The organism is Kitasatospora atroaurantiaca (assembly GCF_007828955.1).
Classification (GTDB): domain Bacteria; phylum Actinomycetota; class Actinomycetes; order Streptomycetales; family Streptomycetaceae; genus Kitasatospora; species Kitasatospora atroaurantiaca.
Genome location: NZ_VIVR01000001.1, coordinates 3756407 through 3871259, shown reverse-complemented (window position 1 = coordinate 3871259; position 114853 = coordinate 3756407). Strand labels below are relative to the sequence as shown.

At 71.6% G+C, this 114853-nt stretch carries 93 protein-coding genes, 3 tRNA genes and 4 pseudogenes (2 of these 100 cut by a window edge); 53 read left to right on the top strand and 47 right to left on the bottom strand.

What is annotated here, in order from left to right; all coding sequences use genetic code 11:
- From FB465_RS17820 to FB465_RS17810, 3 genes are all read left to right on the top strand, one after another.
- Positions 1-379 carry the 3' portion of a bacterial proteasome activator family protein gene (locus tag FB465_RS17820; RefSeq protein ID WP_145791883.1) on the top strand. It extends 239 nt beyond the left edge of the window, so the window shows 379 of its 618 coding nt (coding positions 240-618); its start codon lies off the left edge, out of view; its stop codon occupies positions 377-379.
- 248 nt (positions 380-627) lie between these two features.
- The gene (locus tag FB465_RS17815) at positions 628-2070 is read left to right on the top strand and encodes a protein kinase domain-containing protein (RefSeq protein WP_145791881.1); all 1443 of its coding nucleotides are present in this window, start codon (positions 628-630) and stop codon (positions 2068-2070) included.
- Positions 2071-2181: 111 nt separating this feature from the next.
- The gene (locus FB465_RS17810) at positions 2182-3894 is read left to right on the top strand and encodes a protein kinase domain-containing protein (RefSeq protein WP_145791879.1); all 1713 of its coding nucleotides are present in this window, start codon (positions 2182-2184) and stop codon (positions 3892-3894) included.
- A gap of 7 nt (positions 3895-3901) precedes the next feature.
- On the opposite strand, the gene FB465_RS17805 is transcribed toward FB465_RS17810, so the two are convergent.
- Together FB465_RS17805 and FB465_RS17800 are read right to left on the bottom strand one after the other, a co-directional pair.
- A complete protein-coding gene (locus FB465_RS17805; protein ID WP_246192707.1) occupies positions 3902-4990 on the bottom strand; it encodes a phosphotransferase enzyme family protein in 1089 nt (362 codons plus the stop codon).
- Positions 4991-5198: 208 nt separating this feature from the next.
- Positions 5199-5858 carry a response regulator gene (locus FB465_RS17800; protein ID WP_145791877.1) on the bottom strand — a complete coding sequence of 220 codons (660 nt, stop codon included), beginning with the start codon at positions 5856-5858 and terminating at the stop codon, positions 5199-5201.
- A gap of 358 nt (positions 5859-6216) precedes the next feature.
- On the opposite strand from FB465_RS17800, the gene pdhA reads away from it, so the two are divergent.
- Genes pdhA through FB465_RS17785 form a run of 3 tightly spaced genes read left to right on the top strand, consistent with a single transcriptional unit; the run spans position 6217 to position 9753 of the window.
- A complete protein-coding gene (gene pdhA, locus FB465_RS17795) occupies positions 6217-7368 on the top strand; it encodes a pyruvate dehydrogenase (acetyl-transferring) E1 component subunit alpha (RefSeq protein WP_170290623.1) in 1152 nt (383 codons plus the stop codon).
- On the top strand, positions 7368-8342 hold the full coding sequence (locus FB465_RS17790; protein ID WP_425461185.1) for an alpha-ketoacid dehydrogenase subunit beta: 975 nt from the start codon (positions 7368-7370) through the stop codon (positions 8340-8342). The genes pdhA and FB465_RS17790 overlap by 1 nt, the downstream gene beginning before the upstream one ends.
- Before the next feature lie 13 nt (positions 8343-8355).
- Positions 8356-9753, top strand: coding sequence for a dihydrolipoamide acetyltransferase family protein (locus tag FB465_RS17785; RefSeq protein ID WP_145791872.1), 1398 nt, complete (start codon positions 8356-8358; stop codon positions 9751-9753).
- A gap of 53 nt (positions 9754-9806) precedes the next feature.
- Here the strand turns inward: FB465_RS17785 and FB465_RS17780 are convergent, their stop codons facing one another.
- Positions 9807-10646: a hypothetical protein gene (locus FB465_RS17780; protein ID WP_145791870.1), complete on the bottom strand. Its 840-nt coding sequence runs from the start codon at positions 10644-10646 to the stop codon at positions 9807-9809.
- Positions 10647-10836: 190 nt separating this feature from the next.
- Between FB465_RS17780 and FB465_RS17775 the strand changes: the two genes are divergently transcribed.
- From FB465_RS17775 to FB465_RS17750, 6 genes are all read left to right on the top strand, one after another.
- The gene (locus FB465_RS17775; RefSeq protein ID WP_145791868.1) at positions 10837-12075 is read left to right on the top strand and encodes a benzoate/H(+) symporter BenE family transporter; all 1239 of its coding nucleotides are present in this window, start codon (positions 10837-10839) and stop codon (positions 12073-12075) included.
- 67 nt (positions 12076-12142) lie between these two features.
- On the top strand, positions 12143-13600 hold the full coding sequence (locus FB465_RS17770) for a peptidoglycan-binding domain-containing protein (RefSeq protein WP_145791866.1): 1458 nt from the start codon (positions 12143-12145) through the stop codon (positions 13598-13600).
- Positions 13597-14307, top strand: a complete 711-nt coding sequence (locus FB465_RS17765; protein WP_145791865.1) for an ABC transporter ATP-binding protein — start codon at positions 13597-13599, stop codon at positions 14305-14307. Before FB465_RS17770 ends, FB465_RS17765 begins: the two co-directional genes overlap by 4 nt.
- Positions 14308-14310: 3 nt before the next feature.
- Positions 14311-15579, top strand: coding sequence for an ABC transporter permease (locus tag FB465_RS17760; RefSeq protein ID WP_246192706.1), 1269 nt, complete (start codon positions 14311-14313; stop codon positions 15577-15579).
- A gap of 286 nt (positions 15580-15865) precedes the next feature.
- The gene (locus FB465_RS17755; protein ID WP_145791863.1) at positions 15866-17101 is read left to right on the top strand and encodes a M64 family metallopeptidase; all 1236 of its coding nucleotides are present in this window, start codon (positions 15866-15868) and stop codon (positions 17099-17101) included.
- A gap of 88 nt (positions 17102-17189) precedes the next feature.
- A complete protein-coding gene (locus FB465_RS17750; RefSeq protein ID WP_246192705.1) occupies positions 17190-18521 on the top strand; it encodes an MFS transporter in 1332 nt (443 codons plus the stop codon).
- A gap of 83 nt (positions 18522-18604) precedes the next feature.
- Here FB465_RS17750 and FB465_RS17745 read toward each other — a convergent pair whose 3' ends face one another.
- On the bottom strand, positions 18605-19426 hold the full coding sequence (locus FB465_RS17745) for a maleylpyruvate isomerase family mycothiol-dependent enzyme (protein ID WP_145791859.1): 822 nt from the start codon (positions 19424-19426) through the stop codon (positions 18605-18607).
- A gap of 169 nt (positions 19427-19595) precedes the next feature.
- Between FB465_RS17745 and FB465_RS17740 the strand changes: the two genes are divergently transcribed.
- From FB465_RS17740 to FB465_RS17730, 3 genes are all read left to right on the top strand, one after another.
- Positions 19596-20393 carry a carbon-nitrogen family hydrolase gene (locus FB465_RS17740; RefSeq protein WP_145791857.1) on the top strand — a complete coding sequence of 266 codons (798 nt, stop codon included), beginning with the start codon at positions 19596-19598 and terminating at the stop codon, positions 20391-20393.
- Between the two features lie 140 nt (positions 20394-20533).
- Complete coding sequence (locus FB465_RS17735; RefSeq protein ID WP_342791813.1) at positions 20534-21472, top strand: GntR family transcriptional regulator; 939 nt, start codon at positions 20534-20536, stop codon at positions 21470-21472.
- A 44-nt stretch (positions 21473-21516) separates the two neighbouring features.
- Positions 21517-22164, top strand: coding sequence for a hypothetical protein (locus tag FB465_RS17730; RefSeq protein ID WP_145791856.1), 648 nt, complete (start codon positions 21517-21519; stop codon positions 22162-22164).
- Positions 22165-22219: 55 nt separating this feature from the next.
- Here the strand turns inward: FB465_RS17730 and FB465_RS17725 are convergent, their stop codons facing one another.
- Entirely contained in the window at positions 22220-23005 is a 786-nt protein-coding gene (locus FB465_RS17725; protein WP_425461184.1) for an SLATT domain-containing protein, read from the bottom strand.
- A 383-nt stretch (positions 23006-23388) separates the two neighbouring features.
- Here FB465_RS17725 and purD point away from each other — a divergent pair, with 383 nt between their 5' ends.
- The 4 genes from purD (at position 23389) to FB465_RS17705 (ending at position 29414) form a co-directional block, all read left to right on the top strand.
- A complete protein-coding gene (gene purD, locus FB465_RS17720) occupies positions 23389-24636 on the top strand; it encodes a phosphoribosylamine--glycine ligase (protein ID WP_145791854.1) in 1248 nt (415 codons plus the stop codon).
- A gap of 514 nt (positions 24637-25150) precedes the next feature.
- Positions 25151-26680 carry a hypothetical protein gene (locus tag FB465_RS17715; RefSeq protein WP_145791852.1) on the top strand — a complete coding sequence of 510 codons (1530 nt, stop codon included), beginning with the start codon at positions 25151-25153 and terminating at the stop codon, positions 26678-26680.
- A gap of 185 nt (positions 26681-26865) precedes the next feature.
- Complete coding sequence (locus tag FB465_RS17710) at positions 26866-28404, top strand: N,N-dimethylformamidase beta subunit family domain-containing protein (protein ID WP_145791850.1); 1539 nt, start codon at positions 26866-26868, stop codon at positions 28402-28404.
- Positions 28405-28514: 110 nt separating this feature from the next.
- Positions 28515-29414 (top strand): phosphoribosylaminoimidazolesuccinocarboxamide synthase, encoded by a 900-nt coding sequence (locus FB465_RS17705; RefSeq protein ID WP_145791848.1) that lies wholly within the window; start codon positions 28515-28517, stop codon positions 29412-29414.
- Between the two features lie 115 nt (positions 29415-29529).
- On the opposite strand, the gene FB465_RS17700 is transcribed toward FB465_RS17705, so the two are convergent.
- From FB465_RS17700 to FB465_RS17670, 7 genes are all read right to left on the bottom strand, one after another.
- Entirely contained in the window at positions 29530-30144 is a 615-nt protein-coding gene (locus FB465_RS17700) for a response regulator transcription factor (protein ID WP_145791846.1), read from the bottom strand.
- On the bottom strand, positions 30141-31385 hold the full coding sequence (locus FB465_RS17695; protein ID WP_145791844.1) for a sensor histidine kinase: 1245 nt from the start codon (positions 31383-31385) through the stop codon (positions 30141-30143). The genes FB465_RS17700 and FB465_RS17695 overlap by 4 nt, the downstream gene beginning before the upstream one ends.
- 91 nt (positions 31386-31476) lie before the next feature.
- Positions 31477-32307 (bottom strand): ABC transporter permease, encoded by an 831-nt coding sequence (locus tag FB465_RS17690; RefSeq protein ID WP_145791842.1) that lies wholly within the window; start codon positions 32305-32307, stop codon positions 31477-31479.
- Positions 32304-33296, bottom strand: a complete 993-nt coding sequence (locus tag FB465_RS17685; protein WP_145791840.1) for an ABC transporter ATP-binding protein — start codon at positions 33294-33296, stop codon at positions 32304-32306. Before FB465_RS17685 ends, FB465_RS17690 begins: the two co-directional genes overlap by 4 nt.
- 153 nt (positions 33297-33449) lie before the next feature.
- Positions 33450-33525: transfer RNA gene (locus FB465_RS17680), tRNA-Gly, on the bottom strand.
- A 25-nt stretch (positions 33526-33550) separates the two neighbouring features.
- A tRNA-Gly gene (locus FB465_RS17675) sits at positions 33551-33623 on the bottom strand.
- A 142-nt stretch (positions 33624-33765) separates the two neighbouring features.
- A complete protein-coding gene (locus tag FB465_RS17670; protein WP_145791838.1) occupies positions 33766-34083 on the bottom strand; it encodes a histone-like nucleoid-structuring protein Lsr2 in 318 nt (105 codons plus the stop codon).
- A gap of 451 nt (positions 34084-34534) precedes the next feature.
- Here FB465_RS17670 and purS point away from each other — a divergent pair, with 451 nt between their 5' ends.
- From purS to FB465_RS17645, 5 genes are all read left to right on the top strand, one after another.
- Entirely contained in the window at positions 34535-34792 is a 258-nt protein-coding gene (gene purS / locus FB465_RS17665) for a phosphoribosylformylglycinamidine synthase subunit PurS (RefSeq protein ID WP_083974979.1), read from the top strand.
- Complete coding sequence (gene purQ, locus FB465_RS17660) at positions 34789-35466, top strand: phosphoribosylformylglycinamidine synthase subunit PurQ (RefSeq protein ID WP_145791837.1); 678 nt, start codon at positions 34789-34791, stop codon at positions 35464-35466. The genes purS and purQ overlap by 4 nt, the downstream gene beginning before the upstream one ends.
- On the top strand, positions 35466-37721 hold the full coding sequence (gene purL, locus FB465_RS17655; RefSeq protein WP_145791835.1) for a phosphoribosylformylglycinamidine synthase subunit PurL: 2256 nt from the start codon (positions 35466-35468) through the stop codon (positions 37719-37721). The genes purQ and purL overlap by 1 nt, the downstream gene beginning before the upstream one ends.
- 89 nt (positions 37722-37810) lie before the next feature.
- Positions 37811-38638 carry a maleylpyruvate isomerase family mycothiol-dependent enzyme gene (locus FB465_RS17650; RefSeq protein ID WP_145791833.1) on the top strand — a complete coding sequence of 276 codons (828 nt, stop codon included), beginning with the start codon at positions 37811-37813 and terminating at the stop codon, positions 38636-38638.
- A 109-nt stretch (positions 38639-38747) separates the two neighbouring features.
- Positions 38748-40559: a WD40 repeat domain-containing protein gene (locus FB465_RS17645; RefSeq protein ID WP_145791831.1), complete on the top strand. Its 1812-nt coding sequence runs from the start codon at positions 38748-38750 to the stop codon at positions 40557-40559.
- A gap of 31 nt (positions 40560-40590) precedes the next feature.
- On the opposite strand, the gene FB465_RS17640 is transcribed toward FB465_RS17645, so the two are convergent.
- Entirely contained in the window at positions 40591-41463 is an 873-nt protein-coding gene (locus FB465_RS17640) for a DUF3152 domain-containing protein (protein WP_246192704.1), read from the bottom strand.
- Between the two features lie 351 nt (positions 41464-41814).
- Here FB465_RS17640 and FB465_RS17635 point away from each other — a divergent pair, with 351 nt between their 5' ends.
- Positions 41815-43611, top strand: a complete 1797-nt coding sequence (locus FB465_RS17635; protein ID WP_145791828.1) for a WD40 repeat domain-containing protein — start codon at positions 41815-41817, stop codon at positions 43609-43611.
- Positions 43612-43676: 65 nt separating this feature from the next.
- On the opposite strand, the gene FB465_RS17630 is transcribed toward FB465_RS17635, so the two are convergent.
- On the bottom strand, positions 43677-44090 hold the full coding sequence (locus FB465_RS17630) for a DUF3151 domain-containing protein (RefSeq protein WP_145791826.1): 414 nt from the start codon (positions 44088-44090) through the stop codon (positions 43677-43679).
- 77 nt (positions 44091-44167) lie between these two features.
- Entirely contained in the window at positions 44168-45196 is a 1029-nt protein-coding gene (fbaA, locus tag FB465_RS17625; RefSeq protein WP_281292387.1) for a class II fructose-bisphosphate aldolase, read from the bottom strand.
- 337 nt (positions 45197-45533) lie between these two features.
- On the opposite strand from fbaA, the gene FB465_RS17620 reads away from it, so the two are divergent.
- Entirely contained in the window at positions 45534-46241 is a 708-nt protein-coding gene (locus FB465_RS17620; protein ID WP_145797409.1) for a DedA family protein, read from the top strand.
- A 111-nt stretch (positions 46242-46352) separates the two neighbouring features.
- Here the strand turns inward: FB465_RS17620 and pyrE are convergent, their stop codons facing one another.
- From pyrE to FB465_RS17580, 8 genes are all read right to left on the bottom strand, one after another.
- Positions 46353-46892 (bottom strand): orotate phosphoribosyltransferase, encoded by a 540-nt coding sequence (pyrE, locus tag FB465_RS17615; protein WP_145791822.1) that lies wholly within the window; start codon positions 46890-46892, stop codon positions 46353-46355.
- A gap of 46 nt (positions 46893-46938) precedes the next feature.
- Entirely contained in the window at positions 46939-47883 is a 945-nt protein-coding gene (locus FB465_RS17610) for an SRPBCC family protein (protein ID WP_145791820.1), read from the bottom strand.
- Between the two features lie 122 nt (positions 47884-48005).
- Positions 48006-49706: a spermine/spermidine synthase domain-containing protein gene (locus tag FB465_RS17605; protein ID WP_145791818.1), complete on the bottom strand. Its 1701-nt coding sequence runs from the start codon at positions 49704-49706 to the stop codon at positions 48006-48008.
- Positions 49707-49795: 89 nt separating this feature from the next.
- Entirely contained in the window at positions 49796-50395 is a 600-nt protein-coding gene (locus FB465_RS17600) for a DUF2617 family protein (RefSeq protein WP_145791817.1), read from the bottom strand.
- 397 nt (positions 50396-50792) lie between these two features.
- A complete protein-coding gene (locus FB465_RS17595; protein WP_145791816.1) occupies positions 50793-51953 on the bottom strand; it encodes a pyridoxal phosphate-dependent aminotransferase in 1161 nt (386 codons plus the stop codon).
- 171 nt (positions 51954-52124) lie between these two features.
- Entirely contained in the window at positions 52125-52691 is a 567-nt protein-coding gene (locus FB465_RS17590; protein WP_145791815.1) for a type III secretion system chaperone family protein, read from the bottom strand.
- Positions 52692-52882: 191 nt separating this feature from the next.
- The gene (clpB, locus tag FB465_RS17585; RefSeq protein WP_145791814.1) at positions 52883-55498 is read right to left on the bottom strand and encodes an ATP-dependent chaperone ClpB; all 2616 of its coding nucleotides are present in this window, start codon (positions 55496-55498) and stop codon (positions 52883-52885) included.
- Positions 55499-55585: 87 nt separating this feature from the next.
- Complete coding sequence (locus FB465_RS17580; RefSeq protein ID WP_145791813.1) at positions 55586-56503, bottom strand: LysR family transcriptional regulator; 918 nt, start codon at positions 56501-56503, stop codon at positions 55586-55588.
- A 71-nt stretch (positions 56504-56574) separates the two neighbouring features.
- Between FB465_RS17580 and FB465_RS17575 the strand changes: the two genes are divergently transcribed.
- The 3 genes from FB465_RS17575 to FB465_RS17565 all read left to right on the top strand — a co-directional run bounded on the left by FB465_RS17575 (position 56575) and on the right by FB465_RS17565 (position 60428).
- Positions 56575-57669: an SLAC1 family transporter gene (locus tag FB465_RS17575; protein WP_145791812.1), complete on the top strand. Its 1095-nt coding sequence runs from the start codon at positions 56575-56577 to the stop codon at positions 57667-57669.
- An 829-nt stretch (positions 57670-58498) separates the two neighbouring features.
- Positions 58499-59470, top strand: a complete 972-nt coding sequence (locus FB465_RS17570; RefSeq protein WP_145791811.1) for a LuxR C-terminal-related transcriptional regulator — start codon at positions 58499-58501, stop codon at positions 59468-59470.
- A complete protein-coding gene (locus tag FB465_RS17565; RefSeq protein WP_246192703.1) occupies positions 59460-60428 on the top strand; it encodes a LuxR C-terminal-related transcriptional regulator in 969 nt (322 codons plus the stop codon). The genes FB465_RS17570 and FB465_RS17565 overlap by 11 nt, the downstream gene beginning before the upstream one ends.
- Positions 60429-60441: 13 nt before the next feature.
- Here the strand turns inward: FB465_RS17565 and FB465_RS17560 are convergent, their stop codons facing one another.
- Positions 60442-61068, bottom strand: coding sequence for a TIR domain-containing protein (locus tag FB465_RS17560; protein ID WP_145791810.1), 627 nt, complete (start codon positions 61066-61068; stop codon positions 60442-60444).
- A 355-nt stretch (positions 61069-61423) separates the two neighbouring features.
- Between FB465_RS17560 and FB465_RS17555 the strand changes: the two genes are divergently transcribed.
- Positions 61424-61618, top strand: a complete 195-nt coding sequence (locus FB465_RS17555; RefSeq protein ID WP_145791809.1) for a hypothetical protein — start codon at positions 61424-61426, stop codon at positions 61616-61618.
- A gap of 53 nt (positions 61619-61671) precedes the next feature.
- On the opposite strand, the gene FB465_RS17550 is transcribed toward FB465_RS17555, so the two are convergent.
- The 5 genes from FB465_RS17550 to dnaK all read right to left on the bottom strand — a co-directional run bounded on the left by FB465_RS17550 (position 61672) and on the right by dnaK (position 67068).
- Positions 61672-62685 (bottom strand): LuxR family transcriptional regulator, encoded by a 1014-nt coding sequence (locus FB465_RS17550; protein ID WP_145791808.1) that lies wholly within the window; start codon positions 62683-62685, stop codon positions 61672-61674.
- A 198-nt stretch (positions 62686-62883) separates the two neighbouring features.
- The gene (locus tag FB465_RS17545) at positions 62884-63390 is read right to left on the bottom strand and encodes a heat shock protein transcriptional repressor HspR (RefSeq protein WP_246192702.1); all 507 of its coding nucleotides are present in this window, start codon (positions 63388-63390) and stop codon (positions 62884-62886) included.
- A 4-nt stretch (positions 63391-63394) separates the two neighbouring features.
- The gene (dnaJ, locus tag FB465_RS17540) at positions 63395-64543 is read right to left on the bottom strand and encodes a molecular chaperone DnaJ (protein WP_145791806.1); all 1149 of its coding nucleotides are present in this window, start codon (positions 64541-64543) and stop codon (positions 63395-63397) included.
- Between the two features lie 90 nt (positions 64544-64633).
- Positions 64634-65236, bottom strand: coding sequence for a nucleotide exchange factor GrpE (gene grpE / locus FB465_RS17535; protein WP_145791804.1), 603 nt, complete (start codon positions 65234-65236; stop codon positions 64634-64636).
- Complete coding sequence (gene dnaK, locus FB465_RS17530) at positions 65233-67068, bottom strand: molecular chaperone DnaK (RefSeq protein WP_145797406.1); 1836 nt, start codon at positions 67066-67068, stop codon at positions 65233-65235. The genes grpE and dnaK overlap by 4 nt, the downstream gene beginning before the upstream one ends.
- Before the next feature lie 321 nt (positions 67069-67389).
- Here dnaK and FB465_RS17525 point away from each other — a divergent pair, with 321 nt between their 5' ends.
- The 6 genes and pseudogenes from FB465_RS17525 (at position 67390) to FB465_RS17500 (ending at position 75156) form a co-directional block, all read left to right on the top strand.
- Complete coding sequence (locus FB465_RS17525; RefSeq protein WP_145791803.1) at positions 67390-69600, top strand: (Fe-S)-binding protein; 2211 nt, start codon at positions 67390-67392, stop codon at positions 69598-69600.
- A 92-nt stretch (positions 69601-69692) separates the two neighbouring features.
- Positions 69693-70796, top strand: a complete 1104-nt coding sequence (locus FB465_RS17520) for a LamG domain-containing protein (protein WP_145791801.1) — start codon at positions 69693-69695, stop codon at positions 70794-70796.
- Positions 70797-71122: 326 nt separating this feature from the next.
- Positions 71123-72187, top strand: a pseudogene (manB, locus tag FB465_RS17515) (mannose-1-phosphate guanylyltransferase); the annotation flags it as partial.
- A gap of 232 nt (positions 72188-72419) precedes the next feature.
- Positions 72420-73343: a Yip1 family protein gene (locus tag FB465_RS17510; RefSeq protein WP_145791797.1), complete on the top strand. Its 924-nt coding sequence runs from the start codon at positions 72420-72422 to the stop codon at positions 73341-73343.
- 148 nt (positions 73344-73491) lie between these two features.
- Positions 73492-74385, top strand: a complete 894-nt coding sequence (locus tag FB465_RS17505) for an alanyl-tRNA editing protein (protein WP_145791795.1) — start codon at positions 73492-73494, stop codon at positions 74383-74385.
- Positions 74386-74556: 171 nt separating this feature from the next.
- Complete coding sequence (locus FB465_RS17500; RefSeq protein ID WP_246192701.1) at positions 74557-75156, top strand: LppU/SCO3897 family protein; 600 nt, start codon at positions 74557-74559, stop codon at positions 75154-75156.
- A gap of 103 nt (positions 75157-75259) precedes the next feature.
- Here the strand turns inward: FB465_RS17500 and dcd are convergent, their stop codons facing one another.
- Both dcd and FB465_RS17490 read right to left on the bottom strand, forming a co-directional pair.
- On the bottom strand, positions 75260-75835 hold the full coding sequence (gene dcd / locus FB465_RS17495) for a dCTP deaminase (RefSeq protein WP_145791793.1): 576 nt from the start codon (positions 75833-75835) through the stop codon (positions 75260-75262).
- 72 nt (positions 75836-75907) lie between these two features.
- Entirely contained in the window at positions 75908-76144 is a 237-nt protein-coding gene (locus FB465_RS17490; protein WP_145791792.1) for a hypothetical protein, read from the bottom strand.
- A gap of 242 nt (positions 76145-76386) precedes the next feature.
- Between FB465_RS17490 and FB465_RS17485 the strand changes: the two genes are divergently transcribed.
- A tRNA-Gly gene (locus FB465_RS17485) sits at positions 76387-76460 on the top strand.
- Between the two features lie 295 nt (positions 76461-76755).
- A complete protein-coding gene (locus FB465_RS17480) occupies positions 76756-77904 on the top strand; it encodes a hypothetical protein (RefSeq protein WP_211785808.1) in 1149 nt (382 codons plus the stop codon).
- A gap of 10 nt (positions 77905-77914) precedes the next feature.
- On the opposite strand, the gene FB465_RS17475 is transcribed toward FB465_RS17480, so the two are convergent.
- Complete coding sequence (locus FB465_RS17475) at positions 77915-80770, bottom strand: right-handed parallel beta-helix repeat-containing protein (RefSeq protein WP_145791790.1); 2856 nt, start codon at positions 80768-80770, stop codon at positions 77915-77917.
- Positions 80771-81165: 395 nt separating this feature from the next.
- Between FB465_RS17475 and FB465_RS17470 the strand changes: the two are divergent.
- A pseudogene (locus FB465_RS17470) lies at positions 81166-81549 on the top strand (aminotransferase class I/II-fold pyridoxal phosphate-dependent enzyme); the annotation flags it as partial.
- Positions 81550-81602: 53 nt separating this feature from the next.
- Here FB465_RS17470 and FB465_RS17465 read toward each other — a convergent pair.
- The 3 genes from FB465_RS17465 to FB465_RS17455 form a co-directional block, all read right to left on the bottom strand.
- A complete protein-coding gene (locus tag FB465_RS17465) occupies positions 81603-82109 on the bottom strand; it encodes a hypothetical protein (RefSeq protein WP_145791788.1) in 507 nt (168 codons plus the stop codon).
- Between the two features lie 94 nt (positions 82110-82203).
- Positions 82204-82704: a hypothetical protein gene (locus FB465_RS17460; protein ID WP_145791786.1), complete on the bottom strand. Its 501-nt coding sequence runs from the start codon at positions 82702-82704 to the stop codon at positions 82204-82206.
- Between the two features lie 333 nt (positions 82705-83037).
- Complete coding sequence (locus tag FB465_RS17455) at positions 83038-85650, bottom strand: right-handed parallel beta-helix repeat-containing protein (protein ID WP_145791784.1); 2613 nt, start codon at positions 85648-85650, stop codon at positions 83038-83040.
- A 790-nt stretch (positions 85651-86440) separates the two neighbouring features.
- On the opposite strand from FB465_RS17455, the gene FB465_RS17450 reads away from it, so the two are divergent.
- Positions 86441-87076 carry a hypothetical protein gene (locus FB465_RS17450; protein WP_145791782.1) on the top strand — a complete coding sequence of 212 codons (636 nt, stop codon included), beginning with the start codon at positions 86441-86443 and terminating at the stop codon, positions 87074-87076.
- A 571-nt stretch (positions 87077-87647) separates the two neighbouring features.
- Positions 87648-89276, top strand: coding sequence for an alpha/beta hydrolase (locus tag FB465_RS17445; RefSeq protein WP_246192700.1), 1629 nt, complete (start codon positions 87648-87650; stop codon positions 89274-89276).
- A gap of 63 nt (positions 89277-89339) precedes the next feature.
- On the opposite strand, the gene FB465_RS17440 is transcribed toward FB465_RS17445, so the two are convergent.
- Positions 89340-92159: a PKD domain-containing protein gene (locus FB465_RS17440; protein ID WP_145791781.1), complete on the bottom strand. Its 2820-nt coding sequence runs from the start codon at positions 92157-92159 to the stop codon at positions 89340-89342.
- An 89-nt stretch (positions 92160-92248) separates the two neighbouring features.
- A complete protein-coding gene (locus FB465_RS17435) occupies positions 92249-93505 on the bottom strand; it encodes a damage-control phosphatase ARMT1 family protein (protein WP_145791779.1) in 1257 nt (418 codons plus the stop codon).
- A gap of 145 nt (positions 93506-93650) precedes the next feature.
- Here FB465_RS17435 and FB465_RS37005 point away from each other — a divergent pair, with 145 nt between their 5' ends.
- Positions 93651-94655: an LppU/SCO3897 family protein gene (locus FB465_RS37005; RefSeq protein ID WP_246192699.1), complete on the top strand. Its 1005-nt coding sequence runs from the start codon at positions 93651-93653 to the stop codon at positions 94653-94655.
- A gap of 67 nt (positions 94656-94722) precedes the next feature.
- On the opposite strand, the gene FB465_RS17425 is transcribed toward FB465_RS37005, so the two are convergent.
- Positions 94723-95448, bottom strand: coding sequence for an NADPH-dependent F420 reductase (locus FB465_RS17425; RefSeq protein ID WP_342791812.1), 726 nt, complete (start codon positions 95446-95448; stop codon positions 94723-94725).
- A 67-nt stretch (positions 95449-95515) separates the two neighbouring features.
- On the opposite strand from FB465_RS17425, the gene FB465_RS17420 reads away from it, so the two are divergent.
- From FB465_RS17420 to FB465_RS17410, 3 genes are all read left to right on the top strand, one after another.
- Positions 95516-95911: a winged helix-turn-helix transcriptional regulator gene (locus FB465_RS17420; RefSeq protein WP_145791778.1), complete on the top strand. Its 396-nt coding sequence runs from the start codon at positions 95516-95518 to the stop codon at positions 95909-95911.
- Positions 95912-96210: 299 nt separating this feature from the next.
- Positions 96211-96963, top strand: a complete 753-nt coding sequence (locus FB465_RS17415; protein ID WP_211785807.1) for a 4'-phosphopantetheinyl transferase family protein — start codon at positions 96211-96213, stop codon at positions 96961-96963.
- Between the two features lie 249 nt (positions 96964-97212).
- On the top strand, positions 97213-98103 hold the full coding sequence (locus FB465_RS17410; protein ID WP_425461183.1) for an ATP-grasp domain-containing protein: 891 nt from the start codon (positions 97213-97215) through the stop codon (positions 98101-98103).
- On the opposite strand, the gene FB465_RS17405 is transcribed toward FB465_RS17410, so the two are convergent.
- From FB465_RS17405 to FB465_RS17395, 3 genes are all read right to left on the bottom strand, one after another.
- Positions 98100-99110 (bottom strand): MASE1 domain-containing protein, encoded by a 1011-nt coding sequence (locus tag FB465_RS17405; protein WP_145791776.1) that lies wholly within the window; start codon positions 99108-99110, stop codon positions 98100-98102. The two genes, FB465_RS17410 and FB465_RS17405, sit on opposite strands and share 4 nt — an antisense overlap.
- Before the next feature lie 56 nt (positions 99111-99166).
- Complete coding sequence (locus FB465_RS17400) at positions 99167-100000, bottom strand: PP2C family protein-serine/threonine phosphatase (protein WP_145791774.1); 834 nt, start codon at positions 99998-100000, stop codon at positions 99167-99169.
- Between the two features lie 246 nt (positions 100001-100246).
- The gene (locus tag FB465_RS17395; protein WP_145791773.1) at positions 100247-100900 is read right to left on the bottom strand and encodes a class F sortase; all 654 of its coding nucleotides are present in this window, start codon (positions 100898-100900) and stop codon (positions 100247-100249) included.
- A 318-nt stretch (positions 100901-101218) separates the two neighbouring features.
- On the opposite strand from FB465_RS17395, the gene FB465_RS17390 reads away from it, so the two are divergent.
- The 6 genes from FB465_RS17390 (at position 101219) to FB465_RS17365 (ending at position 104924) form a co-directional block, all read left to right on the top strand.
- A complete protein-coding gene (locus FB465_RS17390; RefSeq protein WP_145791771.1) occupies positions 101219-101695 on the top strand; it encodes a hypothetical protein in 477 nt (158 codons plus the stop codon).
- A gap of 227 nt (positions 101696-101922) precedes the next feature.
- Entirely contained in the window at positions 101923-102354 is a 432-nt protein-coding gene (locus tag FB465_RS17385) for a YciI family protein (protein WP_145791769.1), read from the top strand.
- Positions 102355-102417: 63 nt separating this feature from the next.
- Positions 102418-103701, top strand: coding sequence for an RNA polymerase sigma factor (locus FB465_RS17380; protein WP_145791767.1), 1284 nt, complete (start codon positions 102418-102420; stop codon positions 103699-103701).
- A gap of 60 nt (positions 103702-103761) precedes the next feature.
- The gene (locus FB465_RS17375) at positions 103762-104175 is read left to right on the top strand and encodes a MerR family transcriptional regulator (protein WP_145791765.1); all 414 of its coding nucleotides are present in this window, start codon (positions 103762-103764) and stop codon (positions 104173-104175) included.
- Positions 104176-104188: 13 nt separating this feature from the next.
- Entirely contained in the window at positions 104189-104521 is a 333-nt protein-coding gene (gene trxA / locus FB465_RS17370) for a thioredoxin (protein WP_145791763.1), read from the top strand.
- A 100-nt stretch (positions 104522-104621) separates the two neighbouring features.
- Positions 104622-104924, top strand: coding sequence for a hypothetical protein (locus tag FB465_RS17365; protein ID WP_145791761.1), 303 nt, complete (start codon positions 104622-104624; stop codon positions 104922-104924).
- Positions 104925-105011: 87 nt separating this feature from the next.
- Here the strand turns inward: FB465_RS17365 and FB465_RS37950 are convergent.
- Positions 105012-105083: pseudogene (locus FB465_RS37950) on the bottom strand (DNA-binding response regulator); the annotation flags it as partial.
- Positions 105080-105211, bottom strand: a pseudogene (locus FB465_RS17360) (ATP-binding protein); the annotation flags it as partial. The pseudogenes FB465_RS17360 and FB465_RS37950, both read right to left, overlap by 4 nt.
- Before the next feature lie 272 nt (positions 105212-105483).
- Between FB465_RS17360 and FB465_RS17355 the strand changes: the two are divergent.
- The gene (locus FB465_RS17355) at positions 105484-106035 is read left to right on the top strand and encodes a flavodoxin family protein (protein WP_145791760.1); all 552 of its coding nucleotides are present in this window, start codon (positions 105484-105486) and stop codon (positions 106033-106035) included.
- A gap of 56 nt (positions 106036-106091) precedes the next feature.
- Here the strand turns inward: FB465_RS17355 and FB465_RS17350 are convergent, their stop codons facing one another.
- Both FB465_RS17350 and FB465_RS17345 read right to left on the bottom strand, forming a co-directional pair.
- Positions 106092-108638, bottom strand: coding sequence for a right-handed parallel beta-helix repeat-containing protein (locus FB465_RS17350; protein WP_145791758.1), 2547 nt, complete (start codon positions 108636-108638; stop codon positions 106092-106094).
- Positions 108639-108750: 112 nt separating this feature from the next.
- Complete coding sequence (locus FB465_RS17345) at positions 108751-109473, bottom strand: aquaporin (protein ID WP_145791756.1); 723 nt, start codon at positions 109471-109473, stop codon at positions 108751-108753.
- A gap of 131 nt (positions 109474-109604) precedes the next feature.
- Here FB465_RS17345 and FB465_RS17340 point away from each other — a divergent pair, with 131 nt between their 5' ends.
- Positions 109605-110408 (top strand): MerR family transcriptional regulator, encoded by an 804-nt coding sequence (locus tag FB465_RS17340; RefSeq protein WP_246192698.1) that lies wholly within the window; start codon positions 109605-109607, stop codon positions 110406-110408.
- Between the two features lie 54 nt (positions 110409-110462).
- Here FB465_RS17340 and FB465_RS17335 read toward each other — a convergent pair whose 3' ends face one another.
- Together FB465_RS17335 and FB465_RS17330 are read right to left on the bottom strand one after the other, a co-directional pair.
- Entirely contained in the window at positions 110463-113321 is a 2859-nt protein-coding gene (locus FB465_RS17335; RefSeq protein ID WP_170290621.1) for a PKD domain-containing protein, read from the bottom strand.
- A gap of 148 nt (positions 113322-113469) precedes the next feature.
- Positions 113470-114853 carry the end of a PKD domain-containing protein gene (locus tag FB465_RS17330; RefSeq protein WP_145791752.1) on the bottom strand. Its footprint extends 1433 nt past the window's final position, so only the last 1384 of its 2817 coding nucleotides appear in the window; its start codon lies off the right edge, out of view — the gene reads right to left on this strand; its stop codon occupies positions 113470-113472.

Here is a 114853-nt window from a genome sequence, read left to right as displayed (position 1 = left end):
GCTGCTGGAGGAGGTCCGGGCGGCGCCTCTCGACGAGGCCAGCCGGGTGCGGCTGAAGGAGATCCACAAGAGCTCGATCAAGGAGCTGGAGCTGGGCCTCGCGCCGGAACTGGTCGAGGAGTTGGAGCGGCTGTCGCTCCCGTTCACCGACGACACCATCCCCACCGAGGCCGAGCTGCGGATCGCCCAGGCCCAGCTGGTCGGCTGGCTGGAGGGGCTCTTCCACGGCATCCAGACCGCGCTCTTCGCCCAGCAGATGGCCGCACGGGCGCAGCTGGAGCAGATGCGCCGCGCCCTGCCGCCGGGCATGCACGGCGGCGAGCCGGAGGACGAGGAGCCCGGCGAGGGGCGGGGCATCCGCTCGGGCCCGTACCTCTGAGACCGACAGCTCCCAAGTGCCGGCCGGTCCAAGTGTCCGTGTCCGGAGTGTCCGTGCTTGGTCGCGGCTCGGACACAGTGCCGCCCCTGCACCCGGTTGTGTGGGTCTGAGCCGATACCCTGACCCCTGTGTCGGCCCCGGCTGCCGACCGGGGTCGGGCGGGCCGAGGGCGCCGTACGCGAGCCGACCGGACGAGACCACACGTCGCGGCAGCGGTGGCAGACCGCGCCGAGGGGGAGCAGAGGACCATGAGCGACGACGGCACCACGGTCGAGGGTCACTCCCTGGGCAACGGCCGGTATGTGCTGCAGCACCTGCTCGGTCAGGGCGGCATGGCGTCCGTCCACCTGGCGTACGACACGGTGCTGGACCGCCAGGTCGCGGTGAAGACGCTGCACACCGAACTCGGCCGTGAGGCCTCGTTCAAGGAGCGGTTCCGCCGGGAGGCGCAGGCCGTCGCGCGGCTGCAGCACACCAACATCGTCTCGGTCTTCGACAGCGGCGAGGACGTCGCCGCGGACGGCGCGACCACGCCCTACATCGTGATGGAGTACGTCGAGGGCAAGGCCCTGCGCGACGTGCTGAACGAGGCGATCGCGCAGCACGGCGCGATGCCCACCGACCAGGCGCTGAAGATCACCGCCTCGGTGCTCTCGGCGCTGGAGGCCTCGCACGACCAGGGCCTGGTGCACCGTGACATCAAGCCGGGCAACGTCATGGTCAGCACCAAGGGCATCGTCAAGGTGATGGACTTCGGCATCGCCCGTGCGCTGCAGTCCGGTGTCACCTCGATGACGCAGACCGGCATGGTGGTCGGTACGCCGCAGTACCTCTCGCCCGAGCAGGCGCTGGGCAAGAGCGTGGACGCGCGATCCGACCTCTACTCGGTCGGCTGCATGCTCTTCGAACTGCTCACCGGCCAGCTGCCGTTCGACGGCGACTCGGCGTTCTCGATCGCGTACAAGCACGTCCAGGAGGAGCCGCCGGCGCCGTCCGGGCTGAACCGCGCGGTGCAGCCGGGCGTGGACGCGCTGGTGGCCCGCTCGCTGCGCAAGGACCCGGCGCACCGGTTCCCGACCGCCGAGGCGATGCGCGAGGAGGTCGAGCGGATCGCGGCGGGCGCGAAGGCCGGTGGCGGTGGCGGTGGCAACACCCTGCAGGCCAGCACCCCGCTGGTGATCGGCGAGGGCCCGCGCTCGGTGCACGCCGCACCGTCGCTGACCAACTTCCCGCAGGTCACGGGGGACATCCGGACCCCGGCGCCGCAGGTGCAGCAGCCGTACCGGGCGCCGACCCCGCCGCCGTACGGGCCGCAGACGCCGCCGCCCTACGCGCAGGCCCCGCAGACCCCGCAGCCCTTCCCGCAGGTGCAGCCGCAGTACCAGGCTCCGCAGACGCCGCAGCCGTTCCCGCAGCAGTACCAGACGCCGCAGCCCTTCCCGCAGCAGGCGCAGACCCCGCCGCCGTTCGCCCGGGCGCCGCAGCCCACCTTCGTGCCGACGCCGGCCACCAGCAACAACAACGGCTGCTCCACCGCGCTGATCGTGGTCGGTGTGATCATCGGCCTGATCGTGCTCGCGGTGATCATCGTCGGGATCGTGGCCACGAAGAGCGAGAAGGACAAGTCCTCCACCTACGGATCGCAGCGCCCCGCAGCCGTCCTGGACCTGGGCCAGGAAGGCCTGATCTGAACCCCCGCCCGCGGCTCTGCCGTTCCCCGGCGGGCTCGCCGAAGCGGTAGCGTCTGAGGGACGGAACCACAGGGCGACCGCGCACCGAGCGACGGCCCGGGGCGAGGAGTGATGGCACAGACACAGCAGCCGGGTGACGGCGAGACGGAGCGCACTGCCGGTGCGGACGTCCCCGAGCCCGAGCAGCCGGAGGCCGCCGCCGAGACCGCCGCGCTGCCCGCCACTGCGGCGCAGACGCCCGTGCGCGGCACGACGGCCCCGCTGGGCACCGTCGGCGAGGGCCGCTATCGCCTCACCCACCGGCTCGGCCGGGGCGGCATGGCCGAGGTCTACGCCGCGCAGGACGTCCGGCTCGGCCGTACCGTCGCCGTCAAGCTGCTCCGCTCCGAGCTGGCCCAGGACGACGTGGCCCGGCTCCGCTTCACCCGCGAGGCACACTCGGTGGCCTCGCTCAACCACCACTCGATCGTCGCGGTGTACGACACCGGCGAGGAGCACGTCGGCGGCGAGTCCACGCCGTACATCGTGATGGAGCTGGTCGAGGGGCGTACCGTCCGCGAGCTGCTGGTGGACGAGGAGGCGCCGCCGGTCGACCAGGCGCTGATCATCATCGCCGGGGTCCTGGAGGCGCTGGCGTACAGCCACAGGCACGGCATCGTGCACCGGGACATCAAACCGGCCAATGTCATCATCACCACCGGCGGCGCGGTCAAGGTGATGGACTTCGGCATCGCCCGCGCGCTGACCGGCGCCGCCAGCACCATGACCCAGACCGGCATGGTGATGGGCACCCCGCAGTACCTCTCGCCCGAGCAGGCCCTGGGCAAGGCCGTCGACCACCGCTCCGACCTGTACGCGGCCGGGTGCATGCTCTACGAGCTGCTGACGCTGCGCCCGCCGTTCACCGGCGAGACCCCGCTCGCGGTGGTCTACCAGCACGTCCAGGACGCGCCCGTACCGCCCTCGCGGGCCAACGACCGGGTGCCGCCGGTGCTGGACGATCTTGTGCTGCGCTCGCTGGCCAAGAACCCGGACGACCGCTTCCAGAGCGCCGACGAGTTCCGCGCGCACCTGCAGCACGCGCTGCGCGAGATGCACGGCGCGGCCGGGGCCGGCTACGCGGCGGGCGCCGCAGCCGCCGCGGCGGCCGCCGCCGGTCTGGCGGCGGCCGGATCGGGGAACACGGGCGGCTACCCGGGGTACGAGGGTTCACCGAGCGGCGGCACGGCCATCACCGAGCCGCTGGGCGCGGTCGGCGGTGCAGGCGCAGGTACGGGTGCGGGTGCGGGTCCCGGCACCGGTTCCGAGCCGACCTCGGTGCTGCCCTACCCGGTCGGCTCGCCCTACAACACCCCGGCGGCGCCCTACCCGGCAGCCGGGGGCGGCGGTCCGCACGACGAGGAGCCGGAGGTCAGGCGCCGCAGCCCCTGGCCCTGGGTGCTCGGCGCGGTGGTGCTGCTGCTCGCGGCGGGCCTCGGGGTGGCGCTGGGGCTGAGGTCCGGCGGCAACCCCGGCCCCTCCGTGCCGTCGCCGGCCCAGAGCAGCGTCTCCACGCCCAGCGAGACGCCCTCCACCACGCCTTCGCCGACGCAGAGCCACAGCCGCAGCGCCTCGCCGAGCGAGTCGCCGAGCAGCTCGCCGTCCGCGAGCGCCTCGCACTCGACCTCGCCGTCGCCCTCCGCCTCGGCCTCCCCGTCGGAGTCCGCATCGACCTCGCCGTCGGGATCCCCCTCGGCCCCGAGCAGCCCGACCGCGACGAGCGTCACCTCCAACCCCGTGCCGCCGACGCCGTCGTCGAAGGTCAGCCCGCTCCAGACGCCCTGACGGAGCGTCAGTTGGTGAAGGCGTCCAGGACCTGCTCGTACTCCTGGCACCACCAGGCGAGCTGCCCGGCGGCGGCCGGGAAGAGCGGGTCGGCGCGGTGGTCGCGGCGCTGGTAGCGCCACTGGAGCATCCAGAGGTCGTTGAGGCGCTCCCACCAGACCCGGTGCACCGCCGCGGCCATCTCGGCCACGGTGGCCGCCCCGGAGGCCCGGTACGCCTGGGAGTAGCGGCGGACCCGGACCAGGTCGAGCACGCCGCTCTCCCGGTCGTTGAAGACCAGCGTGGCGCCCCGGACGGCCTCCTCGGCACGCGGCTGCAGCCCGAGCTTGTCCCAGTCGAGCACCGCGGTCACCCGGCCGCCCCGGTGCAGCAGGTTGAGGCCGTGGAAGTCGCCGTGCGTCCAGCCGGTCGGCGGGGCGTCCTCGGGGGCGGGGCGCCGGTGCCGGTGGGCGGCGAGCAGGTCGAGCCGCTCGGCCAGCCGCTGCTCGGCGAGGGCGTCGAACGGCCCGTACGGCTCCTGCAGGCGGGCCCGCCCCCGCAGCTCGGTGATCAGCTGCTCGGTGTCGTCGGGGTCGGCGGAGTGGTGTCCGGCGGGCTGGCGTACGGGGGCGCAGACCTGGTCGAGTGCGCCGTGCAGCCGGCCGAGCAACGCCCCGAGCTCGCCGCACTGCTGCTGGTCGAGCTCGGTCCCGTGCGGGTGGCCGCCCTCGATCCAGGGGAAGAGGGCGAACAGCCGCCCGCCGTACGCCGTCACGGTCCGCCCGTCCCGGGCGCGCAGCGGTGGCGCCGTGGGCAGGCCGAGGGCGTGCAGGGCGGCGGTGGCCCGGTGCTGGGCGGTGATCGCGGACCGGGTGGCGGTGGCCTGGTCGACGTAGCACTTGAGGAAGTACGTCCCCGCCTCGGTGGCCACCCGGTAGCCCCGGTTGAGCAGCCCCTCGGCCACCGGGACGGCGCCGCCGGCCCGCCCGACCTCGTAGGCGCGCAACACGCCGTTGACGGTGGAATGCGGGACCGGCGGGCTGAGGGTCCCGATCGGGGGTGCGGTGCTGTCCGGGCGGCCCGGTGGGCACACGATGAGCTGGGCGTACGTCGTCACTCTCCCTCGCCTCCGGGCGCGCCGGTGTCGAAAGGGACGACCGACAAGCGACGAAGGAGCGCCGGAGGGTGGGCCCCTCCTGCCCGATGGCGGGCAAGGAGGGCGAGTGTCGACACCGGGCCAGGAGCGCCCGGAGGCGAGGAAGGAATCACGGAGCAGAGCGTAGTGATGCGCTGCAGGGGTACTTGACAGAGCGTCAGAGATGTGCTCAGTGGGGGTGGTCGGCCTGGTGGCGGGCGACGTACGCGGCGGCCTGGGTCCGGCGCTCCATGCCCATCTTGGCGAGCAGGCTGGAGACGTAGTTCTTGACGGTCTTCTCGGCCAGGTGCAGCTCGTTGCCGATCTGGCGGTTGGTCATCCCCTCGCCGATCAGATCGAGGATGCGGCGCTCCTGTTTCGTCAACCTGGCGAGTCGTTCGTCCTCCTTCTCGCCGCCGTCGCGCAGCCGCTCCAGCACCCGGCTGGTCGCGACCGGATCGAGCAGCGACCTGCCGGCCGCGACGTCCCGGACGGCGGAGAGCAGGTCGGTGCCGCGGATCGCCTTCAGGACGTACCCGGAGGCCCCGGCCATGATGGCGTCGAAGAGTGCCTCGTCGTCGGAGAACGAGGTGAGCATCAGGCACTTGATCTCCGGCCGCAGGGAGCGGACCTCGCGGCAGACCTCGACGCCGTTGCCGTCCGGCAGCCGGACGTCGAGGACGGCCACGTCCGGGTTCACGGCCGGGATCCGGGCCAGCGCCTCGGCGGCGGTGCCGGCCTCGCCGACCACCTCGATATCGCCGTCCATGGAGAGAAGATCGTGGACGCCCCGTCGGACGACCTCATGATCATCCAGTAGAAAAACCCTGATTTGTCCCTTTTCGGCCACGGACAAATACTCCCATGCACCCTTATAAAGGGTCTATCGCCCATGCCGTCGCGAAGACAGAATCGATGCCGATTACCCCCTTACGCGGAGAGCTCTGCCCGGATAGCGTGCGCAGGTGTCCTGACGGCCACCGTTGTGAGAGCTGCACCACACCAGCAGCTCTCGAGCGCGAACAAGTAGGACGTCCTAGCGCAAGCGCGCCAAGGGGCGCCGCTGGGTAACGTTCTCGTGAGGGACGCCGTCGGAAAGGGAACACCACCTGCCCCGCAGTCGGCGCGCACACCCACGCGCGCTTGCGAGGAGGTGACCGGACCGGTCACCGGCGACCCCGGGCGGCCGGACAGACCGAGGAGTGAACGTGACCGTCAAAAGCACGGCGAGGACGCGCAAGAAGGCCGCCCCCGTCGTACCTGACAACCTCCGCGCGGGTACGGATGCGCAGCCGGAACTCGTACAGCTACTGACGCCGGAAGGCGACCGGGTCGAGCACCCTGACTACCAGCTGGCGATCACGCCGGAGGAGCTGCGCTCGCTCTACCGCGACCTGATCCTGGTCCGGCGTTTCGACGCGGAGGCCACCTCCCTTCAGCGCCAGGGCGAGCTGGGCCTGTGGGCCTCGCTGCTCGGCCAGGAGGCCGCCCAGGTCGGCTCGGGCCGTGCGATGCGCCCCGGCGACTACGCCTTCCCGACCTACCGCGAGCACGGCGTCGCCTGGTGCCGCGACGTGGACCCGCTGAACCTGCTCGGCATGTTCCGCGGCGTGAACCACGGCGGCTGGGACCCGAACGAGAAGAACTTCCACCTCTACACCATCGTGATCGGCGCGCAGACCCTGCACGCCACCGGTTACGCGATGGGCATCACCAAGGACGGCGCGGACGACGCGGTGATCGCGTACTTCGGCGACGGCGCCTCCAGCCAGGGCGACGTCAACGAGGCCTTCACCTTCGCCTCGGTCTACAACGCCCCGGTGGTGTTCTTCTGCCAGAACAACCAGTGGGCGATCTCCGAGCCCACCACCACCCAGACCAAGATCCCGCTCTACCGCCGCGCCTCCGGCTTCGGCTTCCCGGGCGTGCGGGTCGACGGCAACGACGTGCTGGCCTGCCTGGCGGTGACCCGCTGGGCGCTGGACCACGCCCGTACCGGCCAGGGCCCGGTGCTGATCGAGGCCTTCACCTACCGGATGGGTGCCCACACCACCTCCGACGACCCCACCCGCTACCGGCCCACCGAGGAGACCGAGGCCTGGAAGGCCAAGGACCCGATCTCCCGCCTCAAGGCCCACCTGGAGAAGGAGGGCCTCGCCGACGAGGCCTTCTTCGCCGGCGTCGAGGCCGCGAGCGAGGAGCTGGGGCTGCGGGTGCGCGAGGGCGTGCGGAGCATGCCGGACCCGGACCCGACGCTGATCTTCGACCACGTGTACGCGGAGCCGCACACGCTGGTGGACGAGGAGCGAGCTGAGTACGAGGCGTACGCGGCGTCCTTCGAGGGCGGGGAGAACCTCTGATGGCCGGTCAGCTGAGCATTGCGAAGGCGCTCAACGACGCACTTCGCAAGTCGCTGGAGAACGACCCCAAGACCCTCCTCATGGGCGAGGACATCGGAAAGCTCGGCGGTGTCTTCCGGATCACCGACGGCCTCCAGAAGGACTTCGGCGAGGACCGGGTGATCGACACCCCGCTCGCCGAGTCCGGCATCATGGGCACCGCGATCGGCCTGGCGCTGCGCGGCTACCGCCCGGTGGTGGAGATCCAGTTCGACGGGTTCGTCTACCCGGCGTTCGACCAGATCGTCTCGCAGCTGGCGAAGATGCACGCCCGCGCGCTCGGTCACGTGAAGATGCCGGTCACCGTGCGCATCCCGTACGCGGGCGGCATCGGCGCGGTCGAGCACCACAGCGAGTCCCACGAGGCCTACTTCGCCCACACCGCGGGCCTGCGGGTGGTCACGCCGTCCAACGCGCACGACGCGCACTGGATGCTGCGCCAGGCGATCGCCTCGGACGACCCGGTGATCTTCCTGGAGCCCAAGCGGCGCTACTGGGACAAGGGCGAGGTCGGCGACGCCGCCGACCTGTCGATGCACGCGGCGCGGATCGTGCGCCCCGGCACGGACGCCACGCTGATCGCGTACGGGCCGATGGTCAAGGTCTGCCATGAGGCCGCCGCGGCCGCCGCGGAGGACGGCCGCAGCCTGGAGGTCGTGGACCTGCGCTCGCTCTCCCCGGTGGACTTCGCCACCCTGGAGGACTCCGTCAAGCGCACCGGGCGTGGCATCGTGGTGCACGAGGCCCCGGTCTTCCTGGGCATGGGCTCCGAGCTGGCCGCCCGGCTCACCGAGAAGTGCTTCTACCACCTGGAGGCACCGATCCTGCGGGTCGGCGGCTACCACGCGCCGTACCCGCCGTCGCGGGTCGAAGAGGCCTTCCTGCCCGACCTGGACCGTGTGCTCGACGCCGTCGACCGCGCGCTGGCGTTCTGAGAGAGGAGCGACCATGACCACTGAAGTGCGCTCGCTCCGCGAGTTCAAGATGCCGGACGTCGGCGAGGGGCTGACCGAGGCCGAGATCCTCACCTGGTACGTCAAGCCGGGCGACGTCGTCACCGACGGGCAGGTCGTCTGCGAGGTGGAGACCGCGAAGGCTGCGGTCGAGCTGCCGATCCCGTTCAACGGGGTCGTCGAGCAGCTGTTCTTCCCGGCCGGGGCCACGGTGGACGTCGGTACGGCGATCATCTCGGTCGCGGTCGGCGAGGGCGCTGCGGAGCCCGTCGCCCCGGTGGCTGCACCCGCTCCGGCCGCTGTTGCTGTCGCTGCTGCTGCCGTCGCCGCTGTCGAGCCCGAGCCGGAGCGCCGCGAGGTGCTGGTCGGGTACGGGCCGCGTACGGGCGGTGCCCAGCGGCGCGCCCGCCGGACGACCGTGCCGGCCCCGGCTGCCGCTCCTGCGGTCGTCGCGGCGCCCGCGGCTCCGGTCGTGCCCGCGGCTCCGGTCGTGGCCGAGGGTGAGCGGCCGCTGGCCAAGCCGCCGGTGCGCAAGCTCGCCAAGGACCTCGGGATCGACCTGCGGACGGTCACGCCGACCGGTCCGGACGGTGTGATCACGCGTGAGGACGTGCACGCGGCGGCCGCGCCGGTGGCTGTGGTCGCCGAGGTGGCCGTCGCCGTCGAGGCCGCGCCCGTGGTGAGCGGTCTCGGGGACGTCCGGGTTCCGGTCAAGGGTGTGCGCAAGGCGACCGCGCAGGCGATGGTGGCCTCGGCGTTCACCGCGCCGCACGTCACCGAATTCGTGCAGGTCGACGTGACGCGGACGATGAAGCTCGTCCGGGAGCTCAAGGAGAGCGGCGAGCTCGGGCAGGGCGTCCGCGTCAGCCCGCTGCTGCTGGTCGCCAAGGCGCTCCTGACGGCCGTCAAGCGGTACCCCGAGATCAACGCGAGCTGGGACGAGGCGGCCCAGGAGATCGTGATCAAGGGCCAGGTGAACCTCGGTATCGCCGCGGCCACCCCGCGCGGCCTGATCGTCCCGAACATCAAGGACGCCGGGTCCAAGACCCTCCCGCAGCTGGCGATCTCGCTCGGCGAGCTGATCGACACCGCCCGCCAGGGCAAGACCTCGCCCGCCGACATGTCGGGCGGCAGCATCACCATCACCAACGTCGGCGTCTTCGGCGTCGACACCGGTACGCCGATCCTCAACCCCGGCGAGGCGGCGATCCTCGCCTTCGGCGCGGTCCGGCTGATGCCGTGGGTCCACAAGGGCAAGGTGGTTCCCCGTCAGGTGACCACGCTGGCCCTCTCCTTCGACCACCGCCTGGTGGACGGAGAGCTCGGCTCCAAGGTCCTGGCGGACACCGCCGCGATCCTGGAACGCCCGAAGCGCCTCATCACCTGGGGCTGACGCAACGGCGGAAGGGCCCTGCTCCCTCGGGAGCAGGGCCCTTCCGTTTTTCCCTATCGCTTGGCGATCCGCCGCACCGCGTACAGCACCCCACCCCCGAACGCGATCAGCGCGGCCGCCGACCCGAACAGGAACCCGGTCGGCGCGGACGGTCCGGTGGACGCCAGCTCGGTGACGGGCTCCGCGCCGGCGGTGGTCGGCGTCGCAGCGGGGGCGGAGACGGCAACGGCCGGGACGGTGGTGGCCGTCGGGGATGGGGCGGGCGTGGTCGGGGCCTTGGGCGTCGGCGTGGCGGTGGCCTTCGGCCGGGCGATGGTGAGCGCGAAGCCGGAAATCCTGCCGTGGCCGTCCGGGCCGCCGAAGACGTCGATCTTCTTCAGCTCCTTGGGAGCCTTCGCCGAGAGGCTGAGCCGGAACATGTAGCGGTGCGCGCGCCCGTCGGCCACCGGCTCGGCGACCGACGAGGTGTCGGCGACGATCGTCGGGTCGCAGGAGTGGCGCATCCGGAGGCGCTTCCACTCTCCGTGGAACATGACCTCGACCGTCACGTCCTCCGGCTGCAGGTTCACCAGCCTGTGCGACTCGGTCGCCGAGGGCTCCGAGGCGAAGAGCGCGAAGCCCGGCGCCAGTCGCCGGTACGGCTCACCGGTGAAGTTGACCTGCTCCAGGCCGATCTCCACCGGGGCACCACCGGCGGTCACCGACTTCGGCACCGGCGGCAGGAAGGCCTCGACCGGGTCCTTGGCGTGGCGCTCCGGCGCCTCCTGGACGGCCGTCGGGCTGTCCTCGCCGCAGGCCCATGCGGGGGAGCTCGCGAGGAGCGGGAGGCCGAGGGTGAGGGTGAGAGCGGCGGCGGAGGCGGCGACAAATCGGGAGATAACGGGCGTGCGCATGATGGAGGTCCCCCAGGGGCGGTGAACTGACGGTGTGGTGGTGAAGGTGGCCGGTCTTCGCTCCCCCCGGGCCTGCCGGTCTCGCTCTCCGTTCCTTCACCCTCATAGACGTCCATCCCCGGCGGCGGTTGCAGGTGGGTTCGAAGAATTTTTCCGGGACGTGTGAGCGGCCGCCAGGGATACTGCTCCGATGGCAGAGCAGCAGCAGACGGCGCCCCCGGTCGAGGCCGCCCCCGAAGAGTCCCCGTACCGCCCGTCGATACGACGGGACGCCTCGCTGCCCGCGCTGCTCGCGGGGTTGGTGTGTGTCGCGGTGTCGTTCTCGGGGCCGCTCGTGGTCGTCCTGGCGGCGGCTGCGGCGGGCCACCTCGACCAGGCACACACGGCCTCCTGGATCTGGGCCGTCTCGATCGGCAGCGGCCTGACCTGCCTGCTGCTCAGCTGGTGGACCCGCACCCCGGTGATCACCGCCTGGTCCACGCCCGGTGCCGCGCTGCTGGTGAGCAGCCTGGGGGAGTACCCGTACCGGGAGGCGGTCGGCGCGTTCGTGGTGAGCAGCGTCGCCGTCGCCCTCTTCGGCGTCACCGGACTGTTCGGACGGCTGATCCGGGCGATCCCGACCGGGATCGTGAACGCGATGCTGGCGGGCATCCTGTTCACCTTCGGTGCGGGCATCTTCACCTCGCTGCGCGGCGCTCCCGTGCTGGTACTCGGCAGCTTCACGGCCTTCCTGGTGGCCAAGAGGTTCGTCCCGCGCTACGCGGTGCCGGTGGCGCTGCTGGCCGGTGCGCTGCTCGCGGCGGCCACCGTGGGCCTGCCGCTGCACCTGGGCGACGGCGGACCGACCAGGCCGGTGTTCACGGCCCCGGCGTTCTCCTGGCCCGCGATGGTCGGGCTCGCCCTGCCGCTCACCATCGTCGCCCTGGCCTCCCAGAACGCGCCGGGCCTCGGCATCATGCGCGCCTCCGGCTACCAGCCGGACGACCGGCTGCTGATCGGCGCGACGGGCGGACTCTCCGTCCTGCTGGCGCCGTTCGGCTCGCCCGGCGTCAACCTCGCCGCCATCACCGCCGCGATCTGCACCAGCCCGGAGAGCCACCCGGACCCGCGCCGCCGCTACATCGCGGGGATGTCCGCCGGGTTCCTCTACCTGGTGGTCGGCAGCTTCGGCGGGGTGCTGGTGAGCCTGTTCACCGGGCTGCCGACCGCGCTCATCGCGGTGATCGCCGGAGTGGCCCTGCTGGGCTCCTTCCAGGGCAGCCTGGCCGGAGCCGCCGCCGACGAGGCCGGCCGGGACGGCGCCGTGGTGACCTTCCTGGCCGCCGCCTCGGGGATGAGCCTGTTCGGTATCGGCTCCGCCTTCTGGGGCCTGCTGCTGGGCCTGGCCACGCACCTGGTGCTGCGGGCGCGGAAGGCCAACTCGGCCTAACGCCACCGGAGATCGCCGATGGTTGGCATACTTCGTCTGGTCGGTCGAACGGTTGTGGGGGTGGGGCGTGACCGAGGGGGTCCTGGTGCCCGAGCGGGCGGTGGCGGACTCCGCGCCCGCCCCGGCCGGGCGGTCGCGGATGGCGCGCCGGCAGCGGGCGTTCCTGGCCGTGGCGGTGGTCGCGGCGCTGGTGTCCTCGGGCGGTTGGGCGGCCTCCTCGCTGATCAAGTCCCCGGCGGAGCGTGCCGCGGACGCGGCGCCGCCCCCTCGTACGGTGGTCACGGTGCCGGTGGGCATGCGGGTGCTGACCCAGTCGGTGGTGACGCGCGGCCAGGTGTATCCGCCGACGCAGTTCAACATCACGCCCACCGCGGCATCGACGGACGTGACCCAGCTCTACGTCTCGAAGCCGCCCGCCAAGTCGGGTGACTCGGCGGCCAACGGGCAGCTGCTGGCGGAGGTTTCGGGCCAGCCGCTCTTCGTGCTGCAGGGTCCGGTACCGGCCTACCGGGACCTGCGGCCGGGCAGTTCGGGCCCCGACGTCGCCGAGCTGCAGGCCGCCCTGGAGCTGCTCGGGTACCCGAGCGGGAGCGACGAGGAGGGCACGTACGGTCGCGGCACGGCCAAGGCGGTCGCGGACTTCTACCGCCACCTCGGATACACCGCTCCCACCACGGGCCCGGCCACCCAGCAGGCGGTCGACGCCGCGAAGAAGACCGTCGAGGCCGACCAGCAGCAACTGGACACCCTCAAGGCGCAGTCGACCGCGCCGACGCCCGGAGGGCCGAGCATCGCTCAGCAACTCGCCACCGCCAAGAAGAAGGTGGCGGACGACAAGGAGGCGCTGGCCAGGGCGGAGGCGGTCAACGGGCCGATGGTCCCGGCCGGCGAGGTGGTCTTCCTGCCCGCCCTGCCCGCCGCCGTGACCGCGGTCAACTCCGCGGTGGGTTCACCGGTTTCGGGCGCACTGCTCTCCCTGACCAGCGGCGGACTCGCCGTGACCGGGCAGCTCACACCCGGCCAGGCGGCCGGGGTCAAGGCCGGGATGGCGGTGGAGGTCTTCTCGGAGGCGACGGGTACGAGGATCAAGGGCACGGTCTCCGGCCTCGGTGCGCAGAGCACAACTCCCCTGGCTGGCAAGGTGATAGCGATCGGTGGCCCCGCCGCCCCGGCAGCGGCGGCGGGCGCCGGCAACGGGTCCGCTCCCGGCGCGGGCGGACAGGCCGTCGCCGCGTACGTACCGCTCCACATCACCACCGCCGAGCCGCTGCCGGCCGGTCTCAACGGCCAGAACGTCCGGATCACCGTGCTGAGCGGCCCGGCGGCCGAGGCGGTCCCGAGCGTCCCCGTGGCGGCGGTGTTCACGGATGCGTCCGGGCAGACCGCCGTGACCCGGGTGACGGCCGACGGGCAGCGGGTGACCGTGCCGGTGACCGTCGGGGTGACCGCGGGCGGCTACGTCGGCGTGACGGCGACCGCAGGCGGCCGGCTGGACCAGGGCGACCAGGTGGCGGTCGGCCGGTGACGGCGGTCATCGAACTCGCCCAGGTGGGACGCAGTTTCACCGGTCCGCCACCGGTGACGGCGCTCCACCCCTCGGACCTGACGGTGGGCCGGGGCGAGTACCTCGCAGTCACCGGGCCGTCGGGCTCCGGCAAGTCCACCCTGCTGCACCTGCTCGGGCTGCTCGACACCCCGAGCCAGGGCACCTACCGGCTGGACGGAATCGACACCGGGACACTCTCCGACCGGGACCGCTCGACCCTGCGCGGGCGGCGGATCGGCTTCGTCTTCCAGGCCTTCCACCTGCTCCCGCACCGGACGGCCGAGGAGAACGTGCTGCTCGCCCAGGTCTACAACCGAACCCCGCGCTCGCGGCGCCGCGAGGCGGCCCGGGCGGCACTGCACCAAGTCGGCCTGGAACACAGGGTGGACGCCCTGCCGACCACGCTCTCCGGCGGCGAGCGGCAGCGCGTCGCGATCGCCCGGGCCCTGGTGAACCGCCCCAGCCTGCTGCTCTGCGACGAGCCGACCGGCAATCTCGATTCGGCCAACGCAGCAGCCGTACTGGCCCAGTTCGACCGGCTCCACGGCGAGGGCTACACGCTGGTGGTGATCACCCACGACCCCGCGGTGGCCGCCCGGGCGGGGCGGTCCGTGCTGATCAGCGACGGCCGGCTCAGCGAGCCGACGGCGGTCGAGTCGACGGTGGCCGAGCCGGCGGGGGGCTGAGCCGTGGCGAGGAGCGTACTGGCGGACCCGGCCGCGAAGTTGAGCCTGCGCGACCTGGTCGGCGAGGCGACGGCCGGGGTGCTGCAGCGGCCGGGCCGTTCGGTGCTGACCATGCTGGGCACGGTGCTCGGCATCGGTGCGTTCGTCGCCGTGCTCGGCCTCACCGCGACCGCGTCCGGGCAGATCGGGCAGCAGTTCAGCCTGACCAGGGCGACCACCGTCACCGTCACCGACGACCCCGTGACCGACGGCCTGCCGCCGACCGGCAACCCGTCGACCGGCAGCCCGCCGATGACCTTCCCCGAGGACGCCGACGCCAGGGCCCAGCGGATCGACGGGGTCACCGCCGCCGGGGTCTGGTGGCGGGTCACGGCCGAGGACCTCCGGATCGGCTCCTCACCGGCCGCCGAGAGCACCGCCGGGCAGGGTCTCTCCGTCTTCGCGGCCACCCCGGGCGCGGTCGCCGCCATGCAGCCCACGCTCACCGCCGGGGTCACCCTGGACCCGTACGCGCACCGGGCCCGGTTGCCGGTGGTCCTGCTCAGCCAGGCCGCCGCCGCGCGGCTCGGCGTGGGCCGGCTCGACGCGCAGCCGGCGGTCTTCATCAACGGTCTGCCGTACACCGTGATCGGCGTCTACCGGGACGTCCAGCGCCTGCCGGACACCCTGCTGGGCCTGATCATCCCCAGCACCACGGCGCTGGACCGGTTCGGCAACCCGGGCACCGGCGAGGAGCGGGCCGCCCACCTGCTGGCCGCCACCCGGACCGGCGCGGCCCCCGTGGTCGCCGAGCAGCTCGCGGTCGCGCTCCGCCCGGACGCGGCCGACCGGCTGACCGTCACGCCGCCGCCGGACCCGCACAGCCTGCAGGACCACGTCACCTCCGACCTCACCGGCCTCTTCCTGGCGCTCGCCGCGATCTGCCTGGTGGTCGGCGCCGTGGGCATCGCCAACACCACCCTGGTCGCCGTCCTGGAACGCACCCAGGAGATCGGCCTGCGGCGCTCGCTCGGCGCCCGTACGCACCACATCGCCGCGCAGTTCCTCACCGAGTCCACGGCGCTGGGCACCCTCGGCGGCCTGATCGGCACCAGCCTCGGCGTCCTGGTCGTCCTCGCGGTCGCCGCGGCCCGGGACTGGACGGCGGTGCTGCAGCCGCTCGCCACCCTCCCGGCGCCGTTGATCGGCAGCGCGGTCGGGCTGCTGGCGGGCCTCTACCCGGCGGTCCGGGCGGCCAGGACCGACCCGATGAAGGCCCTGCGGGCGGGGTAGAGGCTCCGCCGATCAGTCCGGGGCATCCCAGGGGCGCGTGGGGGCACCTCCCGGCCGAAGGCTGGGGGAGAACTGCGCGAGATCGGAAGGCGACGACCTGTGCCCTACCGCTGCGCGCAGTTCCCCGCGCCCCTGTGGGTTGCCCCTCTGCACTCGGCATGGGATTGCGCCGGTCCAGCGAATTCGGGTGCAAAAGGTCTGCAAAGGCGCACGGAAGGGGTACGTCTTCGCGACCCCCCCCACCCGTGCCCCCGCCGGGTGACCGGAGCACCGAGGACGCACCCGTATGCCGTCTGGCAATCCTGGCCGTCTCGTCCGGAGTCTGGCCGCGCTCGTGCTGCTGTCGGCCGCTGTACTGCCCGCCGCGCTGGAGGCGGCGGCGCCGCCGCCGTTCGGCACGATCGGTGCGCCCGGGCCGGCTCCGGACCGGGCGGTCCCGCCGCACGCCATCGCCCGGGCCGACCTGCGGGTGGCAGGTACGGCACCGACCGTCGACATAAGGCGCACCGGGGACCCCGCGAACCGGATCACCCTGGTGCTGCTCGGGGACGGCTACACCGCGGACCAGCAGGACCTCTTCCGGCAGCAGGCGGACCGGGCGTGGCGGGCGCTGATGGACATCGAGCCGTTCCGCAGCTACCAGGGCTTCTTCAACATAAGACGGGTCGAGGTGGTCTCCCCGGTCTCCGGCATCGCCGAGACGGAGAACCGCGCGCGCAAGGCGGCCACCCCGCTCGGCATGCACTTCTGGTGCGAGGGCACCGCACGGCTGCTCTGCGCGGACGAGAGCGCCACGGCCCGGTACGCGGGTGACGGGGAGGGCCCGCAGTACCTGATCGCGCTGGCCAACTCCACCGAGTACGGCGGTGCGGGCGGCACCGGGGTGACCACACTGGCGGGCGGCAGCCCGGACGCCGGGCGGATCATCCAGCACGAGATAGGGCACACCGTCGGGGACCTGGGCGACGAGTACGACAGTGCCCCGGACGACGCCGACTACCCGAATCTGGCCACGGTGAACGCCGAGGAGATGAGCCGCACCCATGTGAAGTGGTGGCGCTGGCTGGGCGCGCAGTCCCCGGACGGGGCCGGCCTGATCGGCGCGTACCGCAGTGCCAATGGCATCTACCGGCCGACCGTCGACTCGGTGATGCGCACCCTCGGCGGGACGTACAACCTGCCCTCCCGCGAGGCGATCATCGAGCAGATCTACCGCAAGGTCGGGCCGATGGACCCGCCCGTACCGGCCGCGGGCGCGGTGTCCGGACGGCCGCGCCTGCAGGTCCGGCCGCTGTCGCTGGCCGGGGGCAAGCAGCTGCGGGTGGACTGGCGGGTGGACGGTGTGCCCGTGGAGCCGCAGGCGCAGGACCGGTCCGTGCTGGACACCGTCGGGCTCGTGGTGCGACCGGGCCAGAGCGTGACGGTCACGGCGACCGTGCGGGACACCACGGACTGGGTACGGGACGAGGCCTTCCGGGACCAGCGGATGACCCGGACGGTGGCCTGGACCCTGAAGGGCTGATCTCTTAAGGGCTGATCAGGGTCCTTCGTGTCCCCACTCTCGGGCCCCGGGGGATTGATCATGTGATGGGATGACTAGTCTGGTCGCCGTGACCGTGGACCCAGTCAGCCCCGCCCGCTCCTCCGCCGTCCCCGGTCCCCGTCTCGCCGTCCCCGCCGCTGCGACGCCGCCCGGCGGCCGCGCCGCCTGGTTCGCCTGGTCCATCGCCGTCACCGTCTACGTCCTCGCCGTGATCCACCGCACCAGCCTCGGTGTGGCCGGGCTGGACGCCGCCGAGCGGTTCGGCATCGGCGCCTCGGCGCTCTCCACCTTTTCCATCCTGCAGGTGCTGGTCTACGCGGCCATGCAGATCCCGGTCGGGCTGCTGGTCGACCGCTTCGGGCCGCGCCGGGTGCTGCTGCTGGGCATCCTGCTGCTGAGCGCCGGCCAGCTCGCCTTCGCCTTCAGCTCCGCCTTCGGGCCCGCGCTGGCCTCGCGAGCGGTGCTGGGCTGCGGCGACGCGATGACCTTCATCAGCGTGCTGCGGATCTCCGCGCGCTGGTTCCCGGCCGCGAAGAACCCGCTGGTCGCCCAGCTCACCGGACTGGCCGGAATGGGCGGCAACCTGGTGACCACGGTGGTGCTGGCGCAGGCCCTGCACAGCAGGGGCTGGACCTTCTCCTTCGGCCTCATCGCCGTCCTCGGCGCCGGGGTGTTCGCGCTGGTCGCGCTGCTGCTCCGGGAGGCGCCGGACGGGGTGGTCGTCGTCCCGACGGCGGAGCGGCGGCTGTCCGTGCGGGCGCAGATCCGCGGCTCCTGGCAGGAGCCGGGCACCCGGCTCGGGATGTGGGTGCACTTCACCACGGCCTTCCCCGGTGCAGCCTTCGGGCTGCTGTGGGGCCTGCCGTACCTGGTGGAGGGCCAGGGGATGACCCGGGCCGAGGCCGGCGGGCTGCTGACGGTCCTGGTCGTCAGCAACATGGCGTTCGGGCTCTTCTTCGGGCGGCTGCTCTCGCGCTCGGTACGGGCCCGGATGCCCATCACGCTGAGCGTGATCGGTGCCACCGGGGTGAGCTGGGCCGCCGCGCTGGCCTGGCCGGGCGGGCAGCCGCCGCTCTGGGTGCTGGTGGTCCTGCTGGTCGTCATGGGCAGCAACGGCCCCGCCTCGCTGGTCGGCCTCGACTACGCCCGCTCCCACAACCCGCCCGAGCGCCTCGGCACGGCCTCGGGCATCGCCAACATGGGCGGCTTCATCGGGACGGTGGTCACGCTGCTCGGCGTCGGCGTCCTGCTGGACGCCCTGGCGGGGCCGAGCGGGTACACGGCCGAGACGTACCGGTGGGCGTTCTGCTGGCTGTACGTGCCCCTGGCGGTGGGGACGGGAATGATCCTGCGGCTCCGGCGGCGGGTACAGGGCTTCCGACCTGCGGAAACTCGGTAGCCCTCTGTCGGGGAGAGGGCTACCGAGCGCAGATCCACCGTCCGGGTGTGCTTCCGATCAGAGGTAACGCCGCGTCATGGACATCACGGCGTCAACACGAAGTTGGCCAGCACCCGGGCCGCCAGCTCCTCGTCGCCCTCGACCTTGACCGGCCCCGGGCGCCCGCGCCCGCAGGCGAGCCGGAGGTACGTCTCCCACCCGAGCGTGAACTGCACGTCCGGCGCGAGGCTGACCGTCTCGTCCACCGCGCCCCGCCCGTTGGCGTCCACCCGCACCGTACGGAGGAACTCCACCGGGCCGGTCACGTCGAAGGCGACCGTGCTCCCGGCCGGTGCGCCGGCCAGCTTGGCGACGATCTTGGGCAGCCCCTCGACCAGGTAGTCGCGCGACACGAGCGCCGCCGCCGAGTCCAGGTTGCCGGGCGTGCCCAGGGCCCGCCGCAGGTCCTGCTCGTGCACCCAGACGTCGAACACCCGGTTGCGCAGCAGATCCGCGTACGGCAGGTCGCGGGAGAGCGGGCCGGCCGGCCAGCGGACCAGGTCGGCCGCCTCGTGCCGGGCGTTGCGCAGGGCGCGCGAGCGGCGGATGACGGTGTACTCGAGCTCGCCGGTCATCTCGGGGGCGGTGTGGCAGCGGCGCTTGTCGACCGGCAGCTCCATGTACCGGGCGAACTCGCTCGTGACGTGCAGCAGGTCGCGCGGCAGCGAGTGGATCGGCCGGGGGTCGCCGAGCAGCTCGGACTCGACCGCGATGATGTGCGCGACGACGTCCCGTACGGACCACCCCGGGCACTCCGTCGGCCGGTTCCAGGCGTCGGTGGGCAGCGGGGCCAGCAGTTCGGTTATCGACTCGATGGACTGCGTCCACGCGTCGATGTAGGCCTGCACGGTCTGGTTGTCCGTCACGGGAATCTCCGGCCCTCCGTCAGCTTCCGTACCACGCCGCCCAGGACTAGGAGGACCAGGAACCCCGGCCTCCGGGCGCACGCGCTACCCGCACGTTACGCTGCCGGATGACAGCTGGGCAGCGCTTTCGGGTGACGATCGTAGGACTGGTCCCATGGACGGTGGTAGTGTGCGCGCTTCATTGATCCAACTCGCGGTCTCCGACGCCGAGCCGCCCGCCGAGCGGCGGGCCAGGGCGGCCGCCCTGGTACGGGCGCAGGACACCGCCGACCTGGTGGTCCTGCCCGAGCTGTGGCCGCTGGGGGGCTTCGCCTACGACGCGTGGTCGGAGGGTGCCGAGCCGCTCGACGGGCCGACCGCCGACGCGATGTCGGCCGCCGCGAAGGCGGCCGGGGTCTGGCTGCACGCCGGTTCGATCGTCGAACGCGACCCGGACGGGCCGATCTACAACACCTCCCTGCTCTTCGCCCCCGACGGCGAGCTGGTGACCACCTACCGCAAGATCCACCGCTTCGGCTTCGACAGCGGCGAGGCGGTCGTGATGGGCGCGGGCCAGGAGATCGTGACCGCCGTCACCGACCTGGGCACGCTCGGCCTGGCCACCTGCTACGACCTGCGCTTCCCCGAGCTCTTCCGCGCGCTGCTGGACGCCGGCGCGGAGCTGCTGGTCGTCCCGGCCGCCTGGCCGGAGCGGCGCCGCGAGCACTGGACGCTGCTGGCCCGGGCCCGTGCGGTCGAGGAGCAGGCGTACGTGCTGGCCTGCAACACCGCCGGCACCCACGGCGGGGTCGAGCAGGCGGGGCACAGCATCGTGGTCGACCCGTGGGGCCGGGTGCTGGCCGAGGCGGGCGCCGGCGAGGAGGTGCTGACGGTGGACTTCGACCCGGCCGAGGCGGCCAAGGCCCGGGCCGACTTCCCCGTCCACCGCGACCGTCTGCTGGGGATCCCGGCCCCGGTGCAGCGATAGCCGGGACCATGTCCGGATATGGCCGCTGTTAGGGCTCTTGCGCACCTGGTGGGCATTTTTGAGAAGATGAGCCGCCGTCGTATTCAGCGTCGTGCTCAGAGCAGCACCGCGCTGCGCCAGGAGAGGGGGTCGTCATCGCCGTGTCCGGGACTCCCAGCACCGGCGACAGCCGCCCCACGATCCAGCGCAACAGCCTCCGTGAGCAGATCGCGGGGGCGCTGCGCGAGGAGATGATGGCCGGGCGCCTGGCGGCCGGCCGGAACTTCACGGTCAAGGAGATCGCCGAGCTGTACGGGGTCTCGGCGACCCCGGCCAGGGAGGCCCTGGTCGACCTGGCGGCGCAGGGGCTGCTCCGGGCCGAGCACCACCGGGGCTTCACGGTGCCCGAGTACACCTGGGACGACTTCCTGGAGATCTTCGAGGCCCGCACCCTGCTCACGGACAGCGCCTTCCGCCAGCTCGGCACCAGGGCCAACGGCTACGACTGGGGTCGGCTGCCCTCGCTGCGCCGCCGGGCCGAGGCCGCCGCCCGCGCCTCCCGGGCCGGACAGCTGGACGTCCTGGTCGGCTGCGACCTCCGGTTCTGGCAGGAGGCCGCCGCCCTGCTCGACAACCGCCGGATCAGCGGCTACCTGGACTGGCTGCGCGTGCAGTCCTGGATGTTCGCGGCGCCCTACCTGCGCGAGGCCGACGACCTCAGAGGCGTCTGCTGGGACCGGCACACCGAGCTGGTCGACCGGATCGAGGCGCGTGACCTGGCGGGCGCGCACCGGATGGTCAACGAGTACAACCTCTTCACGGTCGAGCTGCTGGCCCGGCTCAGCGGGCAGCCGCTGGACTCGGTCTCGGTGCTCCCGCTGCTGCGCGCGCCCGTGCAGGCGGCCGGTCCGGCCGCCTCGGCGCCGTCCGAGGCCTTGCTGCCGCCCGGACAGCAGGTGCCGTCGGCGTCCTCCGTGCGGGAGGTACGGGAGGTGAAGGAGGTCGGCCTCGGCCTGGTGCCGCTGCCGCGCTTCGTCCCGCCCGGCCGCTTCGGGCGGCCGCTGCTGCCGGGGAACGGGGAGCCGGCGCCGGGCCGGTAGGGTGGGCCGTCGTTGCCCGCCCACCGGAGAGGATGAGCCGGCCCATGGCCTGCGACCTCTGGCTCGTCCCCCTCGTGGACGTGCTGACCCACAGCCCCGAGAACCCGTTCCGGGACGACCTCCTGCGTTACAACGCCGCGCTCGCCTCGCACGGCCTACCGGAGGTGCCGGTCTACGAGTACGTACCGGGGATAAGCGGCGCGGTCGAACCGATAGCCGCGTTCGACTACGACTCGCTGCACTTCCTGCGCCGCGCCTACCTGTTGGGTGTGACGGGCTTCGAGATCACCCCGGTGGACGCGCTCGGCGGGGACTACGAGCAGCTGCTGGAGATGTTCGAGAGTACGGCCGAACAGTCGCACCTGGTCTGGCACTTCGACCACGCGGGCGCGTACGTGCCGATCGACTTCCAGCTCCCGCTGGTGGTGGACAGCCTGCTGGAGTCCGGCGGACCGCTCGGCTCATCGCACGGCCTGCTGCGGGAACTCCACGCGGTGGCACCGGTGTTGGGGATCGACCCGATCAACCCGCCGGCGCCGACCCGGCCGCTCGGCCCCACCGGCCTCGAGCAGCCCTTCGGCCCGCCGCTGGACGACCTCCACCCCTATGCGCGCGAGCGGCACGCCTGGGCCGGCCTGTACGCGGCGGCGACCCGCAGTGTCACCCAGGGCTCGATGATCGTCTTCGCCTGAGCGGTACCGCTGCGCGAGCGCCCGGGTGGGGGCGTCGGCCACCCCCACCCGCGGCTCAGCGCAGCGGGCCCTCCGGCGGCCGCTGGCGGGGCATGGTGGGCCGGGTGCCCGGCGGCGGCAGAACGCGCACCAGTGCTCCCGCGCCGCCCTCGCTGCGCCCGCCCCACGCGCCCGGTGACTGGGTGGGCAGCTGGGTCATGGTCGCCCGGAACTCCAGCATCCACTCCGAGGTCTCGCTGCGGACCATGTCCGAGACGTCCTCACAGAAGCGCCGCAGCACGCCGAGGCAGCGCTCGGCGGCCTCGCCCGCGGTGCCCTCGGTCGGGCCGAGCACCTCGCGCACGCACTCCGAGGCCCAGTCGAACTGGAAGGCCTCCAGTCGTCGCTGCAGCGCCTGAGCGGTGCTCACGTCCCGCATCCAGCCGGAGGTCAGACCGAAGGCCCGGTCCGCGCCCAGGGCGGCTGCCGAGAGCACCAGACCGACGTAGCCCCAGTTGGCGGCCTGCTCGGCGACACCGGCGAGGGCGACCAGCGGCGCCGTCACCCCGGCCACGGCGAAGGTCGCCGAGCCGAAGCGCAGCAGCCGCGCCCAGCGGCGCTTCCAGATGCGGTCACGGCGGTACCAGTCGATCGCCTCGACCGCCCGCTCCTCGGACCAGCGGTAGAGCTCCTCCAGGCGCTCGGCCGGCTCTCCCCAGTCCCCGAGGGGGAACTGGCGGGCGCTCAGGTCGGTACGGCGACGGGTGGGGGCACGTCCGGGGGAGGCGACGACGGGCTGGTCCTCCTCGCCCACTTCCTTGCCCCAGGGGCTCTCCTCGGGCTGCATTTCCGGCTGGCTCACCTGTGGGGCTCCCTGTGGCGGGCTGACTGCCGCGGCCCTGGCTGGGTACCGGGCCTGACGGCACGTTGAGCTGACACTGTCGTTCCTTGTCCAACAGCACTTCTTACCGCCAAATGGCTGACCGTGGGGGCGCTTCTCCTGTGATCGTTACCGGAATTCACCTCCGGAAGCCGAGGTGAGAGGGTTTCGGGGGTCGGCGAGATTTCACCCTTCCGAGCGAGTCGTCGGGGCCCCGCCGCTCTGACCCGGGCCCGCCCGGGCCGCGGTTTCTTCGCTGAAGCTGGAGATTCATCCAATGCGGAGCTGAAGAAAACACTGCCCATTGGAGCTTCCGACGGGACCGAAGAGCGGCCGGAATCCGCCACCGACTACCCTTGCCAACCGTGAAGGTCCTCGTCATCGGCGGCGGCGCCCGCGAACACGCCCTGTGCCGCTCTCTGTCCCAAGATCCCGCCGTCACCGAGCTGCACTGCGCCCCGGGTAACGCCGGGATCGCGCAGGTGGCGACGGTCCACCCGGTCGACCAGCTGGACGGGGCCGCGGTCACCGCGCTCGCCCGGCTGCTGGCCGCCGACCTGGTCGTGGTCGGCCCGGAGGCCCCGCTGGTCGCGGGCGTCGCCGATCCGCTGCGCGCGGCCGGCATCCCCGTCTTCGGCCCGTCCTCCGAGGCTGCCCAGCTGGAGGGCTCCAAGGCCTTCGCCAAGGACGTGATGGCCGGCGCCGGCGTGCCGACCGCCCGTTCCTACGTCTGCACCACCCCGGCGGAGGCGGCCGAGGCGCTGGACGCCTTCGGCGCTCCGTACGTGGTCAAGGACGACGGCCTCGCCGCCGGCAAGGGCGTGGTGGTCACCTCGGACCGCGAGGAGGCGCTGGCCCACGCCGCGTCCTGCGAGCGCGTGGTCATCGAGGAGTACCTGGACGGCCCCGAGGTCTCGCTCTTCGCGATCACCGACGGCACCACCGTCCTCCCGCTCCAGCCCGCGCAGGACTTCAAGCGCGCGCTGGACGGCGACGAGGGCCCGAACACCGGCGGCATGGGCGCGTACTCCCCGCTGCCCTGGGCCCCCGAGGGCCTGGTCGACGAGGTGCTCCGGACCGTCCTGCAGCCCACCGTGGACGAGCTGCGCCGCCGCGGCACCCCGTTCTCCGGCCTGCTCTACGCGGGGCTGGCGCTGACCTCGCGCGGCACCCGGGTGATCGAGTTCAACGCGCGCTTCGGCGACCCGGAGACCCAGGTCGTGCTGGCCCGGCTGCAGACCCCGCTGGCGGGCGTCCTGCTGGCCGCCGCCAACGGCACGCTGGACCAGCTGGAGCCGCTGCGCTGGCACGAGGGCGCCGCCGTCACCGTGGTGATCGCCGCCGAGGGTTACCCGGCCGCGCCGCGCAGCGGTGACGTGATCGAGGGCCTGGCGGAGGCGGAGGCCGCCGACGGCACGGTGTACGTGCTGCACGCGGGCACCCGGGCGGGCGAGGACGGCGAGGTGCTCAGCGCCGGTGGCCGGGTGCTCTCGGTGACCGCGACGGGTACCGACCTCGCCGAGGCCCGGATCCGCGCGTACCGGGGCGTGGAGCGGATCGGCCTCAAGGGCTCCCAGCACCGCACCGACATCGCGCTGAAGGCGGCGCAGTAGCGCCAGGCGTCCGGAGGGCGCTGCGACCGGTCATCCCACCGGACGCAGCGCCCTCCGTCGTGTTCCGGAACGGGCCGCCACACCGGTCGGCGGCAGGATTCCAGCCCTTCGGGTGACTGACTCACCATCCGGCTGACGCGGACCGGCCATCGGCCTTATGGTGCGCTGGATCGCTGCGGCGTGGACCTTGCCACGGTGATCGCCGCCGGGTGATCGGGCCTGGTCGGGGGGATGCTGAAGGCAGCGGTGCAGCGGGGGCCGCTCCCTGTGCACCGGCTCCGGCGTCACCAGGACGGGTGGAAAGAGTGCCGATCCGGAACACCCACCCGCATGCGGGCGTCAAAACTGTCAGAAGTGCCGTGCAGGATGCACAGCCGGGGTCGGCCACCGCCGTTTCCCGGTCGGATACTGATCATTTCGAGTCGGCTCGGGCGTCCGGGATCGTTGGCAGACCTCCTCGTTGAGGGCCGCCGACGATCGCCGGCTCCGAGCCCCGAAGGGGGTGCCGCGCCGTATGGCCGCTGTCGACGCAGCCCGCGCACGTGCCCAGGCCGTGCTGCGGATCCGCGGGCTGGCCCTGGCCGTCGCCGCGCTGCCCGCCGCCCTCGCGGTGGTGCTGCTCGCCGGGCGGTTCACCGGCAGGCTCGGCGCGCCCGGTTCCGCCGACGCGGCGGGTTGGGACGCCGCCCGCTGGGTGGTCTGCGCGGTCGCCGTCGTGACGCTCACGCTCGCCTATCTGGCGGCGCGGGCCCACGCACGGGCCGTGCCGCCCGTCACCCCGGCCGTGCCGCTGGACGCGGCGGCCGCCCCGGAGCTCTACCGGCTGATCAACGAGCTGGCGGAGCGCCTCGAGGTGCCCGCCCCGTCCGCCATCGCGCTCACCCCCGACTGCGACAGCTGGCTGGAGGACGCGCACCCGCGCCTGCGCGTCCTGGCCCGCCGTCCGGCCGACCTGCCGGCTCCCGTGCTGGTGATCGGTTCGCCCTTCCTGTGGTGGATGCGGGCCGGCGAGCTGAGAGCCCTGCTCGCTCCGGTGGTGGCGGGCACGGCCGCCGCGGCCGACCCGGAGATCGCAGCCGCCCGCCGCTTCGTCCGCAGTCTGGACGCCGCGCTCGGCGAGCCCCGCCGGGGCCCGGCCGCGCTGATCGACCGGATCACCCGCACTCTCCTCGGCGCCTGCCGCGAGCACTCGGCCGAGCTGGAGCGCTCGGTCGCGGCCTGGGCCTCCGACCAGGCCAAGGCCGTCGACTACGGCCTGCGGATCGCCGCCCAGGAGCAGGTCGGCCTCGCCTACGCGGGGTGGGACAGGCTGCTGACCAGGGTCGCCCTGCCGGCCTGGCGGCTCGGCCGCCACCCCGCCCACCTCAACGCGGGCGTGGTCGCCGCCCTCACCGAGCTCTCCCGCCGGGACCGGCTCGCCGACGGGTACGAGACCCGCCTCGGCGACCGGCCCGCCTGCGACCTGCTGGAGGAGCCCGGCGAGATCGACGCCGCGGTGTCCCTGCTGGCCGCCGAGCTGCTCGGAGGCGAGCACAGCTTCGGCACCCCGGCCAAGGGCTGGCAGGAGCTCGACTGGGCCGACTACCCGGCGCAGGTGGTGGACCGCGGCTGGCGGGTCCAGGCCGCCGCCCTGCAGGCCGCGCTGGACGGCGCGATGACGGGCCCCGGCGGCCGGCAGGCCGGGCCGACGCTCACCCGACTGCTGGCCCGCCTCGCGGACGGCGACGGCGAGCCGCTGGCCGCCGCGCTCACCACCCACCTGGCGCGTACCGGCCGGGTCGCGCCCCCTCTGCAGCCGGAGCGCAGCGGGCGCGACCTGCTGGTCGACCACGTCACCGCGATGGTGTGCTGCGCAGCCGTCGACACCGCCGTCGGGGCGCCCGGTCTGGACTGGCTGGACGGCCCGGTGCTGCTCATCGACGGCGTACGGCGGGCCGAGCTGGCCACCCTGGTGGCCCAGGCGGTCGAGCAGGGCAAGGACGCCCCGCTGCGGGTCTGGCTGGAGGCGGCGGGCATCCGGCTGGAGCGGCCGGTGCGGCTCTGAGCGGTCGAATCAGGTCGAATCGGGCGTCGGGAGTACTTGTTGCTACGGTTGGGTGACGCAGAGCCAGCACTCTGTGGTGTGCTGGACCGCACGCACATCCGTATGGCACATGCCATCCGGCGGAGCGAGCGAGCCGCCCTCGGAGGCGAGCCGTGCCGAGCCTGTGCAACCGTGGGGAGGGGCGCGTGGGGACGGAACTCAACCGCCGCTGGGAGTCCGGCACGCTGGCGCACGGCGTGTCCGACCCCTTCGGCCAGGGCCCGCTGCCCTGGCTGCGCAGCCCCGACCACTACGTGGCCGGCACCGGGGGCGCGGTGCCCTGGTACGTCAGCCTGGACGCGCCGGGCCAGCAGCCGCTGACCGCCCCCCGCCCGACCGCGGCGGTCGGCACCCCCGGCAACGCGGACGACGTCGACCAGCAGATCAAAGGTTTCGCCTCCGCCGGGGTGATCCGCCCGGGCGGCTCGGTGGACTTCAGGGTGACGGTGAACCCGCCGCGCGAGTTCACCGTGGACGTCTACCGGATCGGCCACTACGGGGGCGACGGCGCCCACCACATGACGTCCAGTCCACTGATCGCCGGTCTCGCCCAGGCGGCGCCGCTGGTGGTCGGGCGCACCGTCTCCTGCCATCACTGGTGGCAGTCCTGGCGGCTGCACATCCCGCTGCACTGGCGGCCCGGCGCCTACGTCGCGGTGCTGACCACGGCCGACAGCCTGCACCGCAGTCACATCCCCTTCACGGTCAGGGACTTCGAGGACCAGACGCACGCGGCCGAGCTGCTGCTGGTGGTCCCCGACGTCACCTGGCAGGCGTACAACCTGTTTCCCGAGGACGGCCGGAACGGCGCCAGCCTCTACCACGCCTGGGACGGCGAGGGCCGGCTGCTCCGCGAGCAGGAGGCCGCCGTCACGGTGTCCTTCGACCGGCCGCACGCGGGCGCCGGGCTGCCGCTGCACGTGGGCCACGCGTACGACTTCATCCGCTGGGCCGAGCGCTACGGCTACGACCTGGCGTACGCCACGGCCACCGACCTGCACGCCGGTCTGGTCGATCCGGCGCGGCACCGGGCGCTGATCTTCCCGGGGCACGACGAGTACTGGTCCGACCAGATGCGGCGGGCTGCGGAGCGGGCCAGGGACGGCGGCACCTCGCTGATCTTCCTCTCTGCCAACACCATGTACTGGCGGGTCGAGCTCTCGCCCGGGCCCTCGGGCGAGCCCAACCGGCTGCTCAACTGCCGCAAGCGCCAGCGCGTCCCGGCCGGGCATCCGGCCGCGGGCGTGCCCGGCAGCCAGAGCGCGCTGTGGCGGGACGCCGGCGAGCCCGAGCAGCACCTGCTGGGCGTCCAGTACGCCGGGAGCGTGCCCACGCCCGTCCCCCTGGTGGCCCGGAACACCGCGCACTGGCTCTGGGCGGGCACCGGCCTGCGGGACGGCGACCAGCTGCCGGGCCTGGTCGCCGGCGAGGCGGACCGTTACTTCCCCAAGGTGGCGCTGCCCGAGCACAGCGAGCGGATCCTGCTCGCGCACTCGCCGTACCGCGATTCGGCCGGGCGGGGCAGGTACCAGGAGACCTCGCTCTACCGGGCGCCGAGCGGCGCGTACGTCTTCGCCTCCGGGACCTTCGCCTGGTCACCCGCCCTGGACCGGCCGGGCCACACCGACGAGCGCGTCCAGCGCGCCACCGCCAACCTGCTCGACCACCTCTGCAAGGACGGCTGACCTGCCCGGGCGCGCTGCATGCCAGAGCACGCCGCATGAAAGACTCGGGGGCAGTGACCTCCCCCTTCGCGCCCCACGCAACGCGAACCACCCTGAGGACTGAGACGACCTTGAGCGGATTTGTCACCAAGCCCGAGCCGGTCCAGGTACCCGGCCTGGTCCACCTGCACACCGGCAAGGTGCGCGACCTGTACCGGACCGAGTCCGGAGAGCTGGTGATGGTGGCCAGCGACCGGACCTCCGCCTTCGACTGGGTGCTGCCCAACGAGATCCCGGACAAGGGCCGCATCCTCACCCAGCTCTCGCTGTGGTGGTTCGAGCGGATCGCCGACATCGTCCCCAACCACGTGATCTCCACCGAGGTCCCGGCCGGCGCCCCCGGTGACTGGAAGGGCCGCACGCTGGTCTGCCGCAGCCTGGAGATGGTCCCGGTCGAGTGCGTGGCCCGCGGCTACCTGGCCGGCTCCGGCCTGGAGGAGTACCGCAACGACCGCACGGTCTGCGGCATCGCCCTCCCCGAGGGCCTGGAGGACGGCTCCGAGCTGCCCGCCCCGATCTACACGCCCGCGCTCAAGGCCGAGGTCGGCGAGCACGACGAGAACGTCTCGTACGAGGAGACCGCGCGGCGGATCGGCGCCGAGCTGGCGGCGACGCTGCGGCAGACCACGCTCGCGGTCTACTCGCGGGCGCGGGACATCGCGCGGGAGCGCGGCATCATCCTGGCCGACACCAAGTTCGAGTTCGGTCTGCTGGACGGCGAGCTGGTGATCGGCGACGAGGTGCTCACGCCGGACTCCTCGCGCTTCTGGCCCGCCGACCGGTGGGAGCCGGGCCACGCCCAGCCCTCCTTCGACAAGCAGATCATCCGCAACTGGCTCGCCTCCCCGGCCTCCGGCTGGGACCGCAAGAGCGAGCTCCCGCCGCCGGCCCTGCCCGCCGAGATCATCGAGCACACCCGGGCCAAGTACGTCGAGGCCTACGAGCGCCTGACCGGCACCGACTGGGTCTGACGCAAACGTCGGGGTACTCCAGGGTCGCGGGGAACTGTGCGGGGCGGGAGGGCACACGTTGTCGCCTTCCGGTTTCGCGCAGTTCCCCGCGCTCCTTGTGGGGTTGGGGCTGCTCTCAGATCCAGCCGTGGTCGCGGGCGATGCGGACCGCTGCGTGGCGGTTCTCCGCGCCGAGTTTGGTGGCCGCCGAGGACAGGTAGTTGCGGACGGTGCCGGGGGAGAGGGCCGCGCGGTCGGCGATCTCGGCGATCGAGGTGCCGTGGGCGGCCAGCTCGAGGACGTCCGTCTCGCGGGGCGTCAGCGGGCTGTCCCCGGCGCTGATCGCGTCGGCCGCGAGCTCGGGGTCGACGTAACGGCCGCCGCCCCGGACGGTGCGGATGATTCCGGCCAGGTCCGCCGCCGAGACGGTCTTCGGCAGGAAGCCCCGGACCCCGACCTCCAGCGCCCGCTTGAGGTACCCCGGGCGCCCGTGGCCGGTGACGATCATCGTGCGGCACTCCGGAAGGACGCGCCGCAGCTGGGCGGCCACCTCGATGCCGTCCAGCCCGGGCATCTGCAGGTCCAGCACCGCGATGTCCGGCCGGTGCGCCTTGGCCATCGCCAGCGCCTCGGGGCCCGAGGCCGCCTGCGCGACCACCGTGAGGTCGTCCTCCAGCGCCAGCAGTGCGGCGAGCGCGCCGCGGATCAGGTGCTCGTCGTCGGCGAGCAGGATGCGTACGGGCTCGGTCATCGGACGGGAACCTCCGGAGCGGGGGCCAGTGGCATCGCCGCGGTGAGCCGGAAGCTGCCCGGGGCGGCCTGGGGGAGTGTCAGTTCACCGCCGTGGGCGGCGAGTCGCTCCCGGAGCCCGGCCAGGCCGGTGCCGCCGCTCCTGGGGGGCTCGGGGGCGTCGGGGACGCCGTCGTTCTCGACCTCCAGCACCGCCCGGTCGGCCGTGAGCCGCAGCCGTACCGAGCAGCGCCCGGCCTCGCTGTGCCGGAGCACGTTGGTGGTGGCCTCGCGGACCACCCAGCCGAGCACGGACTGGGTCGCCGGCGGCAGCGTGACGTCCTCCGGGCCGAGGTCGATCTCGCACTCGACGTCGGCGGCCCGCAGCACCGCCCGGGCACCGTTCACCTCGGCCTGCAGATCGGCGGTGCGGTAGCCGCGGACCACCTCGCGGACCTCGCGGTGGGACTCCTGGGCGATCCGCTGCACCTCGGTCATCTGGTCGGCGGCCTCGGGGCGGCCGCGGCGGGCGAGCTGGACGGCGAGTTCGCTCTTGAGCGCGATGGTGGTGAGGTTGCGGCCCAACACGTCGTGCAGGTCGCGGGAGAACCGCAGCCGCTCCTCGGCCACAGCCAGCCGGGACTGTGTCTCGCGGGCCGAGTCCAGCTCCCAGACCACCCCGGTCAGCCATGCCGTACAGCGGCAGGTTGCCCCGAACAGCGTCATGTCGACGGCGACCCCGGTGAGCAGCCCGGAGGTGGTGGCGGCGTCGACCCCGGCGATCATGGCGGCCGGGGCGGTCAGTGCCAGCATCGCGACGCCGGCGAGAGCCGCCCGGCGGACCGGGAGGGCGACCGCCACCGGTCCGGACCAGAAGGTGAGCAGCGCGGGCGCCATCGCGCCGCTGAACGGCAGGGAGTCCGGGCCCGCGTGCGGCCCGAGCAGCAGCAGCGACCAGCCGGACGCCAGAGCCAGGCCGGTACTGGCGGCCAGCCGGCCGACGGGGAGGCCGCGGCGGCCAAGGTAGTGCGCGATCGCGGCGCGGAAGCACCAGATGCCCAGCACCACGCCGAGTCCGGCGGAGACCGCTGTGCCCCATCGCAGCGCGGGGGAGAGGTCCCGGGCACCGGGGTCGGCGAGCAGGTTCAGCACCAGCAGCGGTTGGAGCATCGCGGCCAGGTAGAGCGACCAGCGGAGGTAGATCTCGGTGCGCTTGGGCTTCCCGTAGCTCCGCCAGCCGCGTATCGGCCTCGGCACCCCCATGTCGGCCCCTCCCCGTTCCCGCCTCATCGTGCCGTCTTCCTATCAGGTGCGGGTCGTTTCCGTGCCATCGGCAGGGGCATCTGCGGTGCCGTCAGCGGCGGGGCTCCCAGCAGAACCAGCGGCGGGCGGCCCACCCGGAGGCAGCCGTCCAGAGGATGGCGAGCGCCAGGTGCGGCGCGGCTTCGGCCCAGGAGCCCGCGAAATCGGTCGCGGGGCCCGAGCCGTTGGTGCCGAACCAGCCGAGCTGCAGCAGCTGGAGGGCCGGGGTGGCAGGCAGCGCCCGGCAGACCGTGGCGAGTTGATCCGGCATCACCGTCAGCGGGAACAGCAGGCCGGAGCCGAACTGACTGATCAGCAGCACCGGCAGGGTGGTGATCCCGGCGCTCTCGACGGTCCTGGTGAAGGCGCTGGACAGGGCGGCCAGCGCGATCAGCAGGGTGATGATCAGGGCGAGTCCGGCCACCATCAGCAGCGGGTTCACCGGGACGGGCAGGTCCAGCAGGACGGCTCCCGCCACGCCCAGGACGACGAACTGCAGCAGGGCCAGCGCCACCGACGGCACCGCCGTACCGGCCAGGATCTCCAGATCGCCGGCCTCTCCCGTGCGCAGCCGCTTGAGCACCAGCTCGCCGCGCCGGGCGACGTACGCGGCGGTGAGGTTGTAGTAGACGACGAACAGCAGGACGATCCCGAGCACGCCGTTGACCAGGGCGGCGTCCAGATCGAGTCCGGGCGTCTGCTCGGCCTGCTGCTCGAGGATCGAGCGCAGCCCGCCGACCATCAGCAGCGGCACGGCCAGGGCGGTGAAGAGCGCGGTGCGGTTGCGCAGCAGCAGGATGGCCTCGGCCCGTCCGAGGGCGAGCACGCGGGTGAGCATGCGGGTGAGCGGGCGATTGGGCACGTCTGCGGTGGCGGCGTTCATCGGCCGGCTCCGATCAGGGCAGGGGTGGTGTCGGCCTCGGCGACGATGGCGAGGAAGGCCTCTTCGAGGGAGGCGCTTCGGGCGTCCAGTCCGGCGAGGGCGATCCCGTGCCGGGCGGCCCAGCCGAGCAGTTCGGTCAGGGTGGCCTGCAGCCGGGGCGTCTGCACGGTGATCCGGCGGCCGTCGGCGGTGACGTGGGCCGCCTCCAGCGGCGGCAGACCCAGGCTCTCGTACGGTCCGCAGCGCTCGGGCAGTTCGAAGGAGATCCGGGCGGGCCGTCCGGCGATCACCTCGGAGACGGTCCCGGTGGTGACCACCCGGCCCCGGTGCATGATCGCCAGGCGGTCGGCCAGCGCCTCGGCCTCCTCCAGGTAGTGGGTGGTCAGCAGCACGGTGGTGCCCTGGGCGCGCAGTTCGCGGACCAGCCGCCAGGTGGCGGCGCGGGCCTCGGGGTCGAGGCCGGTGCTCGGCTCGTCGAGGAAGAGCACCTCGGGGCGGCCGAGCAGGGCCATGGCGAGGTCGAGCCGTCGGCGCTCGCCGCCGGAGAGCTGCTTGATCCGGACGCTGCGCCGGTCGAGCAGGCCGACCAGCTCCAGCGCCTCGTCCACCGCCCGGGTGCCGTCGGCCCGCCGCACCCCGCTGGTCAGCCCGGCCCAGGTGCGGCCGGTCTCGGCGACGGTGAGCTCGGCGGGGAAGCCGCCCTCCTGGAGCATGATCCCGATCCGGGGCCGTACGGCGGCCCGCTCTCGGTAGGGGTCGAGGCCGAGCACCCGGACGAGGCCCGCTGTCGGGGCGGTCAGGCCCTCGATCAGCTCCATGGCGGAGGTCTTGCCGGCTCCGTTGGTGCCGAGCAGCGCGAAGAGCTCGCCGCGGCGGACGGTGAGGTCGAGGCCGCGGACGGCGTCGAAGCCGGCGGCGCCGGCCGGCCCGTAGCGGCGGTGCAGGCCGGCCACCTCGACGGCGGGTGGCTCGGGATAGCTGGTGTCCATAGGCACAAGCGTTCCGCCGGGCGGACGGCTCGGGCAGTGCGCGGGGTCATCGACGGCCGGTGCGGATCCACGGGTCGGCGGTGACAAATGTCATCGGCGACGTGACGTGGAAACGACGAAGGGCCCCCTCTTGGTGAGGGAGCCCTTCGACTGTGGAGCGGACGACGAGATTCGAACTCGCGACCCTCACCTTGGCAAGGTGATGCTCTACCAACTGAGCCACGTCCGCATGATCTTCTGTTATGAGTACTGCGAGCGGACGACGAGATTCGAACTCGCGACCCTCACCTTGGCAAGGTGATGCTCTACCAACTGAGCCACGTCCGCACGGTGCTTCGAGGGCACCGGCCGCCCCGCTCGGGTTCCCCCGGTTGCGGCGACGAGAAATACTCTACCTCATCGATCGGAGTGGTCGCCCCACCCTTTCCACCGGCATGGCGTGGGCGGGGCGACGAGCCGTCCGACCAGGTCAGTTGGCCTCGGCGAAGGCCTCGTAGACGTGCTTGGGGATCCGGCCGCGGGCCGGCAGCTCCATGCCGCGGGACTGCGCCCAGGCGCGGACGGCCGCAGGGTCAGGGGTGAGAGCGGTGCGGCGGAAGGACTTTCCGGCACGGCTCTGGCGGCGCCCGGCCGCGACGAACGGAGCGAGGGCCTCCCGCAGCTTTTCCGCGTTGTCCAGGGACAGGTCGATCTCGTACGACTTCCCGTCGACGCCGAAGTGGACGGTTTCCGCGGCTGCGCCGCCGTCCAGGTCGTCGGAGAGCGTGACAACTACACGCTGAGCCATGGGTGTCAATCCTCTCGGGCAATTCGGCCGCCGGGTGCGGGGATGCACTCGTGCGGCCCGATGTGCACCAGTCACGCGAGCGCATACGGGCAGGCAGGATGCCGCGGTTGGATACGCAGCACTCGCCGTCACCGGTGGCCCTATTCTGCACCCAAAGAGGGTGGAAATCGAAGAGTCCTGCTTTCTTTTCCGGATATTCACGATGGTTCGCCGGTGCTGGGATACTCGTCGACGCCGATGGCCGATCTGTCCGGAGTGCCGGTATTAAGACGTTCTCGAGCGGGCTGTGAAATCCGTCGAAAAGGGGCGCTGTCGGAAGTCCTGAGGGCTGTGGAACCCTTGGTGCGTAAGGGGCAAAGGTCTACGCGCGTCGCTTCGCCCGGCTCGCAAACTCGGCCGAAAGCCCCGGTACTCTGAAGGTCCCCCCGCCTTCACGCACCACACACCGGGAGTGCCAGTGGCACGCGTCGTAGTCGACGTCATGCTCAAGCCGGAGATCCTCGACCCCCAGGGACAGGCGGTGCAGCGTGCACTGCCCCGTCTCGGATTCGACGGGATCGCCGACGTCCGCCAGGGCAAGCGTTTCGAACTGGAGCTGGAGGGGCCGGTGGACGACGCCGCCCTCGCCCGTATCCGCGAAGCCGCCGAGACCTTCCTCGCCAACACCGTGATCGAGGACTTCACCGTGCGGGTGGAGGAGTCCCAGTGACCACCCGCGTAGGCGTCGTCACATTTCCGGGTTCGCTCGACGACCGTGACGCCCAGCGCGCGGTCCGCCTGGCCGGCGCCGAGCCGGTCGCCCTCTGGCACCGTGACAAGGATCTCCACCAGGTCGACGCGGTCGTCCTGCCGGGCGGATTCTCCTACGGTGACTATCTGCGCTGCGGTGCCATCTCGCGCTTCTCGCCGGTGATGGACACCATCATCGAGCAGGCCAAGCTCGGAATGCCGGTCCTCGGTATCTGCAACGGCTTCCAGGTGCTCTGCGAATCGCACCTGCTGCCCGGCGCGCTCACCCGCAACGACTCGCTGCACTTCATCTGCCGCGACCAGAAGCTGCGCATCGAGAACGCCGGGACCGCCTGGACCCGGGATTACTCGGCCGGCCAGGAAATCGTCGTACCGCTGAAGAACGGCGAGGGCCGCTTCGTCGCAGACGAGCACGTCCTGGACGAACTCGAGGCCGAAGGCCGGGTCGTGGCCCGGTACTTGGACCTGAACCCCAACGGTTCGTACCGCGACATCGCCGGTATCACCAACGCCGCCGGCAATGTCGTCGGCCTGATGCCGCACCCGGAGCACGCCGTGGAGCCGCTCACCGGTCCGACCACCGAGGGCCTGGGCTTCTTCACTTCCGTACTGAAGCAGCTGGTGAACGCCTGATGACTCTCGACACCGTCAAGAACGCCGAGCAGACCCCGGACGCCAGTCAGCCCTGGGCCGAACTCGGCCTGAAGGAAGACGAGTACACCCGGATCCGCGAGATCCTCGGCCGCCGCCCCACCGGCGCCGAGCTCGCGATGTACTCCGTGATGTGGTCGGAGCACTGCTCGTACAAGAGCTCCAAGGTCCACCTCAAGCAGTTCGGCGAGAAGGCCCCGGCCTCGGACGCGATGCTCGTCGGCATCGGCGAGAACGCCGGTGTGGTCGACGTCGGCCAGGGCTACGCGGTGACCTTCAAGGTCGAGTCGCACAACCACCCGTCGTACATCGAGCCCTACCAGGGCGCGGCCACCGGCATCGGCGGCATCGTGCGCGACATCCTGGCGATGGGCGCCCGCCCGGTCGCCGTGATGGACCCGCTGCGCTTCGGCGCGGCCGACCACCCCGACACCCGGCGCGTGCTGCCCGGGATCGTCGCGGGCATCGGCGGCTACGGCAACTGCCTGGGCCTGCCGAACATCGGCGGCGAGGTCGTCTTCGACTCCTGCTACCAGGGCAACCCGCTGGTCAACGCGCTCTGCGTGGGCGTGATGAAGCACGAGGACATCCACCTCGCGCAGGCCAGCGGCGCCGGCAACAAGGTCATCCTGTACGGCGCCCGCACGGGCGGCGACGGCATCGGCGGCGTGTCCGTGCTGGCCTCGGAGACCTTCGACGCGACCGGCCCGGCCAAGCGGCCCGCCGTCCAGGTCGGTGACCCCTTCCAGGAGAAGCTGCTCATCGAGTGCACCCTGGAGATCTTCGCCGAGAAGCTGGTGCTGGGCATCCAGGACCTCGGCGGTGCCGGACTCTCGTGCGCCACCTCGGAGTTGGCGAGCGCCGGCTCCGGCGGTATGCGGATCGAGCTCGACACCGTGCCGCTGCGCGACAACACGCTCTCTCCTGAGGAGATCCTCATGAGCGAGTCGCAGGAGCGCATGTGCGCGATCGTGGAGCCCGGCAAGGTCGACCGCTTCCTGGAGATCTGCGAGAAGTGGGACGTCATCGCCACCGTCATCGGTGAGGTGACCGAGGGCGAGCGCCTGGAGATCTTCTGGCACGGCGAGCAGGTCGTCGACGTGCCCCCGCGCACCGTCGCCCACGAGGGCCCGACCTACCAGCGCCCCTACGCCCGCCCGAGCTGGCAGGACGCGCTGCAGGCCGACGCCCCGACGGCGGAGCGGCTGCTCCGCCCGGCGACCGGGGAGGCCCTCAAGGAGGCCCTGCTCAAGGTCGCGGGCTCGCCGAACCAGGCCTCGAAGTCCTGGATCACCGACCAGTACGACCGCTACGTGCTCGGCAACACCGTGCTCTCGGTGCCCGAGGACTCCGGCATGATCCGGATCGACGAGGAGACCAACCTCGGCGTCTCGGTCGCCACCGACGGCAACGGCCGCTACACCAAGCTGGACCCGTACACCGGGGCCCAGCTGGCCCTCGCCGAGGCGTACCGCAACGTCGCGGCCGGTGGTGCCCGTCCGCTCGCCGTCTCCGACTGCCTCAACTTCGGCTCCCCCGAGGACCCGGACGTGATGTGGCAGTTCGCCGAGGCGACCCGCGGTCTGGCCGACGCCTGCCTGGCGCTCGGCACCCCGGTCACCGGCGGCAATGTCTCGCTCTACAACCAGACCGGCGAGACCGCCATCCACCCGACCCCCGTGGTCGCGGTGCTCGGCGTGATCGACGACGTCACCCGCCGTACCCCGATCGGCTTCGCCGAGGAGGGCCAGCTGCTCTACCTGCTCGGCGACACCGCCGACGAGCTGGGCGGCTCGGCGTGGTCCCAGGTGGTCCACGACCACCTCGGCGGTCTGCCTCCCAAGGTCGACCTGGAGCGCGAGAGGCTGCTCGCCGAGATCCTGATCGCCGCCTCGCGCGACGGCATGATCGACGCGGCGCACGACCTCTCCGACGGCGGCCTGGCCCAGGCCCTGGTGGAGAGCTGCCTCAAGGGCGGTCTCGGTGCCCGGGTGATCGTGCCCGCCGAGCTGGACCCGTTCGTGTTCCTGTTCTCCGAGTCGGCCGGGCGCGCCATCGTGGCGATCCCGCGCAGCGAGGAGCTCCGGTTCAACGACATGTGCGGCGCGCGTGGCCTCCCGGCCACCCGCATCGGCGTGGTGGACGGCGATGTCCTGGACGTCCAGGGCCAGTTCACCGTCTCGCTGGCCGAGCTGAAGGACGCCCACACGGGCGTCATCGAGGCCCTGCTCGCCTGACGCGGTCTTCGAGGGGCGGTCTGCGCGGCGAGCGCGGGCCGCCCCTCGTGCGTGCTCCGGGGCTCGCTCGCGCGCGCTAGCCTGCCGGTATGCCTCCGAAGTCCCGTACGTACGACTCCGCCAAGGTCCGGGCCGCGCTCGCCGCGCAGACCGAGGCGCTGCGCAGCGCCGTCCACAGCCTGTGCACGAGCCCCGACGCCGAGCAGTTGCTGGCTCGCCCGACCCGGCTGGGGGAGTGGACCGTACGGGAGTTGGTCGCGCACCTTGCCCTGCAGATCGGCTGGCTGCCCCGGTACATCGGTGAACCGCTCGAGGGGCGGGCGCCGTTGAGCCTTCTGCAGTGGGTGGCCGGTGTCGGCACCGTCGCGCCGCTGCTCGACACCGCCGCGCGCGATCACGCGGCGAAGGCCTTCCAGGGCAGCCCGGCCGAGGTGGCGGCGGAGTTCGACCGGGAGGCGGACGAGCTGATCGCTCTGCTTGCGGGCTCCGAGGCCGCCGATCCGGCGCGTCGGTTCGAGATCAGGCTCGGTTCGATGCTCCTCGCCGACATGCTGGTCACCAGGCTGGTCGAGACCGTGGTGCACGCGGACGACCTGGCCCAGGCGCTGGCGCTGCCCGCGTTCCCGCACGACCGGCAGGCGCTGGCCGCCGTCACCCGGCTGCTGGCGGACGCCTTCGCCGACCAGGTGCCCGGCGGATCGGTCGAGTTGCGGATCCCGCCGTACGCGGTCGTGCAGGCCGTTCCGGGCCCGAAGCACACCCGGGGCACTCCGCCGAACGTCGTCGAGACCGACCCGCTCACCTGGATCCGGCTCGCCACCGGCCGGACGGACTGGGCGTCGGCCGTCGGGACCGCAGCCGTCGCGGCGAGCGGTGAGCGCAGCGACCTGGCCGAGTACCTCCCCGTCATGGGATGAGCACGGCGCTCTTGTGATCATCTGACGGTGGGTAAGTAAGCTCCTACGTTGGGCGCGCGGGGCATCGGCCCGCGACGCACGACGACCGTACGTGGACGAGGGGACTGGTATGAGCGAGGACGGCCACCGGATACTTCCGCTTCGGGCCGGGCGCAGGGCGGCGGGCGCCGCTCTGCTGGGCTGGCTGGACGACGACCGTTCGCCACGCCTGTGCCGGATCGCGGGCTCGGCGGGATCGGGCAAGAGCCACCTGCTGGACTGGCTGGCCCAGGGCTTCGCCACCGAGCAGGCGCCGGAGCGGCAGCGGGTGCACGCCGTGCTCCCCGCCGGCGGTGTGAACGTCCGGGCCGCGGTGTGGTCGCTGGGGCACCAGCTCGGCATCCACGCCCGCCTCCCCGAGGACCTGGTGACCGCGCTGGGTGACAGCGGCGGCCGTACGGTGATCTGCGTCCCCGAGCTCGGCGACGCCGCCGATCCGGGCCAACTGGTCGCCGAACTCCTCGACCCGCTGCTGAAGTTGGAGCGGGTGCGGCTCATCGTGGAGGCCCCGACCGGCAGCCTGGCCGCGCTCGGCCTCACCGCGGTCGAGGCGCCCGCCGTGCTGGACCTCGACCAGCCGCAGTGGACCGACCAGGAGAAGTTCGAGGCCTGGTGTGCCAAGGAGGGCGCGGACGCCGCGGCCTACCCGAGCCCGGGCGCGGCGCTCGGCCGCGTCGGCCGGCCGGCCCCCGAGAGCGTGGCCCAGCTGGCCGCACGGGTGCCGCGTACGCCTGACGGTGCGCCGGATCCGGCCGGCGCCGCGGAGGCGCTGCTCTCCGGGCTCTGGACGGCCACCGTGCGGGAGGGCAGCACCGACCAGCTGCTGTCGGACGCGGCCCTGCTCACGTACGCGGGGCCGGTCGCGGTGACCGCCGCGCTGGACAGCATCGTGACGGTGGTGCCCGGGGAGGCCTCGGACGGCCCCGAGCGGATCGAGGGGCCCGTCGCGGCGGGCTGGGACGCCGGCGGCCCCGCGCTGATCGCGGAGACCGACCCGGGCGTGCGCGCCGCCGTGCTGCGGACCCGGCTGATCGGCCTGGAGGACGCGGCCGCCGCCAGGCTCGCCACGGTGCCCGGCCCCTGGCGCGGCGCCTGGGCGCTCTGGCCCAACTCCTCGCTGGGCTGGCCCGGTCCGGTGGCCGGACTGGCGGTCGGTGCGGGCCGGTACGCCGGGCAGCTGCTGCTCGCCGACCTGAGCGGCACGATCCGTACCGTGGACGCTGTCACTGGTACGCCGCTGGCCCGGGTCGAGACCTCGGGGCCCAAGCCCTTGCGCGGACTGACGGTGACGCCGGCCGGCCACCTGCTGCTGCTGGACTCCTGGGGCAGCCCGGAGGTGGTGCCGGCCGCCGAGCCCGAGGAGGGTCTGGACCCGGCCGCGCTGGAGGCCGCGCTGTCGGCTCAGCGGGTGGCTGCGGAGGCGGAGTTGAGCGTGCTCGCCGCCGTGCCGGGACTGCCCTCCGCGGCGCCCGCGGTGGCGGACGGGGCCGGCTCGGTGCACTGGTACCAGGACGGCACGGTGCTCGGTGAGCGCCTGCACGACGGCCCGGTGACCGCCCTGGCGGGTGCGGTCTCCGACGGCGCTCCGGTGCTGGTCAGCGGCGGCTTCGACGGGGCCGTCCGGCTCTGGAGCCCCGGCTCGGCGGTTCCCGAGCCGCTGGACCGGCGCGCGGGCGTCGTCACCGCCGTCGCCGCGGCCGAGTCCCCGGCCGGGCTCACGGTCGCCGCAGCCTGGGGGGACGGGCTGGTCCGGGTCTGGCGCGGCGGCCGGCCCGAGCCGGTGCTGGACCTGCGGCTCGGTTCGCAGATCTGGGCGCTCGGCCTGGCGGCGGGCCTGGTGGTCGCCGGTACGCCCGAGGGTGTCGCGGCCGTGGACTTCTAGGCCGGGGGTTCCGAGACGCAGCGGCCCGGGGCTACGGCACGCTCGGGCCGCTGATGTACGTCCCGTCGGCAGTGTACGGCCAGGCGTTGGGCAGGCAGCCGTTCAGCCCGTAGATCTGCTGCATCATCGCGGGCGCCAACTTGCCCTTCCCGGGGCAGCCTTCGTGCCCGTGGCCGATGCGGTGACCGACCTCGTGGTTGACGATCAGGGCTCGGTAGTCGTCGATGGACCCGGTGAACTGCGGCGAACCACTGGTCCAGCGCTTGATGTTGACCATCACCTGGCGGCCGACGTCGCAGTTCACCTCACCGCCGGTGCTCAGACCGGCGGTGGCGCAGATCTTGTCCACGGTCTCGGGCGAGGCGATCTTCACCGTGAAGTCGTACGTACCGTCCGAGACCAGCTGGAAGCCGTTCCGGCCGTCGGTGGTCCAACTGCGCTTGTCGGAGAGGATGCTGTGGATCTGGGCAGCGGTGGCCTGCGGGTCGATGCCGATACCGTCCTCCACCTCCACCTTGTAGCGGCGGATGGTGCCATGGCCGACGGCGGCGCCGTTGGCGGCAGCGGTGGTGAAGGTGCCCTTGCCCCTGCCGTTGGCCTGCGCAGGTGTCGACGGCGGGGTGCTGCCCGGCTGGGTGCTCGGTGGAGCGGCGCTCGGCTCGATCGCGTCGGGTGCGGGCGTCTCGCCCAGGGGCGGGATCGCCCTGGCCTGTGCGGTCGGGCCGCTGCCGCCCGGCGTGCCGTCCTGCCCCAGCAGGTTCACCGTCACCCCGCCGACCACCGCCAGGGCCCCGACCAGCGCGATCCCCAGGGTGAGCCGCCGCCGTGCCCGACGCCGGCGCAGCTGCTGGGCGCGCCTACGGCTCCGAGAGGGCGCGTTCCTGGACGTGGGGGCTGCTCGCACTGCGGACGCTCTCTGGTCGGCGACAGGACATGACGGTGTCTCAGGTAGGTGTTCGACTTCCGTCGACTCACCCTTGCACGCAAGTGCCCCGGGTGTCCACATACTCGGTATGCATGGTGCGATGAGGCGGCCCAGGTGCTGACTCTGGGTCAACCGTCCTTCCGGATATGTGTCTGAGTGATGGTCAGGCAGGCGAGTGGCCAACCCCAGGGGCGCGGGGAACTGCGCGAGGCGGGAGACTGCAGGCGGTTTCCTTCCGATCTCGCGCAGTTCCCCGCGCCCCTGGGATGCTCACACCTGGTCGGTGCACCTACCGGCGAAGTCGGCCTGCGATTGGCGAGGAGACTGGGCATGGGCGAGGACAGCCGCTGGATTCCTCCGCTGCGGGCGGGGCGCCGGCCGGCCGGGGCGGCCCTGCTCGGGTGGCTGGACGACGAGCGGGCGCCGAGGCTCTGCCGGGTCTCAGGCGCCCGAGGTGCCGGAAAGAGTCACCTGCTGGCCTGGCTGGTGAGGGCCGGTACGGCGCCCGGGACGCCGACCTCGCACCGGGTGCACACCGTGCTGCCGGCCGCCGGGGTCACGGTCCGCGGCGCGGTCTGGATGCTGGGGCGGCGGTACGGCGTCGTCGCTCGCTCTCCCCGGGAGTTGCTGGCCGCGCTGGCCGAGGACGAGCGCCGTACGGTGATCTGCGTGCCGGAGCTCGGCCGGGCCGTGCAGCCGGCCCGCCTGGTCTCCGAACTCCTCGACCCGCTCCTGGAGTTGCCGCATGTCAGGCTGCTGGTCGAGGCCTCCACCGGCAGCCCGGAGGCCGAGGCCTTCAGGGCCGTGCCGAGCCCGGCTGTGCTGGACCTGGACGAGCCGCAGTGGACGGACCGGGACAGGTTCGCGTCCTGGTGCGCGGAGCAGGGCGCCGATGCCTATGCCTACCCCAGCCCCGGCCTGGCGCTCGGCATGCCACGGGAGCCGGCACCGGAAGGCCTGGAGCAGCTGCTGGCCCGCGTCCCGGTGGGCCCGGTCGGCTCGCCGGACCTCACGGCGGCGGGCGAGGACCTGCTCACCGAGCTGTGGACGGCCACGGCCCGTACCGGCGGCCTCGCCTCCCTGGCCGCAGACCCGCTGCTGCACGCCTTGGCCGGCCCGCTCGCGGTGACCGCGGCGCTGGAGGAGGCGGACAGCCCGTTCGCGCAGGCGTGGGACGCCGCCGGCCCCGCGCTGATCGAGGAGGCCGACCCGGCGGTACGGGTGGCCGTCCTGCGCACCCGGCTGCTCGGGCCGGGCGGCGACGCGCCCGCCCGGTCTGCCGGTGGTCGGGCGGCCGGTGGTCGGGCGGCCTGGGCAGGCCACTGGGCGGACTGGCGGTCGGGCCCGGCGGTCTCCACGGCGGTGGGGGCAGGCCCCTCCGCGGGCCGGCTGCTGCTGGCGGACGTGAGCGGAGCGGTGCGTACGGTCGAGGCGGCCACCGGCCGGGCGCTCGGGCAGGTCGCCGTGCCCGGCCCCAAGCCGCTGCGAGGGCTCGCCGTGTCCCCCGGCGGCTCGGTGATCCTGCTGGACGTCTGGGGCGGTACGGAGCTGGTGCCACCCGCAGCGGCGGCAGGGGGCCTTGAGCCGTACGCCTTGGCCGAGGCCCTGGCCGTCCTGCGGGACGCGGCCGCGGAGATCAGTGCTGTGGCCGTGGCGGCGGGCCTCCCGGAGACCGCGCCCGCGGTCGGCGACGCAGCCGGGGCGGTGCACCGGTACGAGAACGGCGAGGTGTGGAGCGAGCGGCTGCACCGCGGCCCGGTCACCGCGCTGGCCGCTGCCACCCCCGGAGGCACGGCCGCGCCCGGCCTCCCGCTGCTGGTCAGCGGGGGGTTCGACGGCGTCGTGCGGCTATGGGAGCCGGGTACGGAGCCGAGGGCAGAGCCCACCGACCGGCGGGACTGTCCGGTGACCGCCGTCGCCGTGGGTGAGACCCCGGGCGGGGCGGCGGTCGTCGCCGCCTGGGCCGACGGGCTGGTCCGGGTGCGACAGCTGGGCGACCCGGACGAGGTGCTCGATCTGCGGCTCGGCTCGCAGGTGTGGTCGCTGGCGCTGACCGGCGGACTGCTGGTGCTCGGCACGCCGGACGGTGTCGCCGCGGTCGGCTTCGAGACCGCCCGCACCGGCTGACGGGCAGGATCACCACCCGCTGCCCGACGCCAGGGCCGGGCAGCGGGCAGCGGACGGGCCGGTTGTCAGCCCAGGGTGTCGGCGGCGGCAGGCGAGCTGTCACGCAGGAACTGCGCGCAGCGCTCCGCCTCGTTCTTCTCGTCGATGGCGGCGGCCGCCCGGCCGAGGGCGTGCAGGGCGCGCAGGAAGCCGCGGTTCGGCTCGTGCTCCCACGGCACCGGGCCGTGGCCCTTCCAGCCGGCCCGGCGCAGGGCGTCCAGGCCGCGGTGGTAGCCGGTGCGGGCGTAGGCGTACGACTCGACGGTGCGGCCGGCCGCGAAGGCGTCGTCGGCCAGCTGCGCCCAGGCGAGCGAGGAGGTCGGGTACTTCGCCGCGACCTCGGCGGGCGAGGCACCCCCGGCCAGCAGCTCCAGCGGGCCGGGCTCGGCCGGCAGGTGGGTCGGCGGCGGACCGCCGAGCAGGTTCTCGTGAATGCTCATGGGCTCCAGTCAACCACCGTCCGGGTGTGCCTGTGCCCCCGCACGGCAGACCGTACGGGGGCACAGGGACGAGCTGACTACTTGATGCGGTTGCCCGCCGAGCGCAGGCTCTGGGTGGCCTCGACCACGCGGGCGGCCATGCTCGCCTCGGCGAGCTTGCCCCAGGTGCGCGGGTCGTAGGTGTTCTTCTTGCCGACCTCGCCGTCGACCTTCAGCACGCCGTCGTAGTTGCGGAACATGTGGTCCGCGATCGGGCGGGTGAAGGCGTACTGGGTGTCGGTGTCGAGGTTCATCTTCACGACGCCGTTCTCCAGCGCGGTGGCGATCTCCTCGGCGGTGGAGCCCGAGCCGCCGTGGAAGACGAAGTCGAACGGGTCCTTCTTGCCGTACTGCTTGCCGATCTCGTCCTGCAGCTCGCGGAGCAGCTCGGGCTTCAGCACGACGTTGCCGGGCTTGTAGACGCCGTGCACGTTGCCGAAGGAGGCGGCGAGCAGGTAGCGGCCCTTCTCGCCCAGGCCGAGGGCCTCGGCGGTGCGGACGGCGTCGTTGACGGTGGTGTAGAGCTCGTCGTTGATCTCGTGCGAGACGCCGTCCTCCTCGCCACCGGTCGGGGTGATCTCGACCTCGAGGATGATCTTGGCGGCGGCGGCCTGGGCGAGCAGCTCCTGGGCGATGGCCAGGTTGTCGTTCAGGGTCTCGGCGGAGCCGTCCCACATGTGCGACTGGAACAGCGGGTTCTGGCCCTTGGCCACGCGCTCGGCGGAGATCGCCAGAAGCGGGCGGACGTAGCCGTCCAGCTTGTCCTTCGGGCAGTGGTCGGTGTGCAGCGCGACGGTGATGTCGTACTTGGCGGCCACGATGTGCGCGAACTCGGCGAGCGCGACGGCGCCGGTCACCATGTCCTTGTTGTGCTGGCCCCCCAGGAACTCCGCACCACCGGTCGAGATCTGGATGATGCCGTCGCTCTCGGCCTCGGCGAAGCCGCGGAGGGCGGCGTGCAGGGTCTGGGTCGAGGTGACGTTGATGGCCGGGTAGGCGAACTTGCCCGCCTTGGCCCGGTCCAGCATCTCGTTGTAGACCTCGGGAGTTGCGATGGGCATGCGAATCCGCTCCTGTCGGTGTGCGGCGTACGGACGGCCTGTCCGACGCTCGGTACGCCTTCGGTACGACGTGAGGTACCGGGTGGCCGACGCGGCTCTGCGGTGCGGCTGTTGGTACCAGGGTTCGAGGCTTCCGCCGCGGTACGTCAGAGAGGGTGTTCTGCGACCTCGGGGGCGGACGCCGGTGCCATCTTCCCAGACTCCCCCTCCGAGGTCACCCAGCGGCCCGCCACCTGGGACGGAAGGGGCCGGGTGAGGCTTCCGGGACGCCCGGGGCGCCGGTGCGGAAAGGGAGCTTAAGCGTTCCGAAAGGCGGGAGCGCTATCCTGCGCCCGTGGACACCATGAACCAGCTAGCCGTCAACGTGCTTGACGCCAAGTCGCTGATCTCGTCACTGGGCGCCATCGGCCTGCTCGCGATCATCTTCGCCGAGACCGGCCTGCTGGTCGGGTTCTTCTTCCCCGGCGACTCACTGCTGATCCTGGCCGGTGTGGCCGCCTCCAGCGCCGCCTCCTCGGTGCTCGGGGAGGGCGCCCGCCTGCCGATCGCGGTGCTGCTGATCGGCGCGCCGGTCTGTGCGGTCGCCGGAGCGCAGCTGGGGCACTTCTTCGGTACCAAGGTCGGTCCACGGCTCTTCGACAAGCCGGACTCGAAGATCTTCCGCCGCGAGTACGTGGTGAAGGCCGAGGAGTACTTCGACAAGTTCGGCCCGGCCAAGGCCGTGGTGATGGCCCGGTTCATCCCGATCGTCCGGACCTTCCTCAACCCGGTCGCGGGCACCCTGGAGATGCCGGCCCGGACCTTCTTCGTCTGGAACGTGGTCGGCGGCGTCCTGTGGACCGAATCGATGCTGCTGATCGGCTACTTCGCCGGTGCCGGGCTGGCGCCGGTGATCGACAAGTACCTGATCCCGGCGATGGCGCTGATCATTCTGATCTCGGTCTCGCCGATCCTGGTCGAGGTGCTGCGTGAGCGGAAGAAGAAGAAGGCGGCGGCGGCCGAGTCGGCCGACCACGCCGACCCGGTGGGCGGCCGCCACCGCAAGGGCTGACGACGCGCGACGGCCGGTGTTTCACGTTGTTTCACGTGAAACACCGGCCGTCTTGCTGTCCGGGGCCGTGCGGGCCTTGTGCGCTGTCCCGGGCCGTTCGGCCGTCGGGGCTCAGCCGAGGTCGAGGTCCTCGAGGGTGTAGGCGGTGTAGTACGGCAGGCCCGCCTTCTCGATCGCCGGGGCCGCGCCGCGCTCCACGATCACCGCGACGCCGACCACCTCGGCGCCCGCCTCGCGCAGCGCCTCGACGGCCGTCAGCACCGAGCCGCCGGTGGTGGAGGTGTCCTCGACCGCCAGCACCCGGCGGCCCTTCACGTCCGGGCCCTCGATCCGGCGCTGCAGGCCGTGCGCCTTGCCGGCCTTGCGGACCACGAAGGCGTCCAGCTCGCGGCCGCGCGCGGCGGCGGCGTGCAGCATCGCGGCGGCCACCGGGTCGGCGCCCAGGGTCAGACCGCCGACGGCGTCGTAGTCCAGGTCCGCGGTGGCGTCCAGCATGACCCGGCCGACCAGCGGTGCGGCCTGGGCGTCCAGCGTGATGCGGCGCAGGTCGACGTAGTAGTCGGCCTCCAGCCCGGAGGAGAGGGTGACCTTGCCGTGCACGACGGCCTTGTCCTTGATCTGCGCCAGCAGGGCGTCGCGGTCGTTGCTCATGAGCAGCCAGTCTAGGCCCTGTGCGGTCGGCCCCGACGGCCTCGGCTCACCGCCGGCGCAGGGCGCGGACCAGCACCACCGCACCACCGAGCAGCGCCACCCCGCCGCCGATCACCCACGGCATCGCGCTGCGCTCGCCCGCCGAGCCGTCGACCGGCACCGCCTCGGCCCCGCCCCAGCGGGTCGCCGCCCGGGCCCTGGCGCTGCGGGCCGGCAGTGCCGGGGCGTACCGGCCGCGCGGCGGGGCGTGGTCGACCTCCTCGGCCGAGCGGCCGACGATGCTGCGGCGGACCGGGCCGCCCAGCAGCGAATCGGCCGTCAGCGGGTCGGGCTGGTACTCGTACGAGAGGTCGGCCGGGCTCTCGGGGACCTCGGCGCTGGAGAACGCGTCGGAGTCCGAGAAGGCGATCAGGTCGGAGAGGTCGTCGTCGAGGTCGGCCCCGAAGTCGGCGGCGGCGTGGTCCTCCAGGTACACCACCGTCGCGGTGGGCGGCTCGGCGTCGCCCGCCTCGGCGGCGAGGGCGGCCGCGAACCGGTCGAGCAGCCGTCGGCCGGCCGCCGTCAGGACGTCGGCGTCGAAGTCCGTCAGCCGGCCGGTCGCGCTCAGATCGCCGCCGAACCGGACGGTCGTGCTCTCGACGTCCTCCTCGGAGCCCTCGTCGGCGCTCTCCGTGTCGTCGGCGCTGTCCGTGTTGTCGATCACCGTGATCCGGACCGTCGCCGTCGCCGCACCGCTGCCGCGCGCCTCCTGCCCCTCGGCGAGGACGGTCAGCACGCCCTCCCGCCCCTCGATCAGCGAGAGGACGCCCCGGTACGTGATCGTGGAGCCGGCGATCCGCAGCCGCAGCCGGCCGTGGAGCTCCTCGCCGGCTGGGCTCTCCCCGTCGGCGTCGAGGCTCAGCCCTGGCACGCAGCGCACCAGCAGCTCCGGGTCCCGCAGGGACTGCTGGACGACGGCGGCCGGCAGTGGGACGACAACCTCATGCTCCATGTCCGCGAGCCTACCGATCCGCCCGGCCGCTGCGGAGGGTTGCCGCCAGGTTGGCCCGTCCGGCGTTGTTCTCTTAGCCCGACCGGCGCACGGCGGTGGTGGGCCGTGCGCCAGGGGCCGGCTCAGCCGAGCAGCGTGCGCGGCGCCGGCGGGTGGGCCGGACGGCGCGCGGCCAGGCGCTGCGCGGAGGCGCGCAGGCCCTCGATGGTCAGCGAACGCGGCTGAGGTGCGTCGGCGGCCAGGCCGAGCGGCGGTTCCTCCCGGCCGGCCAGCACGAAGGTCTGCCCGGCCTTCGTGCTGCGCCGGCAGTGCCGCGCGCCCTCCGCCCCCTCGTACGGGACGGTCCGCAGCCCGGCCGTGCGCAGGCCGGCCTCGGCCGACCAGAGGCCCGGGCCGACCGGGCCGGTCCGTACCGCCAGCCGGCCGCCGGGTGCGAGCAGGCGGGCGGCCAGGCCGTAGAACTCCTGCGACTCGAAGGTGCGGCTGCGCCCCTGCCCGGGGCCCGGCAGGTCCGCGATGACCGCGTCGAAGGGCTGGTCCCCGGCCGGGTGCCCGAGGCGCAGCCACTCGAGCGGGTCGGCGGTCACCAGCCGGACGCGCGGGTCGTCGAAGGCCCGCTCGCTCAGCGCGGCGAGCGCCGGGTCGCTCCGGACCAGTGCGGGCAGCGCCGGGTCGAGCTCGACGACCAGGACCGACCGCACCGCCGAGTGCCGCAGCACCTCGCGCAGCGCCAGCCCCTCCCCGCCGAGGACCAGGACCCGGCCGCTCGGACCGGCCGCCAGGGCGGGGTGCACCAGGGCCTCGTGGTCGCTGTACTCGTCCGGTCCGCAGACCGCCAGGCGGCCGTCCAGGAAGAGTTCCAGGGGCGCCGCAGCGGCCGGCCGGGGCCCGGTCCACTGCGGAGGGACCCGTTCGGGAGCGCTCTGGACGGGGTCGAGGCGCGCCGGACCGGCCAGCACGATCTCCTGGTAGCGGCTCTGGGTCGCGAAGCGGACGTGGGCGCCGTACAGCGCCTGCCGGGCCGCCCGCTCGATCGCACCGGTGAAGGCGGCGGCGACCGCCAGCGTGACCAGGACCAGCCCGCAGCCCGTCCAGAGCAGCAGCCGGGCGCGCGGCGGCGGCTCGTCGCGGAACAGCCAGAGCACCACTGCCGCTCCCGCGACCGCGTTCACCGCACCGGTCAGCAGAGCCCCGGTGGCCTGCCCGAAGCTGGGCAGCAGCAGGAAGGGGAAGGCCAGGCCGCCGATCAGCGCGCCCACGTAGTCGGCGGCGAACAGATCGGCGGCGGCCCGGCCCGCGTCCTCCTGCCGGATCCGCTGGATCAGCGTCATCAGCAGCGGGATCTCGGCGCCGATCAGGGTGCCGATCACAAAGGTCATTCCAACCATTCCCGCCATGGTGGCGCGGTACTGGTCCAGCCAGGCCCAGCACGAGTACAGCACCAGGACGGAGAGCCCGCCGATCAGCGCCAGTGCGCACTCGACCAGGGCGAAGGACATCGCGGGGCGCCGGGTGAGGCGCTTGGCGAGCAGCGAGCCCACGCCCATGGCGAAGACCATCACGGAGAGCACCACGGAGGTCTGGGTCATCGAATCGCCGAGCAGATAGCCGCCGAGGGCGACCAGTTCGAGCTCGTACACCAGGCCGCACGCCGCGCAGACGAACGCGGCGAGCAGCACCAGCGGCCGGGCCTGTCTGGGCCGGCCGCCGCCCGGTATGGCGTCCCGGGCCCGGATCGCCCGAGCCCCGATCTCCCCCAGCAGGGAAGGATCTTCGGGATCGATGCCCGGCTGAACAGGTGGACCCGCCGGATGATTGATCATGGACAAACGCTAGGCGACACGTGCCACCGATAGCTGCACCCATTCGACGGACCGTGCGGTGCACTGCATTGACGATTCATCAGCATGAGCTATCGGCTTGATTCTTCAGGGTGAACGTTCCGGCCCGTACTTCCGTCCGCCGTGCTGCGCACCACGAGCGAGGAGCGGGTGCAGACCAGCCGGCCCTCCTGCGGGTACGCGTGCCAGGTGCGCCACAGCACCCGGTGCCGGCCGCCGTGCGCGACCAGCGCCGTGAACGCGCTCGGGTCCCCCGGGAAGATCCCGGCCAGCGCGCAGGGATGCCCCTCCACCAGCGACAGCAGCTCCTGGGCCCGGGCCGCGAAGACGTGCGGCGGCAGCTCCTCGATCCGGGCCGCGAACTCGTACTCCCAGCCCGCGACCTGCTTGGCCACCCGGGCCGGCAGCGGGGTCTGCCGCCCGGGCAGGCAGGCGACGGTCTCCAGGCACTCGCCGGGGCCCGCCGCCAGGATCACCTGGTGCGAGGCGCCGAGCAGCCGTAGTTGCAGCGTGCCTCCGGTCCGGGAGGCGGCGCGGCCGGGGCCGTCGGGCCCCAGGTTGTCGAGACTCAGATTGCGCACCGCCAGCGCGGGCAGCGGCTCGCCGCCCAGGCACCACGCCAGGTCACCGGCGCGGGTGTCCGTGTAGGAGGTCTGCAGTGTGGTGAGCATGCTGGGCTCCGCATTCAGCTCCGTACGCGCCCGCCGTGCAGCATCCGACTCGGCCGATGGCGAGGCTGTTCGAGGCTGTGCGGTCCCTGGCGCGGCCGACCGTGGAAGGAAGGATTCCGGCTGGAGATTCAGCAGCAGAGAAGCACGAATTCTCCGGGTCCGTCAGGGATTTACCCATCTTTGCCAGGCATTCACCGTTCTGGACGCAGCCGCGTCCAGGGACTGATCGAGCGGATGAATGACTCTGCCCGCCGCGCGCCCCCTCACCGGAGCGCGCGCCGTGCGAGCCGGAACTGCGCCGCGTGCGCGCGGAGCGCGGCGGGGCCGGTCACGCCGGCCACGTCTGTGCCGGAATGCGACTGGTCGACCGTCAGACCGCTTCCACGCCCCGGGCGGCTCAGAGCCTCCGCAGGCGTGACACCGCTTCCTGAAGGACGTCGTCGCGCTTGCAGAAGGTGAAGCGGACCAGGCTGCGGCCGGCTTCGGCGTCGTCGTAGAAGACCACGTTGGGGATGGCGACGACGCCGCAGCGGTCGGGGAGGGAGCGGCAGAACTCGAGGCCGTCCTTCTCGCCGAGCGGGGTGATGTCGGTGGTGATGAAGTAGGTGCCCTCGGGCTGGAACACCTGGAATCCGGCGGCCGACAGGCCGCCGGCAAGGAGGTCCCGCTTGCGTCGGAGGTCGGTGCGCAGGGTGTCGAAGTAGGTGTCCGGAAGGCGCAGGGCCTCGGCGACGGCGTACTGGAACGGGCCCGCGCTGACGTAGGTGAGGTACTGCTTGGTGGTGCGTACGGCGGCGACCAGGGGCGCGGAGGCGGTCACCCAGCCGACCTTCCAGCCGGTGAAGGAGAAGGTCTTGCCGGCCGAGGAGATGGAGACCGTGCGTTCGCGCATGCCGGGGAGGGCGGCGATGGGGTGGTGGCCGCCGCTGAACACCAGGTGTTCGTACACCTCGTCGGTGACCACCAACAGGTCGTGCTCGAGGGCGAGTTCGGCGATGGTGGCCAACTCGGACGGGGTGAGGACCAGGCCGGTGGGGTTGTGCGGGGTGTTGATCAGGAGCAGCCGGGTGCGCGGGGTGATCAGGGCGCGGAGCTCGTCCAGGTCGGGGCGGAAGGACGGGGCGCGCAGCGTCAGCGGTACCCGGGTCGCGCCGGCCATCGCGATGCAGGCGGCGTACGAGTCGTAGAAGGGCTCGAAGGCGATCACCTCGTCGCCGGGTTCCAGCAGGGCCAGCAGGGCAGCGGCGATCGCCTCGGTGGCGCCGGCGGTGACCAGCACCTCGGTGTCGGGGTCGTAGGTCAGGTGGTAGAAGCGCTGCTGGTGCTCGGCGAGGGCGGTGCGCAGTTCGGGGATGCCGGGGCCGGGCGGGTACTGGTTGCCGCGGCCGTTCAGCACCGCGTCGGCGGCCGCCTCGGCGATCTCGCGCGGCCCGTCGGTGTCGGGGAAGCCCTGGCCCAGGTTGATCGAGCCGGTGGCCGTGGCCAGCGCCGACATCTCCGCGAAGATCGTCGTTCCCAGCCCCGCCAGCCTGCGGTTCAACAGCGGCCTCGCGCCCATCCCGGCTCCTCACACCTCGTAGTCGCGCCCATCTTCCGCGCCCGCCCGCCCGGGGACAAGCCCGCCGCGCCCGCCGTGAGCCCAGGGACAAGGCCGCCGCGAGCCGGGGGGCCGCACGCCGCAGGCCCGCCCTCACGAGTGGGGACGGGCCTGCGGCAGGAGTGTGTGAGGTCAGCCCTCGTCGGAGGCGTCGCCGTCGGCCTCGCCCTCGCCCTGCTCGCCCTCGATCTCCTTCTGGAGGCCGAGGCGCTCGACGATCCACTGCTCGAAGCCGACAGCGGCCTGGGTCCAGTTGGCGGTGGTCGTGACGAAGTAGTCCAGGTTGACGCCGGTGCCGACGATCATCTGGGACTCGCCGATCAGGCGGACCACGCCGTCCTCGTGGGTGTGGGTGTAGACCTTGGGCCAGAGGGTCTCGCGGTTCCACTCGTCGATCAGGTCGAGGATCTCGCCCTTGTCCTCGAGCGGGTAGGCGCGGTCGTAGAACGCGCGGACCGCGAAGAGCTCCTTCTGCTCGCCGCGGAACATGTAGTAGACGCGGAAGCCGTCCCACGGCGCGGTGAGGTCACCCTCATCGTCCACGAGGTGCTTCAGCTGCATCTGGTCCAGCAGCTGGGTCACCAGGGCCTGGTCCGGCACCACCACCGGCGGCGGGCCGGCGGGGCCACCGCCGGGCTGACCGCCCTGCGGGGGCTGGGGCGCGCCGAAGGAGGGGATGGAGGACGGGTCGATGCTCATGGGAGGTCCTTATATTCTCAGTACACAAGGGTGGCTGGGACTGAGGGGCCGCCCTTCCAGGTCTCCATCCTGCCTCATTCGGCGCCCGCGACACAGGGGCTCCCCGCCGCGCGCCCGGAAGATCCCCGACCGGCCGCTCCGCAGAGCGGGCCGGAGGCCCGGCAGGCCGGGCCTCCCAAGGCGCTGACCCGTTATTTCTCGAGCGAGGTCGCCGCCGCCTTCGCCCGGACGGTCAGCCGGTCGCCCGCCTCGTCGCGCTCCACGACCACGCCGTCCCCGTCGTGGACCTGGCCGGACAGGATCGCCTTGGCCAGCTGGTCGCCGATCGCCGACTGCACCAGCCGCCGCAGCGGCCTCGCACCGTACGCCGGGTCGTAGCCGGTCAGTGCCAGCCAGTCACGGGCCGCCTCGGTGACCTCCAGCGTGAGCCGGCGGTCGCGCAGCCGGTCCGCGAGCCTGGCGACCTGCAGGTCGACGATCCGGCTCAGCTCGGCCATGCCCAGTGCGTCGAAGACCACGATGTCGTCCAGCCGGTTGAGGAACTCCGGCTTGAAGGCGCTGCGCACCGTGTCCAGCACCAGCTCCTTCTTCCGCTCCTCGGGCGTGGTCGGGTCCACCAGGTACTGGCTGCCCAGGTTGGAGGTGAGGATCAGGATCGCGTTGCGGAAGTCGACCGTACGGCCCTGGCCGTCGGTGAGCCGTCCGTCGTCCAGCACCTGGAGCAGGATGTCGAAGACCTCGGGGTGGGCCTTCTCCACCTCGTCGAGCAGGACGACGCTGTACGGGCGCCGCCGGACCGCCTCGGTCAGCTGGCCGCCCTCCTCGTAGCCGACGTAGCCGGGCGGGGCCCCGACCAGGCGCGAGACGGAGTGCTTCTCGCCGTACTCGCTCATGTCGATACGGACCATCGCCCGCTCGTCGTCGAAGAGGAAGTCGGCCAGTGCCTTGGCGAGTTCGGTCTTGCCGACACCGGTCGGGCCGAGGAAGAGGAAGGAGCCGGTGGGCCGGTCCGGGTCGGAGATGCCGGAGCGGGTGCGGCGCACCGCGTCCGAGACGGCCTGGACGGCCTCGGTCTGGCCGATCAGGCGGCGGCCCAACTCCTCCTCCATGCGCAGGAGTTTGGCGCTCTCGCCCTCCAGCAGGCGGCCGGCCGGGATGCCCGTCCAGGAGGCGACCACGTCCGCGACGTCGTCCGGGCCGACCTCCTCCTTCACCATGGAGGTGCTGGCGTCCTGGTCGGCGGCGCGCTCCTGGGCCTCGGTCAACTCCCGCTCGGCGGCGGGGATCTCGGCGTACATCAGCTTGGAGGCGCGCTCGAAGTCGCCGTCCCGCTGGGCCCGTTCGAGCGAGCCCTGGAGTTCGTCCAGGCGCTCCTTGAGCTCGCCGACCCGGTTGAGGCTCTTCTTCTCCTGCTCCCACCGGGCGGTGAGGCCGTTCAACTGCTCCTGCCTGTCGGCGAGATCGCGGCGCAGCCTGGCGAGGCGGTCGACCGAGGCGGGGTCGGACTCCTTCTCCAGGGCCAGCTCCTCCATCCGCAGCCGGTCGACGGCGCGCTGGAGTTCGTCGATCTCGACGGGGGAGGAGTCGATCTCCATCCGCAGCCGGGAGGCCGCCTCGTCGACCAGGTCGATCGCCTTGTCGGGGAGGAAGCGGGCGGTGATGTAGCGGTTGGACAGGGTGGCCGCGGCGACCAGGGCGGCGTCCGAGATCTGCACCTTGTGGTGCGCCTCGTACCGGCCCTTGAGGCCGCGCAGGATGGCGATGGTGTCCTCCACGCTGGGCTCGCCGACCAGCACCTGCTGGAAGCGGCGCTCCAGCGCGGCGTCCTTCTCGATCCGCTCGCGGTACTCGTCCAGCGTGGTGGCGCCGACCATGCGCAGCTCGCCGCGGGCCAGCATCGGCTTGAGCATGTTCCCCGCGTCCATCGCGGAGTCGCCGCCTGCGCCCGCGCCGACCATGGTGTGCAGCTCGTCGATGAAGGTGATGACCTGCCCCTCGCTCGCCTTGATGTCGTTCAGGACGGCCTTCAGCCGCTCCTCGAACTCGCCCCGGTACTTGGCCCCGGCGACCATCGCGCCGAGGTCCAGCGCGACCAGGCGCTTGCCGCGCAGCGACTCGGGCACGTCGCCCGCGACGATGCGCTGGGCCAGGCCCTCGACCACGGCGGTCTTGCCGACGCCGGGGTCGCCGATCAGCACGGGGTTGTTCTTGGTGCGGCGGGAGAGCACCTGGACCACCCGGCGGATCTCCTGGTCGCGGCCGATCACCGGGTCGAGCTTGCCGTCGCGGGCGGCCTGGGTGAGGTCGGTGCCGTACTTCTCCAGTGCCTTGTACGTGCCCTCCGGGTCGGCGGAGGTGACCCGGGCGCTGCCCCGGACGTCCTTGAAGGCGGCCAGCAGCGCCTTGGGGGTGGCGCCGTGCCCGGCGAGCAGGTCGGCGACGGCCCCGCCCTCGGTGGCCAGGCCGACCAGCAGGTGCTCGGTGGAGAGGTACTGGTCGTCCAGGTCGTCGGCGCGCCTGCCCGCCTCGGTCAGCACGGCCATGGTGTCGCGGGCGAGCTGCGGCGCGGCCACCGTCGAGCCCTGGGCGCTCGGCAGTGCGGCCAGCTGGCGCCGGGCGGCGGCGGTGACGGCCGGGACGTCCGCGCCGACCGCCTCGAGCAGCGGGCGGGCGATGCCCTCGGGCTGCTCCAGCAGGGCCAGCAGGATGTGCACCGGCTTGACGTCCGGGTTTCCTGCGGCGCTGGCCTGCCGGATCGCGGCGGACAGGGCGTCCTGCGTCTTGCTGGTGAACTTGCTGGCATCCACTGCTGGCGTGCCCTCTCTCTCGGTCGCTCGGTCTCTGCTGCTGGAAGCATCCAGTAAGTTGAGTCTACTTCGCTCAACTTTTCTCGTCTAGCCTCGCCGGGACGGCCTGCGGGTCAGCCCGAGCAGGTCCCTGGCCGGGCCGGCCGGCCGCTGTCCGGACGGCCAGACGGCCCGCAGCGGGCGGTGCAGATCCACACCCTCCAGCGGCACGGAGACCAGCCGCCGGGTGGCCAGCTCCTCCACCACGGCCAGTTCGCTGAGGCACACCGGCCCGGCGCCGGTCATCGCCGCCGCCTTGAGCGCGGTCGAGGAGGCCAGCTCGAGCCGGGGCGTCGCCGCGCCCCCGTACCGGGCCAGGGCCCGGTCCAGCACCTCCCGGGTGCCGGAGCCCGGCTCGCGCAGCACCAGCGGGGTCATCGCGAGCTCGCTGCCGGTGACCGGCGCCCGCCGCCGCGCCCAGGGGTGGCCGGGTGCCACCACGACCACCAGCCGGTCGGCCGCCACCACCGCGCCGGAGAGCCCGGGCGGGGTGGTCGGGCCCTCGACGAAGCCGAGGTCCGCGTCGCCCGCGAGGACGTGCGCGGCGACGTCCGCCGAGTTGGCGGTCCGCAGCGTCACCGCGGTGCCCGGGTTGGCCTCGTGCAGGGCCAGCAGCCAGCCCGGCATCAGGTACTCGGCGACCGTCAGGCTCGCCACCACCCGCAGGCGGGCGTCCCGGCGCTCACGCAGCGCGTCGATGCCGGCGTCCAGCGCCTGCGCCGCCTCGACCACCTGGCGGGCCCACTCGATCACCAGCCGCCCGGCCTCGGTGGGCCGTGAACCGCGCGGCGACCGCTCCAGCAGCGCCACGCCGACCTGGCGCTCCATGCCCTTGATCCGCGCGCTCGCGGCCGGCTGGCTCACCCCGAGCTCGGCCGCCGCCCGCCCGACGCTGCCCAGCCGGGCCACCGCGAGCAGCAGCTCCAGTGCGCCGAGTTCGGGGACGTGCGGGGAGAGGAGGGTCATAGAGCCAGGCTATGTCCTCATAGGGCACGACACGCTACCGGCGGGCGACCCGCCTCGGCAGGGTGGGACGCATGGCCACCCTCACCAGTCCCCGTACGACCACCACCTCGTACTCGCTCGACCTCAGCCGCCTCGGCCCCAACTGGCACGCCGCCGTCATGGGCACCGCGATCGTCGCCAACGGAGCGGCGGCGCTCCCCATCGAGCTCCCGGGCCTGATCGGCTTCGGGGAGCTGGTGTGGGCCCTGGCCCTCGCGGCGCTGACCCTGCTGGTGGCGGCCCGGGCCGCGCACCTCACCCGGCACCGCGCGGCCGCCCGCGCGCAGCTCATGGACGACCCGGCCACCGCCGTCTTCTACGGCTGCCCGCCGATGGCCCTGCTCGCCGTCGGCTACGCGACGCTCGTACTCGGCGCGCGGGTGATCGGTACCGGGCCGGCGGTGGCGCTGGACCTGGTGCTCTGGACGGTCGGCACGGTGTACGCCGTGGCAGTGGCTGCCGGCATCCCGTACCTGATGATCACCCGTCACCGCCTCTCCGTCCTGCAGGCCAACCCGACCTGGCTGCTCCCGGTGGTCGCCCCGCTGGTGGCAGCCTCGCTGGGGCCCGCGCTGATCCCGCACCTGCCCGGGCCGTGGCGGACGGCGATGCTGTACGGGTGTTGCGCGCTCCTCGGCGCCGGGCTGCTGGCCACGCTGGCCCTGCTGCCGGTCGTCCTCGCCGGGCTGCTGCACAGCAAGCTGCCCGCGCTGATCCTCACCCCCTCGCTCTTCCTGGTGCTCGGACCGCTCGGCCAGTCCACCACCGCCGTCAACCAACTCGCAGACGCGGCCCGGACGGTGGCTCCGCAGCGGGCGGACGCCGCGGCCGTCCTGGCGGTGCTGTACGGCGTCTGCGCGATCGGGGTCGCGCTGCTCTGGCTGCTCGTCGCGGCCGCCGCCAACCTGCGTGCCTGGCGGGCCGAGATGCCCTTCGCCATGACCTGGTGGGCCTACACCTTCCCCGTCGGCACCCTGGTCACCGGCACCGCCGGCCTTGCCCGCCACACCGGCTTCGAGGGCTTCACGGCACTGTCGGCCGGCCTGTACGTCCTGCTGCTCGCCGCCTGGTCGGTGGCCGGCACCCGGACCCTGACCGGCCTGGCCGGGGGCCGGCTGCTGCGCTGACTGCCTGGCGCCGCGCAATCCGCTCGGGAATACCCGTCCGCGGGTCTCGGGCTCCGGGCGGGTGCGCCACCGATCGGCACTCGGACATTCCAGGAGTCATTGATCCCATCGGCGGCCTTGTCGGGCTCCGGGCGGATTGGGGCAGGTATTCTGCGGGCCATTGCCAACGGCAATACCCGGGCCCACAGGGCCAGTTGCACCAGGGATTTCGCCTCGCCACCGAATTCCGGCGAGGGGGGGATGAGTCGGTCGGGCCCGCTCTCGCGGCTCCGAACGACCGTTTGGTCGGCGTGGCGCTCCGGTCGGCGGTCAGGCCGAATAGTCGGATTCCGGAGAAATCTCCAGGCCGGCCCGACACAGCCGACTGCAGGTTCCTGCATTTGCGGAAACCTGCAGTCGGGCGCCACTTGTTCCCCGGCCGTCACGCTGTGAGGGTGGAGGCACGCCGGCCGCCCGGGCAACCGCAGCCTGTGGGTGGCGACTTGCTCTTCGACGTGGATGCCCCACGGTACGTCCGTACCGGTGCATCGGGGGGGAAGAGCGCCGGCCGGGACGCCATGTGTGGTGATGGCCCCCGGGACCGGAGCCGGCGAGGCGTTGCTGCTCCGCCTCGCTGGAAGCGCCTCGGCAACGGCGTGACACGGCGAGCCCCCCAGGGCTTCAGAGCTCAACTGGGCTCTGGCTCTGGGGGGCGCGCCGGTACGGAGGTCCGGAGATCTCGTCTACGATCCGTGGACGTCACCGCGGGGCTCCAGGTGACCGGGGGTGAGACGCCCCCGGAGCGCTGCGATCGCGAGCGGGCGTTGAGGACCGGCAGGGAGTGTTGGACGTGGCTGCGGATCCGACGGCAGACCTGGGCGCAGGTGCGCCCGGCGAGGCGGCTCGGCAGCTCTACCTCGGAATCCTGGCGGCGGGCGGTCTGGTCCCCTTCGCGGACTTCTCCGAGTCCGACCGACCGGCGCTGGATCAGCTCATGGAGATCGGGCTGGTGATGCCCAATCTCATGGACAGCGTCTACACGGCGGTGAGCCCCCGGACCGTCGCCGGCCGGGTGAGCGCGGAGCTGCGGTCGGAGGCGACCCGGCTGCTGGTGCGGGCCGAAGGACTGCCCGGCGCACTGGACGGCCTGACGAAGGCGTACGACGCGGTGCCCCGGCGGGCGGACCAGCGGGGTGAGGCCACCCACATCGAGGGCCACGAGCACATCCGGCACCAGATCGAACAGCTGGTCGCCGACTGCAAGGAGGGGCTGCTGTCGACGCAGCCCGGACCGCGGCCCGCCGACGCCCTGGACATGGCACTCCGCCAGGATCTGCCGCTGCTCAGGCGCGGGCGCACGATGAGGACGATCTACCAGCCGACCGCGATGGCCGAACCGGCGGCGGTGAAGTACGCCGCGGCGGTCACGGAGCACGGGGCCCAGATCCGGGTCCTGGACGAGAACTTCCAGCGGATGCTGATCTTCGACCGTGCCGTGGCGGTGGTCCCCGCGGCCGACGATCACAGCAAGGCCGTGTTCATCACCGACTCGGCGGCCGTCACCTTCCTGGTCGCGGTCTTCGAGCGGGACTGGGCCCGCGCGGATTCGGTGGTGTGGGGTTCCTCGGAGGAGGGCCGTAGTCGGGTGCCTGAGCGGGTGGGCCGGCTGCTGGCGCAGGGTTTCACCCAGCGGGCGGTGGCGACCCGGCTGGGGCTGAGCGAGCGCACGGTGGCGGGGCACATCTCGCGGCTGCGGGAGCGCTACGGGGCCCAGACGCTGTTTCAGCTCGGGTGGCTCATGCGGGGTGGCCGTGGCGAGTGACGTGCCCCTGGACGAGGCCGTGGCGCCGCTGCCGGGCGAGGTCGCGCGGCAGCTGTATCTCGCGATCCTGGCCGCCGGCGGCCGGGTGCCGATCTCGGACCCCGCGGTGGCCGACCGCCGGACGGTCGACGAGCTGCTCGGGATCGGGCTGCTCACCCGGACCGACATCTCCTACTGCGCCGTCAGCCCGCGTGCGGTGAGCGGGCGACTCGCCACCGAGCTGCGCGCCACGGCGACCAGGCTGCTGGTCCGCGCCGAGAGCCTGCCGGCGATGCTGGACGGCCTGACCAAGGCGTACGACGACACTCCGCGGCCGGCGGACCGCTCCGGCCCGGTCGAGCTGGTCCACGACCGCGCGGAGATCCAGCACCGGATCGCCCGCCTGCTCTCCGACTGCAAGGAGGAGATGCTCACGGCCCAGCCCGGCCCGCGCCCGGCGCACGGCCTGGCGATCGCACTGCAGCAGGACCTGCCGTTCCTTCAGCGCGGCGGCGTGCTGCGGACCCTGTACCGGCCGACCGCGCTGGACGAGCCGGCCACGGTGGCGTACGCGGCCACGGTCACCGAGCACGGCGGCCGGGTGCGGATCCTCGACGAGCCGTTCCCGAAGATGATGCTCTTCGACCGGACGGTCGCCGTCATCCCGGCCGGTGAGGACCGGCTCAGCGCCTCCTTCGTCGAGGACCGCACCATGGTCGACCACCTGGTGTCCTCCTTCGAGCGGGACTGGCGGCGGGCGGACTCGGTGGCCTGGGGTTCCTCGGAGGAGGGCCGCAGCCGGGTGCCTGAGCGGGTGGGCCGGCTGCTGGCGCAGGGTTTCACCCAGCGGGCGGTGGCGACCCGGCTGGGGCTGAGCGAGCGCACGGTGGCGGGGCACATCTCGCGGCTGCGGGAGCGCTACGGGGCCCAGACGCTGTTTCAGCTCGGGTGGCTCATGCGCGGTGGCCGGGGTGAGTAGCGACGGGGCCGGGTCAGCCGGTGGCGACGCCGGGCGTCCAGTAGTCGTACGGGCCGGCGGCCGGGGGCTCCTGACGGGGGTTGGGGAAGTGGTCGCCGGGTGCCGTCCAGAAGCCCTCGCGCAGCGAGAGAGCCATGCCGGCCCAGTCGAGGGCGGTCTCCACGGTGTGGTGGAGGGCCTCCTGCGACCAGGTATCGTCGAAGACCAGGGGCAGGACGGGGGCGACCTGCTCGATGGTGGCTATCAGCGGGTTGTGCGTGATCGCCTCGTCCACCAGCAGGACCACCGGCTTGCGCAGGGCGGAGGCCCAGCCGAGCTCCAGACTGACGCCGGCCGACAGCGGTGCGCCGACGTACGCGAAGACCAGGTCGGCGGTCTGCAGCGCTCGGAAGTCGGAGGGTACCCGCGGCTCGGGGGCGCGGCCGGCCACCGACCAGGCGTCGCTGTGGTGAGCGCTGTAGACCGCGGCGCCGCTGCGGAGCAGCGTGGACCGGAGCGTCGTCAGCCGCGTCCGGCTCGCCAGGGTCACCACGCTGTCGGCCGGCCCGGTCAGCCGCATGAGCGGCGCGGCCAGGAACACCCGAGCGCGCCGCCCCTCGGGGGTCTGGACGGCGCGGTTGCGCAGGTAGGGCTCACTCATGTCGACTCCGGGGGAAGGGGTGGCCGGGGGCATCCACTCATGACCGGCGGCGCTTGTCTGGTTGTCGGTGCCGGGTTCCGGGGCTTTCGGCCATTGACTGTTGTGGATAAGTTGAAGACATGGCGTCAAGTGAAGGCCGTCGGTACCGGTACCGTCGGGACGAGTTGATCGTCCAACGGTCGTAGCCGGTCCGTCCACTGGCACACGGTGTCATCTGGGTGCCTGGCACAGAGATGACGCACTCCTCATAAAGCGGACGCCGTGACAGTTGCTTCACGCTGCGGCATGATCTGAGCTAATGTTCGACGCTTCATTTGCTCAGTGAGGCATAACCCTGAGGAAGGATTTGGTCGCAATGTCTCGCATGCGCCGCTTTGTTCGCTTCGTCGTTGTTCCGCTTGTCATGGGTGCGGCGATGCTGGCCGGGAGCAATCCGGCACTGGCCGGAGACAGCGCCTGGACGCGCGCCCTTGTTCACGCGGACTCGGTCGCGGACTCGGCCGCCGACGGTTCGGCCATTACGACCCCGGCAGACTCGGCCTGGACCTGAGTGCCGCGGCAAGCCTGCCGTGCCCGGACGAACGGGGCGTCCGGGTGGGGTGGCTAGCCGAACTCGTCCTTGTGGTCCGGGGTGTCATGAACGCTGCGGGCGAGTACATAGCCGAGTTGGAAGAGTGACTCGACGTGGTACTCCTCACGCATCTCGGCAATATGGCGGGCCAGGGTGCGTTCGCTGATGCCCAGTCGGCGGGCGATAACCCGGTGATTGGTTCCTTTGAGCATCAGATCAATGATCGTCTGACGGAGGCGTGAGACCACCTGCGGCGGAACTGTCCGAGTACCGTCAAAATCTAGACCGCGACTCCAGTTCCGCTCGAATACCTCCTCCACGAGGTAGCTGATGACGGCCTGATCGTGAATGAACGCCGCCAGGTTGAGGTCTTCCGCCACCGGAATGACGGCGGTCCGTCGATCGATGACGATCAGTCGGGTGTAAGGCTCGTCGAGTGTCCGCACCTGCCCGCCGTGTTCGGCTATCGCCGTCACGTACTCCCGGGTCGGGGTGTGATAGCGGGTGCTCGGGTGATAGATCGTCCGGATGGCCGCGCCACGGCGGAGCATCTCGAGGTCGCGGGTGATCACACTCGCCAGGGCCTCGGGAGGACGCGGCCCGCCCGGCTGCGCGGCGAGCATCTCCTCCATGCAACTGCTCACCAACTGGCCGAGCCGTTGGTTTATCAGCACTTTGCCGCGCACATACTCGATCGTGCCGCCAGCCTGCTCGGGCGTACGGAAGTCCTCGGCCAGCTCCTGGAGGTCCGCGGGCAGCGCGACCGCCCGGCTCAGCAGGTCCAGTGCCTTTCGCTGCCAGGCGGTGCTGAGGCGGGCCGAGAGTTGTTTCGGGTCGACGGCGACCAGGACGTCCGGGTTGTCGGTGTCCCGGACCAGCAGCCCGATGTCGACCAGCTCGAGCAGGTGATCCTGGTCGGCCGACTTGCTCTCTTCGGGTGTCAGACGCCCATGGCAGCGGAGAACGGACCGGTAGAGCTCCCTGGCCTCGGCCGAGAGAACTCCCAGCCCGCCCGAAGTGAGGCCGGGCTCGTCCGTCTCACTCATCTGGGGCTCCTTGCCGTCGGCCGAACAGATGGATGGGCAGCGGGTGCCCCACCGGGATCATAGGCGTGAATTTTGGTACATGAGCCGCGGAGTCGAACATGTACCTCGTCCCGGTACAACTGGTTGGCACTCTCTCATCATGACTAAGCCGCCGGCACCCCCCGTGAGGAGGGAACCGGCGGCCGGGCCTGCTCCGCTCTACCGCTTCGGGCGCCAGACGACCAGGGCGCTGGACTGCTGGACCTGCTGGTAGGGGACCAGGTCCCGGCGGTAGGAGGCGTGGACGGCGGCCTCGCGCTGCTGGAGGGCGGTGGCGGCGCCTTCGAGGGAGTCGGCGAGCTCGGAGACGCGGGACTGGAGGGCCGCGACCTGGTTCTCCAGTTCGATGATGCGCTTGATGCCGGCCAGGTTGATGCCCTCGTCCTGCGAGAGGCGCTGGACCTCGCGCAGCTGCTGGATGTCCCGCGCGGAGTAGCGCCGCCCCCGGCCGGCGGTGCGGTCGGGGCAGACCAGGCCGAGGCGGTCGTACTGGCGCAGGGTCTGCGGGTGCAGCCCGGAGAGCTCGGCAGCGACCGAGATCACGTAGACCGGGGTGTCCTCGGTCAGCTGGTACGGGCTGCGGGCGGGGCCGCCGACCGGGCGGGACGGGCGGGGGCCGCCGGGCAGCCCTTCGCCGAGGCCGGGGCCGATGGGTTCGTGGTTCATCGGGTCACGCTCCCTCCGCCGCCCGGAAGAGGGCGGCTCGCGGGTCGTCCGAGGCGGTGGCCTCGCGGTACTGCTCCAGGGCCGTCAGCGCGTCACCGGTGACGTGCTGCGGCACCACGACCTCCACGGTGACCAGCAGGTCGCCGCGGGTGCCGTCCTTGCGGGTGGCGCCCTTGCCGCGGGCCCGCAGGGTGAGTCCGTTCGCGCTGCCGGCGGGCAGCCGGAGCTTCACTGACGGCCCGTTGAGCGTCGGCACCTCGATGGTCCCGCCGAGTGCGGCTTCGGGGAAGGACACCGGCACGGTGACCGTCAGATTGTCGCCCTTGCGGCCGAAGACCGGGTGCGGGTCGACGTGCACGGTGACGTAGAGGTCGCCGGGCTGGCCGCCGCGCTCGCCCTGGGCGCCCTTGCCCTTGAGCCTGATCCGCTGGTCGTGCTGCACCCCGGCCGGGATCCGGACCTGCATGGTGCGGGCCGAGCTGGCCCGGCCGCTGCCGTGGCAGACGGTGCACGGGTCGTCGACGAGCATGCCGCGGCCCTTGCAGTCCCGGCAGGGCTCGGAGAGTGCGAAGGCACCCTGGCCGCGGCTGACCGTGCCGGCGCCGACGCAGGTCGGACAGACCCTGGGGGTGGTGCCGGCCTTGGCACCCGTACCGCTGCAGGAGCGGCAGGGGGCCTGGCTGGTCATCCGGAGCGGGACGGTCGCGCCGTCCACCGCCTCCTCGAAGCTGAGCGTCACCTCGGTCTCGACGTCGGCGCCCCGGCGCGGCTGGGCCTGCCGGCCGCCGCGGTTGAAGAGGCCGCCGAAGACGTCGCCGATACCGCCGCCGCCCCCGCTCGGCGAGCTGTTGAACAGGTCGCCGAAGTCGAAGCTGTAGTTGCCGCCGCCCGGGCCGCCGGGCCGGTAGCCGCCGCTGCCGAAGAGGCTGCGCGCCTCGTCGTACTCCTTGCGGCGCTTGTCGTCCGACAGGACGTCGTAGGCCTCGGAGATGTCCTTGAAGCGGTCCTCGGCCTTGACGTCACCCTTGTTGGCGTCCGGGTGGAACTCGCGGGCCAGCTTCCGGTACGTCTTCTTGATCTCGGCGGTGGTGGCGTCCTTGGGCACGCCGAGGACCTTGTAGTAGTCCTTCTCCACGTAGTCCTTGGTGCTCATGGCTGCCGCCACCTCCCGAAGTCCATAGACAGAGCGCTGCGGAGCCGGCCGTCGTACCGGACGACGTACGACTCCGCAGCGCACAGATTGTCAGCTTTCCGCTGCACCGTCAGCCTTGTCGGACTCCGCCTTGTCGGTGTCCGGCGCGGCCGTGGTCTGGGTGCCGGGCTGGGGCTCGGCCACCGCGACCATCGCCGGGCGGATGATCCGCTCGCCGATGCGGTACCCGGGCTGGAGGATCTGGACACAGGTGTCCTCGGTGACGTCCGAGGAGTAGCTGTGCATCAGGGCCTCGTGAAGCGTCGGGTCGAAGGGCTCGCCCTCCTTGCCGAACTGCTGCAGGCCCAGCTTGGCGACGACCGTCTCCAGGTTGTCGGAGACCGACTTGAAGCCGCCCGTCACCTCGCCGTGCTCGCGGGCCCGGCCGATGTCGTCCAGCACCGGGATCAGGGACTCCAGGATGTTGGAGACCGCGATCTCACGGACCGTCATACGGTCCCGCTCGACCCGCTTGCGGTAGTTCTGGTACTCGGCCTGCAGGCGCTGCAGGTCGGCGGTACGCTCCGCCACCTCGCGCTGGGCGGCGGCGAGCTCCTCCGAGGCACCGCCCGAGACCGCCTCCTCGGCGGCCTTCAGGACGGCCTCTTCGGCGGAGTCGTCGCCGGGCTTGTCGCCCTGCGGCTTCTCCGTCATGCCGCACCACCCTTGGGCTTCTCGTCGTCGATGATCTCGGCGTCGACGACGTCGTCCTCGGCCTTGGCCTGCTCGCCGGCCGGGGCGGCACCCGCGGCGTCGGCGTTGGCGTACAGCGCCGCACCGAGCTTCTGGGCGGTGGTGGACACCTTCTCGGTGGCCTCGCGGATCGCCGCGATGTCCTCGCCCTTCAGGGTCTCCTTGAGCTCGGTGATCGCCGTCTCGACCTCGGCCTTGACGTCGGCCGGGAGCTTGTCGTCGTTGTCCGCGATGAACTTCTCGGTCGAGTAGACGAGCTGCTCGCCCTGGTTCCGGGTCTCCACGGCCTCGCGGCGCTTGTGGTCCTCCTCCGCGTACTGCTCGGCCTCGCGCATCATGCGCTCGATGTCGTCCTTCGGCAGCGCGGAGCCGCCGGTGACGGTCATCCGCTGCTCCTTGCCGGTGCCGAGGTCCTTGGCACCGACGTGCATGATGCCGTTGGCGTCGATGTCGAAGGTGACCTCGATCTGCGGCAGGCCGCGGGGGGCCGGGGGCAGGCCGGTCAGCTCGAACATGCCGAGCTTCTTGTTGTACGCGGCGATCTCGCGCTCGCCCTGGTAGACCTGGATCTGCACGGACGGCTGGTTGTCCTCGGCCGTGGTGAAGATCTCCGAGCGCTTGGTCGGGATCGTGGTGTTGCGCTCGATCAGCTTGGTCATGATGCCGCCCTTGGTCTCGATACCCAGAGACAGCGGGGTGACGTCGAGCAGCAGGACGTCCTTGACCTCGCCCTTGAGGACACCGGCCTGCAGCGCGGCGCCGATGGCGACGACCTCGTCCGGGTTCACGCCCTTGTTGGCGTCCTGACCGCCGGTCAGCTCCTTGACGAGCTCGGCGACGGCGGGCATACGGGTCGAGCCACCGACCAGGACCACGTGGTCGATCTCGGACAGCTGGATGCCGGCGTCCTTGATCACGTTGTGGAACGGGGTCTTGCAGCGCTCCAGCAGGTCCGTGGTGAGCTGCTGGAACTGAGCGCGGGTGAGCTTCTCGTCCAGGTGCAGCGGGCCCTCGGCGGAGGCCGTGATGTAGGGCAGGTTGATCGAGGTCTCGGAGGACGAGGACAGCTCGATCTTCGCCTTCTCGGCGGCCTCGCGCAGGCGCTGCAGCGCCATCTTGTCCTTGGAGAGGTCGACACCGTGGCCGGACTGGAAGACCTTGACCAGGTGGTCGACGACGCGCTGGTCCCAGTCGTCACCACCGAGGTGGTTGTCACCGTTGGTGGCCTTCACCTCGACGACCCCGTCGCCGATCTCCAGCAGGGAGACGTCGAAGGTGCCACCGCCGAGGTCGAAGACCAGGATGGTCTGGTCGTCCTTGTCGAGGCCGTAGGCGAGGGCGGCGGCCGTCGGCTCGTTGACGATGCGCAGGACGTTCAGGCCCGCGATCTCGCCGGCCTCCTTGGTCGCCTGGCGCTCGGAGTCCGAGAAGTACGCCGGGACGGTGATCACCGCGTCGGTGACCGTCTCGCCCAGGTACGCCTCGGCGTCGCGCTTCAGCTTCTGCAGGATGAAGGCGCTGATCTGCTGGGGGTTGAAGTCCTTGCCGTCCAGGTTGATCTTCCACCCGGTGCCCATGTGGCGCTTGACCGAGCGAATGGTCCGGTCAACGTTGGTGACCGCCTGGCGCTTGGCGACCTCGCCGACGAGGACCTCACCGTTCTTGGCGAAGGCGACGACGGACGGCGTGGTCCGAGCGCCCTCGGCGTTGGTGATGACGGTGGGCTCACCGCCTTCAAGAACGGTGACGACCGAGTTCGTCGTGCCGAGGTCGATACCGACCGCGCGTGCCATCGAAAATACCTCCAGGGAGAAGTTGAGCTTTACGGGCTCAAGCATGCATGACGGGAACACGGTCGTCAACAGCTATGAGTCCGTGTCGCTCAACTTTACTGCGCGCTTATATCGCTCTCGGCCTGCTCTCGGCGTGCGGCCGCTACGGGAGGCGGGATTCGCCCGGTTGGGTGAGTGTGTCCTTAGTGACTGTCGCCATACCCTGCGCATCTTCTTAACGGGTGTTAACGGGCGGTAATGTCCGCCCCGGTCCCCGCTTTAAGTTACCGACCAGTACACTCAACTGAACCCCTTGCTACAGCCGCTGGAGACGGAGAGCCGATGCAGCTAGCAGCGATCGTCATCTCGCTGGTCACGACTGTGATCGGCACCGCGCTCGCCGCCCGGGCGGCCGCGTACATCTACAAGGTGGTGAAGACAGGCCAGCCGGACGGCACCCGCACCGGAAACCCGGTGCAGCGCACGAAGACGGTGGCCGTCGAGTTCCTCGGCCACACCCGCATGAACAAGTGGGGCATCGTCGGTGTCGCCCACTGGTTCGTCGCGGTCGGCTTCTTCACCCTGGTCACCACGCTGGTGACCGCGTTCGGCCAGCTCTTCGACGCCGAGTGGGCGCTGCCGATCATCGGGCACTGGCTGCCGTTCGAGATCTTCACCGAGCTGGTCGGCACGCTCACCACGCTGGGCATCGCGACGCTGATCGTGATCCGGCTGCTCAGCCTGCCGTCCCGGTCCGGTCGCAAGTCCCGCTTCGCCGGCTCGATCGCCTGGCAGGCCTTCTACGTCGAGTACACGATTCTCGGCATCGGCCTCTGCATCATGATCCTGCGCGGCCTCGAGGGCGCGCTCGCGGGCGTCGACTCGTACGAGGCCGCGTACCTGATCAGCTACCCGCTGGTGCTGGCCTTCAAGGGCCTGGCGCACTCGACGCTGACCAACCTGATCTACCTGTTCGCGATGCTGAAGATCTGCATCTCCTTCGCGTGGGCGATCACCATCGGCATCAACCCGTCGATGGGCGTGGCCTGGCACCGCTTCCTCGCCTTCTTCAACATCTACTTCAAGCGCGAGGAGGACGGCGACGTCGCCCTCGGCGCGCTGCGCCCGATGACCAGCGGCGGCGCCCCGATCGACTTCGAGGACCCGGCCGACGACGCCGTCTTCGGCGTCTCCCAGGTCGAGCACTTCGCCTGGAAGGGCATCCTCGACTTCTCCACCTGCACCGAGTGCGGCCGCTGCCAGTCGCAGTGCCCCGCCTGGAACACCGGCAAGCCGCTCTCGCCCAAGCTGCTGATCATGAGCCTGCGGGAGCACGCCTTCGCCAAGGCGCCGTACCTGCTGGCCGGTGGCGGCAAGGACATGGAGGGCAACGAGCAGGCCTCGTCGGAGCAGCTCAAGGACGTCCCCGCCGCGGCGCTGGCCGAGGCCGAGCGCCCGCTGATCGGCACCGCCGAGGAGAACGGCGTCATCGACCCGGACGTGCTGTGGTCCTGCACCACCTGCGGTGCGTGCGTCGAGCAGTGCCCGGTGGACATCGAGCACGTCGACCACATCGTCGACATGCGCCGCTACCAGGTGATGATCGAGAGCTCCTTCCCGACCGAGGCCGGGACGATGCTCAAGAACCTGGAGAACAAGGGCAACCCGTGGGGCCTGGCCACCAAGGCGCGCCTCGACTGGGTCAAGGAGCTCAAGAAGGAGACCGGCATCGAGGTGCCGGTGATCGGTGAGGACATCGACCCCGCCGAGGTCGAGTACCTCTACTGGGTCGGCTGCGCCGGTGCCCTGGAGGACCGCGCCAAGAAGACCACCAAGGCCTTCGCCGAGCTGCTGCACACCGCGGGCGTGAAGTTCGCGATCCTCGGCAAGGAGGAGACCTGCACCGGTGACTCCCCGCGCCGCCTCGGCAACGAGTTCCTCTTCCAGATGCTCGGCGCGCAGAACGTCGAGACGCTGAACGCCGCGCTGGAGGACGCCCCGACCAAGCGGATCGTGGCCACCTGCCCGCACTGCTTCAACACCATCGCCAACGAGTACCCGCAGCTGGGCGGCCACTTCGAGGTCATCCACCACACCCAGCTGCTGCAGCACCTGATCGACGAGGGCAAGCTCATCCCGGTCAACCCGGTCGAGGGTCTGATCACCTATCACGACCCCTGCTACCTGGGCCGCCACAACAAGGTCTACAGCCCGCCGCGCGAGATCATGGACAAGGTCCCCGGTCTGCGCCAGCAGGAGATGCACCGTCACAAGGAGCGCGGCTTCTGCTGCGGTGCGGGTGGCGCGCGGATGTGGATGGAGGAGCGGATCGGCAAGCGCATCAACAACGAGCGCATGGACGAGGCGCTGTCGCTCAACCCCGACATCGTCTCCACCGCCTGCCCGTTCTGCCTGGTGATGCTCTCCGACTCGGCCAACGGCAAGAAGAACGAGGGCGCGGCCAAGGAGCACCTGAAGGTGGTCGACGTGGCCCAGCTGCTGCTCGACTCGGTGAAGGCGCAGCCGGCGGAGCCGGAGCCCGTCGAAGCCTGATCCACGACACCGTCGACCCGGCCCCGTCCGCCCTTGTGGCGGGCGGGGCCGCGTGCATTTCAAAGATCCGCCATGGCCTAGCATTTCGGGCCATGAGCGATGGCGGGGGCATAGCGGGGCAGGGCAGTACGGCGGGCTCTCCGGTGGGCGGTGGTGGCGGGCCGCAGCCCGCGTACCTGCCGCCGGTGAGCAGCAGTACCCCGGACTGGGCGGCACTCGCGCAGCAGCACGAGCGCGAGGACCGGCGCCGCAGGATGGTGAAGATCGGCGGGGCGGCGGCGGGTGTGCTGGTGGTCGGCGGCCTCGTGGCCGGCGCGCTGGCGGTGCAGAAGTCCGGTGGGGACGACGGGAAGAAGCCGTCCGACACGGCCGCCTCCTCGCTCGCGATCTCGCCCGTCGGGCCGTCGGCCCTCCCGTCCGGTGCCACGGGGAGCGCGTCCGCCTCGCCCTCCGCCTCAGCCACTACGCCGGGCACGCCGAGCGGCGGCCCGACCGCCACCAAGGCGGCCGGCACCGGCCCGGCCGTCCCCGCAGGACCGCCACGGCTCGACGACCGCGGCGGCCGCTACCCGGTCACGCTGGCCGCGAGCGCGGTGGTCGGCCGGACCGACGGGCACAACGGCCCCACGCTGGTGCTCAACAGCAGCCCCAACGGGTACGGGCAGGCCGGCTCTGCGGTGGTCGACACGAGCAAGAGCTTCACCGTGTCCGCGATGGTCCGCAACAACGCGCCGACCGGCGGCCGGGCGGTCGTCACCCAGGGCAGTGACACCTACTACTCCTTCTTTCTGGGCCGCGACTACTGGGGTACTCACAACCAGTGGTCCTTCAAGGTGCAGACCGCCGCCGGCGGCCAGGACAACACCAGCGTGGAGGCGCTCTCCAAGGGCAACGCCACGACCGGCCAGTGGACCCTGCTCACCGGTGTGTACGACGCCTCCGCGAAGAAGATCCAGCTCTACGTCAACGGCGAACTCGCCCAGACCAGCGACGTCAAGGGGATCTGGCAGACCGGCGGGCCGCTGCAGATCGGCCGGGTGATGTGGAAGTCCACCTGGACCGACTACTGGGACGGGGCCATCTCCAACGTCCAGGTGTGGACCCAGGCCCTGCCCGCCGCCCGGGTGGCGCAGCTGAGCGGCAGCGGGGGTGTGTCGGCGGGCGTACCGGCGTACGCTGCGTGGCTGTTGCCCTAGCGCGGTGCCGGCAGCACGTCGCAGGTAGAGGGCCCGGGAGACCGGGCCGCGATCCGTCAACCCGATGTTCCAGTGATACGGATCAAGCCACCGTTGGGACGTCCTCGCTTTGGAAGGAAATACAGTAGGCGCTGGACACGCGGTGTGCGGGTCCGCCGGCGGTCCGGCCCGGCGTGGCGCAAGTGCGTCACCGGGGCCCTGCGACCGGCAGCCACCGCTGCTGTGAGCTACGTCGGCCACGTCGGCTGTATCAACTGAAACTGAATGGCGACACCGGCCTCCGACGGCGGCCGGGCCACACCGGAGCAAGGGGAGAAGCGCAGACCATGACCGAGGCGATCATGCTGGTCGGTGGTAAGGGCACACGGCTGCGCCCGCTGACCACCCATACCCCGAAGCCCATGCTGCCCGTCGCCGGAGTCCCGTTCATCGCCCACCAGCTGGCCCGTGCGGCCGCTGCCGGCGTGACGCGGGTCGTGCTGGCCACCTCGTACCTCGCCGAGGTCTTCGAGGACCACTTCAAGGACGGCAGCCCGTACGGCATCGAGCTGGTCTACCTCACCGAGCGCGAGCCCCTCGGCACGGGCGGGGCCATCCGCAACGCCGCCTCCGGGCTCACCTGCGGTCCCGACGAGCCGGTCCTGATCTTCAACGGCGACATCCTGTCCGGGCTCGACATCGCCGCCCTGCGCGACGGTCACGTGGCCGCCGGGGCCGATGTCACCCTGCACCTCACCCGGGTGGCGGACCCGCGCGCCTTCGGCCTCGTCCCGACCGACGCCGACGGCCGGGTGCTCGAGTTCCTGGAGAAGCCCGAGACTCCCGAGCAGATCGTCACCGACCAGATCAACGCAGGGTGCTACGTGTTCACCCGATCGGTTATCGATCGCATCCCGGCCGGCCGTGAGGTCTCGGTCGAGCGCGAGACCTTCCCCGAGCTGCTCGCCACCGGTGCGCTGCTGCGCGGCGTGGTCGACACCTCGTACTGGCTCGACCTGGGCACCCCGGGCGCGTTCGTCCGCGGCTCGGCCGACCTGGTGCTCGGCAAGGTCGACTCGCCCGCCGTACCCGGACCGACCGGTGAGGCGCTGCTGCTCCCGGGTGCCGACGTGCACCAGGGCGCGGTGCTCAGCTCCGGCACGGTGGTCTCCGAGGACGCGCTGATCGAGGCCGGGGCGATCGTCGAGGGCAGCGTGATCCTGCCCGGCGCCGTGATCGGCGAGGACGCCTTCGTCAAGGACTCCATCGTCGGCGCGTACGCCACCATCGGGGCCCGGACCTCGCTGGACGGCGCCGTGATCGGTGACGGCGCCACCGTCGAGTCCGACAACGAGCTGCCGAACGGCATCCGGATCGCCTGCGGCACCCTGCTGCCCGTCGGCGCGGTCCGGACCACGGCCGGCCCCGGCGGCTGCCCCGCCGGTGAGAACGCGGCCGTGGTCGTGCACGGGCGCTCGGTCGGCGCCCAGCGCTGACCGGCGGCTGCGGTACCCCTGCTGCCGTCTGCCGTCTGCCGTCGCCCGTCTGCTGTCCGGCGTCTCTCTCGTCACAGCAGTGCTGCAATCTCTTCCCGGCCTGATGATCAACCGACGCCCGGTCAGCCCGACCGGGTACCGTCGATGCGTGGCTGGCAACGGATACGAGAACGGTCAGGGCGCCGTCGACCCCCGGCAGGGCTGGTCGGCGGCGCCCAGTGGGCACCCGCAGCAGTACGGCGGCGGCCCGTACGGCGCCGCCTACGGCAGCGCGCCGCAGGGGGGCGGCCCGGCGGGGGAGCCCGAGTACTTCACGGCGCCCCAGGACCCCTACGGCGCCGCAGCCGACCAGGCGGGGCACACGCGGGCGTTCACGCTGGGCGACAGCCCGTACGGGGAGCCCGCGGCGCCCGGGGAGCCGTACGGGGCGGAGTACGGGCAGGGGCAGGGGTACGAACAGGAGTACGCCGCCCAGGACAACGTGGCCGTCTACCGCGCCGGCGGCCAGTCCGCGCCGCACGTCGCCGGGCCCCGGCTGCACTGGAAGGCGCTGCTGGCCGGCATCTACCGCGAGCCGTCCCGCACCTTCGACCGGATGCGCGACCACCAGGTCTGGCTGCCCGCGCTGACCGTCTCGCTCCTCTACGGCGTGCTCGCGGTGCTGGGCATGGGCAGTACGCACGACGAGGTGGTCAACTCGACGTTCTCCGTCGCCGCCTGGGCGATCGCGGGCGCGGCGGTGGGCTTCGCCCTCGCCGGGGCCATGCTGGGCGCGGTGACGTACGGGCTCGCCAGGCAGCTCGGCGGGGACGGGCCGTGGCAGTCGACGGTCGGCCTGGCCGCGCTGATCGGCTGGACGACGGACGCGCCGCGGCTGCTGCTCGCGCTCTTCCTGCCGGGCGGCAACATCGTGGTCCAGGTGCTCGGGTGGGCGACCTGGCTGCTCTGCGCCGTTCTGCTGACCACCATGGTGCGCCGGGTGCACGACCTGCCCTGGGGCAAGGCGGCGGGCGCGGCTGCGCTGCAGCTGCTGGCGCTGCTGGTGCTGATCAAGCTGCCCACGCTGGGGTGAGCGGGCAGGCCCTGCGGCGGGGTGCGCACAGGGCTTCGGGGCCGGGTTTCGCGCCGGATTCGCGCCGTTGACTAGGGTGGAGGCTCTGCCCGCTACGGCGGGACGGTGCCCCGCTTCCCTCGATCCGCCCTGTGCACGGAGCCACTGAATGACCCTCCTCCCCACCACTCACGTCAGCTTCCCGGCCGGGGCGGTGACCGGCGCGTCGCCGGTGCTCGCCGTGCACGCGCTGGCCGACGGCCGGTACGCCGTGGTCACCGAGGCGACCCCGTTCCACCCGCTCGACCACACCTGGCCCGACCAGCCCGCCGACCTCGGCGTGCTGACCGTGAACGGCGTCCAGTACCCGGTGGTGGACTGCCTGACCGGTGCGGTCGGCCCGGAGGGCGGCCCGTTGGCGGTCGGCGCCGACATCCCGGTGCGACGGGGTGACGAGGAGTGGTCCTGGCTGGTGCTGCACGTGGTGGAGTCCGAGCCGGCCGGTGCCGTCGGCCGGATCGCCGAGCTGAGCGTCGACGCCGAGCGCCGTGCCCTGCTGTCCGCCGCCCACAGCGGCTGCCACCTCCTCGCCCTGGCCCTGAACGCCGCCCTCGCCCCGCGCTGGCGCAAGGACCCGGGCCGCGCGGACGCCTTCGGCAACCCCGACTTCGACAGTCTCGCGATGGCGTCCTCCGTGATGGACACCGAGGCCAGCACGGACGTCTACCGGCTCGGCAAGTCGCTGCGGAAGAAGGGCTTCACGACCGAGGCGACGGAGGAGTTCCCGGCGCTCGCGGACGCCCTGCCCGCGCTCACCGACGCCGTCAACGCCCAGCTCGCCGCCTGGGTCGCCGCGGACGCCCCGGTGCGGATCGAGGTGCCGGGGCCCGAACTGACGGCACGCCGTCGCTGGCACTGCGAGCTCCCGGCCGGCCCCGCCGAGATCTTCTGCGGCGGTACGCACCTCCACCACCTCGGCGAACTCGTCGAGCTGCGCACGGAGTTGCTGCTCGCCGAGGACGGCAGCGAGCTGACCGCGGTGACCCGGCCCAAGCGGGGATGAACTCGGGGCGGCTGCAGGGAGTTCCCCGGTCGCCGATTTCGGACGTTGCAAATCCATAACGCCCTTGGCTTATGCGGCAATTGTTCGAAATGAGATTCGGGGTGATCGGTAGCGTTCCCGCGATCAGTCAGTTCTGCTCCGCCCTGCTCACGATCCGCGAGGAATACCACCATGACTACCCCTCAGCCGCCCCAGGCCCAGCCGACCCCGCCGCCGGCGCCGGGAGCCTTCGGCCCCGCCGGGGGGTACGGCCAGCCGGGCCAGCCCGCCGACGCGTACGGCCAGCAGCCGCCGGCCGGTGGCGCGTACGGGCAGCCTGCCGGTGCGTACGGACAGGCCCCCGGCCAGATGCCCGGCCAGGTCCCCGGCCAGGTGCCCGGCCAGGTCCCCGGTCAGCTCCCGGGTGGGTACGCCCAGGCGCCCGTGGTCGCGCCGAAGAAGAGCGGCGCGAAGAAGGTCCTCATCGGCATCGCCACGGTGGTCGTCGTCATCGCCGTGAAGTTCGGGATCAGCTTCGCGATCGGCTACGCGGCCGCGGACAAGCCGGTGCACGCCAAGGCCGGTGAGTGCGTCCACGTGACCGGCACCGACAACAACCCCAAGGTCGACACCGTCGACTGCGGCAACGCCAGCGCCAACTACACCGTTGTCTCGGTGATCGACAACTCCTTCGACCCCGCCGCCTGCGACAACGTCACCGGTTCCACGGCCGGGCTCGCGCAGCAGCTGCTCAGCGACAAGTTCGTGCTCTGCCTCGCGGACAAGAAGTAGGAGTGCTCCGGCCGCGTCCCGCGGCCGTGACGAGAGCGGCCCGCCGATCCATGATCGGCGGGCCGTCCTCGTGCGGTGGTCGTCCTGCTGTCGTGCGCTGCCGTCACACCTGGGTGCGGTGGAAGTTCACGTGCGAGCGCGAGGCCGTCGGGCCGCGCTGGCCCTGGTAGCGCGAGCCGTACCGCTCGGAGCCGTACGGGTGCTCGGACGGCGAGGAGAGCCGGAACAGGCAGAGCTGGCCGATCTTCATGCCCGGGTAGAGCTTGATCGGCAGGGTGGCGACGTTCGACAGCTCCAGCGTGACGTGGCCGCTGAAGCCCGGGTCGATGAAGCCGGCCGTGGAGTGCGTCAGCAGCCCGAGACGGCCGAGGCTGGACTTGCCCTCGAGCCGGGAGGCGATGTCGTCCGGCAGGGTGACCGTCTCGTACGTCGAGGCCAGCACGAACTCGCCCGGGTGCAGGATGAACGGCTCGTCGCCCTCGGGGTGGACCTCCCGCGTCAGGTCGGGCTGGTCCTGGGAGGGGTCGATGAACGGGTAGCGGTGGTTCTCGAACACCCGGAAGTAACGGTCCAGCCGGACGTCGATACTGGAGGGCTGGATCATCGCAGGGTCGAAGGGGTCGATCACGACCCGGCCCTTGTCGATCTCGGTTCGGATGTCCTTGTCAGAGAGCAGCACGCTTCGAGGTTACGTGCAGCAGTGGGCCCCGGACGAATCCGCCCCGGGGCCCACGCGCGTCGCGGCTCAGGCTCAGGCCAGGAACTCCGCGGCCTCAAGCCGCAGCGCACGCGCCAACTGCGGCGCGGAGAGCTCACTCACATCGGCCGGCACCGAGCTGCGCAGCCGTCCACACTTCGGGCACCGGATCAGTCTGCCGGGCCCCAGCCGGCCGGCGCCGAGATTCTGCATCGGGAACGTCGTGGTGCTGAACAGGTGCCCCTCGGCACAACGAACGACGGTGCGCTGCTCCATCGATCCCCTTCCCATTCTTCCCCGTACTCGTGGCGTCCCAGCGGGACTTGCACCCAGGGACAGCGTCACATTAGGGGATGTTCCGGACATTCCACGCGGCGGCTCGCCGCCCCCGGCCACGCATCGGAACGGCCCACACAGTACGCCTCCGCGACGCCCTCGCGCAGCGCCCCGGCGGCGCGTCCACGCCGGGCACGGAGAGGGTGGAGGATGAGGTAGAGTGGTGCATGATCGGGCAGTCACTGACGGCTCGTCACGCGGGCGTAGTTTAATGGTAGAACATGAGCTTCCCAAGCTTATAGCGCGAGTTCGATTCTCGTCGCCCGCTCCACGGTGAAGCCCCAGGTCAACGGCCTGGGGCTTTCTTGTTGTCTGGACCAATTCGGGGTCGCCGTGCCAGATTCGTGCCAGAAGGGCGCTTGCAGCCAGTCGGATTCGATCGGCTGGGGGAGTTTCGGGGTCGAGGTGGGCAGTCGGCAGGGATCCACCTCGGGTGGCGAGATGCGTTTTCTGTGACCTGCGCCACATGCATCCCCCGGCTTGGCCGGCAGTGTGCGGCGTATCCCTAGTTTGGTGATATCTCATAGGAGTTCGGCCGACGAAGCTCCTGGCTAGGCTTCTGGCCCGTGACCTCTGAACAGCTCGAACCCATGACTCGCGACCGGGCGCTCGCCCTGCTTGCGGCGCTCCCGGCGAGCATCGGTCCCGGTCTCAGTGACGCCGAGGTCGAGGCCACCGAGGAGCGCTTCGGGTTCCGATTCGCGGCGGATCACCGGCTCTTCCTGCAAGCCGGGCTGCCGCTGGGCCGAGGCTGGCCGGACTGGCGCAACGGTGACGCGGACGAGTTGCGCGGCCGCCTGGACTGGCCGAGGGACGGCGTGCTGTTCGATGTCAAGCACGGTTTCTGGTACCCGGGTTGGGGCGAGAAACCCGAAGACCGCCAGGAGGCGCTCCGGCTCGCGGAGACCCGTCTTCGAGATGTGCCGCAACTGGTGCCCGTCTACTCGCACCGCTATCTACCCGGCATCGCCGGCCAGAGCGGACACCCGGTGCTCTCGGTTTATCAGACCGACATCATTTACTACGGCAACGACCTCGCGGACTACCTCCACCACGAGTTCGGAGGTCCCGTGGACAACCTGAGCCGCGCTCGCGCGAGTGTGCCCTTCTGGTCGTACTTCCTCGTTGGTAAGGAGCTGCGGGAGATCGTTACCACCACCCCTCACGACCCCTACGCGGTCACCGCCGAGGAAGCCGTCGACCACATGCACATGCTTGCGATCGAGCGGCGGATCGGCCGCCGCGTCGGAGCAGGCACGCTCATCCAGGCCGCACTGGTCGCACTCGTCCTCGACACCCCCGCTCTCGGCGACCTCGCAGGCCTGACCCGAAACGAGGAGTCGCTGGCCCACGAGCTCTTCGCCCAGGAGGTCGAGGAACTCGGCCTCGCGGCACGGGTTCCCGCCACCGACGCGGAGGCCCGTTGGGCATTGGTTCGTTGGTGGCTGCAGCTGACCGCCAACGGCAGCATGAACGCCATCGAGCGCGGCAACCTGGGCGCCGGGTTACGGGCGTTCCTTGCACAGGATGACGCGCATGCCCTTGGGCCAGCCGGTCAGGCCGAGCATGCCGGTGGCCTCGCAGACCCGGGGCCGTCGCGGATCCTCCGGTCGGCGTCGACCCCAAGGCGGCCACCCCGGCCGGTCTCGGTCTGGTCTGCTGAAACGGCCGTGCCGCCCCACAACCGGGTTGTGAGGCGGCACAGTTGTCCGTGACAAGATCCGACTACGGCTTAGCGAAGTATCCGTAGAGGTCGGCGATGGCGTGGCTGTGGCCGCCGAAGTTGTACAGGTCGACCTGGCTGTTCTGGCCGACCGGGACAGTCACGTGGTTCGGGATGGTCTCGCCGGGCACGAAGTTGAGGTTGCTGGCGAGGGGCTTGTCGATCCCGTGCGGGTAGAGGGTGAAGTAACCCCCGGTGTCCGACTGGGTGCTGGTGACGTTCAGGACGGCAGCGGTCGCGCCGGCCGGGATGCCGGTGATGCCCACCGTCGCGTCCGAACCGAGCGGGCTGCCGCCGTTGCTCCGGGTGTCCAGCAGGCGGCTCGGGTTGAGCGGGTGGTACAGCGCGTCACCGCTCGGGCTGTAGTAGCCGAAGAGGTCGACGACGGCATGAGTATTGCCGAAGTGGTTGTAGATGGAGACCTTGCCGTCCTTGCCGATCGGCACGATCGCCTGGTTGGCGATGGTGTCTCCGGCCACGAAGTTGAGGCTGGAGGTGTTCCCACGGTCGCCGCCTGCCGGGTAGGCGGTGAGGTAGCCGCCGGCGGTGGGGCGGGTGGCGGTCAGGTTGAGCACTGCCGCCGTGGCATCGGCCGGCACTCCGTTGACGCCCGCGACCTGGACGTCGACGGTCGAGTCCAGGCCGATCGCGCTCTTGCCCGGGTCACGGGTGTCGAGCAGCCGCTGCGGGTCGTGCGCCGTGAACTTCCCGTTGGACAACGGGCTGTAGTAGCCGACCGCGTCCACCACGACGTCGAAGTCGTCCGAGTTGGTCCACAGGACGACCTTGCCGCCCGGGCCAACCGGTGCGGTCACCAGGTTGGCGACGGTCTGCGCTGGGACGAAGTTGAGCGCCGAGCTGCTGGGCTTGTTGGTGTCGTCCGGTTCGACCGACAGGAAGCCCGGGCGGGAGGGCTTGACCACGGTGACGTTCAGTACGACGGCCGTGGTGCCCGCCGGTGCGATTCCGTGGAGGTAGTGCTGGTCGAGATAGAGGGCCTTCTCACCCGGGTGGTTCCCGGTGTCCCAGGACCGGGTGCCGTCGACGCGGGTGTCCATCACCCGGGTGGGCGCGATCGGGGTGTAGCCGGAGGGCGCGTACTCGACATCCAGCTGCTGGGAGACGGAGACGGTGTCCCCGTTCGAGTCGGTCATGGTCAGCGTGACCGTACGCACACCCGGATAGTGGTAGGTGGTGCCGTTGGGGACGCAGCACTCCACGTACCACCACTCCTTGTTGTCCGCACCCCAGTCGATCGTGGTCTTGGTGATCGGGTACGGCGTGAGCGTGCCGGCGGTGCTGTACTGATACGAGAGCGCCGCCTTGTTGTTGTCGCTGCCCGCGACGGGCTGCACCGGCGTGATGGTCAGCTTCGGCCGCAGCGGGCCCGGGGTGCCGACGAACACCGAGTTGTCGAAGCGCATCGAGCCGGACAGGCTGAAGCCGCTGCCGTCGGTCACCGACACCTTGGGCGTGTACGACCCGGGCGTGGTGTAGACGTGGGTGACGGTCGGTGAGCTGCTCACCTGCGGTGCGCTGCCGTCGCCGAAGTCGAAGGTGTACGTGAACGGCGCGGACCACGCATTGTCCACGGTCGCGGTCACGTCGGTCGAGAGCGGGGCCGGGCCGGCGCCGTTCTTGAGCGTGAGTTCGACCGAGGTGCCGAACTGTGTCTCGTACGCTCCGCGGTCGCGGACACCGGTGCCGGTGTTGGCCACGTCCGGGTCGTCGATGGGCTTGTGTCCGAGCAGATCGGTGTCGGGGAGGCCGGGTACGTCGGAGTCCGCGGAGTCGATGGCGGGCGAACCGGGACCCGGCTCGAAGGGGTACCCCAGCTTGGGGTCGCTGTTGAGGTCGTGCGCGCCGGCACCGGTCGCGGTGTGTAGCGCATCCGCGGTGGCGTATGCAGTACCCGCCCACCGGTAAGGCGTCACTCCGCTGTCCGGGTGGACCAGGTTGTAGTCGTACTTGGTGCCGGGAGCCGCGTCGGCCGAGACCAGGATCTCGGCGAGGCCCGTGCCCGGGTCGCAGTTGGCCCTCGCCTGGGTCGCCGCGGCCTTCCGGGTGACGTTGTTCTCGATGACGGTCCCGGTCGCGGCACCGGTCACCGCGATGCTCTGGCAGTAGCTGTCGCTGATGGTGTTGTTGGTCACCAGCGTCCCGACCGCACCGTCGACCGTGACGCCGGGGGCGAAGGTAGCGCGGATTTCGTTCGTGGTGATGTCGGCGTCGTGCACACCCTGGCCGACTGCCACGCCGGTGCCGAAGTTGCCCCAGAAGTGATTACGGCTGACGGTGACCGCCGAGTCCGCGCCGGTCAGGTTGACGGCCGGGGCGGTCGCGGCACTGTTGCCGTCGAACTGGTTGCGGTCGAGGGTGATCCGGGCCGAGCCCGTGATCGAGACCGAGGACTGCGGCAACTCCAAGAAGCGCAGCCCGCGCAGCGTGATGTCGTGCACGCCATCGAAGTTGAAGCCCGGGGCGGCCGGAGTGCCCGGCACCGAGCGGACGTCGCCGATCTCCACCTCGAGCGTCTGGTAGTCACCCACGCCGGGGCCCCGGGTGAACGTGATCGGGTGTCCCTGGGTACCCGAGTGGGTCGGCTTGACCCGCTCGTTGTAGGCGCCAGCGGTGATCAGCACGGTCTGGTCCGGCTGTGCGGCGTCGGCGGCGGCCTGGATGGTGCAGTAGGGCTGGGCCTGCGTTCCGGCTGCCGCGCCGGTGTCCGAGCAGTTGGCGGTCTGGTTGTTGTTGACGTACAGCGTGGTCGCGTCCGCACTCGCCGGGACGGCCGGCAGACCGAGTCCGAGGAGTGCGGCCACCGTGGCCACGGAGCCTGCGAGCGTGCGCTGGCGCATGGAGCTTGGTTCCCCCATTGGTCGAATTATCGGCGCCGCGGGCCGCACGATGAGTGCTTGGGCATCCGGACGGCGCGACCACGCAGTATCCACCAGCGGCTGGATGTGACGCCAGTGGCTGAATGGAACTCGTGAACGCCTGTACCGCCCCACCAAGGTGGTGGGACGGCACAGTGTCAGTGCGTCTAGCGTGCCGCGCGCATACCCCTGGGTACGGGCCGATGCCGTACCTGGCCATGAGCTGCTGGCGGCAGCGAGTTCCTGCGGAGATTGATTGGTATCGACCTGGACTGCAAGCATCGGGTGGCCTATCGACCGAACCCGGACGATCGCAAGCAGTGACTGCTGGCGGGTCGGCCCGGGCAGTCAGCGCGGTTCCCCGTCCTCTCGCGGAGATGTCGGCCCTTGCCACAGCCACCGGCTCGATCAACCTCGGCCAGGGCTTCCCTGACACCGACGGGCCCGAGGAGATCCGCGAGGGGGCGGTGCGAGCGCTGCGGGAGGGGCAAGGCAACCAGTACCCGCCCGGCCCCGGCGTCCCCGAGCTGCGGCAGGTGATTGCCGAGCACCAGCAGCGCTTCTACGACCTCACGTACGACCCCGACACTGAGGTGCTGGTCACCGTCGGCGCGACCGAGGCGATCGCCGCCGCCCTTCTGGCACTGCTGGAGCCTGGCGACGAGGTGATCGCCTTCGAGCCGTTCTACGACTCCTACGCCGCCTGCATCGCAATGGCCGGTGCCACCCGCGTCCCGCTCACCCTGTGGCCCCCGGACGGTGGTGGGGGTTTCGTTCGTGCTGACGTGACGATCAAGTGCCGCGTGGCCGGTGATCAGTGAGGCCGGAGCCAGTGCATAGGCGGCCAATTCTGTCCAGGCCGGAAGTACGCCAGGTCTGACACGGTCTGCCAGACCTCGTCCGGAGCCGTGACAATGATCGAAGTCGTGTCGGTGGTGATCCTTGCGCTGGTGCATTCGCCGAAGGACAGGCGCTCTGCGTCCCTTGCGTCGCCGTCCAGCGAGACGGCGATCCACTCCGGCTCGGAAGTGCTGCTCGGGGCGGTGACCCGTTCCGAACGGCCGGAGTTGGCGAGGAACGTATTCAGTTGGCCGCTGAGAGTGGCCTCGCTCTTGACTCCGAAGCTGTCGGGGACGGGCCGAGAGGACTGGATCACTGCTACTAGCTGCCGGTCCAGCCAGTAGTTGGCGTCGACGTGACACAGGAAGCCGTCGAGCCTCTGCTGTCCGAACGAGCACCGCCATCCGGCCGGCACCTCCTGGACGACTGCGATGGGCTGCTCGAACTCCGCCGCGAGCGCGTCCGGTGTGGGGATCTTCATTCCCCGAGGTGTCGAGTCCCGAATCATGCGATCCACCTTCCGAGTCTGCGGCGTGGCCACCGATCCCCCGGGCGACCACGCCGCTCGAACCTGCCTAGCTCCAGATGTGGTAACTCACCTGAACAGGGTAGGCGTTGCACGTTGAAGCGTCATCCAGGACCGCGTACGAGAAGGGCGAGTCGATGTGCGCGTACCCCCATCCCGCCGTCAGGTTGGGCGCGTAACGGTGGCCGGTCCAGTTCTGCTGGTCCGCGAGACCATTAGGCCCCCACTGGATTCGGCTGCTACCTCCCTGGTCGACGAGAATGACAGCCCACCTGTAACTCCAGGCGGCGCTGCCCGAATTGAGCTCGAACCCGCTGTCGACGGTCAAGTCAAGGTGGTTGCCCTCGGTGACCCGGAGCCACGCGTTCCCGCAGGTCGGGGAGTAGTAGTTGTTGTACACGGAAGTGCCGTTCGGCGTGACCTGGCCGGCGGTCGTCTTGCCTTGCCGGATCGCAGCCTTCTTCTGCGCGGCAGCGTCATCCGCAGGCGAGGCGTTCCGCTTCACCGTGTACTGAAGGCCCGAGGAGTTCGTCTTGATCTCCAGGCCCAACTGTGCGGCTGCCTGCGGGTCGTAGCCGGTGAAGTACAGCCCGAGTTCGATTCGGCCGGGCCCCGCGAGCCGGGAGCGGTCAGAACGGACCGCCCGACGGGCCGCCGGGGCAGGTATCGCCGCAGGTCAGGGGCAGTTTCCAGCCTGAAGGCCCAAAGATTCCCAAGCTTATAGCGTGAGTTCGATTCTCGTCGCCCGCTCCAACGCAAAGCCGCAGGCCAGAGGCCTGCGGCTTGCTTGTTGTCCGGATCAATATCGGGACCGTGCACCATTTGTGCACCGGCAGGTGCCGGAGATGGATCGGGCACGTCGCCGCGCGTTCCCGGCTCCGTGTTACCGGGAGATGAAGTAGCCCTCCTGGTCGACGACCACCTGGGTGGTGCCGGAGCTCCCGTTGTAGACATAGTCGGCCCTGCCGACCACCAGGTTCGGGACGGTCTGTCCGGCCTCGAAGTTGAGGTTGGACGCGTTCGGCCGCTGATCGGCACTCGGGTATCCCCATACTGTCAGGAAGCCGGGCTGGCTCGGTTGGGTGGCCGTGACGTTGACGACCCACCCCGAGGCATAGGCGCACAGTGAGCAGCTGTCCAGGGTGCGCCCGCCGAAGCCCTGGGCTTCAAAGGCCAGGAGTGGGCCGGCCTTGCCGTACGTGCTGCCGAGACCCGTCCGCGTGTCGAACACCCGCGATGGGCCGTCCGGCACGAAGGACTGGATGGCACCCGATGCCCGTGTCCCGTAGTACCCCTGGAGGTCGGCGATGAGCTGGACGCTGCCGCCGCTGCCGTTGTAGAGCTCGACCTTGCCGTCGACCACCGGGACGGTGACCAGGTTGGCCACCGTACTGCCGTGGATGAAGTTGAGCGAGGACGCGTTGGGCCTCGTGTTGCCGTAGGGATAGGCGGTGATGAAGCCGTCGGCTGTGGGCGCCGTGGCCGTCACGTTCAGCACGACGGCGGTCGTGCCGCTGGGGACCCGGGAGCCGAGCGACAGCTGGTACGTGCCGCGAGGGGCGACGGGCTGGCTGCTACGGGTGTCCAGCACACGCACCGGGTTGAGGTCCTTGAAGCCGTAGCCCTGCTCGCTGTAGAAGCCCTGCAGGTCCAGGACCATGTGGACGGTACCGCTACTGCCGTTGTGCAGGCGGAGCTTGCCGTTGGTCACCGGAACCGTCACCAGGTTGGCGACGGTCCGGCCGGGCGTGAAGTTGAGGTTGGAGGCCAGGGGGAGGTCCTGGCCGTCCGGGTATGCGGTCAGGTAGCCGGCGCTGGTGGGCTGGGTGACGGTGACATTGGCGACCACAGCGGTGAGGGCGTCGGCGGGGACGCTGCCCGTGGCCGTGATCGGCAGGACGACGTCGCCGCCCGCGGGGACCGGGGTGGTGGTCGGGATGCCGATCGCACTGCGGGTGTCGAGCAGGCGGGTGGGCGTGATCGGGGTGTAGTTGGCACCGACGACGATCGGGGTGCTCGTACGTCCCCAGAGACCGCCACGGATGTCGTTACCGCCGTATTCGAGGCCCACGTGGAACTCGCCCGCCCGGCCGAAGGTGTGCGGAATGACTGTGCCCGCGGTCAGGCCGATGCCTATCGACGGAAGCGGCTCGTCGGAGAACTGGTACTGCACGTTCTCGCGGGGCGGCTCATTGGCCGTCCAGGGAGACGTGGTGCTCGGGTTCGCGTACGAGCGCACCGTGATGGCGGCATCCAGTGGACCGGTTTCGGGTGCCGCTATCACATCGGGCGTCACGAGCAGGGCCGCCGGGCCTTGCAACTCGACCGCGCCCCGGTCGTGGTAGCCCGCCCCGGTACCCGTGTTGGTGACGTTCGGGTCGTCCATGCGCGGGTTGCCATGGAAGTCGGTGGACAGTTCGCCAGGCGCGTTCGCATTGGCGGAATCGATGGCCGGCGAGGTGTCCGCGGGGGCGTACCACTGCGTATATCCGGTCCCGTTCCCCGTCAACTTGGGGTCGGCGGCGATGTCGTGGGTGCCCTGGCCGGTAGCGGCGGCGAACGCGCCAGGGGTCGCGTAGTCCGTACCCGCCCAGGAGTAGAAGGCGCCCGCGCTGACCGGGTTGAAGAGGTTGTAGTCGGTGACCGTGCCGGAGGTCGAACCGGACGCGACCGTGATCGCTGTGGCGTTGGCAGGCGTTTTGCAGGCGCCCGGGGAGGGGCCGAACGAGGTGTCGATGATGTTGTTCTCGACGGTCGAGCCGGAGGACGTTCCGTCCAGCTCGATGCCGCCGTTGCAGGCGGTGATCACGGTGTTGCTGATGATCTCCGTCCCGGGCGCGTCCGTGACCTGTACCCCCGGGCGGTGTCCGAACCAGGACATCACGTTGTCCGCGGTGACGACGGTCCGCACCGCCCCCGCGTCCACCTGGACCGCCGCACTGTTGGCGTGGGCGATGACCGACTCACGACTGATCGTCACGCCGCTCGAGGTGCCGTCGATCTCGATCGATCCGTCGGTGGCTCCGCCGTCGATGGTGATGTCCGAGGAATCGCCGACCTGGATGGCCAGTGCGGTGCTCGCAACGGCGGTGAGCCCGCGGAGCACCACGTGCTGGGCATGCGAGACGGTGATCGCATTGCCGGTGATCCCGGCGCCGGCAGCACCGATGAACACATGACTTCCGACGGCGACGAAGGTGATCGGCGCGGTCGCGGTACCGATCGCGGAGATCGTGGCGCTCTCCGGGTAGTTGCCTTGCTCGACCATCACCGTGTCGCCCGGTCGCGCCGCGGCGGACGCCGCCGTGATGGTGCAGAAGGGTTGCCGTACGGTGCCGGTGCCGGAGTCCGAGCAGCTCGCGTTGCCCGTGGCAACATAGCGTGTGGTGGTGAGCGGCGTCGTATCAGCGACGGCGTTGGTTGCCGTGAGGGCCGGGATCGTGGTCCCGAGGAGCAGGGGCAGCGCGGCGGCACGCGCGATACCGGATATTCGCACGGGTGACTTCCTCAGCAAAGTGTGGATACGGCGAGTCGATCTTTGGGTGGGCGGTCGCTGCACGTGAACCGCTGGATGCTAAATCCTGCCGGGCCGATAACGTACCCGATCTCCAACCGTGGCTCCGTGGTGGGGTGAGCCCTGATGCTTTCGGGCCATTGGCGGGAGCCCGTCTGCTGTGGGGTCTTTCTCGCGTGCTGCCGAACTGACATGCTGACCACTGAATTTGGAGCGGTCACCGCCACCAACGCATCAGCCAGCAGCTATGTCACCATCTACCCGGACGGTGCACCTGCGAACTCCGCGCCCGATGGCAGCGGAGGGCCGACGGCTTCCAAGACCTCTTCACCCAGAACTGTTCGGCCCACCAGACCGTCCCGGCCCCGCGCTTCGACGACGGTCCCTAGCGCGACGATGTCTGGCGTTCTGCCCCTGGTTCGCCGGCGCCTGCGACCGTGGAGGAGCTGACTGTTGACGGTGACGCCTATGTCTACCGTGCCTGGAAGCCTTCATCCCCACCCGGCACTCCCCACACGAGGGAAGAACAACGCAGTCACCATCACCACATGGGACACGCAGTTGATGGGAAGGCGGTGAGTGCCAACGGCCCTTGCGGTACACCGGGTACTTCACGCAGTCGGCAGCCAGCGGCTACACGGCCGTTGCGCCCACCAGGCTCGCAGACACTCGGAACGGCACCGGGGTGGCGCGGGGGCAGCTGGCCGGCCACGGGTCCTTCCCCGTCCAGATCGCAGGCAACAGTGGTCTGCTGAGCTCCGGGATCACCGCTGTGGCACTCAACGTTACGGTCACCGGCTCGCACGAGGCGGGTTACCTCACCGCTTACCCGGACGGCCAGCAGCCGCCGCTCGCGTCCAATGTGAACTTCGGGCCGGGCCAGACCATCGCCAACTCGGTGATCGTGCCAGTTGGTTCGGACGGGAAGGTCAGCATTTTCAACGGCAGCCCCCTCCCTACTGATGTGGTTGTGGACGTCGTCGGCTACTACAGCGAAGCCAGTAAGAGTGCGTACCTACCGATCCTTCCGAAGCGTCTGCTCGACACCCGCGACTCGACGAAGTGGAGCTCCGGGCCACTGCCCAACGGGGACTACATCTACATGCCCCTGGGTAACCGGAGCCCCGACATCACCGGGTTCGTGCTGAACACTACGGTCACGAACACCAAGGGCGCGGGTTACCTCACCGTCTCGCCGGACCCGAACTCCCTGGCGCAGTACAACGACGGGAGCGCAGAGTGGCCGGATCGGCCGCTGGTCTCCACGCTGAACTGGCTCCCTGGTCACACCGTGCCGAATCTGGTCCAGGCGACTCCTGGCCCAGACGGCATCGTGGACTTCTGGAACTCGGGCTCCGGCAGCCTCGACCTCGTCGTCGACGCTTTCGGCTTCTACCAGAACGACTGAGACCGGGCACATCGGTCACGGCTGCCCGCATCCCCGTACAGGGATGCGGGCAGTGTCTCTCCGTGCCAGGAATGCCGACACAGTCGGAGTCCGTGCAGGCCGGCCACCTCTTCGCCGAAGCCGCGTGTCCCGGGCGTCGGGCCGCCCCGTGCCAGATCCATGCCAGAACGGGCGGTCAACAACGGTCGCGAGCGGTCGAGAATGATCGTCTCCAGTGCTCGCGGATTGGGTATCGTCGCAGGCCGGAGGCTCTTTCGGGCTCGGGTGCCCAAAGATTCCCAAGCTTGTAGCGCGAGTTCGATTCTCGTCGCCCGCTCCACGGTGAAGCCCCAGGTCAACGGCCTGGGGCTTGTTTGTTGTCTGGACCAATTTTGGGCTGTCGTGCCAGATTCGTGCCCGATGGTGGGCAAAACCTGCCCCTCGGGGTCGGTCGGCGGCCCGTCCCGAGGTCTGCGGCCCGGGTCTCGCTCGCCGATCCTGATGAGAGAACGAACATTCGGTCTGGGGTCTTTCTCCCGTGCTGTCGAACTGACATGCTGGCCGCCGGATTTGGAGATCCCTAGGAGGTTCCTTGTCTCGCATACGGACTGTGGCCCTGGCGGCGGCCAGTGCGTTAGTTCTCGTTCCCGGCGTGGCCGTGACGGCCTCGGCGGCGGCGCCGTCGGTGGCGGTAGGGGCAGAGGCGGCGGTTGCGCCGGTCGTCTGGACGCCGTGCAACCCGGACCCGTCCAAGCCGGACCCGAAGATCTACGACTGCGCTGTCTACCCGGTGCCGCTTGACTACGCGAAGCCGTCCGGTGAGAAGGTCGGCATCGCCATGCTGCGGCGGCGGGCCAACAACCCGGCCGAGCGCATCGGTTCGCTGTTCCTCAACCCGGGTGGCCCGGGCGGCAGCGGGTACCTTTGGGCGACCACGACGCGGTTCGAGAAGAGCGTGCAGGACCACTTCGATCTGGTCGGGTTCGACCCCCGTGGCGTCGCCCGCAGCAACCCGCTGCGCTGCTTCAAGACGAACGAGGACGCGGACGCGGTCTTCAACCGGATGACCGGTGTCCCCGTCACCTCGACCGAGGTGAACGACACGCTGGCCGCCACCAAGGACTACACCGCCGCCTGCGGCCACAACGCGGGCGACCTGATCAACCACATGTCGACCATCAACGTGGTGCGCGACCTGGACCGGATGCGGCAGGCCGTCGGCGACTCCCAGCTCACGTTCGCCGGGTTCTCCTACGGCACGCTCATCGGCTCGACCTACGCCAACATGTACCCGGACAAGGTCCGCGCGATCATCATCGACGGCAACGTCGACCCGCAGCTGCGGCTGCACAACGGCCTGGAGTACGACCGGCAGCGCGCGGCAGGCGGGTTCGAGCTGGCGCTGGACGAGTACCTGAAGCGCTGCAAGACGGCCGGGGTGCCGCGTTGCGCCTTCGCCGACGGGGACACCCGCGAGAAGTTCGACGCGATCCGCGACCACCTGCGCACCAGCCCGGTCACCCTGCCGAACGGCTCGACGGTCACGCTGAGCAGCTTCACCAGCCAGGTTGCCAGCGCGCTGTACTCGCAGAGCCGCCTGGCACCGCTGGCCAAGTCCCTGCAGGCGCTGGACACGGCGATCCAGCAGGAGGGCGCCCGCCCTCTGACGGCGGCGCCGACGGTCGGCGCGGCGGACGTGGACGACGCGAGCATCCTTGCCCGGACCGCCCCGGCGGCGATGCGCGAGGCTCCCGCGGACACCCCGTACACCTCCGACGACTCGTACTACGGCGTCAACTGCCAGGACAAGCCGTACCCGTCGAACCCGGAGGTGTTCTCGCACATCGCCCGGGCGTGGGAGCTGGAGGCGCCGACCTTCGGCCGGTACCAGGCCTTCGACGCACCGGCGTGCGCGACCTGGCCGGCGCCCGCGCGCTGGTCGGAGCGGTACTCGGGGCCGTGGAACAAGAAGACCGCGAACACCGTCATGGTGATCGGCAACACCTTCGACCCGGCCACGCAGTACAGGTTCGCCGAGAACATGCAGCGTGAGCTGGGCAATTCGGTGCTGGTGAGCGTCGACATGATCCAGCACTGTGCGATCGGCAGCAGCAAGGTGCTGAACGCCATGGTGACGTCCTACCTGGTGGACAAGGCCGTCCCCGCGCCGGGCCAGCTGCTCAAGCCCGACGCCGACCCGTTCCCGGTTCCTGCCTCCTGATCCGAGCTTGAAAACACAGGGCCCCTCCCACCCACCGGGTGACAGGGGCCCTGTGGCGTGTGGTCAGCCGTTGGTGAAGTAGCCCGACAGGTCGGCGAGTACGTGCGTACTGCCGGCGTGGTTGTAGATCCGGGTCCGGCCGTTCCCACCCAGCGGGGCGGTCACGTGGTTCGGCACCGTCTGCCCCGCCAGGAAGTTGAGGCTGGAGGTGCCCGGCCGCGGCTGCCCGTCCGGCCAGACGGTCAGGAACCCTGCGGCGGTCGGCTGGGTCGCCGTCACGTTGAGCACGGCGGCGATCGCGTCGGACGGCACGCCGTTCGTGCCGCCGACCTGGACGGCGAGCTCGGCGCGTGCGCCGAGCGGGGTGTTGCCCGTCCGGGTGTCGGTGAGCCTGGTCGGCGCGACGGGCATGAACTCGCCCTTCCCGTCGTAGCTGTAGTAGCCCACGACGTCGGCGATCACCTGGGTCTCGCCGCGGAGGTTGTACAGGTCGATCTTCCCGTCGAAGCCGATCGGCACGATCGCCTGGTTGGCCACCGTCTGCCCGGCGGTGAAGTTCAGGCTGGAGATGCCCGGCCGCTTGTGGCCGTGCGGGTAGGCCGCGAGGTAGCCGCCGGTGGTGGACTGGGTTGCCGTGAGGTTCAGTACCACCGCACTCGCGGAATTCGGCACGCCGGCCTGGCCGGTCACCTGGACCTCGCGGGCCTCGTCCTGGGTGAACCGGGTGTCGGCCGTCCCGTTCAGCGGCCGGGTGTCCAGCAGCCGGGATGGCGCGGTGGGGCTGAACCTGTTCCCGGTGTCCGGCTGGTAGTAGCCGAGGACGTCCACGATCACGTCGGTCGTGCCGGAGTGGTTGTAGATGTCCACGCTCTGGTTGTACCCGACGGGCACGGTGACCAGGTTGGCGACCGTCTGCCCGGCCTTGATGTTGAGGTTCGAGGCGGTCGGCCGGGGCTGTCCGCTCGGCCAGAGCGTCAGGAAGGTGTCCTTGGTGGCCTGGGTGGCGGTGACGTTCAGGACGACGGCGGTCATGCCGTCGGACATCTCGCGGTTCTCGGGGTGCCCCCAGCTGGAGAGATCCAGGGTCCGGGGAAGGACGTCACTCACGGGGTACTGGTAGGTCCGGGTGTCCATTGCCCGGTACGGCGTGACCGTGGTGTACCGGCCCGCCAGGTAATGCACCCGGTGCACCAGGGAGCTGGTCGCCACCCGTCCCTGGCTGTCCGTCAGGGTCACGGTCACCTTGTAGTCGCCGGGCGCCTTGTAGGTGTGCTTGGCGGTCCCGTCGATGCTGACGGTCTTCCAGCTGTCGTCGCCGAAGTCGAACCTGATGTCGGTGACCGGCCAGGGCGATGCTGCGACGGCGTTCGCCGCGTCGGCCTGGACGGTGAGCGGTGCGTCGGCCGACCAGTCGGTCTTGGTGGGCCGCACGTCGCTGGTCGTGAGCTGCGCGGTGAGCGGCCCCGGCGTGGTGACCTTGAAGGCGTTGTCGAGGGTGGCCGTGGCCTGGCCGCCGCCCAGGGCGGTGACGGTCAGCTTCGGCCGGCAGGCGCAGGCGGCCTGGTAGGTGTGGGCGGCCGTCGGAGAGCTGGTGGTCTCCGTGGTGCCGTCACCGAAGTCGAAGGTGTAGTGCAGGGTGTCCTTCCACTTGCTGCCCGCGGCGGCGGTGAAAGTCACCTTGGTCCCGGACGGCGCCCAGGTGTGGTCGGCCGTCAGGCGGGTGCTGTAGTAGAGCTCGTCCGCCACCTCGGAGGCGCCGCGGTCGAGGTACCCGGCGTCACCGTTGGCGACGAACGGGTGGTCCACCGGGGTGTGTCCGTCCAGGTCGGTGTCGAGCACTCCGGGAGCGTCGGACTTGGCCGAGTCGATCGCGGGCGAGCAGGTGTTCGGGTCCGGCTTGCCACCGACCAGCTGACAGTCACTCAGGTGAGCGCCGTAGGCGTTCACGAGCTTCGGGTCGACCATCAGGTCGTGGCCGCCCTGGCCGGTCGCGGCGAGGAACTTCTCCGGGGTCGGGTAGTCGGCGCCGGCCCAGCTGTACGGCGTGCCGCCGTCCTTGGCCCGGAGCAGGTTGTAGTCGGCCACGCTGCCCGCAGCCGAGTCGGCGGAGACCAGCAGCTCCGTCGCGGCGGCCGTACCGGCGCATGGGCGGTTGTCGTTCGTGGTGGTGCCGTGGCTGTCGACGATGTTGTTGTACACGCGGGCGCCGGTCGAGCCGTCGAGCAGCGCGATGCCCGGGCCGCAGCCGAGCGCCACCGTGTTGTTGGTGAGGGTCACGCCGGGCGTGCCGGTAACCGACAGCGGGGTGGTTCCTGCCTCGCTCAAGCTGTTGTTGCTGACCACGACGCCGGTCGAGCCGCCGGTCACCTGGAGCCGCCACAGGTGGCTGCGGGTCACCGAGACGTCCTGGTTCCCGCTGCCGATCTCGAGATGTGAGGAGTAGGAGGCGGTCGCGTTCCGGTCCAGGGTGATCCCGGTCGAGTTCTCGACCTTGGCGTCCTCGAACTGGAAGTCGCGGATCACCACGTGCTGGGCGCCGCTGACGGTGAGCGCAGGGCCGGGCGTCGCGGACGAACCTGCCAGCCAGCTGGAGTTGCCGATGAAGGTGATCGGCGCCTGCGCGGTGCCGGAGCGACTGATCCGGACGTCCTCGGTGTAGATGTCCTGCTGGAGCCGGACGGTCTGTCCGGGCTGCACGGCGTCGACCGCCGCGCGGATGGTGCAGAACGGCTGGGTCCGAGAACCCGGGCCGGTGTCCGAGCAGTTGGCGTTGCTCTTCCAGACCCACAGGGTGTCGCTGTCGGCGGCGACCGCCGGTATCGGCAGGCCCAGGACGGCGATGAGTGCGGCCGTGGTCAGGCCGATGGCGCGGGATGTGTGCACGCTTCAGTTCCCCCCGAGTTGGTGCATGCGGCGATCCGGTCCTCGACGTCCGTGGGATGCGAGGCGGAATCGCACAGTCCTTCTGATCTTCAGAGAATATCCGGCCGGCTGGGAGTCGGCATGTGGACTTGGATGAGGGCATGTGTGCCGTTGGTCCTCCAGGCCTCACCCGAGGCATCGAGCTCGGCAACCATAGGGCGGGTGAGGCCGACGATCACGTCCGACTTCAACGTACGCAGGGCCGCCACCGGCGACGGGAAGTGGCCGGACCTCTCCGCGAACGGGGCTGTGGCATCCCAGAGTTGGTCCCCGACCAGGCGCCGGTAGTTGAGGTCGCCCTTGAGGATCGTCATCGTGGCGCCGGAGAGTTCGGCTCTGAGGTCGGCGGGCATGGCGTGGAACGGCAGCGGTGCGCAGAAGAACCGGTGCGTGCGGACGACGAGCGTGGCGCTGTTCATCGCGTGCCAGAGCCGGCGGCCGATCCGTTCCGCCGCCGGCTCGGTGGAGGCGCGAAGGCGCTCGACGGTGGTGAGGACGTCGGCGGTGGTCGCGTCCGACACGTAGTAGGGGAACGGCTTGACGTACAGGGCGACCTCGGAGGCCAGCCCGCTCGTGAGGAGATGGTCGACCAGGACGAGGTCGGGCAGGAGCTCCCTTCCAGCGTTGTCCGCGAGGACGCAGACCCTCGGGCTGTCCGCTGCGGCGAGCGCCTGCCAGACGAGGGGGCTGTCGTCCGCGATCAGGGCGGGGGACCGGGTGTCTTCGGTCGAGGCGGTGATCTGGAAGCTGAGGTCCGCCCGGTTGCCCCAGAGCGCTGACGAGAGCAGTACCTCGGACCGCTTCTCGGGAGTCAGGGACGGCAGGTCGCGGAGGGCCGCCAGCTCCTCGTCGACGGCCGGGCCGGCCAGCTCGGCGTTCTTGAACGGCGCGAACGGGTCGATGCCCTGCCAAGTCCCGGGACGGAAGTAGCCGGTGGCTTCGAGCAGCCTGCGGTAGAAGTAGCTCTCGGCCCACAGGAACGGCACCTCACCCCACGGCCGCCCGAACAGGCCCTCGCCCCACTCCAGCCACTGCTCGTGGTCGTGGGCACTCTCGCCCAGCGGCCGTAGCACGCCGCTCGTGCTCTCGGTGAGCAGGTGCTCGACCGCTGCCCGCTCGTCGGGCCCGTACGGCAGGGCGTCGAGCACCTGCTGGACGAGCTTCGGGTGCCGCTCGTGGAAGACGCCCCAGGCGAAGGTCCCGGGAACGTTGCTGAAGATCGTGGGTGCGGTGGGCACGTTCAGGCTCGTCCTCTGCTTGTCGTCGGCCGTCACCAGGATCGGCGGTGGCGCGGTTCGGCGTTGCATCGACACGGACTTCGGCGAGCCGGCTGCGAGACATCCCCTGTGACTGACCCAGAGCCGAGTCGCTAGGGTACGTCCGCATGTCTGTGCCCAGACGGCGCATGGGGACCGTGGTCCTCACCATCAACTTCCAACGGGGAATCCAGCCTTGACCTCGCCCTACCCCCCCTCCAGCCCGTACGGCGCGCCCGCTGCTCCCCAGCAGCCGTACGGCTACCCGCCGCAGGCGCCCGCCCAGCCCGCCGGCTACGGCTACCCGGGTCAGGCCCCGGCGCAGCCCGTCGGCTACGGCTACCCCGCGCCCCCGGCTCCCGCCTACGGCGCACCCGCGCCCTACGGCCAGCCCGTGTACGGCGCTCCCATGGGCGCACCGCCCGGAGCGCCCACCTGCCGCGTCTGCGGCGGCTTCCCGGCGGTGGATGCGACCGTCCGCGCCCACCGGGGCATGGTCATCCTCATGCAGTTCCGGCGCCAGCACGGGCCGTTCTGCCACACCTGCGGTACGGCCGCGGTCCGCGACATGTCGGCGCAGACCCTGTTCCAGGGCTGGTGGAGCCCGGCCGGGTGGGTGTTCACGCTGATCACCCTGCTGCGCAACCTCGGCCCGCACAACCAGTTCAAGGCGCTGCCTCCGCCGGCACCGGGCACCCACGGCCCGCAGTGGGACCCGGGCAAGCCGCTGACCAGCCGCCCGGCGATCTTCATGCTGCTCTGGCCGGTGGCCGCGATCGTCCTGAGCATCGTGATGCTCATCATCTCGGCCTCCGTCCACTCCTCCGTGGACAACACCCCGCCGTACCACGTGTCGCTGCCGGGGAGCAGCTCCAGCTCCACTCCGGGCAGCCCGGCCAGCCCGTCCGCAGGCTCCTCCTCGGGCAGCGGCTCCAGCGCCAACCAGCTGGTCCTGAACCTCCTCAAGACCGGGGACTGCGTGAAGAACACCGGCACCAGCGCCGATCCGAACCTCGGCAAGGTGCCGTGCTCGGACTCGGCTGCCGAGTTCAAGATCCTCGGCAAGCTCTACGCGACCACCGACGACGCGGGCTGCGACAAGTACCAGGGCACCACGGACTACTTCACCAACGAGGAGCGGGGCAACAACTTCGTCCTCTGCATGCAGCAGCTGAAGTCGGGCTCCTCGTCCGCCGCCTGAGCAAGTGCCCGGACCGCCGCCCCCTCGGTTGGCGGTCCGGGCGGTCCGGGCGGTCCAGGACGGCTGCTCAGGCGGGCTGTGGGGACTGCCCCGGCGTCGGGAAGGCGAACCGCGGCTCTGCCCCCGACCACCACGCCCCGATCGCGAATGCGGCCGTCGACTCGAGATGGACCGCACGCGACAGCCCGCCGCAGGGCATCGGCGTGCAGCCCATCGATGTGACCAGCCGGGACACGAGTTCCAGGCTCGCCGGGTCATCGGCGCAGAGCGGTACGGCCAATGGCTCGCCCTCGAAGAGCGGCGGCGAGAGTGTCCAGATGCTCTCGTGGCACAGGTTGAACGCCTTGACCACGTACGCGTCCGGCGCCGCCTCGACCATACGCCGGGCGATCGACGTCGTGCCGCCGGTGGACAGCGTCACGCCGTCATCGGTCGGCACGATGGGATTGGTGCAGTCGATGACCACCCGTCCGGTGAGGTCCTTGGCGAGACTCTTCACCAACTCCGCTGCCGCGTCGGCCGGAACCGCCGCGAGGACGGCCTCTCCGTACGACGCGGCATCGCGGAGCGCTCCGTGCCCGGCGGCGCCGATCCGCGCGGCGGTGGCCGCAGCCGCCGCCAAGTCCCGTCCGCCGACGAGGACATCGTGTCCTGCGGCGACCCATGCGCCGCCCAGAGTGGTGGCCATGCGGCCCGTGCCGAGAATGCCGATACGCATCGTGCTGCTCCAGTCTGCGGATCCGAGGTGATCGGAGGTGATCCGTGGTGGGTGAGAAGGCTCGGGACGAGCCATCGGTCCACGACGTTAGGCGGGCCGATACACACCAGGCGGTGTCCAACATCTGCGGCAGGATGGGGGGATGGAGAAGTCCGGTGGCCTGCCCGATGTCGCGTACACCTCCGACTGCCGCGCGCGCGTCGCGTTCGAGGTGCTGGCGAACCGCTGGGACAGCGTCGTGGTGTTCACCCTCGGGGAGAGCGGCCCGATGCGACCGCTGGCTCTCGTCGCCCGGATCGGCGGGATCAGCGCAAAGGTGCTCAACGATGCCCTGCGGCGCCTGGAGTACAACGGGCTGGTCGAGCGCCGCGTCTACGCGGAGGCGCCGCCACGTGTCGATTACGCGCTGACGGAGGCCGGAGCTGCGCTTCTCGGCCCGATGCGGGAGATGGGCGCGTGGGCTGCGCGGTACGCGGACAGCGTGTTGGACGCACAGGACCGGTTCCCGATGCAGGGGCGAGCCCGGCAAGGCCGCTGATCGTCACGGCCGTTGGTGCGCCCCGCCGAGGACGTGGTGCCGGTGGCGTGACCGCCCCTGTGCCAGGATCGGGACGAGGTCGGACAAGATCGGACTTCGTCAGGCGAGGTCGGAATACGTCCGGCGAGGACGAAGCCGTTGTCGGCGCGGTGGCCGCGGCTGCGGCGGTTCGCCGGGCACCGGCCGGGCGGCGCGGGACCAGGTTGATCGTCTTCCGCCGGTGCTGACAGGCTGTGGCCTCCGGACCAGGCGTCCGTGGCGGTCCCGGGGGCCGGCGGACGTAGCTGAGGGTGGGGTTGATGGAACTGCTCACGGGCGATGTCGCCGTCTGGCGGGTCGCGGCGACGCCGGCGAACAGCCGCGCGGCCGAAGCTGCCCGGGCCGCGCTGAGCGAGGAGGAGACCCGGAGGGCCGGGACCTTCCACAAACCGGCGGACCGGGCGCTGTACCTGGTGGCGCACGTCGCGCTGCGGCTGCTGCTGGGGGAGCAGCTGGGCCTGCCTGCCGGCGCCGTGGTGCTCGGCCGGGCGGCCTGTCCCGGGTGCGGCGGCCCGCACGGCCGGCCGGTGACGGTGTCCGGCCCCTCGGTCGAGTTCTCGCTCTCGCACACCGGCGGGCTCGCCGTGATCGCGCTGGCGCGGGACGTCGTCGGTGTCGACGTCGAGCAGCGCGGGCCCTTCGAGGAGGCGGCAGGCCTGGACATCGCCTCGCAGCTCCACCCGGCCGAGCGCGCCGTCCTGGACGGGCTGCCGCAGGAGCGTAGGGCGGAGGCGACGCTGCGCTGCTGGGTCCGCAAGGAGGCGTACCTCAAGGGGACGGGGGTGGGGCTCTCACAGGGGGTGGACGCCGATTACGTCGGCCTCGGTCCGGAGTACCCGGGCCTGGCCGGCGGCGCTTCGCTGCCGGCCGAGCCCGCGGGGTGGGGTTTCGGGGACGTCCCGGTCCCGGACGGCTACGCGGCGGCGGTCGCCCTGCGGCTCCCGGACGGCGTCCGGACCCCCCGGGTGGTCAGCTCGGACCTGGACCTCGGCCAACCCGTCAGGATCGGGTAACCCAGGGCGATCAGGATCGGGTAACCACAGGGGCGCGGGGAACTGCGCGAGACCGGAAGGCGACGACCTGTGCCCTCCCGCTTCGCGCAGTTCTCCCCAGCCTTCGGCCAGGTGCCCCCACGCGCCCCTGGGGTTGGCCCTCTGCGTCACGCTGACCGCCCGGGCGCGGCCGGGTAGGGTGCCAGGGCGAACGCGTGTGCCCCTGCCGGGTGGCGGGCCGCCGCGGATCCGGAACGAGCAGCCGAGGAGATGCCGGTGACTGTCGCGGAGCGGGTGGTGCTGGCCACGGCCACCGTCGGGATCGAGCACGACGTCGACCTCCCGCTGATGGTCGATGCGCTGCGGGCGCGCGGCGTCGACGCCGCCGCGGTGCCGTGGGACGCCGAGGGCTACGACTGGTCGGCGTGCGACAGCGTGATCATCAGGTCCACGTGGGACTACGGTGACCGGCTCGGTGAGTACCTCGCCTGGGTCGACGAGGTCGGTGCCGCGACCCGGCTCCACAACCCGGCCGACGTCGTCCGCTGGAACAGTGACAAGCGGTATCTCCGGGATCTCGCCGAGCAGGGGATCCCGGTCGTGCCGACCACCTTCATCGCTCCCGGCGAGGAGATCGTCCTGCCCGGGAGCGGTCAGTTCGTCGTCAAGCCCACCGTCTCCGCCGGCGCCCGCGACACCGCCCGGTACGTCGAGAGCCAGCTCGCCTCGGCCGAACGCCACGTCAGGTCCCTGCACTCCGCCGGGGCGACCGCGATGGTGCAGCCGTACCTGTCCAGGATCGCCGAAGGGGAACGGGCACTCGTCTTCCTCGGCGGCGCCTTCAGCCATGCGATGCGCAAGGGGCCCGTGCTGACCGATGTCGGGGTGATCGACAACGCCCGGGTCGCCCATCCCGGCCTCACGGAGCATCAGCCGTCCGCCGCCGAACTCGAGGTGGCCGCCCGAGCCCTCGCCGCGATTCCGGGCCGGGGCCCGGTCCTCATCGGGCGTGTGGACCTCGCCCTCTCGGACGACGGATCGCCCGTCGTGATGGAGCTCGAACTCATCGAACCCAATCTCTTCGTCACGCACAGCGCACCGGGGCTCCAGCGGTTCGCCGACGTGGTCCGGGCTCACTGCGCGAGCCCGAAGCGCACCTAGCCTCCGGTCCGTCGGTCACCGTCCTCCGCCGGCGGCCATCGGTGGCCCGCCTCGCCCGGTGCGAGGCGGGCCACCACCTCGGCCAGCTCGGTGCAGGCCTGTTGGATCCTTCGGTAGGTGCTCTTCCGCTCGGTGATGATCGCCGCCAGCAGCAGGGCGGTCAGTGCGGCTGCCCCGTTGAGGCCCTGCAGCGTCACCATGATGGCGAGGAGGCCGTGCTCCGCGAACGGTCCGACGTGGTCGGTCGCCGCCGAGATCGTGATCACCGACACCAGCAGGACGCACGGCGCCGCACCGGCCAGCTGGAAGCGCAGGGCCGCCCAGATGAGCAAAGGGAAGACCAGGAACAGCAGATCGAGCGAGGTCCTGCTGACGACGAGCGTGACGACCGCGGTACCGGCCAGCAGCGCCGCCGGCTCGGCCCACTGGTAGAGGCCGATGCCCCGGGGCAGCCGGGCCTCGCGGATGACCAGCAGCAGCGGCGTGATCACGAGCACGCCCATCGCGTCACCCGTCCACCAGGCGGCCCAGGTGTGCCAGAAGGCGCTCGTCGGCAGCGAGCCTTCGAGCACCAGCGAGCCGGCTCCCATCGTCGCGCTGATCAGCATCCCTGCGAAGGCGCCCAGGAAGACCAGCGCCACCCCGTCCCGCAACCGGTCCAGCTCGACGCGGAACCCCACCCGACGGAGCATCAGCAGGGCGCACACGGGGGCGAGGGTGTTCCCGACGACGATTCCGACGGTGGCGGGATTGAACGAGCCGATCGTCGCGATCACGAGGAAGGCGCCGAGAGTGATCCCCGGCCAGATCCCCACCCCCAGCAGAAGCAGGCAGGTCAGGGCGATGCCCGTGGGCGGCCAGAGCGGCGTGACCTTCGCGCCCGCGACGACCACCTGCTGCAGCAGGCCGAGCCGGCCGGCCGCGAAGTAGACGGCGGCGACGGCGAGGATCTGCAGACCTGTTGCGGTGAGCCGCCGGATTTCCTCGTTTCGCACCACAGCAGCCATCAGACAACGTCCTCCACCCGACGCCGGTCGTGACACGCGCGGACCCGTCTCCTCCGTCACCCGGCGGTGCCCGTCGGCGCGTCATGGCGGAGGACCAGGACGGCGGCGTCGTCGGTGTGGCCGGTGAGGTCGGCCACCTTGATGACCTCGGCCGCCAGCTCGTCGGGATCGGCGGTCACCCCGGCGCGGACCACCCGCGTCACCTGGTCGAGACCCGCGCCTATCGGGAAGGACGGCCCTTCGACCACCCCGTCCGTGAGCAGGACGAACGCCCCCGCCGTCGTCAGCTGCCGGCGGGTCACCGGGTACGCGTCGCCGGTCCTGATGCCGAGCGGCAGGCCCCCCGCGTCCTCGGCGACACCGCTGCGGCCGTCGGCCGTGGCCCAGACCGCGGGGACATGGCCGGCCCGCGCGTCGGTCAGCTCCCAGCCGACCGGGTCGAAGCGGAGGAAGCTGCAGGTCGCGAAGAGCATGCAGTCCATCGACAGCAGCAGCTCGTTGGCCTGGCGCAGCACCTCGCCCGGGTCCGCGGCGGCAGCGGCCACAGCGCGCAGACCGACCCGGACCTGCCCCATGAAGGCCGCCGCCTCGACATCGTGGCCCTGGACGTCGCCGATGGAGAACCCCAGTGCCCCGCCGGGCAGCCGGAAGCCGTCGTACCAGTCGCCGCCGACGTCCAGGCCGTGGCGGGCGGGCGCGTAACGGGCCGCCGCTCGCAGGCCGGGCAGCTGCGGCAGGGCGCCCGGGAGCAGCTCGCGCTGCAGGGCCTCGGCCAGTTCGACCCGGGCCTGCTGCAGCTCTGCCCGCTCCAGCGCTTGGGCGGTGAGTCTCCCGAGCTCGGTCAGCAGGTCGTCGGCGCTCGCGGGCCGGATGGGACGGCGTCGGGCCATTGACCCTCCGAGGTGCGTCGGGGCGCGGGCCAGTCACCGTTCATCATATTTGCGCGGTCCGCCCACCGCTTGACGGAAGCGGCGGCGCACGCGTCGCACTGATGCTTCGGGGGCGTACGAGGCTCAGGGAGGGTGCACCACCGGTGCTTCGCGTGCCTGCTCGCACCCCCGCGGTGGCTGCGCGATCAGCTGCGATCACAGAACGTGATAACAGGTTTCCGGAGAGGCAGCGCCCACGCACCGGAGTCACGGGCCGGGGAGGGCTTTCGTGAGGTGGCCGTAGACCACGACGTTCCCGAGGTAGCCGGTGGACCTGGTGTAGCCGCCGCCGCAGGTGATCAGGCGGAGTTCGGGCCGCGTGGTGGCGGCGTAGACGCGGTCGGAGGGGAAGTCGGCCTTGGCGTAGACCTCGATGGCGTCGACGGAGAACTCCGCCGTGCTGCTGTCGGCCCGGGTGATGTCGATGGTGTCCCCTCGGTGCAGGGCTCCCAGGGCGTAGAAGACCGCCGGCCCCCGCATGGTGTCGACATGGCCGACGAGCACGGAGTTCCCCACACTGCCGGGCGGCACGCTCTCCTGGTACCAGCCGGCCAGGTTGCGGTCCGTCTCCGGGGGGACCAGGCGGCCGGAGTCGTCCAGTCCGACCGCGGTGACCGGGGCGTCGATCCCGACTCTCGGGATGCGGATGCGCGTGGGCTTGGAGAACGGCATGGTCGGCACCGCCGGCACGGTGGCGGTGGGGGAGGGAGTCCCGAGGCGGGTGGGAAACGCGTCGGCGGCGGCCGGGTGCGGCGGGGCCTCGGTGCGCGTACCGCCGTAGACCATCCAGGCCCCGATGCCGAGGGTCACCCCGGCGGCGAGGAGGGAGCTGCAGACGAAGCGGGGGCGCCGACGGGACATCGCGGGACCTCCAGCGGGTGCGGCGGTGGGGGCGACGAGGTGCTTGTGTCCACGGCCCCCCAGCCCGTCCTTCTTCCTGGCGTACGGCCTTCTGATGCGTGAACAGGGCCGAGTTCGCCCGGATGGCCGAGTGGCGGCCGCACCCGGCCGCAGGGCCCCGCCGCGGTCTCTCGCCAAGCACCCGTTCAGCGGTGTTATGTGACGATTTTTCACGGGACCCTGGCCCTCGACCACCGGCGGAACCCAGCGCCGGTTCGCAGACTGCGAGGAGATCTCATGTCAGCTTTGACCAGGGAAAGGCTTTGCGGGGGAACTGCGTTGGCGATCGGTGCGCTGGCGGTGACGGCGATGGTCTCGGGCCCCGCGTACGCGGACGGCATGACGGCGACGCCGATCCAGGGCCGTACCGAGGGCGGCAGCATCATCCTGAACGACGGTGACATCGTCGCCTGCGCGGGCGTCGGCGACCTGCGCGTGGTCGACACCAAGGGCACGGAGCACCTGACCGACGGCGCCGGCGCGACCTTCACCACCCCGGCGGGGACGAAGGTCGTGACCGTACGCCACGGCACCGTTCAGGTGACGGTGAAGGGCGCGAGCGCCGAGATCACCTGCGGGACCGAGGGCTTCCCCACCACGAGCGCCCGGGTGCCGAAGGGCCCGTCGCTGGCCGGCACCGGCGGAGCGGTGTCCGGGGTCGACACCGCCCGGACGGTCGGCGGCGGCGCGCTCGTCCTGGTCGGCGGTGCGGCCGGCGCCTTCGTGCTGCGCCGCCGCGCCAACAGCAAGGCCTGACCGCGCCCCGTCCCCCCGCCACCGGAACCCCTGGACCTGCGCCTCGCGCGAGCCTCGCCGCTCGTACGAGGCGCAGCCGCGTCCGGGTGTCCGGGTCGGAAAAGAATTCCGCGCGCCGTGTCGAGATCCGTGTCTCCCGTTCGACGTGTAGGTAGAGCGTGGGATCGGCCGGGCCACGACCGGCCGGACGCCAGGCTCCCGAACCGGAAGCAGAAGGAGACACCACGATGCGATTCATGATGCTGGTCAAGGCGAGCGAGGAGTCCGAGGCGGGCGTGCTGCCCAGTGCGGAGCTGGTCGCCGAGATGGGCGCGTACAACGAGCAGCTGGCCAAGGCCGGCGTGCTGCTCGCGCTCGACGGGCTGCACCCGAGTTCGAAGGGTGTTCGGATCAAGTTCGACGGCGAGAAGCGCACGGTGACCGACGGGCCGTTCACCGAGACCAAGGAACTGCTGGCCGGCTTCTGGGTGATCCAGGTGAAGTCGAAGGAGGAGGCCATCGAGTGGGCCTCCCGCGCCCCCTTCGACGGCGGCACGGAGCTGGAGGTCCGGCAGGTCTTCGAGGCGTCGGACTTCCCGGCCGACATCCTCCCCCCGGAGCAGGCCGCGCGCGAGGACGCGATCCGCGCGGGCCTGGAGGCCAACGCCGCGAAGCAGTAGCCGCGCAGGCGGTAGGCGTGCCAGGGAAGCGGTCACGGCGGAAATCTGGTCTGATTGGCTGCCGTGACGGCTTCCGACACCCATCGCACGATCGAGGCGGTCTGGAGGATCGAGTCCGCCAGGCTCATCGCCGGCCTGGTGCGGATCGTACGGGACATCGGGCTGGCCGAGGAGCTGGCCCAGGACGCCCTGGTCGCCGCGCTGGAGCAGTGGCCGGAGTCGGGTGTGCCGCGCAACCCGGGCGCCTGGCTGATGGCCACCGCCAAGCACCGGGCGATCGATCTGATCCGCAGGCAGCAGCGGCTGGAACGCAAGATCGAGGAGCTCGGGCACGAGCTGGAGACGGAGCAGCCCGCGCCCGAGCTCGATGCGGTCCTCGAGGAGGACGACATCGACGACGACCTGCTGCGCCTCGTGTTCACCGCCTGCCACCCGGTGCTCTCCACCGATGCCCGGGTGGCGCTCACGCTGCGGCTGCTCGGCGGTCTGACCACCAAGGAGATCGCCCGCGCGTATCTCGTCCCGGAGGCGACCGTCGCCCAGCGGATCGTCCGGGCGAAGAAGACGCTGGCCGAGGCCCATGTCCCCTTCGAGGTCCCGCGCGGGGAGGAGCTCGCGGACCGGCTGTCCTCCGTGTTGGAGGTCATCTACCTGGTGTTCAACGAGGGCTACTCGGCCACCGCCGGCGACGACTGGATGCGCCCGGCGCTGTGCGAGGAGGCCCTGCGGCTCGGCCGCGTCCTGGCCGGGCTGGCACCCGAGGAGCCGGAGGTGCACGGCCTGGTCGGGCTGATGGAGATCCAGGCCTCGCGCTCGCGGGCCAGGACCGGACCGACCGGCGAGCCCGTCCTGCTGCTCGACCAGGACCGCGGCCGCTGGGACTACGTCCTCATCGGCCGTGGCCTGGCCGCTCTCGAACGCGCCGAGCGGATCACCCGGGCCCACGGGAGCGCCCCGGGCCCGTACACGCTGCAGGCCGCGATCGCCGCCTGCCACGCCCGGGCCCGTACGCCGGAGGAGACCAACTGGGCGGGAATCGCGGCACTGTACGAGCAGCTCGCCGGGGTGACGCCGTCCCCCGTCGTGGAGCTGAACCGCGCCGTCGCCCTGGCGATGGCGTACGGACCCGCCACCGGCCTGGCGCTGGCCGACCGGCTTGCGGACGAACCCGCGTTGAAGGCGTACCACCTGCTGCCCGGCGTGCGCGGCGACCTGCTGGCCAAACTCGGGCGGTTCGAGGAGGCGCGGGAGGAGTTCGAGCGCGCGGCCTCGCTCACCCGGAACGGGCGCGAGCGCACGCTGCTGCTCCGGCGCGCCGAGGCCTGCGCGCGCGGCGAGGCGTCCTGAGCCGGCACCGGCCGTGAACCGCTGGCGTTGACGTCGGCGTCAAGGTCTACCGTCGTCGGCATGCGGATCGGCGAACTGGCAGAGCGGGCGGGCACCACCACGCGCACCTTGCGGTACTACGAGTCTCGTGGCCTGCTGCCCGCGCGGCGCAGTGGCAACGGCTACCGCGCCTACGGCGAGGAGGATCTGCGGCTGCTGCGGCAGATCCAGCTGCTGCAGGACTTCGGGTTCGGGCTGGAGGACACCAGGCCGTTCGTGGAGTGCCTGCGGGCCGGGCATCCGGCGGGCGACTCCTGCCCGGCCTCGCTGGAGGTGTACCGGAGCAAGCTCGCCGAGCTCGACGAGTGCATCGCCCGGCTGCAGGCGGTCCGCGACCAGGTCGGCGCGCAGCTGGCCCGGGCCGAGCTGGAGGCCGAGGCGGCGGCGCCCGGCGGGCCCGAGCCGCGTTGCGAACTGACAACGGACGAAAACTGAGAGGGGCTTGATCGTGCTGCAGACAGAGGGAGTTGTGACGGTCACCGACCTGACCTTCGCGGAGGAGGTGCTGGGGGCCGAGCTGCCGGTGCTGGTGGACTTCACGGCGGACTGGTGCGCGCCGTGCCGGATGATCGCGCCGGTGCTGGCCGACGTGGCGAAGGAGGAGGCGGCGCGGCTCAAGGTCGTCCAGGTGGACGTGGACAGCAACCCGGAGACCCAGGCGGCGTACGCGGTGCTGTCGATGCCGACGCTGATGGTGTTCAAGGCGGGCGAGCCGGTGAGGACGATGGTCGGCGCCCGGGCCAAGGCGAAGCTGCTGCGCGAGCTGGCGGAGGTGCTCTGACGCTTGCAGCGGTGCGTGGGTACGATGATCCGACGGTGAGCCGGGAAGTCTGGTCGGCAGTCAGTTCCTCGCACCCCGCTACAGAGAGCTGGACCTTCCGATGCGTACCGGTTTCACCCTGGCGATCCTGGCACTGAGCAGCCTGACGCTCCTACCGGTCGGGATCGCGATGATCGCCGGTCGCTGGGTGCCGCGCTGGTGGCGGGAGAAGCCGGAGGCCGCGCGGTCGGTCGGCGTGGCCTATCTCCTGATCTACCTGGTGATGCTGGCGAACGGCGTCCCCCGTGTGCTGGACGCCACCGAGGGTGTCGGGCTCGTGTTCTCGACGGCCGGGATGGTGCTGATGGCGGGGGCCATGGTGATGTTCGCCGTGGCCGGGCTCAAGGGCCGTCGGCGCGGCTGATCGGCGCAGTCGTTCCTTTCAGCGCAGCAGTCGGCGTTCCTTGGCGGCGGCGACCGCGCCGGCCCGGGTGTCGACGCCCAACTTGGCGAGCAGGGCGAGCAGCCCGGCCCGCACCACCGCGTGGTCGTCGCAGACGAGCAGCCGTACGGGGTCGTTCATGCCGCCTCCAGCGGGATCGCGGCGGAGACGACGGTGCCCTCGCCGGGGGTGCTCTCGACGGTCAGGGTGCCGCCCAACTGCCGTACGCGGGCCCGCATCGCGGGCAGTCCGTGGCCGCGTTCCGGGCCCGAGGCCTCGTCGGTCCGCCCGCCGCCCCGCGCATCAACCGATCGGCGGACCCCCTCGATCAGGTTCGGCCAACCACAGGGGCGCGTGTGGGCACCTCCCGGCCGAAGGCTGGGGGAGAACTGTGCGAGAGCGGGAGTGACGGCGCCGCACCTTCCGCCTCGCGCAGTTCCCCGCGCCCCTTATGGGTACCCAACTGCCCACGGAGGCGGCCGATACGATCACCTGATGAGCAACCGCGTACTGCCCTTCTAGGACCCAGGAGTTCCTCCGGATGGACCGCCGCTTCCTCTTCCTGACGGGCAGCGCCCGCCACGACGGCAACGCCGAGCAGCTCGCCCGCCTGGCCGCCGAGCACCTGCCCGTCGGGGCCGAGCAGCGCTGGCTGCACCTCGCCGACCTGCCTCTGCAGCCCTTCGAGGACCTCCGGCACAGCGGGGACGGCGTCTACCCGCAGCCCGTCGGCCATGAGCGCACCCTGCTGGACGCCACCCTCGACGCCACGGACCTGGTGATCGTCTCGCCGCTCTACTGGTACAGCCTCTCCACGACCACCAAGCTCTACCTGGACCACTGGTCCGGCTGGCTGCGCGTGCCCGGCGTCGACTTCAAGCGGCGGATGGCCGGCCGCACGCTCTGGGGTGTCACCTCGCACTCCTCCTCCGACCGCACCGACGCCGACCCGGTCGCCGGTACCCTCCAGCGCTGCGCCGACTACCTGGGCATGCGCTGGGGCGGTGTCCTGTTCGGCAACGGCACCCGCCCGGGCGATGTGCTCAGCGACGAGGACGCCTTGCTCCGCGCCAAGTCCTTCTTCGCGGTGTAGTTGAACGTGTGGGGGCCCGGTCGACGACCGGGCCCCCACACGTTCAACTCAGGGGATCAGGCGAAGAAGTAGCCCGTCACGTCCGAGATGACATCGACCGTGCCGCCGGAGCCGTTGAAGAAGGACGCGTGCGCGTCCGGGCCGAGGCCGGTGACCGTCAGCGCCGCGAGGGTCTGGTTCGCGGTGAAGTTGAGGTTCGAGGCGGTCGGCCGGCTGACGCCCGAGGGGTAGACGGTGAGATAGCCGGGCGAGGCCGGCCGGGTGACCGTCGTGGTCAGAACGGCGGCCTTCGCGTCCTCATGGCCGAACGGTCCCCACGCCCCCAGCCAGCCGAGACCGGCCTTGGCCACGCCCTGGGCGGGCACCGGCCTTGCGACGGAGTTCTCGACCCCGGTGCCGTCGCGGGTGTCCAGGACGCGCTGCGGCTGGACCGCCGCGAAGGCGAGGCCGCCGGTGGGGCTGTAGTAGCCCTGGAGGTCGACGACCAGGCTCACCGGCGCCGAGGAGCCGTTGTGGAAGGTCACGGAGCCGTCCGAACCCAGTGGCACCACCGCGCTGTTGGGGACGATCGCGCCCGCGGTGAAGTTGAGGTTCGAGGCGGTCGGCCGCTCGGTCCCTGCCGGGTACGCGGTGATGAAACCGGCTGCGGTGGCGTCGGCCTCGGTGACGTTCAGCGCGGCCGCGGTGGCCTCCTTCGGCACGGAGCCGGATCCGGCCACCTTGACGGTGACCGTGCCCCCGGCGGGTACCTTCTGGGCCGGCCGGGCGGCGGTGGCGGCCCGGGTGTCCAGCAGGCGGGTCGGGCTGACCGGGTGGTAGCCGTCCCCGGCACCCTTCAGGTAGTACCCCTCGAGGTCCACCACCAGGTCGGTGGCCGCGGAGGCTCCGTTGAAGAGGTCGATCTTCCCGCTGTTCAGCGTCGCCAGGTTGGCGACGACGGCCCCGCGGGTGAAGTTCAGCGCGGAGGTGGCCGGACGCTCGGTGCCGGTGGCGTACGCCGTGACGAAGCCGTCCGCGCCGGGGTTGACGGCGGTGATGTTCACGACGACGCCGGTGACATCCGCGGTGGGCAGCACGCCGGTGAGGTCCAAGTGCTGCACGCCCCGCGCCGGGACGGCCGCGGTCACGCCGCCGGTCCCCGTGCCGTTGCGGGTGTCGAGGACCCGGGTCGGGGCGACGGGACGGTACTGGCTGCCCTCGGTGGTGGCGCTCACCGTCCTGGTCCGGGTCAGCCCGCCGGCCGTGGCGGTGATGGTCGCGGAGTACGTGCCGGGGCGGTCGTAGCTGTGGCGCACCGGGACGGTCTGCGTACCGGTGAACTGGTCGGACGAGGTCGTGCCGTCACCCCAGTCGACGGTGATCTTCCCGGGCAGGGCCCAGTTCTGGTACACGGTCACCGGGACCCAGACGCCGCGAGCCCCGTACGCCTTGGCGGGCGCGCCGCCGTCGTAGGGGCCGAGGTCCATGCAGTTCGTCAGCTCGAGCGCGCCGCGGTCGTGGTAGCCCGCGCCCGTACCGGAGTTGGCCACCCCGGGGTCGTCGGCGCGCGCGGTGCCCCAGAAGTCGGTCGCCAGCGCCCCGGGGGCGGTGGCGTCGGCGGAGTCGATCGCGGGGGAACCCTCCGCCGGGGCGTAGCGGCCCCCGCAGAGACTGTTGCTCCGCTCGTCCGCCGAACCGGTCAGGTCATGGGCGCCCTGGCCGGTGGCCGAGCGGAAGGCGGGCAGCGAGGAGTAGGACGTCCCCGCCCAGTCGTAGACCGCCGCCGAGGCGGGGAGATCGAAGAGGTTGTACGCGCTCCTGGTCTGTGCGGCCGAGTCGCCGGACACCCGTACCAGGGCGGGCGGCTTGCAGGAGCCGCCCGAGGGCGAGACCGTCACGACGTTGTTCTCCACCGTCGTGGTGGTGGCCTTGCCGCCGACCCCGACGGCCGCTCCACAGGTGACCCGCAGCGTGTTCCCGGTGACGGCGGTGCCGGTCGCCCCGTCGACGGAGATCAGCGGGGCGGGGCTCTGCGAGTCGGTGGGCGGGTAGGCGATGTTCCCGCTGATGACCGTCTTCGCCGAGCCCTTGTCGACGACGATCGGCGAACCGGTCCCGGAGCTGCGGTTGTAGATCTCGCTCCTGGTCAGGGAGACGCCGGTCGAGCCGTCGGTCACGTGCAGGGTGCCGAGGCTCAGCAGGGCGTTGTCGAACCAGACGTCGCTCGATCCGGAGACGACGATGTTGGCACCCTGGGCACCCTCGAACCGGAGGTGCGAGGCGCCGGTCACGGCCAGGGTGTCGACGAAGAAGCCCGCCTTGGCGACCTTCGAGCTGGTCCTGAACGTGATGGGCGCGGCAGCCGTCCCGGAGCGAGTGATCGTCACCTTCTCCCGGTAGGCGGCCGGATGGACCACGACGGTCTGCCCGGCGGCCGCCACGTCGGCGGCGGCCTGGACGGTGCAGAACGGTGCGGCCTCGGAGCCGGTCCCGCTGTCGGAGCAGGCCTGACTCGGGCTGACGTACAGCGTTCCGCCCGCCGGTTCGGCGTGGGCGATGCCGGGAAGGACCGCCACACCCAGGACGATCACCCCCGTGCCCGCCAGAAATCGTGCTATTCGCACGCGAACCCCCCAAATGCTCTGGGCGGACCCAGAATTGATGATCGACAGCTTCCCGCGGTTGGGGGGATACCTGTCAAGCGATCATTTCTTCGGAGGGGCCGCGCCTGCGCCCTCAGTGCGCGACGAGCTCCCGGGCGTCGTCCGGGGCGCGGTCGGAGCTGCGGCCGAAGAGCAGGGTCACCAGCGTCAGCCCGACCCCCGCACCCACCACCTGGGCCAGTACGAAGGCCGGGACCGAGCCCGGGGCGATGCCGGTGTAGCTGTCGCTCAGCGCCCGTCCGAAGGTGAGCGCCGGATTGGCGAAGCTGCCGGAGGAGGTGCCCCAGCAGGCGGCGCCGATCCAGGCGGCCACCGCTACCGGCGCGTACCGGGCCCGGTCGCTCCGCAGCAGGCCGAAGACCAGCAGGATCAGCACCCCGGTGGCCACCCCCTCGGCCAGCCAGAGGTGGCCGGCCGAGCGGTCATGGCCGGAGAGCTGTACGAACGGCCGCTCGAACATCGCGTTGGCCACGCCCGCCCCGACCACCGCGCCGGCCAGCTGCGCCAGCACGTACGCGCCCAGCTCGCGGGCGGTAAGGCCGGTGCCGCTGCGGCGGTCCGTCCACCAGGCGGCGGCCGAGACCAGCGGGTTGAAGTGGGCACCCGAGACGGGTGCGAGCAGGGCGATCAGGACGGCCAGCGCCAGCACGGAGGCGAGGACGTTGGCGAGGAACTGGACCCCGCCGTCCTGGCTGAGGCCGGTGGCCTGGATCCCGGAACCGACCAGTACGGCGGCCAGTACGGCGGTGCCGACGGCCTCGGCGGCCAGGCGTCGGGACAGGGGCGGGGTCATCATGTCGTCATCGTCGTGGGCCTCGGGGTGGCCCGACAATTGGCCGGTGTGCCCAAACCGTGGAGGCCGTGCGGGGCTCCGCTCGGAGACTCGTACGGTCCGTGCTTGACCCTCACGCAACGGGAGGCAGCAGGGTGGAGCTCAGCAAGAAGGGAGCAACCCCGGTGAGCGGTTATTCGGTGGGGCAGGTCGCGGCGATCGCCAAGGTGACCGTACGGACCCTGCATCACTACGACGAGATCGGGCTGCTGTCGCCCGCCGGCCGTACCCCGGCCGGCTATCGCCGGTACGGGGACGACGACCTCGACCGGCTGCAGCAGATCCTGTTCTACCGCGAGCTCGGGTTCCCCCTTGATGAGATCGCGGCCATCCTGGACGACGAGTCGGTCAGCCCGACCGAGCACCTGCGCCGTCAGCACCAGCTGATCAGCGCGCGGATCACCCACCTCCAGCAGCTGGCCGCTGCAGTCGAACACGCCATGGAGGCACGGAAGATGGGCATTCAGTTGACACCCGAGGAGAAGTTCGAGGTCTTCGGCGAGGACTACCAGGAGAGCTGGGAGGCCGAGGCCGAGCAGCGGTGGGGAGGGACGGAGGCATGGAAGGAGTCCCAGCAGCGGACGGCGACCTACACCAAGGCCGACTGGGAGCGCATCAAGGCCGAGGTCGACGCCCTCAACCAGCGCCTCGCCGCAGCCTTCGGTGCGGGCCTCGCCCCCGACAGCGGCGAGGCGATGGACCTCGCCGAGGTGCACCGGCAGCACATGGTCGACTCCTTCTACGACTGCACCTACCAGATCCACCGCGGCATCGCCGACCTGTACGTCACCGACCCCCGCTTCACCGCCACCTACGAGAAGGTCGCACCCGGCCTCGCCCGGTGGCTGCACGACGCGATCCTCGCCAACGCGGACCGCGCCGGGCGGGCGCAGGCCTGAACGCCGAAGGGCCGGTGCACCCGTGAGGGTGCACCGGCCCGAGTCGCGCGACGGTTACTGCATCTCTCGGAAGAAGTAGCCGAACAGGTCGGCGGCCACGTGGGTGTGGCCGGCCGAGTTGTAGAACGCGAAGCCCGCGGGATCGTTGACCCCCGTGACGACGTGGTTGGCGACGATCTGGCCGGGCGTGAAGTTGACGTTGCTCGTGCCGGGTCGGGTGTCGTTGCCGGCCCAGACGGTCAGGTAGCCCGGGGCGTCCGGGGTGATGGCGGTGACGTTGAGGACGGCGCCCGTGGTGCCCGAGTCGGGGCCGCCGATGCCGTTGACGTCCACCACCTCCGTGACGCCCGGGCCGAGGGGCCTGTTGTTGTAGATCGCGCTACGGGTGTCGAAGACTCGTTGCGGGGAGACGGGCTGGAACCGGCTGCCGCCGTCCGGCGCGTAGTAGCCGAAGGCGTCCATGACCACGTGCACGCGACCACCGCTGTTGCAGATGGTCACCGTGCCGTCCTCGTCCAGCGGAGCGATCACCTGGTTGGCGACGGTCTGGTTGGCCTTGAAGTTGAGGTTCGAGGTGGTCCTGGAGTGACCGACGGTCAGGAAGCCGTCCCGCTCGGGCTCGGTCACGGTGACGTTCAGAACCACCGAGCCCGCATTGGCGGGAACCCCGTTCGCCCCGCGGATCTTCAGCTTGGTGTCGGCGGACGAGCCGTCGCAGACCGAGCTGATCCTTCCGGCCGGCGTGCCGGTGCCGTACCGGGTGTCCATGATCCGGACCGGCTTGGCGAGGTTGGTGTACCGGTCGCCGTGGTCCGGGTCGTAGGCGCCGAGGGCGTCCACGACCACGTCCACGGCCGGACCGCCGGGCATGTTCCAGACGGTGACCGTGCCGTCCGAGCCGACCGGGACGGTCACCAGGTTCGGGACGACCTGCCCTGCGGTGTAGTTGATGTTGGAGGTGTTCGGGCGGCCCTGGGCGCCCGGGCCGACGGCGAGCCAGCCGCTGCCGCCGGGGCTGACGGCGGTGACGTTGAGCACCACGGCGCTGGTGGCGAGGCCGCCGGGGATGGCGCCGTCGCCGACCCTGAGGCTGAAGCTGCCACCTGCGGCCAGCCGGCCGGTCGGCGAGGCCTTGCGGGTGTCGGCCACCCGGACGGGGCTGTAGCCGTTGAACATGCCGGGCCGCGGGGAGGCGGAGACCTTGCGCGAGGCCTTGGCGGTCTGGCCGCCCGCGTCCTTGACCGTGACGGTCATGGTGTACTCGCCCGCCACGCGGTAGGTGTGCGGGGCGCTCGGGTCGGTGCTCACCGGGGTGCCGTCACCGTAGTCGACGGTGTAGCCGGTGATCGGCCACGGGCTCTTCGACCCCGACACGTCGACGACGTACGTCAGCGGATGCCGGCAGGCGCCGGTCTCCGCCGAGGTGCACGGGGCGAGCTGGAACGAGACGGTGGGAGCACCGGGCTTGTTGATCTTCACGAGGTCGGAAGCCTGGGCCGAGTAGCTGCGGCCGTCGGGTCCGGTCGCGGTGACGGAGAGCGTGTCCCCCCATGCGTCCACGGTGTAGACGTGCTCCACCACGGGCTTGGTGGACACCAACGGGCTCGTCCCATCACCGAAGTTGAAGGAGTAGGTGACCGGGCCGTCCCAGTTCTGCTGGAGGCTCGCGGTGGCCGTCACCTTCGCCGGGTACGGTGCCGGGGCGCCGGTGAAGGAGACCTTCAGCCCGCCGATGCTCTGCAGCTCGTACGCGCCGCGGTCACGCGGGGCCGAGCCCGCGCCGGAGTTGGCGACCTCGGGGTCGTCGGTGACCGGGTTCCCGTTCAGGTCGGCGGCGAGCACGCCCGGGGCGTCGGCGTCGGCCGAGTCCACGGCGGGAGAGGTCTTGGCGAGCCCGTGGGCGGCGTTGCCGTCGCCGGTGAGCTGCGGGTCGGCGACCAGGTCGTGCAGGCCCTGGCCGCCGGAGGCCGCGCCCAGGTCGGCGGGCGTACGAGCGGCCTTGCCGGCCCAGTTGTACGGCATGCCGTCGGCACCGGCGGGGTGGACGAGGTTGTGGTCCAGCGTGGTGCCCGTCGCGGAGGCCTCCGCGACCGAGACCACGGGCTTGTCGCCCGTGCAGGCGGCGTCCGTGGTGGTCGCGATGTTGTTGTGGACGGCGGAGTTGGTGGAGGCGCCGGCCAGCTGCAGGACGGTGCCGCAGCCCTGCAGCAGGGTGTTGCCGGTGACCACGGTGCCCGGGGCGTCGGTGGCCGCGAGCTGCGGGCCGCTTCCACCGGAGATCTCGTTGCCGGTGACGACCGTGTTCTTCACCCCCGCGCCCACCCGGACGCTGTCCACCTTGGAGCCCCGGACGACGTTGCGTGCCAGGGTGACATCGGTGGTGGCACCGCTCAGCAGGACGGTCGGGGCGTAGGCCGCGGCGGTCTGACCGGCCGTGGTGTGCTCGATCCGTACCGAGCTGGAGTCCCTGATGTCGAACGCCGAGCCGTCGCCGACGACGCTGAAGTCCTTGACGACGATGTCGTGGGCACCGATGACCGTGAAGGCAGGCCCGTTCGCCGCCCCGTAGACCTTGGCCACCGGTTCGTGGGACTCGGCCGGGCGCGGCACGGAGACGAAGGTGATCGGCTTGTCCGGAGTGCCCGACCGGGTCAGGTTCACGGTCTCGTGGTAGCCGTTGTCCGTGGCGAAGACCTGGATGGTCTGGCCCGGCAGCGCCTCCCGGGCCGCAGCACCGATGGTGCAGAACGGGCTGTCGAAGGCGCCCCCGCCCGGAGCGTCGTGGCACCAGGAAGAGCCGCCCCATACGAAGAGGGTGTCGGGCGTGTACGCGGCAGCGGGTATCACGGGCAGGCCGAGGCCGCCCGCGAGGCCCAGCACACCGGCCAGCCCGGCGAGTTGTCTGATACGCACGAAGGAGATCCCCCAGAGAGGCGCGCCGCCCGGTCGGTCGTCCTGGGGCGATTCCCGGGCGGCGGCGCGCTTGTGTCAGTAGTAGGTGGGCATCATGGCCGATCATCGCGCCGCTGTCACACGGCATTCGCTCGGCACTGAGCTTTCGTCAGGGCTTGGTGAAGTAGCCGAAGACGTCCGCCACGGCGTCGGTGGTGCCCTGGAAGTTGTAGAGGTCGAACTTCCCGTTGGCGCCGAGCGGGGTGGTGACGTGGTTGGGGACGGTCTGCCCGGCGGTGAAGTTGAGGTTGCTGGTGCCGGGACGCGGGGTGCCGTCGGCCCAGACGGTCAGGTAGCCGCCGGCGGTGGAGCCGGTGCCGGTGATGTTGAGTACGGCCCCGGTGGCCCCGGCGGGTGCGCCGGAGGCGACGCTCAGGGTGGCGCCCGGCCCGATCGGGCCGCCCGCGGCGCGGGTGTCCACCAGGCGGGTCGGGGTCACGGGGGTGAAGAGGGCCTCGCCGCTCGGGCTGTAGTAGCCGAACAGGTCGGCCACGACGTCGGTGCTGCCCGCGTGGTTGTAGACCGTCACCTTGCCGTCGGCGCTGAGCGGGACGACCACCTGGTTGGGGACGGTCTGCCCCGCGGTGAAGTTGAGGTTGCTGGTCTCGGGGCGCTTGCCGCCGGCCGGGTAGACGGTCAGGAAGCTCGGCGCCGTCGAGCCGGTGGAGGTGACGTTCAGGACCGCCGCGGTCGCCCCGAGCGGGACGCCGTTCTTCCCGGCGACCTGGATGGTGGTCTCCCCGCCCTGGCCGAGCCGGGTGCCCGAGCTGCGGGTGTCGGCCAGCCGGACCGGAGCCTGTGCGGTGTACCGGTCACCGGGGTTCGAGCCCGGGCCCTGGTTGTAGTAGTAGCCGAAGATGTCGGCGACCACGTCGACGTTGCCGCTCTTGTTGTAGACGGCGACGTTGCCGTCGGGGCCGACCGGCACGGTCACCAGGTTGGGCACGACCTGCTTGGCCGCGACGTTGAGGCTCGAGGTGTCCGGCCGGTCGGTGCCCGCCGGGTAGACCGTCAGAAAGCTCGCCGAGTCCTTGGAGAGGGCGGTGACGTTCAGCACCACGGCGGTCGGGGTGTAGCCGAGGGGAAAGGTCGGAAGGCCCTCGGCCATCCTGGTCCCCAGCGGGATCGTCAGGGTCTGCCCCGGCCCCAGCGTGGTGCGCCCGGCGAAGTCGGTGCGGGTGTCCATCACCCGGACCGGCTCCAGCGGTTGGAAGCCGGACGGCTGGTAGGCGACGTGCACCTTCTGCGAGATCTTCTCGGTGCGCCCGCCGGCGTCGGTGACCGTCAGGGTGGCGGTGTAGTCGCCCTCCTTGTGGTACGAGTACCTGCCGTAGGTGGTCAGCAGGTCCACGGTGGTGCCGTCGCCGTAGTCGAGGATCTCCTTGGTGATCGTCCACGGTGAGGAGCTGGACGCGGCCGAGGCGGTGAAGGTGAGCGGCCCCTCGACCTGGAAGACCGTCAGCCGGGGCACCAGCGGGCCCGGCTCGCTGACG

What these genes read in the sequence shown, in the direction of transcription:
- FB465_RS17520 (WP_145791801.1), top strand. Translation starts at nt 69,693, where the DNA reads ATGAGCGATGGCGGGGGCATAGCGGGGCAGGGCAGTACGGCGGGCTCT.
- FB465_RS17420 (WP_145791778.1), top strand. Translation starts at nt 95,516, where the DNA reads ATGGAGAAGTCCGGTGGCCTGCCCGATGTCGCGTACACCTCCGACTGC.
- FB465_RS17345 (WP_145791756.1), bottom strand. Translation starts at nt 109,473, where the DNA reads ATGATGACCCCGCCCCTGTCCCGACGCCTGGCCGCCGAGGCCGTCGGC.
- FB465_RS17575 (WP_145791812.1), top strand. Translation starts at nt 56,575, where the DNA reads ATGGCCACCCTCACCAGTCCCCGTACGACCACCACCTCGTACTCGCTC.
- FB465_RS17730 (WP_145791856.1), top strand. Translation starts at nt 21,517, where the DNA reads ATGGCCTGCGACCTCTGGCTCGTCCCCCTCGTGGACGTGCTGACCCAC.
- FB465_RS17560 (WP_145791810.1), bottom strand. Translation starts at nt 61,068, where the DNA reads ATGAGTGAGCCCTACCTGCGCAACCGCGCCGTCCAGACCCCCGAGGGG.
- FB465_RS17685 (WP_145791840.1), bottom strand. Translation starts at nt 33,296, where the DNA reads ATGGACACCAGCTATCCCGAGCCACCCGCCGTCGAGGTGGCCGGCCTG.
- FB465_RS17810 (WP_145791879.1), top strand. Translation starts at nt 2,182, where the DNA reads ATGGCACAGACACAGCAGCCGGGTGACGGCGAGACGGAGCGCACTGCC.
- FB465_RS17785 (WP_145791872.1), top strand. Translation starts at nt 8,356, where the DNA reads ATGACCACTGAAGTGCGCTCGCTCCGCGAGTTCAAGATGCCGGACGTC.
- FB465_RS17465 (WP_145791788.1), bottom strand. Translation starts at nt 82,109, where the DNA reads ATGAAGATCCCCACACCGGACGCGCTCGCGGCGGAGTTCGAGCAGCCC.
- FB465_RS17670 (WP_145791838.1), bottom strand. Translation starts at nt 34,083, where the DNA reads ATGGCTCAGCGTGTAGTTGTCACGCTCTCCGACGACCTGGACGGCGGC.
- FB465_RS17595 (WP_145791816.1), bottom strand. Translation starts at nt 51,953, where the DNA reads ATGGGCGCGAGGCCGCTGTTGAACCGCAGGCTGGCGGGGCTGGGAACG.
- FB465_RS17365 (WP_145791761.1), top strand. Translation starts at nt 104,622, where the DNA reads ATGCGTACCGGTTTCACCCTGGCGATCCTGGCACTGAGCAGCCTGACG.
- FB465_RS17605 (WP_145791818.1), bottom strand. Translation starts at nt 49,706, where the DNA reads ATGATCAATCATCCGGCGGGTCCACCTGTTCAGCCGGGCATCGATCCC.
- FB465_RS17715 (WP_145791852.1), top strand. Translation starts at nt 25,151, where the DNA reads ATGGCCGCTGTCGACGCAGCCCGCGCACGTGCCCAGGCCGTGCTGCGG.
- FB465_RS17690 (WP_145791842.1), bottom strand. Translation starts at nt 32,307, where the DNA reads ATGAACGCCGCCACCGCAGACGTGCCCAATCGCCCGCTCACCCGCATG.
- FB465_RS17475 (WP_145791790.1), bottom strand. Translation starts at nt 80,770, where the DNA reads ATGCGCCAGCGCACGCTCGCAGGCTCCGTGGCCACGGTGGCCGCACTC.
- FB465_RS17700 (WP_145791846.1), bottom strand. Translation starts at nt 30,144, where the DNA reads ATGACCGAGCCCGTACGCATCCTGCTCGCCGACGACGAGCACCTGATC.
- FB465_RS17815 (WP_145791881.1), top strand. Translation starts at nt 628, where the DNA reads ATGAGCGACGACGGCACCACGGTCGAGGGTCACTCCCTGGGCAACGGC.
- FB465_RS17580 (WP_145791813.1), bottom strand. Translation starts at nt 56,503, where the DNA reads ATGACCCTCCTCTCCCCGCACGTCCCCGAACTCGGCGCACTGGAGCTG.
- FB465_RS17555 (WP_145791809.1), top strand. Translation starts at nt 61,424, where the DNA reads ATGTCTCGCATGCGCCGCTTTGTTCGCTTCGTCGTTGTTCCGCTTGTC.
- purL (WP_145791835.1), top strand. Translation starts at nt 35,466, where the DNA reads ATGACTCTCGACACCGTCAAGAACGCCGAGCAGACCCCGGACGCCAGT.
- FB465_RS17395 (WP_145791773.1), bottom strand. Translation starts at nt 100,900, where the DNA reads ATGTCCCGTCGGCGCCCCCGCTTCGTCTGCAGCTCCCTCCTCGCCGCC.
- FB465_RS17435 (WP_145791779.1), bottom strand. Translation starts at nt 93,505, where the DNA reads ATGCAACGCCGAACCGCGCCACCGCCGATCCTGGTGACGGCCGACGAC.
- FB465_RS17405 (WP_145791776.1), bottom strand. Translation starts at nt 99,110, where the DNA reads ATGGCTGCTGTGGTGCGAAACGAGGAAATCCGGCGGCTCACCGCAACA.
- FB465_RS17755 (WP_145791863.1), top strand. Translation starts at nt 15,866, where the DNA reads ATGCCGTCTGGCAATCCTGGCCGTCTCGTCCGGAGTCTGGCCGCGCTC.
- FB465_RS17490 (WP_145791792.1), bottom strand. Translation starts at nt 76,144, where the DNA reads ATGGGAAGGGGATCGATGGAGCAGCGCACCGTCGTTCGTTGTGCCGAG.
- FB465_RS17550 (WP_145791808.1), bottom strand. Translation starts at nt 62,685, where the DNA reads ATGAGTGAGACGGACGAGCCCGGCCTCACTTCGGGCGGGCTGGGAGTT.
- FB465_RS17600 (WP_145791817.1), bottom strand. Translation starts at nt 50,395, where the DNA reads ATGCTCACCACACTGCAGACCTCCTACACGGACACCCGCGCCGGTGAC.
- FB465_RS17415 (WP_211785807.1), top strand. Translation starts at nt 96,211, where the DNA reads ATGGAACTGCTCACGGGCGATGTCGCCGTCTGGCGGGTCGCGGCGACG.
- FB465_RS17425 (WP_342791812.1), bottom strand. Translation starts at nt 95,448, where the DNA reads ATGGCTCGTCCCGAGCCTTCTCACCCACCACGGATCACCTCCGATCAC.
- FB465_RS17775 (WP_145791868.1), top strand. Translation starts at nt 10,837, where the DNA reads ATGGCAGAGCAGCAGCAGACGGCGCCCCCGGTCGAGGCCGCCCCCGAA.
- FB465_RS17410 (WP_425461183.1), top strand. Translation starts at nt 97,213, where the DNA reads ATGCCGGTGACTGTCGCGGAGCGGGTGGTGCTGGCCACGGCCACCGTC.
- FB465_RS17780 (WP_145791870.1), bottom strand. Translation starts at nt 10,646, where the DNA reads ATGCGCACGCCCGTTATCTCCCGATTTGTCGCCGCCTCCGCCGCCGCT.
- FB465_RS17645 (WP_145791831.1), top strand. Translation starts at nt 38,748, where the DNA reads ATGAGCGAGGACGGCCACCGGATACTTCCGCTTCGGGCCGGGCGCAGG.
- FB465_RS17790 (WP_425461185.1), top strand. Translation starts at nt 7,368, where the DNA reads ATGGCCGGTCAGCTGAGCATTGCGAAGGCGCTCAACGACGCACTTCGC.
- FB465_RS17610 (WP_145791820.1), bottom strand. Translation starts at nt 47,883, where the DNA reads ATGGAGCATGAGGTTGTCGTCCCACTGCCGGCCGCCGTCGTCCAGCAG.
- dnaK (WP_145797406.1), bottom strand. Translation starts at nt 67,068, where the DNA reads ATGGCACGCGCGGTCGGTATCGACCTCGGCACGACGAACTCGGTCGTC.
- FB465_RS17650 (WP_145791833.1), top strand. Translation starts at nt 37,811, where the DNA reads ATGCCTCCGAAGTCCCGTACGTACGACTCCGCCAAGGTCCGGGCCGCG.
- FB465_RS17355 (WP_145791760.1), top strand. Translation starts at nt 105,484, where the DNA reads ATGGACCGCCGCTTCCTCTTCCTGACGGGCAGCGCCCGCCACGACGGC.
- pyrE (WP_145791822.1), bottom strand. Translation starts at nt 46,892, where the DNA reads ATGAGCAACGACCGCGACGCCCTGCTGGCGCAGATCAAGGACAAGGCC.
- FB465_RS17695 (WP_145791844.1), bottom strand. Translation starts at nt 31,385, where the DNA reads ATGGGGGTGCCGAGGCCGATACGCGGCTGGCGGAGCTACGGGAAGCCC.
- FB465_RS17545 (WP_246192702.1), bottom strand. Translation starts at nt 63,390, where the DNA reads ATGAACCACGAACCCATCGGCCCCGGCCTCGGCGAAGGGCTGCCCGGC.
- FB465_RS17620 (WP_145797409.1), top strand. Translation starts at nt 45,534, where the DNA reads ATGAACCAGCTAGCCGTCAACGTGCTTGACGCCAAGTCGCTGATCTCG.
- grpE (WP_145791804.1), bottom strand. Translation starts at nt 65,236, where the DNA reads ATGACGGAGAAGCCGCAGGGCGACAAGCCCGGCGACGACTCCGCCGAA.
- FB465_RS17505 (WP_145791795.1), top strand. Translation starts at nt 73,492, where the DNA reads ATGACCCTCCTCCCCACCACTCACGTCAGCTTCCCGGCCGGGGCGGTG.
- FB465_RS17590 (WP_145791815.1), bottom strand. Translation starts at nt 52,691, where the DNA reads ATGAGCATCGACCCGTCCTCCATCCCCTCCTTCGGCGCGCCCCAGCCC.
- FB465_RS17400 (WP_145791774.1), bottom strand. Translation starts at nt 100,000, where the DNA reads ATGGCCCGACGCCGTCCCATCCGGCCCGCGAGCGCCGACGACCTGCTG.
- FB465_RS17385 (WP_145791769.1), top strand. Translation starts at nt 101,923, where the DNA reads ATGCGATTCATGATGCTGGTCAAGGCGAGCGAGGAGTCCGAGGCGGGC.
- FB465_RS17500 (WP_246192701.1), top strand. Translation starts at nt 74,557, where the DNA reads ATGACTACCCCTCAGCCGCCCCAGGCCCAGCCGACCCCGCCGCCGGCG.
- FB465_RS17525 (WP_145791803.1), top strand. Translation starts at nt 67,390, where the DNA reads ATGCAGCTAGCAGCGATCGTCATCTCGCTGGTCACGACTGTGATCGGC.
- FB465_RS17630 (WP_145791826.1), bottom strand. Translation starts at nt 44,090, where the DNA reads ATGAGCATTCACGAGAACCTGCTCGGCGGTCCGCCGCCGACCCACCTG.
- FB465_RS17635 (WP_145791828.1), top strand. Translation starts at nt 41,815, where the DNA reads ATGGGCGAGGACAGCCGCTGGATTCCTCCGCTGCGGGCGGGGCGCCGG.
- dnaJ (WP_145791806.1), bottom strand. Translation starts at nt 64,543, where the DNA reads ATGAGCACCAAGGACTACGTGGAGAAGGACTACTACAAGGTCCTCGGC.
- FB465_RS17375 (WP_145791765.1), top strand. Translation starts at nt 103,762, where the DNA reads ATGCGGATCGGCGAACTGGCAGAGCGGGCGGGCACCACCACGCGCACC.